This window comes from Alterileibacterium massiliense (assembly GCF_900104645.1).
GTDB classification, from domain to species: domain Bacteria; phylum Bacillota; class Clostridia; order Peptostreptococcales; family Anaerovoracaceae; genus Alterileibacterium; species Alterileibacterium massiliense.
Map to the genome: position 1 here is coordinate 519,045 of NZ_FNWE01000002.1, position 115,343 is coordinate 634,387.

General features: G+C 36.1%; 115 protein-coding genes, 2 other RNA genes and 1 pseudogene (2 of these 118 cut by a window edge). 103 read left to right on the forward strand and 15 right to left on the reverse strand.

Annotated elements, in window-relative coordinates; translation table 11 throughout:
- The 12 genes from BQ5371_RS04240 to BQ5371_RS04295 form a co-directional block, all read left to right on the forward strand.
- Positions 1-699, forward strand: partial view of a DUF5702 domain-containing protein gene (locus BQ5371_RS04240; protein WP_071132678.1) — the 3' portion only. It extends 594 nt beyond the left edge of the window; 699 of the gene's 1,293 nt are visible here — the last part of the coding sequence; its start codon lies beyond the left edge, outside the window; it ends in the stop codon at positions 697-699.
- On the forward strand, positions 668-1,447 hold the full coding sequence (locus BQ5371_RS04245) for a hypothetical protein (RefSeq protein ID WP_071132679.1): 780 nt from the start codon (positions 668-670) through the stop codon (positions 1,445-1,447). Before BQ5371_RS04240 ends, BQ5371_RS04245 begins: the two co-directional genes overlap by 32 nt.
- 123 nt (positions 1,448-1,570) lie before the next feature.
- Positions 1,571-2,119: a DUF6382 domain-containing protein gene (locus BQ5371_RS04250; protein ID WP_071132680.1), complete on the forward strand. Its 549-nt coding sequence runs from the start codon at positions 1,571-1,573 to the stop codon at positions 2,117-2,119.
- A gap of 57 nt (positions 2,120-2,176) precedes the next feature.
- Positions 2,177-3,460, forward strand: coding sequence for a phosphopyruvate hydratase (gene eno / locus BQ5371_RS04255; protein WP_071132681.1), 1,284 nt, complete (start codon positions 2,177-2,179; stop codon positions 3,458-3,460).
- Complete coding sequence (locus BQ5371_RS04260; RefSeq protein WP_071132682.1) at positions 3,460-5,571, forward strand: bifunctional 4-hydroxy-3-methylbut-2-enyl diphosphate reductase/30S ribosomal protein S1; 2,112 nt, start codon at positions 3,460-3,462, stop codon at positions 5,569-5,571. Before eno ends, BQ5371_RS04260 begins: the two co-directional genes overlap by 1 nt.
- A 61-nt stretch (positions 5,572-5,632) precedes the next feature.
- On the forward strand, positions 5,633-6,244 hold the full coding sequence (locus BQ5371_RS04265) for a Maf family protein (protein WP_083377424.1): 612 nt from the start codon (positions 5,633-5,635) through the stop codon (positions 6,242-6,244).
- A 134-nt stretch (positions 6,245-6,378) separates the two neighbouring features.
- A complete protein-coding gene (locus BQ5371_RS04270) occupies positions 6,379-7,212 on the forward strand; it encodes a Cof-type HAD-IIB family hydrolase (RefSeq protein ID WP_071132683.1) in 834 nt (277 codons plus the stop codon).
- Positions 7,213-7,512: 300 nt separating this feature from the next.
- Entirely contained in the window at positions 7,513-7,845 is a 333-nt protein-coding gene (locus BQ5371_RS04275; protein ID WP_071132684.1) for a YraN family protein, read from the forward strand.
- A gap of 11 nt (positions 7,846-7,856) precedes the next feature.
- Positions 7,857-9,383, forward strand: a complete 1,527-nt coding sequence (locus tag BQ5371_RS04280) for a YifB family Mg chelatase-like AAA ATPase (RefSeq protein ID WP_071132685.1) — start codon at positions 7,857-7,859, stop codon at positions 9,381-9,383.
- Between the two features lie 11 nt (positions 9,384-9,394).
- Complete coding sequence (gene dprA, locus BQ5371_RS04285) at positions 9,395-10,258, forward strand: DNA-processing protein DprA (protein ID WP_071132686.1); 864 nt, start codon at positions 9,395-9,397, stop codon at positions 10,256-10,258.
- A gap of 160 nt (positions 10,259-10,418) precedes the next feature.
- Entirely contained in the window at positions 10,419-10,760 is a 342-nt protein-coding gene (locus tag BQ5371_RS04290) for a PadR family transcriptional regulator (RefSeq protein ID WP_205408028.1), read from the forward strand.
- A 5-nt stretch (positions 10,761-10,765) separates the two neighbouring features.
- Positions 10,766-11,377, forward strand: coding sequence for a DUF1700 domain-containing protein (locus BQ5371_RS04295; RefSeq protein WP_071132687.1), 612 nt, complete (start codon positions 10,766-10,768; stop codon positions 11,375-11,377).
- Between the two features lie 7 nt (positions 11,378-11,384).
- On the opposite strand, the gene BQ5371_RS04300 is transcribed toward BQ5371_RS04295, so the two are convergent.
- Entirely contained in the window at positions 11,385-12,896 is a 1,512-nt protein-coding gene (locus tag BQ5371_RS04300; protein WP_071132688.1) for a sodium/proline symporter, read from the reverse strand.
- Between the two features lie 243 nt (positions 12,897-13,139).
- Here BQ5371_RS04300 and BQ5371_RS04305 point away from each other — a divergent pair, with 243 nt between their 5' ends.
- From BQ5371_RS04305 to BQ5371_RS04565, 53 genes and pseudogenes are all read left to right on the forward strand, one after another.
- Positions 13,140-13,730 (forward strand): TetR/AcrR family transcriptional regulator, encoded by a 591-nt coding sequence (locus BQ5371_RS04305; RefSeq protein WP_071132689.1) that lies wholly within the window; start codon positions 13,140-13,142, stop codon positions 13,728-13,730.
- Between the two features lie 231 nt (positions 13,731-13,961).
- Complete coding sequence (locus BQ5371_RS04310) at positions 13,962-14,486, forward strand: hypothetical protein (protein WP_071132690.1); 525 nt, start codon at positions 13,962-13,964, stop codon at positions 14,484-14,486.
- A 246-nt stretch (positions 14,487-14,732) separates the two neighbouring features.
- On the forward strand, positions 14,733-16,265 hold the full coding sequence (locus BQ5371_RS04315; RefSeq protein WP_071132691.1) for a helicase HerA-like domain-containing protein: 1,533 nt from the start codon (positions 14,733-14,735) through the stop codon (positions 16,263-16,265).
- A gap of 161 nt (positions 16,266-16,426) precedes the next feature.
- Positions 16,427-16,906 carry a peptidylprolyl isomerase gene (locus BQ5371_RS04320; RefSeq protein WP_071132692.1) on the forward strand — a complete coding sequence of 160 codons (480 nt, stop codon included), beginning with the start codon at positions 16,427-16,429 and terminating at the stop codon, positions 16,904-16,906.
- Between the two features lie 196 nt (positions 16,907-17,102).
- On the forward strand, positions 17,103-17,648 hold the full coding sequence (locus BQ5371_RS04325; protein WP_071132693.1) for an NADH peroxidase: 546 nt from the start codon (positions 17,103-17,105) through the stop codon (positions 17,646-17,648).
- Between the two features lie 284 nt (positions 17,649-17,932).
- A pseudogene (locus BQ5371_RS04330) lies at positions 17,933-18,322 on the forward strand (SHIRT domain-containing protein); the annotation flags it as partial.
- Between the two features lie 93 nt (positions 18,323-18,415).
- Entirely contained in the window at positions 18,416-18,742 is a 327-nt protein-coding gene (locus tag BQ5371_RS04335) for a hypothetical protein (protein ID WP_071132695.1), read from the forward strand.
- 295 nt (positions 18,743-19,037) lie between these two features.
- Positions 19,038-19,337 (forward strand): YdbC family protein, encoded by a 300-nt coding sequence (locus BQ5371_RS04340; protein WP_071132696.1) that lies wholly within the window; start codon positions 19,038-19,040, stop codon positions 19,335-19,337.
- A 206-nt stretch (positions 19,338-19,543) separates the two neighbouring features.
- The gene (locus BQ5371_RS04345; RefSeq protein ID WP_071132697.1) at positions 19,544-21,505 is read left to right on the forward strand and encodes a Rib/alpha-like domain-containing protein; all 1,962 of its coding nucleotides are present in this window, start codon (positions 19,544-19,546) and stop codon (positions 21,503-21,505) included.
- Positions 21,506-22,076: 571 nt separating this feature from the next.
- A complete protein-coding gene (locus BQ5371_RS04350) occupies positions 22,077-23,015 on the forward strand; it encodes a Fic family protein (RefSeq protein ID WP_071132698.1) in 939 nt (312 codons plus the stop codon).
- Between the two features lie 236 nt (positions 23,016-23,251).
- The gene (locus tag BQ5371_RS04355; RefSeq protein ID WP_071132699.1) at positions 23,252-24,910 is read left to right on the forward strand and encodes a nucleoside kinase; all 1,659 of its coding nucleotides are present in this window, start codon (positions 23,252-23,254) and stop codon (positions 24,908-24,910) included.
- Complete coding sequence (mtaB, locus tag BQ5371_RS04360) at positions 24,910-26,253, forward strand: tRNA (N(6)-L-threonylcarbamoyladenosine(37)-C(2))-methylthiotransferase MtaB (protein ID WP_205408029.1); 1,344 nt, start codon at positions 24,910-24,912, stop codon at positions 26,251-26,253. Before BQ5371_RS04355 ends, mtaB begins: the two co-directional genes overlap by 1 nt.
- A gap of 88 nt (positions 26,254-26,341) precedes the next feature.
- Positions 26,342-26,683, forward strand: coding sequence for a histidine triad nucleotide-binding protein (locus tag BQ5371_RS04365; protein WP_071132700.1), 342 nt, complete (start codon positions 26,342-26,344; stop codon positions 26,681-26,683).
- Between the two features lie 166 nt (positions 26,684-26,849).
- Positions 26,850-28,148, forward strand: a complete 1,299-nt coding sequence (locus tag BQ5371_RS04370; protein ID WP_071132701.1) for an amidohydrolase — start codon at positions 26,850-26,852, stop codon at positions 28,146-28,148.
- 151 nt (positions 28,149-28,299) lie between these two features.
- Positions 28,300-28,866: a hypothetical protein gene (locus BQ5371_RS04375; protein WP_071132702.1), complete on the forward strand. Its 567-nt coding sequence runs from the start codon at positions 28,300-28,302 to the stop codon at positions 28,864-28,866.
- A 345-nt stretch (positions 28,867-29,211) separates the two neighbouring features.
- The gene (gene rpsJ / locus BQ5371_RS04380) at positions 29,212-29,523 is read left to right on the forward strand and encodes a 30S ribosomal protein S10 (RefSeq protein WP_071132703.1); all 312 of its coding nucleotides are present in this window, start codon (positions 29,212-29,214) and stop codon (positions 29,521-29,523) included.
- A 74-nt stretch (positions 29,524-29,597) separates the two neighbouring features.
- The gene (gene rplC, locus BQ5371_RS04385) at positions 29,598-30,233 is read left to right on the forward strand and encodes a 50S ribosomal protein L3 (RefSeq protein ID WP_083377425.1); all 636 of its coding nucleotides are present in this window, start codon (positions 29,598-29,600) and stop codon (positions 30,231-30,233) included.
- Positions 30,234-30,257: 24 nt separating this feature from the next.
- Entirely contained in the window at positions 30,258-30,881 is a 624-nt protein-coding gene (gene rplD, locus BQ5371_RS04390; protein ID WP_071132705.1) for a 50S ribosomal protein L4, read from the forward strand.
- Positions 30,881-31,171, forward strand: a complete 291-nt coding sequence (rplW, locus tag BQ5371_RS04395; RefSeq protein ID WP_071132706.1) for a 50S ribosomal protein L23 — start codon at positions 30,881-30,883, stop codon at positions 31,169-31,171. Before rplD ends, rplW begins: the two co-directional genes overlap by 1 nt.
- 21 nt (positions 31,172-31,192) lie before the next feature.
- On the forward strand, positions 31,193-32,026 hold the full coding sequence (gene rplB, locus BQ5371_RS04400) for a 50S ribosomal protein L2 (protein ID WP_071132707.1): 834 nt from the start codon (positions 31,193-31,195) through the stop codon (positions 32,024-32,026).
- A gap of 14 nt (positions 32,027-32,040) precedes the next feature.
- Entirely contained in the window at positions 32,041-32,316 is a 276-nt protein-coding gene (gene rpsS / locus BQ5371_RS04405) for a 30S ribosomal protein S19 (RefSeq protein ID WP_071132708.1), read from the forward strand.
- A gap of 21 nt (positions 32,317-32,337) precedes the next feature.
- Positions 32,338-32,733: a 50S ribosomal protein L22 gene (gene rplV / locus BQ5371_RS04410; RefSeq protein ID WP_071132709.1), complete on the forward strand. Its 396-nt coding sequence runs from the start codon at positions 32,338-32,340 to the stop codon at positions 32,731-32,733.
- Positions 32,717-33,577 (forward strand): 30S ribosomal protein S3, encoded by an 861-nt coding sequence (gene rpsC, locus BQ5371_RS04415; RefSeq protein WP_071132710.1) that lies wholly within the window; start codon positions 32,717-32,719, stop codon positions 33,575-33,577. Before rplV ends, rpsC begins: the two co-directional genes overlap by 17 nt.
- A gap of 18 nt (positions 33,578-33,595) precedes the next feature.
- Positions 33,596-34,030: a 50S ribosomal protein L16 gene (gene rplP / locus BQ5371_RS04420; protein WP_071132711.1), complete on the forward strand. Its 435-nt coding sequence runs from the start codon at positions 33,596-33,598 to the stop codon at positions 34,028-34,030.
- The gene (gene rpmC, locus BQ5371_RS04425) at positions 34,030-34,236 is read left to right on the forward strand and encodes a 50S ribosomal protein L29 (protein WP_071132712.1); all 207 of its coding nucleotides are present in this window, start codon (positions 34,030-34,032) and stop codon (positions 34,234-34,236) included. Before rplP ends, rpmC begins: the two co-directional genes overlap by 1 nt.
- A 20-nt stretch (positions 34,237-34,256) precedes the next feature.
- Positions 34,257-34,514, forward strand: a complete 258-nt coding sequence (gene rpsQ, locus BQ5371_RS04430) for a 30S ribosomal protein S17 (RefSeq protein WP_071132713.1) — start codon at positions 34,257-34,259, stop codon at positions 34,512-34,514.
- Between the two features lie 13 nt (positions 34,515-34,527).
- Positions 34,528-34,902: a 50S ribosomal protein L14 gene (rplN, locus tag BQ5371_RS04435; protein WP_071132714.1), complete on the forward strand. Its 375-nt coding sequence runs from the start codon at positions 34,528-34,530 to the stop codon at positions 34,900-34,902.
- A gap of 13 nt (positions 34,903-34,915) precedes the next feature.
- Positions 34,916-35,221 (forward strand): 50S ribosomal protein L24, encoded by a 306-nt coding sequence (gene rplX / locus BQ5371_RS04440; protein ID WP_071132715.1) that lies wholly within the window; start codon positions 34,916-34,918, stop codon positions 35,219-35,221.
- Between the two features lie 16 nt (positions 35,222-35,237).
- Complete coding sequence (gene rplE, locus BQ5371_RS04445; protein ID WP_071132716.1) at positions 35,238-35,780, forward strand: 50S ribosomal protein L5; 543 nt, start codon at positions 35,238-35,240, stop codon at positions 35,778-35,780.
- Positions 35,781-35,801: 21 nt separating this feature from the next.
- Positions 35,802-35,987, forward strand: coding sequence for a type Z 30S ribosomal protein S14 (locus tag BQ5371_RS04450; protein WP_071132717.1), 186 nt, complete (start codon positions 35,802-35,804; stop codon positions 35,985-35,987).
- A 71-nt stretch (positions 35,988-36,058) separates the two neighbouring features.
- On the forward strand, positions 36,059-36,457 hold the full coding sequence (gene rpsH, locus BQ5371_RS04455; RefSeq protein ID WP_071132718.1) for a 30S ribosomal protein S8: 399 nt from the start codon (positions 36,059-36,061) through the stop codon (positions 36,455-36,457).
- A gap of 10 nt (positions 36,458-36,467) precedes the next feature.
- Positions 36,468-37,010 (forward strand): 50S ribosomal protein L6, encoded by a 543-nt coding sequence (rplF, locus tag BQ5371_RS04460; RefSeq protein ID WP_071132719.1) that lies wholly within the window; start codon positions 36,468-36,470, stop codon positions 37,008-37,010.
- A 16-nt stretch (positions 37,011-37,026) separates the two neighbouring features.
- Positions 37,027-37,392, forward strand: coding sequence for a 50S ribosomal protein L18 (gene rplR, locus BQ5371_RS04465; RefSeq protein WP_071132720.1), 366 nt, complete (start codon positions 37,027-37,029; stop codon positions 37,390-37,392).
- A 15-nt stretch (positions 37,393-37,407) separates the two neighbouring features.
- Positions 37,408-37,911 carry a 30S ribosomal protein S5 gene (gene rpsE, locus BQ5371_RS04470; RefSeq protein WP_071132721.1) on the forward strand — a complete coding sequence of 168 codons (504 nt, stop codon included), beginning with the start codon at positions 37,408-37,410 and terminating at the stop codon, positions 37,909-37,911.
- A gap of 11 nt (positions 37,912-37,922) precedes the next feature.
- Positions 37,923-38,105: a 50S ribosomal protein L30 gene (rpmD, locus tag BQ5371_RS04475; protein WP_071132722.1), complete on the forward strand. Its 183-nt coding sequence runs from the start codon at positions 37,923-37,925 to the stop codon at positions 38,103-38,105.
- 14 nt (positions 38,106-38,119) lie between these two features.
- Entirely contained in the window at positions 38,120-38,560 is a 441-nt protein-coding gene (gene rplO / locus BQ5371_RS04480; protein ID WP_071132723.1) for a 50S ribosomal protein L15, read from the forward strand.
- Between the two features lie 9 nt (positions 38,561-38,569).
- The gene (secY, locus tag BQ5371_RS04485) at positions 38,570-39,847 is read left to right on the forward strand and encodes a preprotein translocase subunit SecY (protein ID WP_071133121.1); all 1,278 of its coding nucleotides are present in this window, start codon (positions 38,570-38,572) and stop codon (positions 39,845-39,847) included.
- 30 nt (positions 39,848-39,877) lie between these two features.
- On the forward strand, positions 39,878-40,531 hold the full coding sequence (locus tag BQ5371_RS04490) for an adenylate kinase (protein ID WP_071132724.1): 654 nt from the start codon (positions 39,878-39,880) through the stop codon (positions 40,529-40,531).
- Complete coding sequence (gene map / locus BQ5371_RS04495) at positions 40,531-41,283, forward strand: type I methionyl aminopeptidase (RefSeq protein ID WP_071132725.1); 753 nt, start codon at positions 40,531-40,533, stop codon at positions 41,281-41,283. Before BQ5371_RS04490 ends, map begins: the two co-directional genes overlap by 1 nt.
- A 14-nt stretch (positions 41,284-41,297) precedes the next feature.
- Complete coding sequence (infA, locus tag BQ5371_RS04500) at positions 41,298-41,516, forward strand: translation initiation factor IF-1 (protein ID WP_071132726.1); 219 nt, start codon at positions 41,298-41,300, stop codon at positions 41,514-41,516.
- Between the two features lie 10 nt (positions 41,517-41,526).
- A complete protein-coding gene (gene rpmJ, locus BQ5371_RS04505) occupies positions 41,527-41,640 on the forward strand; it encodes a 50S ribosomal protein L36 (protein ID WP_071132727.1) in 114 nt (37 codons plus the stop codon).
- 109 nt (positions 41,641-41,749) lie between these two features.
- The gene (gene rpsM / locus BQ5371_RS04510; RefSeq protein WP_071132728.1) at positions 41,750-42,115 is read left to right on the forward strand and encodes a 30S ribosomal protein S13; all 366 of its coding nucleotides are present in this window, start codon (positions 41,750-41,752) and stop codon (positions 42,113-42,115) included.
- Between the two features lie 22 nt (positions 42,116-42,137).
- Positions 42,138-42,533, forward strand: coding sequence for a 30S ribosomal protein S11 (rpsK, locus tag BQ5371_RS04515; RefSeq protein WP_071132729.1), 396 nt, complete (start codon positions 42,138-42,140; stop codon positions 42,531-42,533).
- Between the two features lie 22 nt (positions 42,534-42,555).
- On the forward strand, positions 42,556-43,143 hold the full coding sequence (gene rpsD, locus BQ5371_RS04520) for a 30S ribosomal protein S4 (protein WP_071132730.1): 588 nt from the start codon (positions 42,556-42,558) through the stop codon (positions 43,141-43,143).
- A 58-nt stretch (positions 43,144-43,201) separates the two neighbouring features.
- On the forward strand, positions 43,202-44,155 hold the full coding sequence (locus BQ5371_RS04525; protein ID WP_071132731.1) for a DNA-directed RNA polymerase subunit alpha: 954 nt from the start codon (positions 43,202-43,204) through the stop codon (positions 44,153-44,155).
- 17 nt (positions 44,156-44,172) lie between these two features.
- A complete protein-coding gene (rplQ, locus tag BQ5371_RS04530) occupies positions 44,173-44,514 on the forward strand; it encodes a 50S ribosomal protein L17 (RefSeq protein ID WP_071132732.1) in 342 nt (113 codons plus the stop codon).
- 136 nt (positions 44,515-44,650) lie between these two features.
- Positions 44,651-44,749, forward strand: an RNA gene (gene ffs / locus BQ5371_RS04535) — signal recognition particle sRNA small type.
- A 58-nt stretch (positions 44,750-44,807) separates the two neighbouring features.
- Positions 44,808-46,661 (forward strand): DNA polymerase III subunit gamma/tau, encoded by a 1,854-nt coding sequence (gene dnaX, locus BQ5371_RS04540; protein WP_071132733.1) that lies wholly within the window; start codon positions 44,808-44,810, stop codon positions 46,659-46,661.
- Positions 46,662-46,759: 98 nt separating this feature from the next.
- Positions 46,760-47,110, forward strand: a complete 351-nt coding sequence (locus BQ5371_RS04545; RefSeq protein WP_083377426.1) for a YbaB/EbfC family nucleoid-associated protein — start codon at positions 46,760-46,762, stop codon at positions 47,108-47,110.
- 42 nt (positions 47,111-47,152) lie between these two features.
- Positions 47,153-47,755 carry a recombination mediator RecR gene (gene recR, locus BQ5371_RS04550; protein ID WP_071132734.1) on the forward strand — a complete coding sequence of 201 codons (603 nt, stop codon included), beginning with the start codon at positions 47,153-47,155 and terminating at the stop codon, positions 47,753-47,755.
- 433 nt (positions 47,756-48,188) lie between these two features.
- Positions 48,189-49,010 carry an amino acid ABC transporter substrate-binding protein gene (locus BQ5371_RS04555; RefSeq protein WP_083377427.1) on the forward strand — a complete coding sequence of 274 codons (822 nt, stop codon included), beginning with the start codon at positions 48,189-48,191 and terminating at the stop codon, positions 49,008-49,010.
- Between the two features lie 3 nt (positions 49,011-49,013).
- Positions 49,014-49,667, forward strand: a complete 654-nt coding sequence (locus BQ5371_RS04560; RefSeq protein ID WP_071132735.1) for an amino acid ABC transporter permease — start codon at positions 49,014-49,016, stop codon at positions 49,665-49,667.
- The gene (locus tag BQ5371_RS04565; protein ID WP_331462936.1) at positions 49,667-50,491 is read left to right on the forward strand and encodes an amino acid ABC transporter ATP-binding protein; all 825 of its coding nucleotides are present in this window, start codon (positions 49,667-49,669) and stop codon (positions 50,489-50,491) included. Before BQ5371_RS04560 ends, BQ5371_RS04565 begins: the two co-directional genes overlap by 1 nt.
- A 5-nt stretch (positions 50,492-50,496) precedes the next feature.
- Here the strand turns inward: BQ5371_RS04565 and BQ5371_RS04570 are convergent, their stop codons facing one another.
- The gene (locus BQ5371_RS04570; protein WP_071132736.1) at positions 50,497-51,390 is read right to left on the reverse strand and encodes a LysR family transcriptional regulator; all 894 of its coding nucleotides are present in this window, start codon (positions 51,388-51,390) and stop codon (positions 50,497-50,499) included.
- Positions 51,391-51,571: 181 nt separating this feature from the next.
- Between BQ5371_RS04570 and BQ5371_RS04575 the strand changes: the two genes are divergently transcribed.
- Positions 51,572-52,759, forward strand: a complete 1,188-nt coding sequence (locus BQ5371_RS04575) for a M20 metallopeptidase family protein (protein WP_071132737.1) — start codon at positions 51,572-51,574, stop codon at positions 52,757-52,759.
- Between the two features lie 45 nt (positions 52,760-52,804).
- Positions 52,805-54,010, forward strand: coding sequence for a hypothetical protein (locus tag BQ5371_RS04580; RefSeq protein ID WP_071133125.1), 1,206 nt, complete (start codon positions 52,805-52,807; stop codon positions 54,008-54,010).
- Positions 54,011-54,104: 94 nt separating this feature from the next.
- Here BQ5371_RS04580 and pdxS read toward each other — a convergent pair whose 3' ends face one another.
- Entirely contained in the window at positions 54,105-54,980 is an 876-nt protein-coding gene (gene pdxS, locus BQ5371_RS04585; protein ID WP_071132738.1) for a pyridoxal 5'-phosphate synthase lyase subunit PdxS, read from the reverse strand.
- Positions 54,981-55,102: 122 nt separating this feature from the next.
- On the opposite strand from pdxS, the gene pdxR reads away from it, so the two are divergent.
- A complete protein-coding gene (gene pdxR / locus BQ5371_RS04590; RefSeq protein WP_071132739.1) occupies positions 55,103-56,566 on the forward strand; it encodes a MocR-like pyridoxine biosynthesis transcription factor PdxR in 1,464 nt (487 codons plus the stop codon).
- On the opposite strand, the gene BQ5371_RS04595 is transcribed toward pdxR, so the two are convergent.
- Positions 56,539-57,843 carry a DUF1015 domain-containing protein gene (locus BQ5371_RS04595; RefSeq protein ID WP_071132740.1) on the reverse strand — a complete coding sequence of 435 codons (1,305 nt, stop codon included), beginning with the start codon at positions 57,841-57,843 and terminating at the stop codon, positions 56,539-56,541. The genes pdxR and BQ5371_RS04595 overlap by 28 nt on opposite strands.
- Before the next feature lie 246 nt (positions 57,844-58,089).
- Between BQ5371_RS04595 and uvrB the strand changes: the two genes are divergently transcribed.
- Positions 58,090-60,063 carry an excinuclease ABC subunit UvrB gene (uvrB, locus tag BQ5371_RS04600; protein ID WP_083377429.1) on the forward strand — a complete coding sequence of 658 codons (1,974 nt, stop codon included), beginning with the start codon at positions 58,090-58,092 and terminating at the stop codon, positions 60,061-60,063.
- A 51-nt stretch (positions 60,064-60,114) separates the two neighbouring features.
- Positions 60,115-63,000 carry an excinuclease ABC subunit UvrA gene (gene uvrA / locus BQ5371_RS04605; RefSeq protein WP_071132741.1) on the forward strand — a complete coding sequence of 962 codons (2,886 nt, stop codon included), beginning with the start codon at positions 60,115-60,117 and terminating at the stop codon, positions 62,998-63,000.
- 66 nt (positions 63,001-63,066) lie between these two features.
- Here the strand turns inward: uvrA and BQ5371_RS04610 are convergent, their stop codons facing one another.
- The gene (locus BQ5371_RS04610; RefSeq protein ID WP_071132742.1) at positions 63,067-64,503 is read right to left on the reverse strand and encodes a nicotinate phosphoribosyltransferase; all 1,437 of its coding nucleotides are present in this window, start codon (positions 64,501-64,503) and stop codon (positions 63,067-63,069) included.
- Positions 64,504-64,577: 74 nt separating this feature from the next.
- A complete protein-coding gene (locus tag BQ5371_RS04615) occupies positions 64,578-65,015 on the reverse strand; it encodes a hypothetical protein (protein WP_071132743.1) in 438 nt (145 codons plus the stop codon).
- Positions 65,016-65,153: 138 nt separating this feature from the next.
- Here BQ5371_RS04615 and BQ5371_RS04620 point away from each other — a divergent pair, with 138 nt between their 5' ends.
- From BQ5371_RS04620 to BQ5371_RS04680, 13 genes are all read left to right on the forward strand, one after another.
- Entirely contained in the window at positions 65,154-66,164 is a 1,011-nt protein-coding gene (locus BQ5371_RS04620) for an RluA family pseudouridine synthase (protein ID WP_071132744.1), read from the forward strand.
- Positions 66,165-66,168: 4 nt separating this feature from the next.
- On the forward strand, positions 66,169-66,690 hold the full coding sequence (lepB, locus tag BQ5371_RS04625; protein ID WP_071132745.1) for a signal peptidase I: 522 nt from the start codon (positions 66,169-66,171) through the stop codon (positions 66,688-66,690).
- A 21-nt stretch (positions 66,691-66,711) separates the two neighbouring features.
- Positions 66,712-67,176, forward strand: coding sequence for an SsrA-binding protein SmpB (gene smpB / locus BQ5371_RS04630; RefSeq protein ID WP_071132746.1), 465 nt, complete (start codon positions 66,712-66,714; stop codon positions 67,174-67,176).
- Between the two features lie 106 nt (positions 67,177-67,282).
- Positions 67,283-67,639: a transfer-messenger RNA gene (gene ssrA, locus BQ5371_RS04635) on the forward strand.
- Positions 67,640-67,743: 104 nt separating this feature from the next.
- Positions 67,744-68,424: a DNA alkylation repair protein gene (locus BQ5371_RS04640; RefSeq protein WP_331462937.1), complete on the forward strand. Its 681-nt coding sequence runs from the start codon at positions 67,744-67,746 to the stop codon at positions 68,422-68,424.
- Positions 68,425-68,769: 345 nt separating this feature from the next.
- Positions 68,770-76,206 (forward strand): InlB B-repeat-containing protein, encoded by a 7,437-nt coding sequence (locus BQ5371_RS04645; RefSeq protein ID WP_071132747.1) that lies wholly within the window; start codon positions 68,770-68,772, stop codon positions 76,204-76,206.
- Positions 76,207-76,450: 244 nt separating this feature from the next.
- Positions 76,451-76,672, forward strand: coding sequence for a type II toxin-antitoxin system RelB family antitoxin (gene relB / locus BQ5371_RS04650; RefSeq protein WP_071132748.1), 222 nt, complete (start codon positions 76,451-76,453; stop codon positions 76,670-76,672).
- Complete coding sequence (locus tag BQ5371_RS04655) at positions 76,672-76,932, forward strand: type II toxin-antitoxin system RelE/ParE family toxin (protein WP_331462938.1); 261 nt, start codon at positions 76,672-76,674, stop codon at positions 76,930-76,932. Before relB ends, BQ5371_RS04655 begins: the two co-directional genes overlap by 1 nt.
- A 208-nt stretch (positions 76,933-77,140) precedes the next feature.
- A complete protein-coding gene (locus tag BQ5371_RS04660; protein ID WP_071132750.1) occupies positions 77,141-77,881 on the forward strand; it encodes an ABC transporter ATP-binding protein in 741 nt (246 codons plus the stop codon).
- A complete protein-coding gene (locus BQ5371_RS04665; protein ID WP_071132751.1) occupies positions 77,874-79,397 on the forward strand; it encodes an ABC transporter permease/substrate-binding protein in 1,524 nt (507 codons plus the stop codon). Before BQ5371_RS04660 ends, BQ5371_RS04665 begins: the two co-directional genes overlap by 8 nt.
- Positions 79,398-79,631: 234 nt before the next feature.
- Positions 79,632-81,686, forward strand: a complete 2,055-nt coding sequence (locus BQ5371_RS04670; RefSeq protein WP_071132752.1) for an oxidoreductase — start codon at positions 79,632-79,634, stop codon at positions 81,684-81,686.
- 8 nt (positions 81,687-81,694) lie between these two features.
- Complete coding sequence (locus BQ5371_RS04675; protein ID WP_071132753.1) at positions 81,695-82,969, forward strand: aconitase X; 1,275 nt, start codon at positions 81,695-81,697, stop codon at positions 82,967-82,969.
- Positions 82,966-83,412, forward strand: a complete 447-nt coding sequence (locus BQ5371_RS04680; protein WP_071132754.1) for an aconitase X swivel domain-containing protein — start codon at positions 82,966-82,968, stop codon at positions 83,410-83,412. Before BQ5371_RS04675 ends, BQ5371_RS04680 begins: the two co-directional genes overlap by 4 nt.
- A gap of 14 nt (positions 83,413-83,426) precedes the next feature.
- On the opposite strand, the gene BQ5371_RS04685 is transcribed toward BQ5371_RS04680, so the two are convergent.
- Positions 83,427-85,706 (reverse strand): ABC transporter permease, encoded by a 2,280-nt coding sequence (locus BQ5371_RS04685; protein WP_159428258.1) that lies wholly within the window; start codon positions 85,704-85,706, stop codon positions 83,427-83,429.
- Between the two features lie 10 nt (positions 85,707-85,716).
- Positions 85,717-86,433: an ABC transporter ATP-binding protein gene (locus tag BQ5371_RS04690; RefSeq protein WP_071132756.1), complete on the reverse strand. Its 717-nt coding sequence runs from the start codon at positions 86,431-86,433 to the stop codon at positions 85,717-85,719.
- Between the two features lie 222 nt (positions 86,434-86,655).
- On the opposite strand from BQ5371_RS04690, the gene BQ5371_RS04695 reads away from it, so the two are divergent.
- The 3 genes from BQ5371_RS04695 to BQ5371_RS04705 all read left to right on the forward strand — a co-directional run bounded on the left by BQ5371_RS04695 (position 86,656) and on the right by BQ5371_RS04705 (position 88,317).
- A complete protein-coding gene (locus BQ5371_RS04695; protein ID WP_071132757.1) occupies positions 86,656-87,408 on the forward strand; it encodes an exodeoxyribonuclease III in 753 nt (250 codons plus the stop codon).
- A gap of 136 nt (positions 87,409-87,544) precedes the next feature.
- On the forward strand, positions 87,545-87,823 hold the full coding sequence (locus BQ5371_RS04700) for a thioredoxin family protein (RefSeq protein WP_071132758.1): 279 nt from the start codon (positions 87,545-87,547) through the stop codon (positions 87,821-87,823).
- 20 nt (positions 87,824-87,843) lie between these two features.
- Positions 87,844-88,317 (forward strand): NUDIX hydrolase, encoded by a 474-nt coding sequence (locus BQ5371_RS04705; RefSeq protein WP_071132759.1) that lies wholly within the window; start codon positions 87,844-87,846, stop codon positions 88,315-88,317.
- A gap of 90 nt (positions 88,318-88,407) precedes the next feature.
- Here BQ5371_RS04705 and BQ5371_RS04710 read toward each other — a convergent pair whose 3' ends face one another.
- Both BQ5371_RS04710 and BQ5371_RS04715 read right to left on the reverse strand, forming a co-directional pair.
- Entirely contained in the window at positions 88,408-89,595 is a 1,188-nt protein-coding gene (locus tag BQ5371_RS04710; protein ID WP_071132760.1) for a hypothetical protein, read from the reverse strand.
- A 63-nt stretch (positions 89,596-89,658) separates the two neighbouring features.
- Entirely contained in the window at positions 89,659-90,516 is an 858-nt protein-coding gene (locus BQ5371_RS04715) for a purine-nucleoside phosphorylase (RefSeq protein ID WP_071133128.1), read from the reverse strand.
- 286 nt (positions 90,517-90,802) lie between these two features.
- Here BQ5371_RS04715 and BQ5371_RS04720 point away from each other — a divergent pair, with 286 nt between their 5' ends.
- Positions 90,803-92,506, forward strand: a complete 1,704-nt coding sequence (locus BQ5371_RS04720; protein ID WP_071132761.1) for an AMP-binding protein — start codon at positions 90,803-90,805, stop codon at positions 92,504-92,506.
- Positions 92,507-92,562: 56 nt separating this feature from the next.
- On the opposite strand, the gene BQ5371_RS04725 is transcribed toward BQ5371_RS04720, so the two are convergent.
- The 3 genes from BQ5371_RS04725 to BQ5371_RS04735 all read right to left on the reverse strand — a co-directional run bounded on the left by BQ5371_RS04725 (position 92,563) and on the right by BQ5371_RS04735 (position 96,112).
- Positions 92,563-93,552, reverse strand: a complete 990-nt coding sequence (locus tag BQ5371_RS04725; protein ID WP_071132762.1) for an aspartate-semialdehyde dehydrogenase — start codon at positions 93,550-93,552, stop codon at positions 92,563-92,565.
- 117 nt (positions 93,553-93,669) lie between these two features.
- Positions 93,670-94,995 carry an aspartate kinase gene (locus tag BQ5371_RS04730; RefSeq protein WP_071132763.1) on the reverse strand — a complete coding sequence of 442 codons (1,326 nt, stop codon included), beginning with the start codon at positions 94,993-94,995 and terminating at the stop codon, positions 93,670-93,672.
- Between the two features lie 16 nt (positions 94,996-95,011).
- Positions 95,012-96,112 (reverse strand): homoserine dehydrogenase, encoded by a 1,101-nt coding sequence (locus BQ5371_RS04735; protein WP_071133129.1) that lies wholly within the window; start codon positions 96,110-96,112, stop codon positions 95,012-95,014.
- Positions 96,113-96,238: 126 nt separating this feature from the next.
- Between BQ5371_RS04735 and thrC the strand changes: the two genes are divergently transcribed.
- From thrC to BQ5371_RS04765, 6 genes are all read left to right on the forward strand, one after another.
- The gene (gene thrC, locus BQ5371_RS04740) at positions 96,239-97,780 is read left to right on the forward strand and encodes a threonine synthase (RefSeq protein ID WP_071132764.1); all 1,542 of its coding nucleotides are present in this window, start codon (positions 96,239-96,241) and stop codon (positions 97,778-97,780) included.
- A complete protein-coding gene (gene thrB / locus BQ5371_RS04745; protein WP_071132765.1) occupies positions 97,773-98,657 on the forward strand; it encodes a homoserine kinase in 885 nt (294 codons plus the stop codon). The genes thrC and thrB overlap by 8 nt, the downstream gene beginning before the upstream one ends.
- 5 nt (positions 98,658-98,662) lie before the next feature.
- Positions 98,663-99,100, forward strand: a complete 438-nt coding sequence (locus tag BQ5371_RS04750; RefSeq protein WP_071132766.1) for an ACT domain-containing protein — start codon at positions 98,663-98,665, stop codon at positions 99,098-99,100.
- 136 nt (positions 99,101-99,236) lie between these two features.
- Positions 99,237-99,776, forward strand: coding sequence for a rubrerythrin (gene rbr / locus BQ5371_RS04755; RefSeq protein ID WP_071132767.1), 540 nt, complete (start codon positions 99,237-99,239; stop codon positions 99,774-99,776).
- Positions 99,777-99,887: 111 nt separating this feature from the next.
- Complete coding sequence (locus BQ5371_RS04760; RefSeq protein ID WP_205408031.1) at positions 99,888-100,256, forward strand: desulfoferrodoxin family protein; 369 nt, start codon at positions 99,888-99,890, stop codon at positions 100,254-100,256.
- Between the two features lie 110 nt (positions 100,257-100,366).
- Complete coding sequence (locus tag BQ5371_RS04765) at positions 100,367-100,951, forward strand: hypothetical protein (RefSeq protein ID WP_071132769.1); 585 nt, start codon at positions 100,367-100,369, stop codon at positions 100,949-100,951.
- 183 nt (positions 100,952-101,134) lie between these two features.
- On the opposite strand, the gene htpG is transcribed toward BQ5371_RS04765, so the two are convergent.
- Positions 101,135-103,138, reverse strand: coding sequence for a molecular chaperone HtpG (gene htpG, locus BQ5371_RS04770; protein ID WP_071132770.1), 2,004 nt, complete (start codon positions 103,136-103,138; stop codon positions 101,135-101,137).
- Positions 103,139-103,498: 360 nt separating this feature from the next.
- On the opposite strand from htpG, the gene BQ5371_RS04775 reads away from it, so the two are divergent.
- The 10 genes from BQ5371_RS04775 (at position 103,499) to dnaJ (ending at position 114,147) form a co-directional block, all read left to right on the forward strand.
- The gene (locus tag BQ5371_RS04775; protein ID WP_071132771.1) at positions 103,499-104,449 is read left to right on the forward strand and encodes an NAD(P)/FAD-dependent oxidoreductase; all 951 of its coding nucleotides are present in this window, start codon (positions 103,499-103,501) and stop codon (positions 104,447-104,449) included.
- Between the two features lie 75 nt (positions 104,450-104,524).
- Complete coding sequence (locus tag BQ5371_RS04780) at positions 104,525-105,346, forward strand: Mrp/NBP35 family ATP-binding protein (protein WP_071132772.1); 822 nt, start codon at positions 104,525-104,527, stop codon at positions 105,344-105,346.
- Complete coding sequence (locus BQ5371_RS04785) at positions 105,339-106,421, forward strand: ABC transporter ATP-binding protein (RefSeq protein ID WP_071132773.1); 1,083 nt, start codon at positions 105,339-105,341, stop codon at positions 106,419-106,421. Before BQ5371_RS04780 ends, BQ5371_RS04785 begins: the two co-directional genes overlap by 8 nt.
- A 57-nt stretch (positions 106,422-106,478) precedes the next feature.
- Positions 106,479-107,294 carry an ABC transporter permease gene (locus BQ5371_RS04790; RefSeq protein WP_331462939.1) on the forward strand — a complete coding sequence of 272 codons (816 nt, stop codon included), beginning with the start codon at positions 106,479-106,481 and terminating at the stop codon, positions 107,292-107,294.
- Positions 107,291-108,079: an ABC transporter permease gene (locus BQ5371_RS04795; protein WP_071132774.1), complete on the forward strand. Its 789-nt coding sequence runs from the start codon at positions 107,291-107,293 to the stop codon at positions 108,077-108,079. The genes BQ5371_RS04790 and BQ5371_RS04795 overlap by 4 nt, the downstream gene beginning before the upstream one ends.
- Positions 108,066-109,148 (forward strand): ABC transporter substrate-binding protein, encoded by a 1,083-nt coding sequence (locus BQ5371_RS04800; protein ID WP_071132775.1) that lies wholly within the window; start codon positions 108,066-108,068, stop codon positions 109,146-109,148. The genes BQ5371_RS04795 and BQ5371_RS04800 overlap by 14 nt, the downstream gene beginning before the upstream one ends.
- A 138-nt stretch (positions 109,149-109,286) precedes the next feature.
- Positions 109,287-110,339, forward strand: a complete 1,053-nt coding sequence (gene hrcA, locus BQ5371_RS04805; protein WP_071132776.1) for a heat-inducible transcriptional repressor HrcA — start codon at positions 109,287-109,289, stop codon at positions 110,337-110,339.
- Positions 110,332-111,021 carry a nucleotide exchange factor GrpE gene (gene grpE / locus BQ5371_RS04810; RefSeq protein WP_083377434.1) on the forward strand — a complete coding sequence of 230 codons (690 nt, stop codon included), beginning with the start codon at positions 110,332-110,334 and terminating at the stop codon, positions 111,019-111,021. Before hrcA ends, grpE begins: the two co-directional genes overlap by 8 nt.
- A gap of 93 nt (positions 111,022-111,114) precedes the next feature.
- The gene (gene dnaK / locus BQ5371_RS04815; protein WP_071132777.1) at positions 111,115-112,962 is read left to right on the forward strand and encodes a molecular chaperone DnaK; all 1,848 of its coding nucleotides are present in this window, start codon (positions 111,115-111,117) and stop codon (positions 112,960-112,962) included.
- A 66-nt stretch (positions 112,963-113,028) separates the two neighbouring features.
- A complete protein-coding gene (gene dnaJ / locus BQ5371_RS04820) occupies positions 113,029-114,147 on the forward strand; it encodes a molecular chaperone DnaJ (RefSeq protein WP_071132778.1) in 1,119 nt (372 codons plus the stop codon).
- 160 nt (positions 114,148-114,307) lie between these two features.
- On the opposite strand, the gene BQ5371_RS04825 is transcribed toward dnaJ, so the two are convergent.
- A protein-coding gene (locus tag BQ5371_RS04825; protein WP_071132779.1) for a glycoside hydrolase family 25 protein crosses the window boundary here: on the reverse strand, positions 114,308-115,343 show its 3' portion. It continues 50 nt past the right edge of the window; only the last 1,036 of its 1,086 coding nucleotides appear in the window; the start codon falls outside the window, past its right edge; it ends in the stop codon at positions 114,308-114,310.

Below are 115,343 nucleotides of genomic sequence, written 5' to 3' on the forward strand. Positions count from 1 at the left end.
GCTTTTATTTACAAATATTTTGACAGTTATCTAAAAATAGCAGATGAAAAGAAATCATTTTTTAGGAATGAATGGGAATACATAGTATCCGGAAAGCCAAATGATGAAGAAAATTACAAAATATGCAGGAGGAAAATATTTTTAATAAGAAATGCTTTAAACCTAATATATCTTAAAAGCGATAGCGAAAAGATGGCACTTATTTCGGCAGCCGCTGAGCTAATCACACCAGGCCCTCTATCGGCAGGAACGAAGATTTTACTTATGGAAGTGTGGGCAGCTGCTGAAGCTGAATATGATGTGGACACTTTGGTAAAGGGAGGAAAGATTCCGATATTAAAGACGACAGATACATGGGAAACTGATTTAGGAGCAATTCTTGATGGAGATAAACTAAGAAAGAGTTTAAGCAAAGATGAGATTGAAAATTTAAATAAAAATAAAAAATCTCTTATAGAAAAAGAAGCAGGGAAAGGAGGTAAAAATGAAGGCAGTGGATATGGATATGAAGATTATCTTTTTGTCCTTATGCTTTCTCTTAATCAAAACACAAGAGTATTAAGGACGATGGATATAATTCAGATAAATATGAAGTATAGGTATTATGAAGATTTTAATTTTGAAGAATATTATACGGGGCTAGGCTTTTCTATCAAGATGAATGGACATGAATATGAAATTAAAGATAGATATAAATAAAATAGGCATAAATAAAAAAGGAAGTTATGTGCTTGAATCCGTAATTACCATGCCAATTTTTATAATCGCAATCGTTGTTATGACATCGATAATTTTGCTCTATATAGCGATAGAAAATGCAAGCTTTATAATGGCTAATGAGCTTAGATTTGGAGCAATAAAAGCACATTTTATAGATGATAAATATGAGCTGGCATACAGCATAAAAAGGGATATAGAAAATCAAAATAAGCAAATAGACAAATTTTCGATAGAAGAATATGGATATAGGGTAAATAAGTTTAAAAATGATAATATTATTTTCTTCAAGGCGGATTTAAGATTTGATATTAAAAATCCGATAAATATAAACTCGAGAGCAAAATATAATCTGGGTCTTGCTACGAGAGCATATGTTGGTAAAGAGGGAGAAATTGAACCCTTAGATGAAGCTGGATTTATGGAAAATGATGAGGCGGTTTACATATTTCCTAAATCAGGGGTTAAATATCATAATAAGAATTGCACATATATGAAAACTGCTGTGACTGCAGTGTCATTAAATAAAAATATCAAGCATAAATATGGAACTTGTCCTTTGTGCATGAGCAAGAATGCAAACCTTGGAAGCCTTGTATATATATTCCCTCAATATGGAGATAATTATCATCTTTCAGGCTGCGGTGTTATGAGCAGGCATTATATTACAATAAGCAAAAAGACAGCTAAGAAAAGGGGCTATCTTCCATGCTCAAAATGCGGAGGATAATTAAGATAATAGGGGTTAAAATAAGAGGACAAGCAACTAAAATAACAAGAATAAAAGTCAAAAAACTGGAGAATTTTGGGAATATTATTGGTGAATATTACTAAAGAATAAAAAGAGAAAAATATGAGAAGCATTTTAGAATATAAAATTAATGGCTTTGATATGCCCAATTATTTAACTGAAATACTTATATGTGGATATACGGATACATTTTTGCCGATGAGCATTTTTAAAGAAGGAAGGACATATATTTTTTCATATGATTTATGTAATCTTGAAAAGATAAATGCAAAGGTGATGAATTATAATCAAAAGCTAAATCTTATTAAATCCATTATAGAAATATCAGAGAAAAATAATAATTATTTAATACCGGATTCAGGATATGAAGTGAATTTAAATACAATATATTTTAATCATAACAATCCTGAAAAACCTAAAATAAGATTATTATACTATCCCGACTTAAAAAATACGCCAATCTGGGAAAAGATAAAGAAGTTAGCTATAGAAATATTTGAGGAAGAAAGCATAGGCAAAGAGAGCATAAACAGAGAAAGCGTGAATAAAGATGAGTTATTAAATGGTCTTTTTTCTGTAATAGAGTCAAGAAATGCAAATAAAGTAAATAGATATATTGATAAGAAGCTTATCTGGCTTGAGAAGAAATAGAGCTTATAGTATAATTATCTAGCATAAATTATTTATAAAAACAAAGGAGATGTGTTGATGTCTACTAAGATTATAAGAGTTCTTGGAAGAGAAATTCTTGACTCGAGAGGTAATCCTACAGTTGAAGCTGAAGTTGAACTTGAAGATGGCACTATTGCATATGGAGATACACCAAGTGGTGCATCTACAGGAATCTATGAAGCTCTAGAACTTCGTGATGGAGATAAAGCAAGATATGGAGGGAAAGGAGTTACTAAAGCGGTTAACTATGTTAATAATGAGATAAGCGAATTAATCGTAGGTAAAGAAGCTTCTGATGTGTTCGAGCTTGAAAGACTGATGCTTGATGCAGATGGTACAGGAGATAAAAGCAAATTCGGAGCAAATGCAATTCTTGCCGTATCTATTGCCTGTGCAAAAGCCGCATCAAAGTCTTTAGGTATTCCGCTATTTAAATTTTTCGGCGGCATAAATGGTTGCTCATTACCTGTTCCAATGATGAATATTTTAAATGGAGGCGAACACGCTTCAAATACAGTTGATGTTCAAGAATTTATGATAATGCCTATTGGAGCACCTAGTTTTAAAGAGGGCCTTAGATGGTGTGCTGAAGTATATCATCAATTAGGTAAGGACCTAAAGAAAGAGGGATATACAATTTCTGTAGGAGATGAAGGCGGATATGCACCTAATCTTAAAGATGAGTTTGAAGTCCTTGATTATATGATGAAATCAATTAAAAATGCCGGATATACGCCAGGAGATGATTTCGTATTTGCTATCGATGCTGCGGCAAGTGGTTGGAAGACGGATAAGGTAGGAGAATATAAAATGCCTAAATCCGGTAGAACTTTTACAAGAGAGCAATTAGTAGATAATTGGCAGCATTTCGTAGATAAATATCCTGTCGCTTCTATAGAGGACGGAATGGATGAAGAGGACTGGGATGGCTGGAAGCTCATGACAGAGAGACTTGGAGATAAAATACAGATAGTCGGAGATGATCTTTTTGTAACAAATCCAAAGAGATTTGCAAAGGGAATAGAGCTTGGCTGTGCAAATGCTATCTTAATAAAACTTAACCAGATAGGAACTATAAGTGAAACAATGGAAACAATAGAATTGGCTAAGAAAAATGGATATAATACCATTGTTTCGCATAGATCCGGAGAGACCGAAGATACAACGATAGCTGATTTGGTTGTTGCTCTTAACGCATATCAGATAAAGACAGGTGCACCTGCAAGAACTGATAGAGTTGCTAAATATAACCAGCTACTTAGAATTGAAGGTATGCTGGGCAAGAGTGCTAAGTATCCTGGCAAGGAGATATTTAAGTAGTGAAGATAAAAAGAGCAAAACATTCGGGATTTTGTTTTGGCGTGCAAAATGCCATTGACAAAACGGAAGAAGCAATTAGAAATAATGACCGCAGGACAATATATACCTGCGGTCAATTAATACATAATAAAGGTGTTACGGATTCTCTTCATGATAGAGGTGTTGACATTATTGATGATATAAGTCAGGCTAAAAATGATGACATTGTAATCGTTAGATCTCATGGAGAACCCAAAGAATTTTATGACAAAGCAAAAAAGCTTGGGGTGCATCTAATAGACGCAACCTGCGTTTTTGTATCTAAAATTCATGATATTGTATATGAGGCATATAAGTCTAATAGAACAATAGTTATAGTTGGTAGCAAAGAGCATCAGGAAGTTAAAGCTACGAATGGCTGGTGTAATTACTCAGCACATATAATTGAGGGCGTCTCAGATGCTAATAATCTACTAAAAAATATTGAGTTTAAAGACGGAGATATTCCACTGATAGTATGTCAGACCACGATTAGGCGTGAGCTTTTAGATGAAATCCTCAATATATTCAAAAAAAATGAAATTGAATTTGAGGTGAAAAACACGATTTGCAATGCAACAAGATTTCGTCAGGAAAGCTGCAAAAATTTAGCAGAGCAAGTTGATGCAATGATAGTAATTGGCGATCAAAATAGCTCAAATTCGAGAAAATTGTTTGAAATCGCAGAAAAAAACTGCAAAAATGCTTATTTCGTTCAAGGTATTTCGGATTTAGCCTTGCAAGACTTTGGAAATTATAATAATATAGGTATAACTGCGGGTGCCTCTACACCCGAAGTAACAATTAAGGAGGTTATTTCTAGGATGAACGAAGAAATCAACAAGATCGAAGAGCAAGAAGAAGAAATGTCAATGGCGGATTTTATGGAGGAGATTGATAAATCTCTCAGACTTCCGAGGACAGGTGATATCATTACAGGAACCATACATGAGGTTAGAGATGATGTTATTATCGTGAACATGGGAGTTAAGAAAGATGGAATCCTACCAAAGAGTGAGGTTGCACTGGAAGAAGGTCAGGAACTAAAGGATCTTTTCCACGAGGGAGATGAAATCGAAGCCAAGGTAATGAAGTCAGATGACGGCGATGGGGGAATCCTACTTTCAAAGAAGAAGCTCGAGATGAACGAGAATTGGAAAGAACTCAACGAAGCACTTGAAAACAAAACAAACATCAATGTTAAGCTTGTTAGGGCGGTAAATAGGGGAGTAATTGCGGAATATAAAGAGGTATCCGGATTTATACCAATGTCACTTCTGTCCGACAGATATGTAGAGAAGGCAGATGAGTTCATCGGCAAGAATGTTGATGTCAAGGTCATCAAGATTGATAATAGACGCAACAGAGCTGTATTCTCTAGAAAACAGGTTCTACTAGATGAAAAGCGTAAGCAGGTAGCAGAAATCTGGGAAAATCTAAATATTGGAGATGTGGTAGAAGGTAAGGTAATGAGATTTACCGATTATGGTGCCTTTGTCGATATTGGAGGAGTTGACGGATTGCTTCACATAAGTGAGATTTCATGGGGCAAGCTAAAACACCCTCAAGAGGTACTAAGCCTTGGAGATATAATCAATGTAAAAATTCTTGACCTAAATGAGCAGAAAGGCAAGATTAGCTTAGGACTCAAGCAGACAACACCTGAACCATGGTCACTTGTAGGAACAAAATACAATGTCGGTGATATTGTAGAGGGTAAGGTAGTTCAGATAAAAGAGTATGGAGCATTTGTTGAGCTAGAAGCAGGTCTTGACGGACTTGTTCATATCAGCGAAATTGCTAATAAGAGAGTTGAGAATGTCGCAGATGAGATGACAATAGGCAAGGTAATTAAAGCTAAAATCATGGACATTGACTCAGAAAGAAAGAGAATCAGTCTTAGCATGAAGGCATTGCTCGGCGAAGAAGATGAGGAATCAGCAGACGAAGATAAGCCTGAAATTCAGCAAACAGAATCAGAGGTAGCAAAAGCATCAGAAGCTAAAGAAGTAGAGGAACCAAAAGCAAATGAGGAGCCTCACGAAGAAGAAGTAGCTGAAGAGCCAAAGGAAGCTGAAAAGACTGAAGAATAAATCTAATTTAAGATTTGAGCGACCATGTTAAATGGTCGCTTTATTTTTTCATATATAAAAATTGGAGGTAAATAAAATAGATATTATTTTAGCTTCATCTTCACCTCGCAGATTAAAAATTCTAAAAGAAAATGGAATTAATCCAGTAGTAATACCGACAGATTCTGATGAGAGCATTCCAGATGACGCATCTTGTGCAAGTGAGATTGCACAAATTTTATCAATGAGAAAGGCTAAGAAATGCAGAAACCTTTTAAAAGCTAAAGAAGCATTAATCATTGCTGCAGATACTATAGTCGTTTGCAAAGATTTAACCCGTTTTGAAAAATTTGGAATTTTAGGAAAACCCAAATCAAAAGAAGAAGCAAGATTTATGATTCGAAATCTTCAGGGAAAATCTCATAAGGTAATTACAGGCTGTGCGGTAATCAGATGTGATTTTTTAGGTGACAAAGAGATAAGCTTTTATGAAGAAACAGAAGTCCATTGTAAGCCTATGACTGGTAAAGAGATAGAAGAATATATTTTAACAGATGAACCATATGACAAGGCGGGCGGATATGGAATTCAGGGAATATTTGGGAATTATATAGATCATATCGATGGTGATTATAATAATGTCGTAGGACTGCCAATAGATAGGCTTATTGAAGAAATAAAAGAAATCTTATAAGCTAAAACATGGAAACCAAAGCATAGAAAAAATATATGAATTAAAGAATAAGAACCAAAGTCCACAAAATTAAAGAATATAAAAAAGTAAAAAAAGAACTGATTGATAGTTAGGTTATTAAATTGGGGGTAAAAATGATCAAGGTCATAGGAATTGATCTCGACGGAACAACAATTAAAAAAGACGGAAGCATAGGAGAGCTTACAAAAGAAGCGATAAAAGAGGCAATTGATAGCGGTATAGAGGTGTGCGTTTGCACAGGACGCTCGTTAAATGCTATTCCAGAAGTAATCAGGGAGTTAAAAGAAGTTAAATATGTAGCTACTTCCAACGGTGCAAGGATTACAAATATTAATACGAACGAAACAGTCTACGAAAATTACCTTAATCCGTCAGCGGTAGATTACATCTTGGACTTGTCAATTAAAGAAAATTTGATGCTTGAAGTGTTCATGGACAATCAAGCTTATATAGATGAAAGATTATATAAAGAAATAGAAAAAAATGGTAGCAAATATAGGAGCAGAAGATATGTCCTAATATCGAGAAAGCCAATAAAGGACATCATTACCTTTGCTAGAAGAAATAAGGAAAAAATAGAAAATATTAATATTTTCTTTACAGATTTAAAAAGACTTGAAGAAATAAAACCATTAGTAAATAAAACAAAAAAAGCTACAATAACACAATCATTTCCAAATAATATAGAGGTAGGCGGAGAAAATACGAGCAAAAAGACAGCTCTCAGCTTCCTCATAGATAAACTTGGAGCAAGGCAAGAGGAATTAATGTGCCTAGGCGACGCACTTAATGACATGGCTATGATTAAATTTGCAGGGATAGGTATAGCTATGGGAAATGCTTGGGACGAACTTAAAGAAGTGGCAGACTATGTTACAGATGATAATAACAATGATGGAGTAGGAAAAGCCATTTATAAATTTGCTTTAAATAATAAAAAAGATTGAAAATCCCATAAATATTTTCCGCAAAATATTTCCCACAGAAAATTCTAAAATAAAAAATTTTTAAACTCTTATAATACTTTAAATATGAATTTAGAAACATTCGATATTTTAATCGAATGTTTTTTATTTAGAAAAATTAATCAATATTCGTATGGGATTCTTATGAGAAATAAAAAGCCTTTTTCCTGCGAAAAAAGTCACATTATAGCTTTAATTATTGATTAAAAATTTTCTAAGAATATTATTTTTATATCCAAGTATAAAGATGAGAAAAAAATCAAAGATTTAAGAGGTAAGAAGATGAATGAAAAAGGCAGGCTCGGAAATAGAGGAGAAAATTTAGCTTTAGAATATTTAAAGAATAGAGGATATGAAATTTTAAGTAATAATTACCGTTGCCATTTTGGAGAGGTTGACATTATAGCTAGAAAAGGTAATGAAATAATATTTGCGGAGGTTAAGACCAGAAGTGGAAATTCATATGGTTATCCTGAGGAAGCGGTAGACAAGAACAAAATTAAACATATAAGGAAGGTAGCCGAGGCATATATCGCTGACAATAAATTGAGTGAGATGAGTATAAGATTTGATGTAATATCTATTGAGCTAAAGCATATCGAGAACTGCTTTTAAGGGTGAGCTAAATGATTTGCAGAATTGAGACAGCAATTTACGAGGGGATTTTGGGTAAAAGAATATGGATTGAATCTGATATAAGCAATGGACTTCCTTCATTTAATATAGTTGGCCTTGCCGGCACTTCAGTAAAAGAAAGTCATGAAAGAGTCAAATCGGCGATAATAAATTCAGGTTTTCCATATCCAAGAGGCAGAATAACTATAAATTTATTTCCAGCAAATATTAATAAAAGAGGAAGCCACATGGATCTTCCTATTGCAATTTCCTTGCTCTCAGCCGAGGGAGCTATTGATATAAAAAATCTAAAAGATTTTGCAATTTTCGGAGAATTGTCACTCGACGGAACAGTGCTCCCTATATGCGGAATACTTCCAATGATATATGGATTATCAAAAAATTCGGTAAAAAAGATTATCATACCGAGCGAAAATATTGAAGAAGCCATGCTAAAAGATGACATAGAGATCATTCCTGTATCTTCGCTAAAAGAATGTATAGATTACCTAAATGGCAAACCAACTGCTAAGAGTTTATATAAAAAAATTATTAAAGATGAGGACAGCATTGAAACTATTGGGACACTTGACTTTAAAGATGTTAATGGTCAAATTGCTGCAAAGCGTTCAGCTTGCATTGCTGCTTCTGGCGGACACGGATTAATCATGATAGGACCACCGGGCTGTGGAAAGACTATGATTGCAAAGCGTATTCCAAGCATTATGCCAAAGATGAATATCGATGAAATTATTGAAACGACTATGATATATTCCGTAGCAGGCAAACTAAATGAGGATAAAAAGGTAATAAAGGAAAGACCTTTTAGAATGCCTTATCAAGGAATAACAACAGCAGGCCTTATCGGTGGAGGCTTATTTCCCGTGCCGGGAGAAATATCGTTAGCTCATAATGGAGTTTTATTTTTAGATGAATTTTGTGAATTTGATAGAAAAGTTATAGAGAAGATTCGTAAACCTATAGAAGACCATGAGGTGATTTTAAATAGGAGAGGGAGGACATATTCTTTTCCTGCGAAATCAACTCTGATTATGGCGACAAATCCATGTCCATGTGGGTACCGAGGAGATAGTAAACACAGGTGTAAATGCAGTACTTCTGAGATAGAAAGGTATAAGAAAAAATTAAGCGGTCCCATTTTGGATAGAATTGATTTACAAATATATATGGAAAGAGTTGAATTTAACGAGCTAACTGGTAGAGAAAAACAGTCCATGGGATCTTTTGAAATGAAAGAGATAGTTCTTCGAGCTAGAGAGTTCGCAAAGAAGAGGAATCAAAATACGAATAATGCTTCGCTAAAAAATGAAGAAATCCTTAAATATTGCGATTTTGGCAAGGAAGAATATGAGTTTATTAAAAAAGCATATGAGTCATTTTCGCTAAGCCCAAGGTCATTGATGAAAATTCTAAAGGTAGCTAGGACGATTGCCGATATTGAGGAAAGTAAAAAAGTAAAAATTGAACATATTTCGGAAGCACTTAATTATAGGATAACAAGCAAGGCATTTGCTTAAAGGTAAAATATATGAATAATTATAAATATGAGGTCATTGATTGCGATAGTGAAGCATATCCAAATAAACTTAAGGAAATAGAAAATCCGCCTAAAAAACTTTACCTCGCGGGTGATATTTCTCTGCTTTATACTGAATCAGTTGCTATTGTAGGCTCAAGAAAGTTTACCGCATATGGTAGAGAAATATCTCAGATAATAGCTAAGGAGCTTGCAACATCTTCGATTACTGTTGTATCAGGAATGGCACTTGGAATTGACACATTTGCTCATGAGGCGAGTTTAAAAGCAAATGGTAAAACAATTGCAGTACTTGGAACGGGAATTAACATGGTCTATCCTGCATCAAACAGAGGTCTTATGGAAGAGATATATAATAAGGGACTAATTATTAGTGAATATGAACCTGACTTTAGCGGAAGCAAGTTCACATTTCCACTGCGAAATAGGATAATAAGCGGAATTTCTTCAAAAGTAGTCATTGTTGAAGCTGGAGCTAAAAGCGGGGCGTTAATAACAGCAAATTATGCAATAGAGCAGGGTAAAGATGTTTATTCTGTACCTGGTAATATTAATAGTTATGCAAGCATTGGAACAAACGAATTAATTAATGACGGAGCTATTCCACTTATAAACATAGGAGATTTAATTAGCAATCTAGGAATAGAATATGTTGAAAATGACATTAGATTAAAAGATTTGAGCGAAGAAGAGACGAGAATAGCAAAAGTGGTAAAAGAAGCGGGAGAAATTACAGCAGATGAGATATATAGAAAAACAGGATATGAGATGAGCAAAATTAATTCAATAACAACAATATTAGAGATAAAAGGTATACTGCGAAGCTATGGGGGTAAAATATATTATGAAATATAAGACAATTCCCTAAACTATCATATATACCTATTGACAAATATATACTATGTGGTACAATGTATATAGATAAACATAGGCAATAATCTAAAATCAATAATATTAAACTAGAATAATGCAATGAATAATAAAAAAGAAAATATAACAACAAAAAGAAATGCAAATGGTAATAAAAATGAATGAAGAATGGATTTCACAAATTAAAAGGGGCACTTTAGAATATGCAATCATATTAATTCTTAGCAAAGGCGATAGATATGGATATGAATTAATTCAAATGCTCGAAGAATTTCCCATGTTAAAAACGAAGGAAAGCACAATTTATCCTCTCCTAAGAAGGCTCATGAAAAAAGGGTATCTTGAGTCTTACTGGAAAAACATGGAAGAGGGAACACCACCTAGAAAGTATTATAAGATAACAGAAAATGGAATTTTATATGCTAAAGAGCTTGATAAAGACTGGTCAAATTTAATAAATAGCATTTCCGAAATTAAGAGGGGTTAGCAATAATGAAAATAAGAAATTATGAAAATTTAAATAAAGAGGAAAATATAAATTTAAATAAGGAATTGGAAAAGTATCTGTCGCAGGTAGATCGCTACTTAAAATATATGCCTATTTCAGAAAAGACAGATATTTTAAGTGAGTTAAAGAGTTCATTTTATGAGCGAGTACAAATGGGGCAGAGTGAAGAAATGGTAATAGCAGAAATGGAATCGCCAAAAGCCCTTGCTATGAGCTATATTGGAGATTCCATTGTTAAGAATAAAGGCTTTTCATTCAAAAGGTTCATGTCGATGTTTGGATTTTATTCTGCTGCATCCATTGCTTGGGTATCAATAATACCTACCCTCGCAATTCTTACAGTTTCCTTTTTCTTTTCATCTGGCGTAAGCATAATTGCCGGAATTATGGGGGCATTAAAGGGAATTATACATATTTCGACAATTGAGAATTTGAAATTCGTATTTTTCGCATATGAGCTAAAAGGATTTCCTGCGTTGATTGCCGGATTAGCAATGGCTATAGTATTTGCTTTGCTTGGCATTCTTTGCTGGAAAGCTACAGTTTACATAATACATATTCTTAATTCCCAAAAGTGGAAACTAAAGCATAATTAAATAAGAATTATTCATCAAAATTTTCAGAAGTTGCGAGGTCAAATATATCGGTAACGGAAGAATCAGGCTCAGGAGTAATGAGTGTTACCACTATTGAAACCAGTGTTCCGAATATAAAGCCCGGTATGAGTTCATATATTCCAGTGCTTTTGAAAAATAATAGCCATAAAATATCGGCAGCAGCTCCGGCAACAACTCCGCTGCAAGCAGCAAGGTAATTAAACCTTCTCCAGAAAAGAGATAAGAGAATTACAGGACCAAAGGCAGAGCCAAATATTCCCCATGCGTTTTCAACCATATCCATTATAGCCTGTGCACCAGAGCCCTTTGATGAAGCGATGATATATGCAACCACTGATATTAGTATGACTGCAAGGCGTCCTACCCATAGGACTTCCTTGGCACCTGCATCTTTTCTTATTAAAGGTTTATATATATCAGAAGCAAAAGAGCTTGAAGCAACAAGAAGCTGTGAATCCGCGGTTGAAACGGAGGCTGCCATTATCGCAGCAAGCAAGAATCCAGCTATGGCAGGAGGAAAAAATTTCCTAGCCATTACTATAAAGACTGTCTTTTGCAATCCATTACTTAGAAGTTCTTCGGCAACAATCATTCTTCCGAAATATGCAATCAGGCAAGCTCCCATAATTGATAAAACGACCCATACGATTGCTACGACAGAAGCTTTTTTGACCATGGAAGGCTTTTCAATCGACATAAATCTAACCAAAATATGAGGCATACCGAAGTATCCAAGACCCCAGCCAAGTCCCGATAAAATATCTTTCCATGAGGCAGAAAAAAGCCCTGAGCCAAAGTCACAAGTTACAATATCTCCTGCAGCATCTTTATATGTATAAACATTTTGAAGCACAGATGTGTCTAACTTTTGAGTGCAAACGACGATGATAGGAATTGCGAGAAGTGCAATCATCATAAGTATTCCTTGGAAAAAATCAGTCCAGCATACAGCCTTAAACCCGCCTAGGAAGGTATATCCTATTATTATAAGTGCAAATATGATCATTGATAATTTTTCGCTCATAGATGGAAAGAGCAGTGTAAATACCGAAGTTCCCGCAACGAAGGCAGATGCGACATATACTGTGAATGCTACAAGGAAGATAATTGCACAAATGATCTGAAGGGTTTTACGCTCTGATGCGAAGCGATTGGTTAAATATTGAGGAAGCGTAATTGAATCGCCGGCAGCCTTGCTAAAGAGCCTCAGCCTTTTTGCACAAAATATCCAGTTGCAAGCTGTACCTAGGGCAAGACCGATACCAATCCATATTTGACCAAAACCAAATGCAAGTATTGAACCAGGGAGTCCCATGAGTAGCCATGCTGACATATCAGAAGCCTGTGCTGACATTGCCGTTACCCAGTATCCCATGCTCCTGCCACCGAGGAAGTAATCTTCCTGATCCTTATTACTTCCATTGAAAAAGAATATAAGGCTCACGAAGAATAGAAGTATAAAATATCCAATAAATACAATTGTTTCAGAATTAAACATATCAAAAGCTCCTTTTATAAACTATGCGTATGATAACATGAAAATATATCATATAAAATACTGACTAAAGTATATATTTTAGCTTTAAAAATTTTAAAAAAATCATTTTAAAAAACCAAAACAATCAATAAAAGCCTTGAAAATTAAACAAAAATTTATTAAAATCAAAAATATAAGTTATCGACCTAAGTTTATACTTTAACTTATAATAAATAGATAAATAATGACTTACAGGAATTATCAATGAAGAAAAATAATAACCAAATTAAGAGCAATATAGTATCTTCCGCTTGGGAACTCTTCTACAGGTTCGGATATGATAACACTACAATTGATGACATTGTTCATCATGCCCATGTGTCCAAGGGTTCATTTTATTACTATTTTTCTACCAAGGCAGATTTGCTGGAATCTCTTTCATATCTTTTTGACAGGAAATATGAGGAACTCATGGAAAATATGCCGAAGGGACTTTCGCCAATAGAAGAACTTCTCCTTTTAAATAAGGAGCTACTTATAATGATTGAAAACACAGTGCCTGTCAGCCTGCTTTCTCAGCTTTTTGTATCACAGCTAGCATCCAGCGGAGAAAAACACCTGCTCAATCCGGATCGTTCGTATTTCAAGGTTATCAGGCAGATAATAATGGATGGAAAAGAGCAGGGAATATTCATAGATGAACTGACGGTAAATGATATAACAAGGTCTTATGCAATGTTTGAAAGGGCAATTTTATACGATTGGTGTCTTTTTAATGGAAATTATTCTCTTTATCAATATTCAAGAGAACAGCTCAAAGTTTTTTTAAATGGAATGACGAAAAAAGGTTTCTAATAATTTCTAAATGATTTAAACATACATTTTTTATTATATGCCAATGGTGAAAATCCTATTTTTTATTCTTTGCCAGAAGAACATAGGTAATCTGATGTGGATTTTATTTTGGAAGAAATGTATAACATCAAAAGTTTACAGGAGTCAATGGAACATGCTGATGAATGAAAAAACAAAATCAGAACCATGAAACAAATTCTGATTGATGTGGTAATAAATGAGTGAAATAAAATGATTTACGAACCCGAAAATCTAAAAAATATAAGAGCAATATATGAAAAAAGAGATAAATGGCTTATCCGATTAGCCTTTATATTTTGGGCGGTACTGCTATTTATTTATGTGAACATAGTAAATCCCTATGTAAAATCAACAATTGGTTTTTTAGGCATTGTCTTTGGTGGTATTTTCGTTACTTCTATTGTTTATTTCTTTACCGTATCCTTTATTTTAATGCGTAGAGGACATCAGTTTAGAAAAATGAATAATGATATTGTAAAAGAATATCAAGAAAACAAAAACGGAGAACTCTTTTTAGAAAAACTTCTTGCAATGGATATGAAGCCTAAAGATATGAAAGATGAAATGACATGGTATCTTAATATTGCAACTGCATTTAATGTATTAGGCAAACGAAATGAATGTATTGCTTTGTTTAAACAACTAGAAGAAGTTGCAACAGAAAAAGAAAAAGAATATATTCAAAATAGCATCAAATTTGTGCAAGAAAAATCAGAAAAAGACGATACTAATTAAGTGTTACAATAAAATTAAGAAAGACGGGAGATGGTCAGATATTTTGTACTATATCCCATCTTATTTTTAGCGTCATATCAAAGCTCGTTCAATCGTGGTAAATTCGTGGTAAAATAAATAGTTTTCTATACTTTAAAATGCTTAAAAATATAGTATTTATGCGAATAATTGAAAATCAGGTATATAATTTCTTTCTAATTTCTAATAATTTTTAAAAATGTTTAAAGAATTTCAAGGAGGATAAAGATGCTTAAAGATGGCAAGGTGTGGATTGGTAACAACGATAAGGGAGAAAATATTTCAATAATTCCTAAGATGGCACAAAGACACGGGCTAATCTGTGGAGCAACAGGAACGGGTAAAACGGTTACTATCAAGGTTATGGCGGAAAGCTTCAGCGAAATGGGAGTGCCTGTATTTATCGCTGATGTGAAAGGTGATGTTTCGGGGCTTGCTTCTATGGGAACGATGAATGAAAATATTAAATCTAGGATTGAGGAGTTTGACCTAGAAAATAATGGTTATGAGATGAATGGAAGTCCGGTTGTCCTATGGGATATATTTGGTAAAAATGGTATCCAGCTTAGGACTACAATATCGGAGATGGGACCTCTGCTTCTTTCAAGAGTCTTAGATTTAAATGAGCTACAGAGCGATATTTTATCAATTGTCTTTAAGATAGCTGACGACAATAAATTGCTTTTAATAGATACAAAGGATTTGAAATCAATGCTCGCCTATGTTGATAAAAATGCAGATAAATTTATTGCTGACTATGGCAAGATAAGCAGTGCTTCAATCGGAGTTATAACTAGAGCAGTTGTTTCGCTTGAAGTTGCTGGCGGAGATATTTTCTTCGGAGAACCGGCACTCAATATAACGGATTTACTTGCTCTTGATGGGGGCAGGGGAATAATAAATATTTTGGATAGCTCAAGCATAATAAATAATAAACAGCTCTACTCGGCATTCATGCTATGGCTATTATCTGAGCTATTTGAAACGCTCCCTGAAGTTGGTGATGTAGATAAACCAAAGATGATATTTTTCTTTGATGAGGCACATCTTCTTTTTTCAGGTGCGTCGCAGGTTCTGATAGAAAAAGTTGAACAGCTCGTTAAGATGATTAGGTCAAAAGGCGTTGGTGTATATTTTTGCACTCAGAATCCTAGTGATATGACGGACGGAGTGCTTGCCCAGCTTTCAAATAGGATTGAGCACGGACTTAGGGCATATACGCCTAAGGAGCAAAAATCAGTAAGGGCGGCAGCAGATTCATTTAGGGAAAATCCTGAATTTGATGTTTATGATACAATTTTAAATCTTGGCACTGGAGAAGCTGTAATATCTTTTCTTCAAGAAGACGGAATTCCTTCAGCTGCAGAAAAGGTTAAAATCCTGCCACCTAGATGCTCATTTGATGCAATTTCTGCTGAAAAAAGGGATTCAATTATAAAAGGCTCCGTTTTATATAGTAAATATGCAAATGCCATTGACCCTGAGTCAGCTTATGAATTTCTTAAAAGGCAGGGAGAAACTGATTTGGCAAGAATTGAAAAGGAAAAATTGGATAAGGAAAAAATTAAAGCAGATAAGGCGAGCGAAAAAGCCAGAAAGAGGACGGCAGGTAAGATTGGCAACTCAGTCGCTGGTACAGTCGGAAGAGAGGTTGGAAGAACCATAGGTGGCACGATGTTCGGTAGATTTGGAAGAACTCTTGGTGGCAATCTTGGTGCAAGTCTTGGCAGAGGAATCTTAGATACCTTTTTAAAAAAATAAAATTTATAAAATAAATGATAATAAAGAAATAAAAAGTTAAAATATAAAAACAATAATTATTTAAAATCGAAAATCAAAAATAAACAATAAAATAAAGGTAAAAATCAAAAGATTATAAGTTCTTTTAATATAAATTAAGAGTAGGAAAGGAAATATTAGAGATGAAAAAATTTGTTATTGAGATGGAAAATGGGAATAAGATGGCTGGAGAACTATATGAAGATATTGCTCCGGTAACAGTAGCTAACTTTGAGGAGCTTGCAAATGACGGCTTTTATGACGGGCTTATATTCCATAGAGTTATACCGGGATTTATGATTCAAGGTGGCGATCCTCTCGGAAATGGCACAGGCGGACCGGGATATGCAATTAAAGGTGAATTTAAGAGCAATGGGTTTGATAATAATCTAAAGCATGAAAGAGGAGTTTTATCAATGGCTAGATCTATGAATCCTAATTCTGCAGGCTCGCAATTTTTTATAATGACCGATGATGCACCTCACCTAGACGGAATGTATGCCTCTTTTGGCAAGGTTACAAGCGGAATGGAAGAAGCGGACAGAATTGTATCAGTTGATAGGGATATGATGGATAAGCCTAGGGAAGATCAGGTGATAAAGCAGGTCAGGGTTACGGAATAGAGAAAGACTTTATTTATAGCGGTGGATAGCGGTGGCAAGGTTTTAAAATAGCAAAGAAAAACCAGACAAGCGAGGATTAAACATCGTTGACAATTGTGCACAATTTAATATAATGAATATCTAGAAGTAAGCATCTAGATTGAATAATGTTGAATTAATATAAGGTTTATCAGCAATTGCTGAAAAGGAGGTAAAAATGGCTAAATGGGTATGTCAAGTATGCGGATATGTTCACGAGGGCGATTCTGCTCCTGAATCTTGTCCACAGTGCAAAGCTCCAGCTTCAAAATTTTCTAAGCAGGAAGAAGGCGAAATGCAGTGGGCAGCAGAGCATGTTCTCGGCGTAGCAGAGGGTTCAAGTGAGGATATAATGGAAGACCTCAGAATGAATTTTAATGGAGAATGTACAGAAGTAGGAATGTATCTTGCAATGTCAAGAGTTGCTTTTAGAGAAGGCTATCCTGAGATAGGAATGTACTATAGACAGGCTGCTTTTGAAGAGGCTGATCACGCATCAAGATTTGCTGAGCTTCTGGGCGAAGTTTTGACAGATAGCACAAAGAAAAATCTTGAGCTAAGAGTTGATGCTGAGAATGGTGCTACAGCAGGAAAGTTCGACCTAGCTAAGAGAGCTAAGGCTGCAGGACTTGACGCAATTCATGACACAGTTCATGAGATGGCAAGAGATGAGGCTAGACATGGCAAGGCATTTGCAGGACTTCTAAAGAGATATTTCGGCTAAAAGATTATCTAAAAATATAGATACAAGAAATTTTTTAATAAATGTGAAATTTAATTTTGACATTTAGAAGTTTAGAAGAGTAGTATTTTTACTGATTGAAATTTCTAAATGAACATGTTATATTTTCGGTACATAATGAAGGTGTCCTTCTACCATTAAAGTAGGAGTATTAAAGTAGGTGTCTCACTACCTATATCCCAAAGGTGAAACATTAAAGCGGACAGAGAGGGTAAAACCTCTCTGTTTTTTTAGGAGAATGGACATTTGTACCAAACAAGCACAATGTAACATATGAGTACAAGAGCGGAACTGCAGGAATGGACATACCTGACGCACTAAAGGATAAAGCACCAAGCAAAGTAACAGGCAAGGTGAAAGGTGACAAGGTAACATCACCAGTGCCAACAGGAAAAGACGCAGAATTTAGAGATGAAGCTGGTAAGGGAACATGGAAGTTCAAGAGCTACGACAAGAGCGAAGTAACGATAGATAACAAGGACGAACATGTAGTTGGAACATGGGTATTTGAAAAAGACCCAGCACCAAAGACCTACAAGGTAACGCATAAGTTTGAGAGTGAAGATCCAAATGTAGAGCTACCGGATGCTGTAAAGAAATTACAACCAAGCGACGAGACAGGAAAGGCAGACGGAAGCAAGGTAACTCCAACATAGCCAAATACAAAGAAAGTAGAAACAAATGAAGGAACTATTTATACCGATGCTAAGGAAGATGCTATAACGGTAGAAAATAAAGATGAGCAGTCAATGCTTAAGATAGGCAATTTAGTAATCTCATCTGACAAAGGCAAGATGGCGGATTCAGTGCTTAATAAAAATGTAATAAAGGTCAGAAAACTTGGTGACGAAATGATTTCATATAAGTTTGAACCTGAGGCTAATGATTTCAAGCTTACTTTTGTAAAAGACGGGTATCAGATAGTAAAGAAGAAGTTTGATAAGGATAAAGACGATGCTAGGCAAAACGAAAAACTTCGCCCATCGACAGGAGATAGTACTGATATAACCATAGGTTTATTGATTATTCTTTTGTCAATACCTTTTATTTCAAAATTAAAAAGAAAAGAGAGATAAAAACATATTAAAATTTAAGATATTCGATAAAAACAGCTGAGACAATATTTCGGCTGTTTTTATTTTTCAGTATTTAATCTTATTTTAAAAACTTAAATTGCTATATAGAGGACTATTTTCGTTTGAAAAGCTTTGCGATTAATACTAAAATTTAGATAGATAAAAACAGATAAAAATAAATAGAATAAAGGTTGAAAATTTAAATACCAATTAAATACCAATTTATAATACTTATTTAAGGAAGGCATATTTGAAAATTACAAACAAATTAATAAAAACGAAAGGAGATTAATCGATGGCTAATCAAAAAATTAAGAGGACGAATAGGTTCGGAGGGGTGACTTATAATATTGTAAAGCATATAGGCGTTGTTGCTAAATACAAGAGTGGCTGGTCTAAAGAGCTTAATATTGTCGAATGGAATGACGGACCGCCTAAATATGATTTGAGGGACTGGGATAGTGAGCATGAGAATATGGGCAAAGGGCTCACCTTTGTAAAGTCAGAAGCAAGAGAGCTCGCGAGGCTCTTAGAGGAAAGCTTTGACCTTGAAGATATTGATAAAATACCTGAAAAAATTGACAAGATGAAATAGGAATAATGACCGCTATATATTAATTTGCCAGAATTTCATTAATCATAATTTTAAATGCTTAAATTTTTGTTTCTGCCTTTACTAAAACTTATATATCAAAAGATTTTCAGTTAATTATATAAAAAAGCTTGATATATATATATATATATAATGGAATAAGGAAAATATTGCTACTGATAAACAAGATATATAAATTATAGGAAGGAATGAGAAAAGTGAATGGTAAATTAATTGGCAAATTAAATGTATTTGCACTTATAATCACAATCTGCCTAGCAATTCTTTTTAGCGGATTTACTGATTTCAATCAAGTTCATGCTGATGAAACTCAGGATGTGGAAGTAACAAATCTTGTAGGTAGAATTGGTGGAGGTGAAAGTGTAGGTTTATCTTTTAATTTAAAGATAAATCGTAGAGTAAAGCAAGGTGAGGAGATAGTTTTAAACCTTGGATATGATAAAGTTGATAAAAATGACGCTTTATATTTTAATCGAAGTTCATATGGTGAAATTAGCATAAAGAAGAATGATGGCTCAAAAGATATAATAGGTACAGTTATGGCATATGGTCATTCTAATGTTATTAAGTTTATTTTTAATAAAAAGGCGGAAAATTATGATGTGATAGATATTGATTTATCTTTTCCTCATGTTATTTACGATATAACTGCGTTTTCAGGAACAACTTCAAATCTAACACTAAAATTACCATTTTATTTAACTATGGATGGCAAAAATATTACAAAAAAAGAGGCATTTGTAACCAGAGTCTATGAACCATATACGAAAATTACTCAGCTTAGCAATGGATTTATTAGCCGAGATTTAGAATCATTTTTTTATAGTGTTTATGTTGGACATAATGCCAAAAGCGGTGATATTATAGTTGAGTATCCAAATGAGCTCGTAGCCAATATTGATGGTATTAATCTTATGAACTGCAATTGTTTTACTATAAAAAAGCCAGATATAAATAATACTCTGATTAAAGCAAGAAAACTTACAAAAGTAGATGATAATTCATTATCAATTAAAAAAATAGATGGCAATAAAGTTGTAATACATTTTGATAAAGACAAATATAAATCAGAAGATATTGAAGGTATTACAAATATAGTGTTTAAATATAAAGATGGATTTTCATATCAAGATGATCCCGCAAGAATTATTAAAATAGATTATACTGGTATTGGCGGAGTTATCAAAGAAGAAATAATAAAAAAAGCAGTAATTAATACCGGAGGAACAGGCACTATACTTGATGTTAGCAAGTATCAGCCTGAGGCAAGCCCTATTACAGTTCACAAGGGAGATGAGCTTAGCAACAAGATGATTACAGACCATGTAATTATCAAAGATAAAGACGGAAAGACTGTTAAAGCTGAGGACATCAATGCTACCAAGACAAGAGTAGATAATAATAAGATTGATACAAATACTGTCGGTAATTACAAGGCGACTGTGAATGTTGAATACAAAGACGGAAGCACAGAAAATGTTACAGTTCCTATTAAGGTAATTGACAATGTAATACCTAATCTTCCTGATGAAAATGGTAAAAATCCAGAAAAGCCTGATGGATATGTGACGGTAACGATGAATGCAGGTCAGCATGGTATGCTTGCAAAAGGCGAAGCAAAGGAATATTTTGTAAATCCTGAGAAGGTTGTCACAATACCTGCAAAGGACGCAATTGGTAAGCTAGGTTATAAGTTCAGCAAATGGGATAGTCCGCTTAAAGCACAATTTAAGAATGACAAAACCATAAATGCGAAATATAAACAGCTTCCAGATGTAATACCTAATGTTCCTGACCATAATGGTAAAAAGCCTGAAAAGCCTGACGGTTATGTAACCGTAGTTGTTGACCCTGGTAATAATGGTAAGCTTGATCCAAGAGATGCAGGTGAATATTTTGTAAATCCAACAAAAGAAGTAACAATTCCTATTCATAATGCAGTTCCAAATGATGGATACAAGTTTAATAAATGGAGTCCAAGCAAGACTGGGCATTTCGACCATGATATGACTATCAAAGCTAAATATCTTGCAAAAGGTAATGCTAATAAGCCACAAACAGGAGATAATGGAATTGAAATTCCACTAGCTGTACTTATTTCAACTATAGGCATGGCATTTGTAGCAGTTAAAACTAAGAAGCATATTTAGCAGGCAAAATTTTCCCTATCTGATTATCAAAATAATTATTAACACTAATATTTATTTGATGATTAGTTAAGATACTAAATCTGAAAGAAATTAACATAATATATCAAAATATCAGATATTAAGACTAAGCGATGATGAGAGGGCTTTAAGTAAATTAGCAAAGCCACCTCGTCATCGTTTTATTATTTAGCATTTAAAAAATAAAAGTGCTCCTATTTTAATAAATGTGAAATTTAATTTTGACATTAAAATAAAAAGTGCTCCTGCATATTATTAAAATTTGGGGAACAAAAAATATATTATGCCACGAAAATTATTCCTTGTGTTTGCGATTAACCCTTGACTATGATTGATTTATATATGAATAAAAAGTGTGGGGAAACATATAAATTATTCGCAGACAAGAAGCATGAGATATGAATATAGAAAAAGATAAGATAATTGATGAAAAAAATCTACTCGTCTTATTAATTTAAATTTTCAAATAAAAAGAGCTTCATGTATATTATTGAAAATTGGGGAACAAAATGGCATAATATTAAATAAAAAGTTCCCCAAGGGAGAGAAAGCAATGACTATAAAATATAACGAAATACAAGAATTACTCAGAAGGCGTGCTGATCTTCATACAAGATTGAATTTGATGCCTTATGATGGCACACCAGAAATTAAAGAGCGTGGCGATCGAAAATATTTATATATAAGAAAACGAGTTGCTGGCAAATTGACATCAACATATGTTGGCGTGTATACCGAAGAACTCTATAATTTACTGCTTCGTAATGCTAGAGAAATACGAGAAATAAGGAAGAAACTAAGACATATAGAAAAGCAACTAGCTGATAGTGGATACTCTGAAGATGAATTATCTATTGAGGTTATAATTAATATTGCATTTGCGAGAGCAAATATGAAGATGAATATTTATGATCAGGCTGTACTAGAGGGAGTAGCAACATCTTTTCCTCAAACAGAAGAAATCATAGATAATGGAAAAGTTACCGGCATGACAGCAACCGATGTACAAAAAATTTTAAATCTTAAACACGCATGGGAGTTTATATTAGATAGAGATGTAATTGCGAGCAAATCAGACTATTATATGCTTAGTCATATTGCGAGTCTTGTTAATGAGGGCTTTTTCGCTGAAGGAGGTCGTATACGCGGAGTTCCTGTTACTATTGGAGGCTCATCTTATGTACCTCCATTGCCAATTGAAATAGATGTTAAAGATAAAATAAAAGAGATTACTGAAGAAGCTGACGAAGTAATTAATATTGCAATCAAATTATGCCTATATTGTATGAAGACACAGATTTTCCTTGATGGGAATAAGAGGGCATCTGTTATTTTTGCTAACCACTATTTAATATCCCATGGAGGTGGTTTTTTGGTTATTCCAAAAAAAGAAGTTCCAGAATTTAAAAAGCTACTTGTAAAGTATTATGAGGGAAATGACATAGCTATTATTTCTAATTTTATGAAAAACAATTGTTGGAAAACTATCTAATTATAAACTTTGGGGAACTTTAATTATAAGAATCTATAATTTTATTCCCCAAATATAAATGCTAATACAAGGCAACTCTCTAACAGCAGGTGTTTTATATATAGCAGAATCAAAGATGAATACGGCGTATCAAGGCAATGATTAAAGACTTGGAATTTCAGCGTGCTTGACCCTTATTTATCACTGTGATAAACTTCATAACTAAGTTTATATAAACGAATTTGGAGGCATCAATAATGATGGTGAAGATAAAAAGAGACCCTAGCGGTACATATGAAAATATTGAGATAGATAAAGGCATAAAGATAGAAGAACTCTATTTAAAATATAGGGATAAATTTAAAAATGATGTGGTTATCGCCATGGCTAACAACCATATCGTGCCACTTGACTATGTGGTTCAAGACGGCGAAACAATAGAATTTTTGGATATTACAAATAATGAAGCATATCTATCATATCAGAGCAGTTTGACCTTATTGCTACTCAAGGCGTCTTCCGATCTGCTTGGCGATAAGCCTGGCATGAGGGTTAGAGCGTCTATTAATGACGGACTTTATATAACCTATGATGAAAAGGTAGATGAAGAGCAAGTTGCCAAGATATACCAGAGGATGAAGAAGCTAGTAGAAGATGATATTCCAATAATTAGTCGCGAGTTTACTAAAGAAGAGGGGAAAAAGCTTCTCGAGGAAGAAGGGCTTGATGATAAATCAAGACTACTTAACAAGCTTGCAAATGATGAAACAATCAAAATATATTCCTTAGATGGATATAGCGAATTTTTCTATAACTACCTTGTTCCATCAACTTCATATCTTAACAATTTTGAACTTATGAGATATAGAGATGGAATATTGCTAAGGTATCCGCACCCATCAGACCCACATTCAATACCAAGATTTGAAGATGACTACATTGTCTACAATGCTTTTGTTGAACAAGCAGAGTGGAAAAGCTTACTTGGCATAAATTACATGGCGGACTTAAACGATGCAACCTTGGATAAAGAGATAAGTCGCACCATTATTCAGCTTAGCGAAGCCTTGCACGACAAGAAGATAGTTCAGATAGCAAATAGAATTACAGAAGAAAAGAAGAGGATGATTCTCATTCTCGGACCATCTTCATCAGGAAAGACCACTTTTGCAAGAAGACTTCTTATTCAGCTTATGGTTAATGGTCTTAGACCTCTATATATAGGCACCGATGATTATTTCGTTGAGAGGGAAGACACGCCAAGAGATGAGAATGGTGAATATGATTTTGAGTCGATAGATGCTGTAGATATAGAGCTTTTCAACAACAATATGAACGATTTGCTTTTGGGCAAAGAAGTTGATATGCCTATATTTGATTTTATTACAGGGCATAAGAAGTTTGGAAAGAGAATGACGAGACTTGAAAGCGGTCAACCGATAATCGTCGAAGGAATACACGCATTTAACCACGCATTGACAGGCGAGATTGATGACTCTGAGAAATTCAAAATATACATAAGTCCTCTTACCCAGCTTAATTTGGATGCACATAATAGAATTCCAGCAACGGACACTAGAATTTTCAGAAGAATTATTAGAGACGCAAGGACAAGAGATCATACAGCAGAGGAGACACTCAAAAGGTGGTCTAAGGTCCATGAGGCAGAAAGTGTAAACATATTCCCATACACTCATGAGGCAGATATTTTCTTTAATTCAGTACACTTATATGAAATGGCAGTTATAAAAAAATATGCAGAGCCTCTTTTGAAGAAAGTCAAGGAGGATTCTCCTGAGTATTCGGCTGCATCAAGGCTTTTGAGAGAGCTTAGATATGTATCGAAGATGACAGAAGATAATTATATAAATAATGATTCTATATTGAGAGAGTTCATAGGAGGCGGAACTATTTGATGAAAAGCATGGGCAAGTTAAAAGTGTCTATTCATACCCTTGGCTGCAAGGTAAATCAGTATGAATCCGAACTTATCTCAGAACAATTTGCATCGCATGGAGATGAAATCGCAGGCGAAAATGAATTTGCAGATGTTTATATTATAAATACCTGCACCGTAACGGGAATAGCTGACAGAAAATCTAGGCAGATTATAAGAAGAAAGAAGAAAATTAATAAAGATGCACTCATCGTCGTGACAGGTTGCTATGCACAGGTTGCGTCAGAAGAAGTGGAAAAAATTGATGATGTCGATATTGTAATCGGAAATAATTTAAAATCTACAATTTATGAAACCGTGCATAGGCTGATAGACATCAAATCTCATGAAAAAATAGTTAGCGTACTGCCTTTAGAAGATTTAAATTGCTACGAGGACATGGGAATTAGCCTAGGCATAGCCTCAGGTAGAACTAGAGCGTATATTAAGATACAGGAGGGGTGCAACAGATTTTGCTCATATTGCATGATTCCATTTGCGAGAGGAAGGATAAGGAGCAGGTCTTTAGATGACATTATTTTAGAGGTACATTCGCTTCTTAAAAATGGTGCTAAAGAAATTGTTTTAACGGGTATAAATACAGCACTTTATGGATTTGATTTTGAAAAAAATGGCAGGTATCCGCTTTCTGAGCTAATAGAGAAGATAGATGAAATTGAGGGCGATTTCAGAATAAGGCTTAGCTCACTTGAGCCTACGGTGGTTAATAAAGATGATGTAATGAGCCTTATAGGATATGACAAGCTCGCAAGGCATCTCCACCTTTCAGCTCAGAGCGGAAGTACAAATATCCTTAAAAAGATGAATAGAACCTATGATAGAAATGGGTATTTGAAAATCGTTAAGGCAATAAGAGATTATGACCCATTATACGGCATAAGTACAGACATAATAGTGGGATTTCCTTATGAAAGCGAAAAAGACTTCGAGGATTCACTTATGCTTCTATCTGAGGCTGAGTTTTGCAGGGTTCACGCTTTTAAATACTCCCCAAGGAAGGGGACGAAGGCAGCCTCATTTAAGAATAGAGTTGATAGCGATATAAAAAATAGAAGAATTGATAAGCTGATAAGCGAGGCATCAAAGGTATCTCTAAATTTTATAAATAAAAATAAGATGACAGTTGAGAGAGTTCTCACCGAGGAAAGGACTGGAGATTATGTCACTGGATATACTGGAAATTATATCAAGGCATATATTCTTGACAGGGATAGAAATATTAAAACAGGCGAGTTTTATAATGTTAGAATTATCGAACCCTATGAGGACGGGTGCTTAGCTCAAGTAGAAATGATAGAATAGCCTTGATGGATACAAGATATTATTAATTGCTTTAGATGATAGATTGGTTTAGATTATAAATTGGTTTAGATATAGAAAGGAGAATTCGATGAGTGACTGCATTTTTTGCAAAATTGCAAATGGTGAAATTCCGTCAGAGATCGTTTATCAAGACGAACTTATCACTGTATTCAAAGATGCTTCGCCTATGGCACCGGTTCATGTTCTTATGGTCCCAAAAGTCCACATTTCTTCAATGGACGAGCTAACAGAAGAAGATAGCTCACTTATCTCTCATATGATGCTTAAGATTAAGCATATTGCAAAAATCCTTGAACTGGACAATGGATATAGAGTGGTAATAAATTGCGGGGAAGATGGACAGCAAACTGTAAAGCACCTACATATTCATATCCTCGGAAAGAGGAAGATGATATGGCCACCGGGCTAGAAGATAGGTATTTTCATCAAAAGCGTATGAGTTAAAATCGTATGAATTAAACGCATATAAATAAACAGCGTATTAGTAAAAACCATATGAATTAACAGCATACAATTTAAACGCACCTATTAAAATTATAATCATAAAAAACTCTATTCAGTAGAGGAGATTTGCGATGTTATTTAAAAATATTTCTATTCTGGATGAAAATTTTCAAATTAGAAATAATATCTATCTTAAAACAGAAGATGAAATTATAACCTATATTGGGGAGAAATGTCCTAATCAAAATCAAGATAAAGATAAAGAAGAGGAAAGCATTGACGGTAAGGGTCTGCTTTTGATGCCCGGATTTTATAATTCCCATGCACATTCTCCGATGTCGCTACTTCGTGGATATGGAGAGGGCTTAGAACTTCATGAGTGGCTAAATAAGAAGATTTTTCCATTTGAAAAAACCTTGAATAGGGAAGATGTATACTGGGGCTCTCTCCTATCAATGGCAGAATCTATGAGCTATGGAATTGTTTCCACAACCGATATGTACTTCCTCACAGATGGTCTAGCGAAGGCAGTGCTTGATAGCGGAATGAAAGCAAATATATCAAGGTCAGTTTCAAATATGTCTCAAGCAAATCCTCATGATGATATTACATTCAAGGAGATGGTATATACAAATGAGAGCTTCCAAGGAATAGGTTCAGGCAGGATAATAGTCGATGCCTCACTTCATGCGGAATATACAAATGATGAACCCACTATCAAAGCTGTCGCAGATTATGCAATTGAAAACAATCTGAGAACACATATACATCTTGCAGAAACAGAGAGAGAAGTAATCGAGTGCAGGAGGAGATATGGCGGAATAAGTCCGGTAGAATTGCTTCTAAGGAATGGCGTTTTCGATGTTAAGGTGACGGCGGCTCACTGCGTATGGTTAGATGACAGGGATAGAGAGATTCTTAGAGATAAAAAGGTAACAGTAGCAAGTTGCCCTGTGAGCAATTTGAAGCTGGCAAGCGGAATATGCGATGTTAATAAACTGTTTGATGAGGGAATCAGAGTCACAATTGGAACGGACGGAGCTTCAAGCAATAATAGCTTAAACTTTTTTGAAGAGATGAAGATTTTTGCCTTGCTTGGTAAGTATAAGAGCAAGAATCCGGCTAGAATGAAAGCTGAAGAAGTGATTAAGAGTGCGACTATCGATGGGGCGATTGCACAGGGCAGGGAAGCCTGCGGAAGCCTTAAAGTGGGAAATAGGGCGGACATCATAGCGATTGACATAGAGTCGCCGAGCATGAATCCTAGGGACAATCTCATCAACAACATAGTATATTCATCATCAGGTCGAGATGTGAGAATGACTATGGTTGATGGAAAAATTTTATATAAAGATGGCGAGTTCATCACTCTTGATATTGAAAAGATTAAATACGAGGTTGGCAAGAGATCGGCATTTCAAAAGATGTAGTTTGAATTCTATTTTATACCTTGAATTAATTTCAAAAGATGTAGCTCGTGGCTTGTTTTATTGTGGACTTATAAAATTAAATTGTTATTAAATCTGTCTTAATAAAGCAAAAATACTATTAGCTAAATTTAAAATTTTTTTGAAGAGTAAAATGCGATTAGTTAAATTTTTAAAATCATCAATAAATACAGGCAAAATAAAGATTAGTAAGACTATTAGGAGTATAAAAAGTATAAATAGTATAAAAATAATAAATAACATAAGGAATATAAGAAAAAAGAATAATAATAATAAAAACAATAAAAATAATACAAATAATAAAAAAACTAATCCGCTATATCTGGTTAAGTTCGGCGGAAATCACAATGTCGAGGAATTTTTGCATGGTTATTGCAATCTTTACCTCGTTTATTTTTTGAAAAAAATGCCGGAATGGCGAGGCGAGGTAATGATTAGGAAGTCAAATAAGATGATAATTCATGCCTACGCTACTAGGATAGATGAAGATGGTATTAAGAATTATGCAGATGCGAGGGGAATCATAAAGGACGAAGATGAGTTTTTTAAACCATATTCATTTAGGGATCGCGAAATTATCGTGCGTGATATTACAGCAAAGGAGATTGCAGAAGCGGTTAAAAGAATAAAAAAAGAGGAGCTTTATGTGGCAATTAGTGAGTTATTCGACTTTGTATATGGAGATAATACTAAGCAATAATAGCGAACTAGAAACGCCAGAAAGAGTGTTAAGGTTCAACCTCTATAGAGCTTGAAAAATAGAGAATAGAATATTAGAAATATCAAATAATTGTTAAATTTTTTTAAAAAACTACTTGCGATTTATAATAAGGCATAGTATAATTACAAGGCTTGTTTAAGGCGAAGAAGTGGGAGATTGCCGTGCTATCGGGGAACTTTCACTGAGAATTGTCCTCACAAGATGAGGGCGAAGGGTTCGCTTTATATTTTGTATTGTGCAAGGAATGAGGAAACGCACGAATAAGTGTAAATAAGGCGAAATCCTGTACAAGCATAGCGAAAACAGTACAAACGGAGGTTAGAAATGAGTGAATTACAAAAGATCAGAATCAGACTGAAGGCTTACGACCACGCACTGCTCGACAAGAGTGCTGCAAAGATTGTAGAAGCTGCAAAAAAAACAGGAGCGGAGGTATCTGGACCAATTCCACTACCGACTGAGAAAGAAGTGGTAACGATAATCAGAGCCGTTCACAAGTATAAGGACAGCAGAGAGCAATTTGAGCAGAGAACACACAAAAGACTAATCGACATTACAAATGCGACAACAAAGACAACAGACGCATTGACTAGGCTCGATATGCCTGCAGGAATTGATATTGAAATCAAGCTCTAACTCATTTAGTAAGATCGCACGAGAGGGTTAGTCCAAACCGGAGCGATCCGCTGTAAACAAAGTAGGAGGAAATTATGAAAACACTAATTGGAAAGAAAATCGGCATGACACAGATTTTCACAGAAGATGGAAATGTCGTACCGGTGACTGTAATTGAGGCTGGCCCTGAGGTAGTTGTTCAGGTTAAGACCGAAGAGACTGACGGATATAACGCAGTTCAGGTTGGATATGAAGACCAGAAGCCTCACAGAGTTAATAAGCCTATGACAGGACATTTTGAAAAGGGAAATGTCGCACCTAAGAAATACTTGACTGAATTTAGAGTCGAAGATGGTGAAACATATGAAGTAGGACAGGAAATCACAGTTGCTGATTTTGAAGAGGGTTCAAAGCTCGATGTAACAGGAACATCAAAGGGTAAGGGAACTCAAGGTAATATTAAGAGGCATGGCCACAGAAGAGGACCTATGACTCACGGCTCTAAGCACAAGAGGCTTGCTGGTGCACTTGCCGCTGGTACATATCCATCAAGGGTATTCAAGGGCAATAAGGCACCTGGAAGAATGGGTAGAGATAAGATTACCGTTCAGAATGTAGTTCTTGTAAAAGTTATAGAAGACCGCAATATCATGCTCGTTAAGGGAGCAATTCCGGGCAAAAAAGGTGGAATTGTCAAGGTAAGATATGCGATCAAAGGTCAGGATAAGTAGTAAAGGCAGAAAGGAGGAACTAAAATGGCAAAGGTAACAATGCTGGACATGTCAGGCAAGGCAGTTGGCGATATTGAGCTTGCAGATGAAATTTTCGCTATAGAGCCAAATGAACACGCCGTACATGACACAATAAAGAATTACTTGGCAAACCAGAGACAGGGAACCCAATCTGCCAAGAACAGAGGAGAAGTTAGAGGCGGAGGTCGTAAGCCATTCAGACAGAAAGGAACAGGCAGACATAGACAGGGAAGCTCAACAGACCCTTCACAGATTGGCGGAGGAGTGGTATTTGCACCAAAGCCTAGGGACTACAGATATTCAATCCCTAAGAAGGTAAAAAGACTCGCTCTAAAGTCTGCACTGTCAAGTAAGCTTAAAGAGGACGAGTTAATCGTAATTGACAGCATAAAGTTTGAAGCACCTAAGACCAAGGACATGATTAAGATGCTAGATGCTGTAAAAGCAGAGAAGAAAGCTCTTATCGTTACAAGCGAAAAAGATGAAAATATCATAAGGTCTGCATCTAATATCAAAGGCGTAAGAACAGCACTTGTAAGCACAATGAATGTATATGAGATAGTTAACCATTACAGCCTCATCCTCACAAAGGATGCTGCAAAGAAGATTGAGGAGGTATATGCATAATGAAGACGGGTTACGATGTAATTGAAAGGCCTATCATTACCGAGTTAAGCATGGACCTTGCTGAAGACAAGAAGTACTTATTTAAGGTCAATGCTAACTGCAATAAGACGGAAGTAAGAAAGGCAGTTGAAGAAATCTTCGGCGTAGATGTTAAAAAAGTAAACATCATGAATGTTAATGGTAAAAAGAAGAGAATGGGCAGAACTCAGGGAATGACATCTTCATATAAGAAGGCAATTGTTACTCTCACGGAGGACAGCAAAGAGATTGAACTCTTCCAGGGGCTCTAATAAAAGGAGGAATGTAGGAAAATGGGAATTAAAAAATACAAACCGACTACCCCGGGCTTAAGAGGCATGACCGTTTCAACTTTTGAAGAAATAACGGCAGATAAGCCCGAAAAGTCCCTTACAGTAACTCTAAAAAAGCATTCAGGTAGAAATGCAAGAGGAAAGATTACAGTAAGACACAGAGGTGGAGGCACAAGACCGAAATATAGAATCATAGATTTCAAGAGAAATAAGGACAATATTCCGGCAACAGTAAAGACAATCGAGTATGATCCTAACAGGTCGGCAAATATTGCACTTTTATATTATGCAGACGGAGAAAAGAGATATATCATCGCTCCTGATGGACTGGGAGTAGGAGATGTAATCGTCTCAGGTGCAGATTCAGACATCAAGGTAGGAAATGCACTTCCAATTGCTAATATACCGTTAGGTACAATTATTCACAACATTGAACTCAAGCCAGGTAAAGGTGCTCAGCTTGTAAGGGCAGCAGGTAACGGTGCTCAGCTCATGGCAAAAGAGGGAGATTACGCACAGGTAAGGCTTCCATCCGGAGAAGTTAGAATGGTAAGGTCTAACTGCAGAGCTACAATCGGAGAAGTAGGAAATGAGGAGCATGGAAATATCCATATAGGTAAGGCGGGAAGAAAAAGACATATGGGTATCAGACCTACAGTTAGAGGTTCTGTTATGAACCCTAATGATCACCCACACGGCGGTGGTGAAGGTAGAACTCCTATCGGTAGAAAGAGTCCTGTTACACCTTGGGGTAAGCCTGCACTTGGATATAAGACAAGAAAGAAGAAGAAATCTTCAGATAAATATATTGTTAGAAGAAGAGATGGAAAGTAGGAAAGGAGTAGACAATGTCAAGATCGCTTAAAAAAGGACCATTTGTCGATGCGAAACTTCTTAAGAGAATCGAAGCGATGAATGAGGCGAATGAAAAACAAGTTATTAAGTCGTGGTCAAGAGCATCTACGATTTTCCCTCAGATGGTTGGACACACGATTGCAGTTCACGATGGACGCAAACATGTACCAGTATATATAACAGAAGATATGGTAGGACATAAGCTCGGCGAATTTGCACCTACCAGAACATTCAAAGGTCATTCCGGTGACAAGGTAGTTAAAAAGTAGGAAAGGAGAAGGTAAAGAGATATGGAAGCAAAAGCAATTGCTAAATATGTCAGGATGTCTCCAAGCAAACTAAAGCCTGTTGCTGATTTGGTAAGAGGAAAAGACCTAAATGAGGCATTGACAATATTGAAATTTACTCCCGGAAAGGGAGCTGAGCTCATTGAAAAGGTTGTTATGTCTGCGGCTGCAAATGCAGAAAACAACTTTGATATGAACCCCGACGATTTATATGTCGCTGAGGTATTTGCTAATCAGGGACCAACGATGAAACGCTATAGAGCAGGAGCTCAGGGCAGAGCATCGATGATATTCAAGAGAAGTAGCCACATCGGTGTAACTCTCAAAGAGAGAACTGAAATGACAGCTAAAGCGGCAAAAGAAGTAGAAGGAGGTTCACCAGATGGGTCAGAAAGTTAATCCACATGGCTTAAGAGTTGGTATCAATAAGGACTGGAATGCAAAATGGTATGCCAACAAAAAGGATTTTGCAAACTTCCTTGCAGAAGATAACCAGATTAGAAATTATATCAAAAAGAAATTATATGCAGCAGGAGTTGCAAATATACTTATCGAAAGACCAGCGGCAACACAGATAAAGGTAACTATGCTTGCAGCAAGGCCCGGTATGGTTGTTGGAAGGTCAGGAGAAGGTATAGACGAGCTAAAGAAAAATCTTGAGAAGATGACTGGCAAAAAAGTTGAAATCTCAATTGAAGAAGTAAGAAGATTTGAACTCGATGCACAGCTAACTGCTGAAAGCGTTGCACAGGCACTTGAGAGAAGAGTTTCATTTAGAAGAGCGATGAAACAGGCAATCCAAAAGACCATGAAGGCAGATGCTAAGGGTATAAAGATTCTTTGCTCAGGTAGACTTGGCGGAGCGGAAATTGCTAGAAGCGAAAAATATAGCGAAGGTAATGTACCTCTACATACGCTGAGAGCTGACATTGACTACGGTTTTGCAGAAGCTGACACAACATACGGAAAAATTGGAGTTAAAGTCTGGATAAATCACGGCGAAATCCTAGATAAGGGATTAAAGAGCCCTGTAGCAACAGAAAAGACAAACGACAGAAAAGACCGTAAGGGCAGAAGAAATGACAGAAGAGATCGCAAGAGGTCATTTAACAAGAGAAATGACAGGCGTGAAGCAAGACCGGAAGCAAAACCGGCAACAACAAGAGTGAGAAAGACACCTAAGGAAGAGCCAAAGCCTGAAGTGGCACCGGCGAAAAAACCTGAGGTTGAAACGGAAGCGTAGAGAAAGGAGAGACTTGCCATGTTAATGCCAAAGCGCGTTAAACGCAGAAGAGTCCACAGAGGCAGAATGAAAGGTGTTGCAACTAAGGGTAACACCGTTACATATGGAGAATATGGGCTCATGGCTGAGGAGTGTGCATGGATCGATTCAAAGCAGATCGAAGCAGCGAGAATTGCCATGACTAGGTCCATAAAAAGAGGCGGAAATGTATATATAAAGATTTTCCCACATAAACCTGTCACTAAGAAGCCGGCAGAAGTTCGTATGGGATCCGGTAAAGGTGCACCTGAATACTGGGTAGCAGTTGTAAAACCGGGCAGAGTTATGTTTGAGATTTCAGGAGTTAGCGAAGAGAAGGCAAAGGAAGCTTTAAAACTTGCTTCATATAAATTGCCTATCAAGTGCAAATTCGTCGTCAAAGGACACGAGCAGAAAAAGGATGGTGACGAATAATGGATTTGAATAAGATAAGAAAAATGACAGATCAGGAGAGAACTGCAGAGCTCGCAAGAATGAAACAGGAACTCTTCAATCTAAGATTTCAACATGTTACAGGACAGCTTGAGAATCCAGTAAAGATGAGAGAAGTTCGCAGAGATATTGCGAGAGTTAAGACTATCATCAGAGAGAATGAACAAGCAAAAGAGAAGAACGCATAATAGAAAGGAGGATGTAAACTATGGAAGAAAGAAATAGACGCAAGACCAGAGTTGGTATCGTTACAAGTGATAAGATGGATAAGACTGCAGTAGTAGCAACTCGTGAGCATGTAAGACATTCTCTTTATGGCAAAGCAATCAAGAGGACTAAGAAGTTCAAAATTCATGATGCAAATAATGAGTGTGGCATAGGTGATAAGGTTAGAATTATGGAAACAAGACCTCTTTCAAAGGATAAGAGATGGAGACTTGTTGAAATCATAGAAAAGGCTAAGTAAGGAGGCGGCAAAAATGATACAGACAGAAAGCAGATTAAGGGTTGCCGACAACTCCGGAGCAAAAGAACTCCTATGTATCAGCGTATTAGGAGGAACCGGACGCAAATATGCCAATATCGGAGATGTGATTGTTTGTGCGGTTAAAGATGCAACACCGGGCGGAGTTGTTAAGAAGGGCGATGTTGTTAAGGCTGTAGTTGTTAGAAGCAAGAGAGGTATGAGAAGAACTGACGGAAGCTATGTAAAGTTCGATCAGAATGCTGCAGTTATTATCAAAGATAAAAATGACAAGACACCAGTCGGTACTCGTATTTTTGGACCGGTTGCCAGAGAGCTAAGAGATACAGGATATATGAAGATAGTTTCTCTTGCACCGGAAGTTCTATAGGAGGTTAGCTATTATGAAGATTAAAAAAGATGATACGGTAGTAGTTATCTCCGGTAAGGATAAGGGTAAGACCGGCAAAGTAAAGAAAGTACTACCGAAGAAGAACAAGGTTGTGGTTGAGGGAGTTAATATGCAGACAAAGCACGCAAAGGCTACCCAGAAATCACCGGCTGAAATCAAACATATCGAAGGACCAATCGATGCGTCAAATGTAATGTACTATGATGCTAAAGAGAAGAAGGGTTCAAGAATTGGATATAAGTTTGAAAACGGTAAGAAAGTAAGAGTGTCAAAGAAGTCTGGCACCGTAATAGACTAGGAAAGGAGGAGAAACATTGGAAATCAGATTAAGAAACAAGTATAAGACCGATGTGGTTAAAGCTCTGACAGAAAAGTTCGGATATAAGAATCCTATGCAGGTTCCAAAGCTAGAAAAGATCACAATCAACATGGGCCTTGGAGAAGCAAAGGAAAATGCAAAGATTTTGGACAGTGCCGTTAAGGAAATCGCAAAGATAACTGGTCAAAGACCTGTTGTTACAAAGGCTAGAAAGTCTATTGCTAATTTCAAGGTTAGACAGGGTATGCCAGTTGGAGCTAAAGTTACGCTCAGAGGCGATAATATGTACAACTTTGCAGACAAGCTTTTCAACCTTTCCCTTCCTAGAGTAAGAGACTTCAAGGGAGTAAGTAGGAACTCATTCGACGGCAGAGGTAATTATTCGATGGGAATTAGAGAACAGCTAATTTTCCCTGAGATAGTATATGATGAAGTAGAGACAGTAAAAGGAATGAATATTGTTTTTACAACTACAGCTAATACTGACGAAGAAGCTATGGCTTTACTTGAGCTTCTAGGTATGCCGTTCGCTAAATAGCAAGAAGGAGAAGGAGGAAAAATGGCTAAGACTTCACTAAAGGTTAAGCAGCAGAGAAAACCAAAGTATAAGACAAGAGCTTACACGAGATGCAAGATTTGTGGAAGACCTCACTCTGTCTTGAAGAAATACGGAATTTGTCGTGTATGCTTCAGAGAGCTTGCTTATAAAGGAGAGATCCCCGGCGTAAAAAAATCAAGCTGGTAGGATTTGTTTGCGAAGGCCTGTCGCCTAGTTAATGGTGCGGGAACCACGCGAGGAAAGGAGAAATTACTGTTATGGCAATGACAGACCCAATAGCAGATATGCTAACAAGAATTAGAAATGCAAATACGGCTGGTCATAGCTCAGTTGAAATTCCGGCATCTAAGATGAAAAAATCTATTGCTGAAATTTTGAAGAATGAGGGTTTTATTACCGATTATAAGGTTGTAAATGATAATGCTCAGGGAACAATTAAAATTGATCTCAAATATGGTTATGACAAAGAACGCACAATTATCGGAATAAAGAAAATATCTAAGCCAGGTCTTAGAGTATATGCTAAGGCAGATCAGGTGCCAAAGGTACTGGGCGGCTTAGGGATAGCTATAATATCAACATCTAAGGGTGTTATCACCGACAAACAAGCTAGAAAAGAAAGAGTCGGTGGAGAAGTTATTTGCTACGTTTGGTAGGGGGTGTATTATGAGTAGAATAGGACTAAAACCTGTTGATATACCTGCCGGCGTAGAGGTATCAACAGATGCTAATATTATTAAAATAAAGGGACCTAAGGGAGAAGCTAATTGCAAGATAGCAGATAATCTCAAGGTAGAGCTTAATGAAAATTCCCTTTCAGTAATTAGACCAAGTGACAACAGAAAAGACAAGGAGCAACACGGTCTTGCAAGAGCTTTGATTCATAATATGGTAGTTGGAGTTACCGAGGGTTATGAAAAGAAAATGACTGTAAATGGTGTTGGATACTCTGCAACAAAGCAGGGCAACAAACTTGTCTTAAAGCTTGGGCTTTCACATCCTGTTGAGATGGTAGATCCTGACGGAATAACCACAGAATGTCCTGACGCAAATACAATTATAGTCAAGGGTATTGATAAGGAGCTCGTAGGAAATTACGCAGCTAATATAAGAAAGTGGAGAAAGCCTGAACCATATAAGGGTAAGGGAATAATCTACGACGGAGAAGTTATTCATAAGAAGGAAGGAAAGAGCGGAGCAACCGCATAAGAAGGGAGGATAAGATATGGCAAAAGCAAGTAGAAATGACAGACGCCTAATGAGGCACAAAAGAGTAAGAAAAGATGTATCTGGTACTCCCGACAAGCCAAGGCTCAGCGTTTATAGGTCCAATAACAATATTTCAGCTCAGATTATTGATGATGTGAACGGGAATACACTTGTCTCAGCTTCTACACTTGATAAGGAAATCAAGGGAGATTTCACAAAGACAGGCAATAAAGAGGCTGCAAAGAAAGTTGGATTAGAACTTGGCAAAAGAGCAATTGCAAAGGGTATCGAAGAAGTAGCATTTGACAGAGGTGGCTATATTTACCACGGCAGAGTCAAAGAGCTTGCAGAAGGTGCTCGTGAAGCAGGATTGAAATTCTAAAAGGGAGGAAAAGGAATGCGTACTAGAATAGATGCATCCAAGCTGGAGCTTACTGAGACAATAGTAAACATTAGGCGTGTTGCAAAGACTGTAAAAGGTGGTCGTAACATGAGGTTCAGTGTAACTGTTGTAGTAGGTGATGGGGCTGGTCATGTTGGTATCGGTCTTGGAAAATCTCAGGAAATTCCTGAAGCAGTAAGAAAAGCAACAGAAGATGCTAAGAAGAAATTAATATATGTCCCAACGGTAGGCACTACGGTTCCTCACCAGATTACGGGAGTATTTGGAGCAGGCAGAGTTCTAATTATGCCAGCAGCACCTGGTACAGGAGTTATTGCAGGTTCATCTGTAAGAACGGTACTTGAGGCAGCAGGAGTAAAAGATGTAAGAGCTAAGTCTTTAGGTTCAAGTAACACAGGTAATATGGCTTTAGCTACACTTGTAGGGCTAAAGAATCTAACCACACTTGAAGAAGTAGCTAAGCGTCGTGGAAAAACGCCTGAAGAGATATTAGGATAAGGAGGAAGAACATGGATAAGAAGCTAAGAATTACACTAGTTCGCAGCACTATTGGTTCTTCACCTAAGCAGAAGAAGACTGTTGAAGCACTCGGTTTGCGTAAGCTACACCATTCAGTAGAGCTTATGGATTCACCAGCAACTCGTGGAGCAATTACGAAGGTTTCGCATCTTCTTAAAGTAGAAGAACTATAAGGAGGTGCATAGAGATGAGACTTCATGAATTGAAGGCGGCTGAGAATTCAACAAAGAATCGTAAAAGAAGAGGTCGTGGAACTGGAACCGGACAGGGTAAGACATCCGGAAGAGGTATGAACGGTCAGAATTCAAGAAGTGGCGGTGGCGTCAGACTTGGATTTGAGGGCGGACAGATGCCATTATATAGGCGTATTCCTAAGAGGGGTTTTACAAATCGCTTTGCAAAGGAATATGCTGAGATAAATGTTAGCGTGCTTAATAAGTTTGAAGATGGATCGGTTGTTGATTTTAACTCCCTAAAAGAAGCAGGAATAATCAAAAAGGCAAAGGACGGAGTTAAGGTTCTAGGCAATGGAGAAATAGAAAAGAAATTAACTGTAAAAGCCGCAAAATTTACTAAGAGTGCCGCTATAAAGATTGAGAAAGCAGGCGGAAAGGTAGAGGTTATTTAAGCTATGTATTTGCTGAAAACGCTCTCTAAGGCATGGAAGATTGAGGAAACAAGAAGCAAGATAATATTCACACTTTTGATGCTCCTCATATATAGGATTGGCTCAAATATTCCTGTTCCAGGGATTGATAGAGCTTATCTTGCACAAATGTTCAGTGGAGAGACAGGACTTTTCGATCTATTTGATCTATTTTCCGGTGGTGCATTCAGCAATTTCACAATATTCGCATTGAGTATTACACCTTATATTACAGCATCGATCATTGTTCAGCTTCTTACGGTTGCCTTTCCATATTTTGAGAGGTTAGCCAAAGAAGGGGCAGAGGGCCGTAAAAAGATGGCTCAAATCACAAGGTATATGTCCGTTGTACTTGCCTTGATTCAAGCAATAGGTTTGACTATCGGGTTGTTCAGAAAGGCGATTATCAATCCGAATGCCTTTACAATGATTACAATTATTGTAATATTGACAGCTGGATCTACCTTCCTAATGTGGCTAGGTGAAGAGATAAATGATAAGGGTGTTGGCAATGGTATTTCACTCTTAATATTTGGAGGAATTGTAGCTAGAATTCCTACTATGATAAGAGGATTATCTGTTAAAATTAAGGGTGGAGAATTAAGCATTATAGCGATAATCGCAATCGTCATTATATCTATATTGATAGTTATGGTGGTTATTGAGATGCAACAGGGTGTCAGAAAAATTCCTGTTCAATATGCTAAGAGAGTAGTTGGACGAAAGATGTATGGTGGACAATCTACTCATATACCGATGAAAGTAAATCAGGCAGGAGTAATTCCAATTATATTTGCTCTTTCCCTTTTACAATTTCCGCTGACAATCACATATTTCTTCCCAGGAACTAAGTTTACAGATTTTGTAACAAAATATCTATCGCCATCAGGTAATCCTGGAGTATGGGTTTACGCAGTATTAAATGTGATGCTCATCATGATGTTTACATACTTCTATACGATTATAACTTTTAATCCAAAAGAGGTTGCGGACCAGATGAGAGCCAATGGTGGATTTATACCGGGAATTAGACCGGGAATGGCAACAATAGAATATTTATCAAGAATTATGTCAAGGCTTTGTCTAGCTGGTGGAATTTTCCTAGCAGCAGTAGCGACATTGCCTACTATAATAAATCAGTTCACTCCGCTTAATAACCTTGCATTTGGAGGAACATCTCTCCTGATCATGGTTGGAGTTGCACTTGATACAGTTCAGCAGCTGGAGAATCAGATGCTAATGAGAAATTATCAAGGATTTCTCAAGTAAAATATTGTACAGGAAAGAGAGGAGAAAAAAATGTTAAGAGCTATTTTGCTCGGACCTCCGGGCGCAGGCAAGGGTACACAGGCAGCTAAGCTTGTAGAGAAGTACAATGTTCCACATATTTCAACAGGTGACATCTTTAGAAAAAATATTAAAGAAGGCACTGAACTCGGGAATAAAGCTAAGGAATATATGAACGCAGGCAAACTCGTTCCGGATGAACTCGTAGTTGAGCTTGTTACATCAAGACTTAGTGAAGATGATTGCAAGAAGCAGGGCTTCCTTCTCGACGGATTTCCAAGAACAGTATTTCAGGCAGAAAAACTTGATGAATTCCTCAAGGAAAACGATGAGCAGATAGATATAGTTATTGACTTTAAGGTTGCTCACGATGTGCTTGTCGAAAGAATGACCGGAAGAAGAGTCTGCAAGAATTGTGGAGCAAGCTTCCACATCAAGAATATTCCACCAAAGAAAGATGGAATTTGCGACAGATGTGGCAATGAACTCGTGCAGAGAGCAGATGATAATCTTGATACTGTTACAAATAGGCTTAATGTATATGATAAGGAAACTGCACCTCTATTTAACTATTATGAGAAGAGCGGAAAGCTTGAATCATTTGATGGAGAGAAACAGCTTGACAGCCTATTTGAAGAAATCTGTAAGGCAATTGGAGATAGGTAATGATTATAATCAAGTCTGATCGTGAAATTGCATTAATGCGTGAGGCTGGAAAAGTTACAGGAGAAATTCTTAGGGAATTAAGTGATTTTATAAAGCCAAATATTACTACCTACGATATTAATGCTTTTGTTGAGGACAAGATTGCCCATTATAAGATGATACCGACCTTTAAAGGATATGGAGGTTTTCCTGCGGGAGCCTGCGTATCTATAAATGAAGAGATAGTTCACGGTATTCCGTCTAAGAAGCGTATACTGCGAGAGGGAGATATAGTCAGCGTAGATACCGGTGCTACATACAGAGGGTATGTTAGCGATGCTGCAAGAACCTATCCTGTAGGTAGTATTGGAGAGAAAGAAAAAAAGCTTATAGATGTTACAAGGCAAAGCTTTTTTGAAGGAGTAAAATATGCCCGCACAGGCTATAGACTTCATGATATAGGAGAGGCAGTTCAAAAATATGCTGAATCCAATGGCATGGGAGTTATAAGAGAGTATTTAGGGCATGGTTTAGGTAAGGATTTACATGAAGATCCACCTGTTCCTAACTATAAGGACCCCGGAATGAAGGCGGGGCCACATCTCAAGCGGAATATGGTTATAGCCATAGAGCCAATGCTTTCTCTAGGTTCATATGGTACTAGGACACTGGATAACGAGTGGACTGTAATTACAGATGACAGAAGTCTATCGGCACATTATGAGAACACGGTTGTCATTAATGATGGAGAACCGGAATTATTAACTCTTTAAGGGGAGTATGATATATGGCTAAAAAAAATGTTATAGAGGTAGAGGGCAGAGTAGTAGATGCAATGCCTAACGCAATGTTCAAAGTTGAGTTAGAAAATGGATTTGAGGTGCTCGCCCATATATCTGGTAAAATTAGAATGAACTACATAAGGATTCTTCCAGGAGATAAGGTTAAGGTGGAATTGTCACCATATGACCTCACCCGTGGAAGAATTACATGGAGAGAAAAGTAGGGAGGCAAGAATGAAAGTAAGATCTTCAGTTAAGCCTATCTGTGAGAAGTGCAAAATTATCAAAAGACATGGCAAGGTCATGGTTATCTGTGAAAATCCAAAGCACAAGCAGAGGCAAGGTTAGTTAAAAAAGCACCACTATGCTGGGATTTTGGTGCTAAATTATAAACAAAATGTTACACCTGTCTATATCACCCCCAGAAAGGTGACGGAAGATAGGAAAGGAGGAAGAGATGGCAAGAATTGCCGGAGTTGATCTACCTAATGATAAGAGAGTTGAAATCGCTCTAACATATATCTACGGGATAGGTCTGACAACATCTAAGAAAATCCTTAATGCAACAGGAGTAAATCCTGATGTAAGAGTTAAGGATCTAACAGAGGAAGACACTCGTAAAATAGCTTCATTTATCAATGATGAGCTAATGGTTGAGGGAGATCTCAGAAGAGAAACATCACTCAATATAAAAAGGCTTATGGAAATAGGAAGCTATAGAGGAATAAGGCATAGAAGAGGTCTTCCTGTAAGAGGACAGAAAACTAAGACTAATGCGAGAACAAGAAAAGGTCCAAAGCGTCTTGCAGGAAAGAAGAAATAAGGGGAAAAGGAGGTAGAGAAATATGGCTACTGTTAAAAAAACAGTTAGAAAGAAAAAAAGAGAACGCAAGAATATTGAAAAAGGCCAGGCTCACATCCAGTCCACCTTTAATAACACCTTGGTTACTCTAACAGATATGGATGGAAACGCACTATCATGGTCTAGTGCGGGCTCAAATGGCTTCAGAGGTTCAAGAAAATCTACACCTTTTGCAGCATCAAGTGCTGCAGAAGTTGCAGCTAAGGCTGCGATGGAGCACGGTCTAAAGAGTGTGGAAGTATATGTTAAGGGACCGGGTTCAGGTAGAGAAGCTGCTATAAGAGCACTTCAGACTGCCGGACTCAATGTAACTATGATTAAGGATATAACACCAATTCCACATAATGGATGTAGACCACCAAAGAAGAGAAGAGTCTAATAGAGGGGAGGAGTAACGATACATGGCAAGAAATAGAGAACCAGTACTGAAGAGAGCAAAGGCACTTGGAATTGAGCCTCAGTACATGGGAATTAACAAGAAAAGCAAAAGACAGCCAAAGCAGATTAGAAGAAAGAAGAGTGAATACGGAATTCAGCTAACAGAAAAGCAAAAGGTTAAATTCATGTATGGGCTTCAGGAAAAGCAGTTCAGAAACCTTTTTGTAAAAGCTTCAAAGAAGCCAGGTGAGGCCGGTACTAACTTCCTTATTGCACTAGAGAGCAGACTCGACAATGTTGTATTCAGAATGGGATTTGCGGCAACAAGAAGAGAAGCCAGGCAGATGGTTAATCATGGACATTTTCTTATTAATGGAAAGAAAGCTAATATCCCTTCAATGGAAGTTAAGGCTGGAGATGTAATCTCTGTAAAGGAAAAATCAAAATCAATCCAGAAGTTCAAAGAACTAAAGGAGATGGTTATTACAACACCGGAGTGGATTAGCATAGACACAGAAAAGTTAGAAGGCAGAATTCTAAAGGCACCTACCCGTGAGGATATAGATTTACCAATTGAGGAGCACAATATCGTAGAGTTCTACTCAAGATAGTAGAGTTACATAATTTGTTTTTTCAATATAATATGGTAAATCGGAATGGGAGGAATATATGATCGAGATAGAAAAACCTACGATCACTAATGAGATTAGCGAAGATGGTACCTATGGGAAATTTATTGTAGAACCTCTCGAGAGAGGATATGGAACGACAATAGGTAATTGCATGAGGAGAATTCTTCTCAGTTCTCTTCCAGGTGCAGCGATAACATCGGTAAAAATTGATGGTATCTTGCATGAATTTTCGACAATTCCTGGAGTGAAAGAAGATGTTACCGAAATCATTCTAAATCTAAAAAGGCTTGCAGTAAAAATTGATGACCCTGCTATGGAAGATAAGAGGGCTATCATAAATGCTGTCGGTCCTAAAGAGGTAACGGCTGCGGACATAGTAATTGATAATGAAACCCAGATATTTAATCCAGATCTTCACATTGCAACTCTTTCAGAGAATGCAACCTTGGTTATGGAAATGAATATAGCAACGGGACGAGGATATGTAACCGCAGAAGAAAATAAAACTGAAAGCACACCTATTTCAGTTATTCCGGTAGATTCAATATTTACTCCAGTAAAAAGAGCTAATTTTAGCGTTGAGAATACGAGAGTAGGTCAGACAACTGACTATGATAAGCTAATACTGGAGCTATGGACAGATGGCTCAATAACTCCTGATGAGGGAGTATCAATCGGTGCTAAGATTATGCAGGAGCATTTGAACCTCTTTATAGGTCTTGGCAAGGACATGGACAATATGGAGTTCATGATCGAGCGTGATGTAGATCGTAAAGAAAAAGCACTCGAGATGACGATTGAGGAACTTGAGCTGAGCGTTCGTTCATTTAACTGTCTAAAGAGAGCAAATATAAATACCGTTGACGAGCTTATTAAGAAAAGCGAAGCAGAGATGATGAAAGTTAGAAATCTAGGTATGAAATCTCTTGTTGAAGTTAAAAATAAGTTGAGCGAGCTTGGACTTGAACTAAGATCCAATGACGATAACTAGAAGAAAGGAGAATGTGGATGAACGGCTACAAAAAGCTTGGTAGAAATTCAGCTCATAGAAAATCAATGCTGAGAAATCTTGTAACTGATCTCCTTAGAGAAGGTAGGATTACTACAACTCAGATGAGAGCAAAGGAGACAGGCCGTAAAGCAGAGAAGCTTATAACTCTTGCAAAAAAGGGCGACCTACATTCGAGAAGACAGGTTCTTGAATATGTTTATGACGAAGATGTTGTAACAAAGCTTTTCGATGAAATTGCTCCAGGTTATGAGGATAGAAACGGCGGATATACAAGAATTCTTAAGCTTGGACCTCGCGATGGAGATAATGCAGAGGTAGTATATTTAGAGCTTGTGTAATATATACTTGTATAATATATAATTTTATATTTCATCAATCTATTCGGGGGTAACAGATATTGCTATCCCCGAATATTGACACTATTATTCAATAATAATATAATGTTCAAGGTGCTCTTTTGGCGGCTTGCAGCCGTTTGGGGTCCTGTGCAACAGTAAGCCGTGAACCTTGTCAGGTCCGAGAGGAAGCAGCAATAAGCGGATCTGCTGTGTGCCACAGATTAGCCTCATCTGTCTGCAAGTCACCAAAGGAGCATATTTAATATATAAACCATAGTCAAAAGGAGGAAGCCATGCACCTTGCTCTATATAGATTAGAAAGACCTGAGAATTTTGACCAAATAATAGGTCAGGAACATATAGTCAAAATTTTGAAAAATCAAATAAAGAAAGGGCAGGTAAGTCAGGCATATTTATTTACCGGAACAAGAGGCACAGGTAAAACTTCTACAGCCAGAATACTTGCAAAGGCTATAAATTGCACGGGAGAAGATATTCCATGTGGTAAGTGTACGAACTGTAAATCTATTAGAGATGGAGCTTTTATGGATGTAATAGAGCTTGACGCTGCCTCAAACAACGGAGTTGACGACCTAAGGGCTATAATTGACTCGGTTCAATATCCACCTGCAATGGGAAGGTATAAGGTATATATAATAGATGAAGTGCATATGTTGACGCCGGCAGCGGAAAATGCCTTTTTAAAGACACTTGAGGAGCCTCCTGAGTATGCTATATTCATTCTTGCAACAACTGACCCAGAAAAGGTTAAATCGACAATCAAGTCGAGATGTATGACCTTGAATTTCAGGAGGGTTTCAGAAAAAGACCTAGTCAAGGGAATGAAAAGGATATGCGAAAAATATGATGTTTCACCGAAAGAAGAAGCACTCAATACGATTGCAAGAAAGGCTGACGGCTCAGTTAGAGATGCCCTCTCCATATTAGAGCAGTGCATAGAAACGGGAGAAAAGAATTTTACGGAGGAAGAGGTATATTATTATACTGAATCACTCGGTAGCGAATTTTATCTTGAATTAACAGAAGCGGTAATAGATGGCGATATTTCATCTGCAATAGTCAAAATAAATGATATGCTTTTGGCAGGAAAAGATGCAAAAGAGATGCTTTCTGACTTTTTGACATATCTAAGGAATCTTTTGGTTGCAAAATGTACGAATAACGCTGAGGTTCTAATTGGAATTTCCTCTGAAAACATCGATAGGCTGAAAAATCAAGCGGATAAAATATCGACTGATGAAATTAAAAATTGGATAAAATATCTTTCAAAAAAGGTAAATCAAGCAAGGTATTCAAATATCCCTAGAATTATTTTAGAAGTTGCCATAATAGATATGGTTGACAAAACAACGGAAGATATTGATGAAGATGAAAAAAAAGAAATCAGTGCAAGCAAGAAAAAATTAAATATAAAAAAAGACCTAGAAAATAAGATTAATACTAAAGAAAGAGTAGATGATAAAAAAACAAAAAATAGTAATAAAGTAAAAGACATAAATAAAACAAAGATAATTAAAGATAAAGAAGCAAAAAAAGAAGTTAAAGAAGAAAATAGCAATAAAATAAAAGGAGAAGCAAATGGCAGCATAGAAAAGGAAAAAATAAAGTCTAACAAAGAAGAAATAGAAGATAAATCCAAGGAAGAATCAGAAACTTGTGAAATGGACTTTGACGAGATGTGGAATAAAGTCCTCGATGAAGTTGCAACGGGAGATATTGGTTTTAATGTGATAGTTGGTAGCAATAGTAAAATCACCGATTATAGGAATGGCGAAATAGTTCTAATGGTAAAACCTAGCAAGCTCTCTTTTGCTAAAACAAGCCAGAAAATGCTAGATGAGGCGGCTAAGAAGCTGTTTGGAAAAGATTCTTATTTTACACTAAAGTCAGGGGAAATTTCAGATAGTTCGTATGCTGGTATTAATTCTAATGATAAGAATACTGGGAGAAATACTAAAAAGCCACAAAATATATCTCCTAATGGAAAGAGTAGAAATAGCAGTGAAACTACTGGTGAAAATATCGAAAAAACTGACAATATGAAGGATGACGATATAGATAAAACCTTAAACAATATAAGCGAGGCATTTGGGATTGAGCCGTCAAAGATTGATATTCTTGGATAGTTTAATCTTATTAAGTATAAAAAAGTTAAAATAATATTAGGCGAGGCAAATAATAAAAATAATATAATTGAAATAAAATTAGAATTTAAGGAGGAAAAATGGGAAAAGGAATGAGGGCTGGCAAGCGAAATAAGCCAAGTGCAGGAAATATGCAAAAACAGTTAAAACAGATGCAGGCTATGCAAAGAGAGATGGAGGAGGCTCAGGATAAGCTCGGTGAAAAAGAAGTCGAGGCAACCGCAGGCGGAGGAGCCGTATCAGCAAAAGTAAATGGAAATAAGGAGCTTGTATCACTTAAACTTGATAAAGATGTAATTGACCCAGAAGATAGCGAGATGCTTGAGGACTTAATCATAGCAGCTGTCAACGAAGCTATGAGGCAGGTTGATGAAATGGTTAACGATGAAATGGGAAAGATAACCGGAGGTTTTGGTATTCCCGGTCTATAAAGCATAAATTATAAATTAATAATAAAGATAATAGAGGAAAAGATGAGAGAATATCCAAAGACACTAAAAATAATGATTAATGAACTGTCAAAACTTCCGGGCATTGGTAAAAAAAGTGCGGAAAGACTTGCTTTTCATATACTCTCACTTACCGATAGAGAGGCTGAAAATCTTGCTGGTTCAATAATCGAGGCAAAGAAAAAATTGAACTATTGCTCTATCTGTGGCAATATAACCGATAAAAATCCCTGCCTTATTTGCTCTGATGAAACTAGGGATAAAAAGGTAATTTGCGTTGTTGAATCTCCTCAAGATGTCGCAGCAATAGAAAAGATAAGAGAATATGACGGTTTATATCATGTTTTACACGGTTCAATTTCTCCGGCTGGTGGGATTGGACCATCGGATATTAATCTAAAATCTTTGGTTGAAAGACTGAGAGATAATCCGGATATTGAAGAGGTCATAGTAGCTACAAATCCTAACATTGAGGGAGAGGCAACGGCAATGTATATAGCCCGCTTGTTAAAACCGGCAGGAATCAAGGTAACTAGAATTGCTCATGGCATACCTGTTGGGGGAGACCTTGAATATGCTGATGAAGTCACTCTCCTTAAAGCTGTGGAAGGCAGACGAGAGATATAAGGACTTAATATTTTTTAAAAAATTTTGGCAAAAGATAAAATGTCTTTTGCTTTTTTATTTCAGCAATTTTAAGCTTTATAACTTTGCAAAGTTTTTTGTTGTATTTCTTTGCTTTAAGCTATCTTTATAATTTAACGAGAAGCTATTGTACATTTGCCAGCTTTAATTTATCTTTAAAATTTGCTAAATTTTTAAGATTTAAGGTTGACAGCATAATAGATAGGTGTTATAATTACAACATCACATTAACACTTTAACGCACTAAATCAAGAAAGCAAAGACTTTTACAAAAGTTTACAACCAATCACGAAGAAAGAGAAAATTAACAAAATGAAAACTTAGAAATAAAAACTAAAACTAAGAAATCGAAAAATAAGAAATAAGTAATTAAAAATTAAAATCAAAAATAAGGAAAATATTCGGAGGAGAAGAAATGAATAGGAAATCAATTAGAAACAAAATTTTCATGGGAATAAGCTTATGTCTATTAATTTCTATAAGCATTATATTAACAGGCTGTGGTCAAGATAAATCTAAGTCAGACTGGGAGTATATTAAGGACAAGGGTACTTTGGTAGTAGGTCTTGATGACACCTTTGCTCCTATGGGATTTAGAGATGAAAATGATGAGATAGTTGGCTTTGATATTGACCTAGCCAAGGCAGTTGGAGAAGAGCTTGGTATAAAGGTTGAATTTAAACCAATTGATTGGGATGCTAAAGATGGAGAATTAAAATCAAAGAAGATTGATTGCGTATGGAATGGTATGTCTTGGACTAAGGATAGAGATAAAAGCATGAGCTTATCATATAAATATATGAATAATAAGATAATAGTAATGTCAGCAGATAATAATATCAATATTAAAGACTCTTCAGAGCTTTCTAATTACAAGATAAGCACGCAAGCGGATTCATCTGCACTTGACGGTCTAAAGGCTGATAAGAATTATGACAAATTCAAAGATAATATCAAGGAATATAAGGATTATGCAGCAGCTTATCTTGATATGAAAGCCGGAAGAGTGGATGTTATGGTTATTGACAAGGTTATGGGCGAGTACACTTATCCAGAGCTTAAGACTTCCGATTACATATTTATGGACGATTTTTATGCAATTGGATTTAGAAAAGGCGATAAAGAGCTGACAGCTAAGGTTAATGAGGCTCTCAAAATGATTATGGACAATGGCAAGGGAAAAGAAATATCACAGAAGTGGTTTAAAAATGATGATTCCTTTATAGTTAAGGAGTAAATTATGAACTATTTTTCAATTATACTGCCGTCTCTCCTTAGAGGGACGGTTATATCAATATCACTTTTTGCACTGACTTTGATTCTATCCTTGCCTCTTGGAATACCTATTGCTCTTGGAGAAAATAGCCGTATCCCATTGATAAGGTGGATTTGCAAGGCGTATGTTTACATCTTTAGAGGCACTCCATTGATGTTACAGCTATTTTTCTTCTATTTCTTTTTTCCTATCTATCTCAACATTAGATGGGAAGCATTTCCAACGGCGGTATTCACCTTTGTACTAAATTATGCTGCATATTTTGCAGAAATTTACCGGGGTGGAATAAAGAGCATAGAAGTAGGGCAGTATGAAGCAGCTAAGTCATTAGGGCTTTCAAAAGTTCAGACATTTAAGGACATTGTATTACCGCAGATGACGAGGATAGTTCTTCCTCCTGTTTCAAATGAGGTCATAACCTTGGTAAAGGATACAGCTCTAGCCTCTGTTATAGCTTTGGCAGATTTGATGAAAGTTGCACAGGGAATAGTAAATAGAGATGGAACACTTTATGCATATTTGATAGCGGCAGGCATATATCTAATATTTACATTTATAGCAACCCTTATTCTAAATAATATGGAGAAAAGATATTCCAGATATGAGGAGGTTATGTAATGGCAAATAAAATCCTCGAGATGAAGAATATATATAAAACATTTGAAAATTGCGAAGCACTTAATGATGTCTCTCTTTATGTAGAAAAAGGTGAAACTGTTGCGATAATTGGAGCTTCAGGCTCAGGGAAAAGCACCTTGCTTAGGTCAGTTAATGGACTGGTGAGAATTACAAAGGGAGAGATAGTTCTTGATGGAGAAGTAATTGCAAGTAGCAATGAGGATACCGAATTTAAAGGAATTAAAGGCGGAGCTATTAAACAAAAAAATGGAAGTACAGAGGCGAAATATCTGCCTGATAATTTATTTAAAGAAGCTATATGCGAAACAGGAATGGTATTTCAGCATTTTAATCTATTCCCGCATATGACCTGCCTAGAAAATATCACATATGCACCGATTAAGGTTAAGAAGATACCAAAAGAAAAAGCAATAGAGAGAGGTTTATCCTTGCTTGAGATGGTAGGACTTAAAAATAAAAGAGAAGAATATCCAGCTAAGCTTTCCGGCGGTCAAAAACAGCGAATAGCAATTGCGAGAGCTCTCGCGATGGAGCCTGATATTATGCTCTTTGATGAGCCAACATCGGCACTTGACCCTGAAATTACAGGAGAAGTTCTTTCTGTAATGAAAAAACTAGCAGACCGAGATACAACCATGATTGTTGTAACGCACGAGATGGGGTTTGCTAAAGAAGTAGCAGACAGGGTAATTTACATGGATAGCGGAAGGATAATAGAAGAAGGTAGTCCAGAGGAGATATTCTATAATCCAAAGACAGATAGACTTAAGGCATTTCTGTCCGCAATGATTAAGACGAATTGATGAACTTATAAATTCTTTACACCAGAGACTACATATTCAATAAATTTTTTATATATACCGTTATACTGTTTATCCTTAGGATATACAATATAGTTGCTGAATTTAATCGGAGACTCAATTACGATAGCTTTAATTTTGCTATTCTGTGTTGATATAGCGGAAGATTCCGTTGCGATGGTTACACCGTAGTTATTTGCTATCATTTCATTTAATAATTCAATATCATTGGTAGTTTCAAATATTACATTGAAATTTGCTCCGAGCTCTTTATAAACCTTTCTTACATCATTATAAATACTTGAACTTGAGTCAGCCATCAAAAGAGGAAGCTCAGAAAGCTCCTCAGCTTTGATGGTTTTTTTATTTGCTAATCGATTGTCCTTATTGACTAATAAACATAGCTTTTCCTCAGAAAGAAATACATATTCATATTTACTAGACTTTTCTTCAGGTCTTATTTTGACTATTGCAAAGTCTAGCTCACCACTTTCAAGACCATAATAAGCGTCATAATTATCAGCCACTTTAATTGACATAAGCAAATTGGCATTTATATTAAAAAAATCTGTAATAACTGAAGTAATTCCAACTTTATTGGCAAATGGGAAAACAGCAATCTTAATTATTTCCTTGTCTATATTGGTATTCTTATTAAAAGAAATCATTAGATTGTCAATTTCATCAACAATTTTTTGTGCATTAATGCAGAACTTTTTACCATCTTCAGTTAGCTTAACTCCGTGCTGATCTCTTACAAATAGTTTTGTATCTAATTCTTGCTCAAGAGAATTTATTTGCTGTGAAATATTTGACTGTGTGATGAAAAGATTGTTTGCAGCCTTTGAAAAATTTTTCTCTTTTGCGATTTCAAGGGCATAATATATTTGCCTAAGTTCCATTAATACTCCTTTCATCAACTAATTCTAATAACTCACCAGATTTTTTGATATTAGTCAAAGTACTGATAATCATAATAACAAATAATTTCCCAAAGAAAAAGCCTTTATTTATAATCATTTTATAAGATAGATAAGGGTTAACTCGAGTTTCCTTTTGCTGTGTTACAGAAAGGAGATAATAATGAATAAAGTTCTAAATGAAGCAATTTCAATATTTGATGATGTTGTTGAAATTAGGCGTGACATACATAGTCACCCTGAGCAGGGAAATAAAGAATTTAGAACTTCAGCAATAATCAAAGAAAAACTTAATGAATATGGTGTTGATGAAATCCTTAGTCCGACTGAAACCGGAGTAATAGGAGTTATAAAAGGTAAAAAAGGAGAGGGTAAAACAGTTGGTTTAAGATGTGACATGGACGCATTACCTGTTGAAGAAGAAACAAATCTACCTTTTAAAAGTCAAGTCAAAGGAGAAATGCACGCCTGCGGTCATGATATGCATGTGGCAATGATGCTTGGTAATGCAAGAATTCTATGTAAAATGAGGGATAATTTCACTGGAACTGTAAAGCTTATTTTTGAACCAAGTGAAGAAATACAGCCAGGAGGAGCTAGAAAGATTATTGATAGTGGCATGGTTGACGATGTAGATGCATTTTTTGGACTTCATGTAAATCCAACAAAAAATGATGTAGGGAAAATATGCTTAAGAAAAGGCTCTACCGCGACATCAGCTGATGAGGTTTATATAAAAGTACATGGTAAATCCGGTCATGGTTCAACTCCACACAAGGCGAATGACGCGATTTTAGCCGCTTGTCAGCTAAATGTACTGCTTGGACAAATACAGTCAAGGAATATAGATCCTCTTGAAACCTGCATATTAACAGTAAATGTTATTGAAGGAGGAATAAAATCCAATGTAATTGCAGATACTTGTAATTTAATTGCAACGATAAGAGCTTATACGCAAGAAACAAGAGAGATTGCAATACAAAAAATTCATGACATATGCAGAGGAGTTGAAAAAATTTCGGGTTGTAAAGTCGAAGAAGATATTAGACTTGGATACGATGCGATGATTAATGACTCAAGGCTTGTTGAAATTATTTCAGATTATTACAAAAAAGAGCTTGGAGGAGATTTTTATAAAAAAATGGAAGAACCATTTGGCGGTAGCGAAGACTTTAGCTTTTTTTCTACCAAGACTGGAAAACCTGCAGTACTTATGTTCTTATCAGCAGGTCATGTCAAAGGTATGCCTGTATCAACACTCCATAGCCCTAATTGCACATTCGATGAAGAAGCAATGAAATATGGTATGGCAGCAATGACTAATGCTGCATTAGCTATTTTAGAAAAGTGAATTAAAATATAGATTTAAAAAAATTAAGGGAGGTTTGTAATGGTAATGTATAATGCTTTTTTGGCACTAATAGTTGTTGCTATTGCATATGTAATAGGTGAATGGATTTCAGAAATTACACACGCATGGGTACCTTCGATACTTGTAACATCAATAATATTTTTAATAGGTTATTGGACAATTTTTCCTAATTCAATAGCTGAGGATTCTGGCTTAATTGACTTCGCTGGAAAAATTGCAGTACTTATGTTCATAACACATATTGGAACGGTAATAAGTTTAAAACAGCTTATTGAACAATGGAAAACGGTAGTAATTTGTTTGGTTGGACTTCTTGGAATGGTTGCTCTATGCTGGTTTATCTGTCCTCTGTTAATAGATAAAACCTTGATGATTGCAGGACTTCCACCTCTTACGGGTGGTGTTGTCGCAGCTCTAACAATGCAAAGTGCAGCTAAAGAAGCAGGACTTGAAACGGCTGCAGTCTTCGCAATAGCTATGTATTCAGTGCAGGGACTTGCTGGTTATCCAATTACAGCAGTTTGTCTTCATAAAGAAGGCAGAAAATTACTTAAAGAATGGCGTTCTGGAGAATTAAATCTTAGCCAAGAAGAAATTGATAAGATGAAAAGCGTTGGATTAACTGCAATAGCAAATGATAATGATATAAAGAAATTGTTACCACCAGTACCAGAAAAATTTAATACACCTGTATTTATTATTGCTAAAGTTGCTTTTAGCGTCTGGCTATCAACGATTGTTGGGCAGATTATTCCTCAGGTTCCTACGATAGTATGGTGCTTAATTATTTCAGTAATTCTTACCAAAATTGGCATATTGGATACGAGTTCATTGTCTAGGGCAAATACATATACAATTTTTATGTTCGCTGCAATGCTAAGTGTATTCGCAGGATTGAAAAATTGTACCCCTAGTATGCTTTTATCAATTATCATTCCTATGATAATAATGATAGTTATAGGTGTTCTTGGTATGGGAATAGCAGCTTTTGTTATATCTAAAATACTCAAGATGAGCTTTCCGCTTGCATTTGCAAATGGTCTTACCGCACTTTATGGATTCCCATGTGATGCGATAATAACTGAAAGCACTTGTAACGCACTGACTGAAGATCCAGATGAAAGAGGATATTTGATGAGCAAGATGTTCCCATCGATGGTCGTTGGAGGATTTGTTACAGTAACAATTACTTCTGTATTATTTGCAGGATATTTTGCAACACTTTTATAGATTAAATAGTATTACTATTCATTAAAAAGATAGTGTCAGACTAATTAGGACTGGCACTATCTTTTCATTTATATTAAATTCTAATCTTATTTAATTAAATTCCACGCTCTTCCATTATAATCTTAATCTCTTCCGGATTGATGCCTACCATTGCTTCACCTAGGTCCTCAGAAAGCTCAGCAATAATCTTAGGTTTATCATAATTTTCTACAGCCTTAACTATAGCATTTGCACGCTTAGCTGGATCACCTGACTTGAAGATACCTGAACCTACGAATACACCTTCAGCTCCAAGCTGTACCATTAGAGCAGCGTCAGCAGGAGTAGCAACTCCGCCTGCAGAGAAATTAACTACTGGAAGTTTGCCATTGTCATGAACATATTTAAGGAGTTCATAAGGAACCTGCAAATTTTTTGATGCTTCAAATAGCTCATCTTCTCTTAAAGTTGTGACCTTTCTCATCTGAGAGTTAATCATTCTCATATGCCTAACCGCTTGAACAACATCACCTGTTCCTGCTTCGCCTTTTGTCCTTATCATTGCCGCACCTTCAGCAATTCTTCTAAGAGCTTCACCTAGATCTCTTGCACCGCATACAAAAGGAGCTTTAAAAGCACTCTTATCAATATGATGCACATCATCTGCAGGAGAGAGCACCTCAGACTCGTCAATGCAGTCGATGTTTATAGCTTCGAGAATCTGAGCTTCTACAAAGTGACCGATACGGCATTTTGCCATAACAGGAATACTTACAGCGTCCTGTATTCCCTTTATCATCTTAGGATCACTCATTCTTGATACACCACCGCACGCCCTTATATCAGCAGGGATTCTCTCTAGTGCCATAACAGCCTTAGCACCAGCTTCCTCAGCGATTTTAGCCTGCTCAGGAGTTGTTACATCCATGATAACACCACCCATAAGTGCCTTGCCGATGTCCTTATTGAATTTATGCTTATCTCTATTCATTGTAATTTATACCTCCTTACAAATTGAGTATTTACATTAATATAAATAAGATGATATATTTAAACTGGATATATTTAAATACCCAGAATAACATATATTTTTATGCCAGTTAGGAGGAGCTCGTGCTTACCTATAATTTTGAAAACATAGACTCGCCCTTATATGAACATATTTATAAATGTATAAAGTCAGATATTGTGAATGGAATTATAAAACGAGGTGAAAAGCTGCCATCTAAGAGAGCCTTTGCAAAAAACAATGGTATAAGCAGTATAACGGTAGAAAACGCATATAACCAGCTCATTAGCGAGGGGTATATCTATTCGCTTCCAAGAAAAGGATATTATGTATCCAACAATTTAATAATAAGAGCATATAATAGACCTTCCGAAAATCAGAACATAAACATAGAATATGGCAATATTGATAATGATGATAGAGAAAATATTTACAATAAAAATTTGCTTTATAAAAATAATCTTTCAAATAATAGTATGCCTGCATCTGGATTTCCATTTTCAGTGTGGGCAAAATTGATGAGAGAAACGCTATCAGGAAATAGAGAAAATCTCATGAAGCCATCACCGACAGGAGGTATATTTGAATTAAGGGAAGCTATATCTGAGCATCTAAGGTCTTTTCGTGGAATGAGCGTTCACCCTAGCCAGATTATAATAGGTGCTGGAACGGAATATCTATATGGACTTCTTATTCAGCTTCTTGGAAGAGATAAAACATATTGCATAGAAAATCCTGTATATAAGAAGATTCCTATGATTTATGAAAAAAATAAGGTGGTTTATAAATATGCAAATATGGACGAAAAGGGGATAATTCCAGAGGAAATTAGAAATACTGAAGCAAATATCGTCCATATAAGCACTGCCCACCATTTTCCAACTGGAATTACAATGCCTGCCTCTAGGCGGTATGAGATAATTTCATGGGCAAATGAAAAAGAAGGAAGATATATAATTGAAGATGATTATGATAGCGAATTTCGCTATAGCGGAAAACCAATCCCTCCGCTTTTTGCAATAGATGATAGCGAGAAATCAATATATATCAATACTTTTTCCAAATCGCTTGCATCTACAATGAGAATAAGTTATATGGTTTTACCTAGGCATCTTATAGACGAGTTCTATAGAGAGCTTTCATTTTATTCATGCACAGTCTCGAATTTTGAACAATATACACTTGCAAAATTCATAGAGCGTGGATATTTTGATAAACACATAAGCAGAAGAAGAATTCATTATTCAAAGAAAAGGCAGGAAGTGCTATCGAGAATTTATGATAACCCAATTGCAAAAAAATGTGAGATTATAGAAAATGACTCAGGATTGCATTTCCTTATAAAGCTTTATACGAAGATGGGAGATAGAGAATTAATAGAAAAATTAAATAAAAAAGGGATAAGCATTTCCGCACTTTCAGAATATTATTCAAAAGAAAAGATAAAAAATAAAGAAAAAGAGGAAGATATGCACATCTTCCTCGTAAACTACTCAAATATTGATATAAAAAATCTTGATGAAGTATTAAATATAATTTATCAGATTATAGACTTCGACTCTATATAATAACGCTTTTCATTCGCCTCACCCATTGAAAATGTTTTTCTTGGGAGAGCACCGCTATCAGCTATTGCAGGGAAAAGCTTTCCCTTATCCATAGGCGGAAGAATAAAACCGATATTTCCTTTGATATTGCCAAGTTTTCGTGTCATGTCCTCACCGTGAATATAATCAATATCAGCAAGTTTTAAATCCTTAACTATAATATCGAGTGCATTTTGCAATGTACCAACTTCAAGATTGTGTGACGGATTCTCAATTATCAAAAGTTTTTCATCATCTTCCATTATAAAAGGTATTGCAAAGGTATTATCTTGAGGAATAAATCCTTTGTCCTTAATATATGCCTTGCCATTCTGCTCATTTAAGATATTAAGTAGCTTGCTAATAATTAAATCAGTAGAATTTCCATCTTTAGAAAAGATGACCCTGTGTATAGCTTCGAAGATAATTCCCTCATCGTGGATATTTTCTATTTCACATAGAGCAAATCTTGCAGGGTGGGATTTTTGTTCTTCTATAGAGAGGTCTTTTTTAACCTCCTCCCAGTATGCCTTAGCTGTTGCAAGAGAATGATTACCATCGCCGACAGCATATAGAATCGCCTTGTCCTTCCCATATTTTTTGAGGGCATTTTCATATAGGTTTGAAATACCATCTCTAAGCTCAGATAAATCTTTCTCCTCTATAAAAGAGCCGTAGATATGACCGCCATTTTTCATAAGTTCAAAATCATATATTTCTGTGCTTTCGAGCGTAACAAGTGGTTCGATAATCGAGTGACTTGGGTCATCTATGAGCACTATGATATGAGGTATTTCAATTCCAGCTCCTTGACGGACTTTTAACCTAGGCGGAATCCTTTCAATTACAGTGCCCTCAGTAGCACGGATAAGAGATGTAGAGCCTTCCGAGTAATCATATTCTTCGAGGTCTACAGATATAACAAAGCCAAGCCTGCTTCTCCCCTCGGCAATTCTCTTTACAAGCATTATTCCTCTAGGAAATTTTTCAAGTGTTCCATTATCTATATATTCTTTCATCTTTGAGTGAATCGTGGAAATTTTATCTTCTTCTCCATCTCTACCAAGGTAAACCTCAGGCAGAATCATATTAAGAGTTGATGGAGCGTCACCTGTAATTTTTTCTACATCATTCCAGTAGTCTTCATCAGAAGTAAATTGATCGCAGGCAATTACAGCCCATTTAGAGTAATCAGTTCCGTATGCGGGTAGCAAAATCTCAGGTATATTTAATCCCAAAGAAGAAAAATCAATTGACATATAAAATCATCTCCTTATTTTTATATTTATTTTTCTATTATGTATTAATTAATAATATAATTGTTAAAATTAATATTAATATATTTATTATTATATTATTTTTGATATGAACATCAATATTTACTTATAATTGTCATCTTTTAATTTATATTGAATGGTATAATTAAATAATATACATTTTTATATTTATAATTCTTTATAATTAGTCAAAAGCATTCAACAGGTATTCCTTAAGGAGGTAGTCCTTTGCCAAAATTTGAAGTACATTCTGATTTTGAAATGATGGGAGATCAGCCAAGGGCGGTTCGTCTTATTTCACAAAATATTAAAGATGGTAAAAAGCATCAGACTCTTATGGGTGTAACGGGTTCAGGTAAGACTTTTACTATGGCAAAGATTATTGAGCAAGTTCAAAAACCGACGCTTGTAATTTCTCATAATAAGACCTTGGCAGCCCAGCTTCATGGAGAATTTAAGGAGTTTTTTCCAAATAATTCTGTTGAATATTTCGTCTCCTATTATGATTACTATCAACCAGAGGCATATGTTCCATCCACAGATACCTATATAGAAAAAGATGCGGATATAAATGACGAGATTGATAAGCTTAGGCATAGTGCGACAGCTGCACTTCTTGAGAGGAGAGATGTTATAGTAGTTGCCAGTGTTTCCTGCATATATGGAATAGGTAGCCCTAGCTCATATAGAAATCAAATTCTTTCCATAAGAGAGGGAGCAATGATGGGTAGAGACGAGATGATTCGTAAGCTCGTCGATATGCAATATGAAAGAAATGACATAGATTTTCACAGGGGAACATTCAGAGTAAGGGGAGATATTCTTGATATTTATCCTGCAGGGGGAGAAGAAGCTGTTAGAGTTGAATCCTTTGGAGATGAAATTGAATCTATCAAGGAGATGAATCCTTTGACTGGAGAGATTACAGGAGTTAGAACGCATATATCTATTTTTCCCGCTTCTCACTATGTTACATCAAAAGAAGATATGGAAAAGGCAGAACTTACAATAAGAAAGGAACTTGAGGAAAGGCTGAGATTTTTTAGAGAAAATGGTAAATTATTAGAAGCTGAAAGACTTGAGCAGAGGACTAATTATGACCTCGAGATGATGAAAGAGGTCGGAACCTGTAAGGGAATTGAGAATTATTCGAGGCATATCAACTTTTTAAAGCCTGGTGAAAGACCATACACCTTGCTAGACTATTTTCCTGATGATTTTCTCCTCATAATAGATGAAAGCCATGCAATGCTCCCGCAGCTTAGAGCGATGTATAATGGAGATAAGGCAAGGAAAACATCACTTGTAGAATATGGATTCAGGCTCCCGTCAGCCTTGGATAATAGACCTCTTAAATTTAGAGAATTTGAATCACTCGTGAATCAGGCCTTATATGTTAGTGCAACCCCTTCGGCATATGAGATAGATAAGTCATTAGGGATAACGGCAGAGCAACTGATAAGACCGACAGGGCTCCTCGATCCGACTATAGAGGTAAGACCGATTGAGGGTCAGATAGATGACTTAATTGGAGAAATATATAAGACCACTGAGAGGCGTGAAAGAGTTCTCATAACCACGCTCACAAAGAGAATGGCGGAAGATCTTTCAAAATTTTTGAAAAACGATGGGATAAAGACACGCTATCTTCATTCAGAAATAGATACCTTTGAAAGACTTGAAATAATAAGAGATTTAAGAATGGGAAAATTTGATGTCCTAGTTGGAATAAATCTCCTAAGAGAGGGGCTTGACCTTCCAGAAGTTTCGCTTGTTGTAATTCTCGATGCAGACAAAGAAGGTTTCCTAAGAAATAACACATCATTAATGCAGACTGTTGGAAGAGCGGCACGAAATTCTAATGGTAGAGTAATAATGTATGCGGATTATATAAGCAAGGCAATGAAATATACAATAGGCGAGAGCAAGAGAAGGCGTTCGATACAAAATGAATATAATAAGGAAAATGAAATAACTCCTAAGACTATTATAAAACCTATAAGGTCTGTGATTGAGGCTACGAGAGCATATGATGAGAGTGAAGAGTTAAAAAATCCTAGTGAAATGACGAGCAAGGAAATAAAAGAAGCAATTAAGAGACTAGATAAAGAGATGAAGATAGCTGCTAAGGATTTACAATTTGAAAGGGCAGCAGAGCTTAGAGATATATTGTTCGAGCTAAAAGCGAGCATGAGAGCATAAATATTAAATTAAAACAGAATTAATAAAGAATGAGGATAGACTAAAGAAAGTATGGAAAAAAATATAATAATTAAGGGAGCAAAAGAGAATAATTTACAGAATTTAGATTTAACAATTCCAAGGGATAAGATGATCGTTTTCACAGGTCTGTCAGGCTCGGGCAAATCATCGCTTGCCTTTGATACGATATATGCAGAGGGACAGAAAAAATATATGGAAAGCCTTTCTTCATATGCTAGGCAATTCCTCGGAATGATGAAAAAGCCGGATGTTGAATCAATTGAGGGTTTATCTCCAGCAATTTCAATAGACCAAAAGACTACAAGTAAAAATCCAAGGTCAACTGTAGGCACGGTTACAGAGATATATGATTACCTGAGACTAATTTACGCCAGAATTGGAATCCCGCATTGTCCAATATGCGGAAGGGAAATTAGCAGTCAGTCTGTAGATACAATAGTGGAAAAAATTAATAGTGAAAAAGACGGAACAAGGGTCATAATAATGGCTCCTGTTGTGCGAGGCAGAAAGGGCGAGCATAAGAATGTAATATCGAGGATAAGGCGTGACGGATATATGCGTGTCAGAATCGACGGGGAAATTATGAGGCTCGATGAAGACGATATAAATCTTGAAAAGCAGAAAAAACACAATATTGAAATAGTAATAGACAGAATTGTTGTCAAGGATTCAAGCAGGAGCCGTATGGCGGAAGCAGTTGAACTCGCCATAAGAGAGGGAGAGGGACTTGTATATGTCGAGATAATAAATAAGGCGTCTATTCAAGTTTCTGAGGAAGACATGAGCACGAACTCTGAACCAAGCTCAAGAGAGGAAGTTTTCAGCACGAAGTTCGCTTGCCCCGAGCATGGAGCAGGAATTCCCGAGCTTGAACCTAGGACTTTTTCGTTCAACAGCCCTTTTGGAGCCTGTGATAAATGCACTGGTCTTGGTTTTACACTTAGAATTCCAGAAGAAAGACTCGTTTTGGACGAGAAGCTCAGCCTAAGAGAGGGAGCACTCGGAAATGTTTTTGGAAATCTCGATTCAATGGGCTGGTACAGACATATGCTTAACAGGCTTGCGATAGATGATGGAACAAATCTCGATGTGCCATATAGCGAGCTTCCGGATATTTTTAAGAAGGACCTTCTCTATGGAACGGGAAAAAGAAAGATAGAATACACATATACCAGCTCATCTGGTCATAAGTCGCATATGAATCATACCTTTGAGGGGATTATTCCTAGCCTTGAGAGGCGATATGGGGAAACAAATTCAGATTTTGTAAAAAATAAAATAGAAGAGATGATGGTTCAGAGGAAATGCCCTAAATGCGGGGGAAGAAAATTAAGACCAGAAGTTCTTGCGGTTACAATAGGCGGAAAGAATATTATTGAGGTTACGGAGATGTCTGTAAAAGAGGAGCTTGAATTTTTTAACAATTTAAAGCTCAGCGATACAGAAGAAAAAATATCCGGAATGGTTTTAAAGGAAATCAGGCAAAGGTTACAATTTTTAAAAAATGTCGGGCTTGGTTATCTCACTTTATCAAGGCAGAGTGCAACGCTTTCCGGAGGAGAATCTCAAAGGATAAGGCTTGCCACGCAGATAGGCTCAGGGCTGGTTGGAGTATTATATATTCTAGATGAGCCAAGCATCGGTTTACATCAAAGAGATAATGACAAATTGCTGATGAGCCTTAGAAAATTGACGGATATGGGTAACACCCTTATAATCGTTGAACACGACGGGGACACCATGAGAATGGCAGATCATATTGTTGACATAGGACCGCTTGCAGGAATTTCAGGTGGTAAGCTAGTTGCTCAAGGAAGTATAGAAGATATTATCGCTTGCGAGGAGTCAATTACAGGGCAGTATCTCTCCGGCAAAAAGTTTATTCCTATCCCGGATAAGAGGAGAGAGGGAAGTGGCAAGATATTAAAAATCTTAGGAGCTAGTGAACACAATTTAAAAAATATAGATGTCGATATTCCGCTTGGTAAATTTGTGTGCATTACAGGAGTATCGGGTTCAGGGAAAAGTAGCCTCGTAAATGAAATTATTTACAAGGGAGTAAAAAAAGAGCTAAATAGGAGCACGCAGGAGGCAGGCAAGTATAAGGAAATTAAGGGCATAGAAAATTTCGATAAGATAATTGACATCGACCAAAGCCCAATTGGTAGAACGCCACGATCTAACCCTGCTACATATACAGGAATGTTTACGCAGATAAGGGAAATCTTTGCTCAGATGCCTGAAGCCAAGGCTAGAGGATATAAGCCTGGCAGGTTCAGCTTTAATGTCAAGGGAGGAAGGTGCGAGAGCTGCCGAGGAGATGGCATTATCAAAGTGGAGATGAATTTTTTGCCGGATGTATATGTGCCTTGTGAAGTCTGCGGAGGGGCAAGATATAATCACGAAACCTTGGAAGTAAAATACAAGGGGAAGAATATTACCGAGGTCTTAGATATGACCGTAAGCGAGGCACTTAATTTTTTCGATAATCACAGGGGAATTAAGAGGTACTTAAAAACGCTAAGCGATGTAGGGCTTGGGTATATAAAGCTCGGGCAGCCGTCAACCCAGCTTTCAGGTGGTGAAGCACAGAGGGTAAAACTTGCAACAGAGCTATCTAAGCGTGGTACGGGAAATACCTTATATATACTCGATGAGCCGACAACGGGGCTTCATTTCGCAGATGTAAAAAAATTATTAGATGTAATCAATATGCTAACCGATCAGGGAAATACAATACTCGTGATTGAGCATAACCTCGATGTCATAAAGCAGGCAGACTATATCATAGACCTTGGCCCTGAAGGCGGAGATGAGGGCGGAGAAATAATAGCGAAAGGAACGCCTGAAGAGGTTGCTAATATTTCAAAATCTTATACAGGAAAGTATCTTAAAAAAATGCTGAATAATCACTAAAGATTATTCAGCATTTTGGTTATTCGTAAATTTAGTTATTCAATACTTTATTTATTCACAAAATCTCTATTCAGCATTATATTTGTGAAGCAATTCATGCTTTAAATTCCAAAGGGAATTAGATAAATCGACATAGTATTTCTGAGGATTGTCAAATCTAAGCATCGTACCCCAGAGCGTATCAAGCTGCATAGTGCAATATTCCTGTATTTCTTTAAGCGAAGGAGTTTTATATACGCATTTTCCCTTGTCGAATATTTTTACGAGAAGCTCCTTTGCTGTATAATTTGAAAGACGCTTTTTCTTCCATACGGCATCAGGGTCAAATATTGTAATAGGATCGCCATTTGGTGCGGGTTCATCTCTTAATGTTATCAAATCTGCAATCGCCTTGCCCGTCTCGTTGTCGAAAAATCTATATACATTTTTAAAGCCGGGGTTAGTAATCTTACCCACATTTTCAGAAATCTTCATCTTAGGAATCAATTTTCCGTCTTTTCCCTCAATTGCAGCAAGCTTGTAGACACCTCCAAATACAGGCTCGGACTTTGCAGTGATTAACCTCTCTCCGACTCCAAATGAGTCAATTACAGCTCCTTCAAGAATTACATCTCTTATCAGATACTCATCAAGTGAATTTGATATTACAATCTTGCAGTCCTCAAGGCCGTTCTCATCAAGTATTTGTCTTGCCTTCTTTGTCAGATATGTGATGTCACCGCTGTCTATTCTGACGCCCATCTTTTTTGGCTTTAACTCTTTAAATACCTTGATTGCGTTAGGTAGACCTGAGCTTAGTACATTATAGGTATCAATTAGTAAGGTTGCGTTATCTGGATAAAGCTCCGTATATTTTCTAAAGGCTTCATATTCAGTATCGAAGGACTGAATCCAGCTGTGTGCCATAGTTCCAAGTGCAGGGACGCCATATTCCTTATCGCAGATAGTGCAGGCAGTACCGACGCAACCAGCAATATAAGAGGCACGAGCACCGTAGATTGCACCTGAAGCACCTTGAGCACGCCTAGTACCAAATTCCATAACCGGCCTTCCCTGAGCAGCTCTTACAATTCTATTTGATTTGGTAGCTATCAAGCTCTGGTGATTAATTGTAAGAAGAAGATAACTTTCAATAAATTGAACCTGCATAATTGGTCCCTTTACGGTAACTATAGGCTCGTGAGGAAATATTGGAGTTCCCTCTGGAACAGCATATACATCGCAGGTAAACTTGAAATTTTCAAGGTATTCAAGAAAATCCTCTGAAAAACAGCCCTTGCTCCTGAGATATTCTATATCCGCCTCTTTGAATTTAAGATTGTTCATATAATTAATGAGCTGCTCTAGACCTGCCATAATTGCAAAACCGCCGTCATCAGGAACCTCTCTAAAGAACATATCAAATACCGCCTCTTTATCACGAACATCTGAATGAAAATATCCATTAGCCATCGTAAGCTCATAGAAGTCGGTAAGCAGGGTAAAATTAATAACATTTTCCATAATATATCTCCTTTTTTATACACAGAACCGCACCCATTCTTTGGTGCGGTAACAGTCAATTTAAAGATTTAAAATTATGTCGTAGTAAGGTCTTTCAAAACGGTTTCAACAGAAGTTCCCTTGCTAAAGCCCATTGTGCCTGTCTGAACACTGTCAAGAGTGAGATTAAGTGCATTTAAGGCATCTAAGAATTGGTCATAATTATCAAATAACTTCTTGTCGAAAATATCCTTAAAAGCGGTCTCATCAGTGCCTTCGAGAATTGTAATATTTACATCATCTCTAAGCTTTCCATTTTTAAAAGCAGTGCCCATTTTTATGGCAGAATTATTAGCTAAATCATCTTGCTCTTTGTTATTTTCCATAGCAATTTCTCTTTTTGCATTGCCCTCTGCAAGCTTATCAGGATATTTCATAAGAATATGAAATCTCCACAGGATAATAAGAGCTACTGCTAATATAATTATCAAAGCTAAGACGAGGTCATTAATGCTATGCCATTTGTTTTTCATCATAAGCCCCTTTCATGCAGGCTAAATATCTCAAATTTGATAATGATTATACACATTTATTTATGATTTTGCAACGGTAGCGAGGTGTGATATAATACCGCAGGTGACGAGAGAAATAGCAATTTAAAATAGATAAAGATGAAAGAATTAGTAATTAGAGAAAATGATGGAGACCAGAGGCTTGATAGATTTTTAAAGAAATTATTTAAAAGGGCTTCGCTTGGTACAATTTATAAGATTATCCGAAAAGATATTAAGGTTAATGGAAAAAGGGTAGGCGAATCATATCTGCTCAAAGATGGCGATTTGATAAGCATTTACCTTAATGACGATTTTTTCTCAGCCTATACTGCAAAAGATAATTCGAGAGATAGGATAAGGAGCAGAGCTAGAAGAAACTTTAAGATTGAATATGAAGATGATAATATTTTGATTGCTAACAAACCTTTTGGATTGCTAACGCATGGTGATTCAAAGGAGAAGAAAAATCATCTTGCAAATCAAGTGGTTGACTATTTAATTGAAAAAGGAGATTACAATCCAAGAGAGAGAACTTTTACACCGGCACCTGCTAATAGGCTTGATAGAAATACAACGGGGCTTGTTATTTTCGGGAAAAATGCGGTGGCAATGCGAGAATTAAATCGCATGATAAAGGGAGATTTTATAAGGAAGTTTTACAAGACAATTGTAATTGGAATTATAGAAGAGGAAAGTGTTCTTCGTGGTTACCTTTATAAAGATGAAAGATCAAATATGGTATTTATAAAGCCGAAAATCGATAAAAACCTTGAAAATTCAGACCTTAGCAGTGGAAAAGAAGTTATAACGGTGGTTAAACCTATCGAAAGATTCAGAGATAAGACCCTTGTCAGAGTTGAACTTGTTACAGGAAGAACGCATCAGATAAGAGCACATTTAGCAAGCATAGGTCATCCGATAATTGGCGATGTAAAATATAGTGGCAAGGAACTTTATTTGCAGAAAAAATTCAATTTAAATACCCAGCTTCTTCACAGCACGAGAATAGAATTTAAAGAGGAAATTAGAAATGAATTTGTTAGGCTTGGCTACTTAGCAGGAAAATCTATTGATGCAAAGCTACCAGATGAGTTTAAAAAAATAGAAGATTATCTTAGGAGAGTTTAGATAGATGAGTGAATTTATGAAGAGTTTGTTAAAGGATATATTGATAGCGATTGTTTTAGCAACGATTATCTTATTTTTTATTAGGCCTACTATAGTTAAGCAGACCTCAATGCAGCCTACATTTAATCCGAACGATTATGTTATCCTTTACAAGAGAGCTTATGCGAAAAAAATGCCTAAGAGGGGTGATGTCATAGTCTTTCAGAGCAAGCTAAAGGACGAAAAGGGCAAGGATAAATTACTGATAAAGCGTGTGATAGGGCTTCCGGAAGATGTGATTAGTGTAAGGGATAATAATCTTTATATAAATGGGAAATTGTATAGTGAAGATTATTTAAATGACGGAATAACGCCCGGATTCGTCGATGATTTAAAGGTTCCTGACGGAGAATATTTCGTGATGGGAGATAATAGGGTAGTCAGCCTTGACAGCAGGTCACCTGAGGTTGGAACTATTAAAAAGAGTCAAATCAAGGGGAAAGCCGTACTTAGATTATTCCCATTTAATAAGATAAAGAGGTTTTAATATTTTAGTATTTTTAAGGATATGAGCAGTAAATATAAAAAGACAGTAGCAAAAAATAAAAAAGCTTGGCATGATTATTTCGTAGATGAAAAACTTGAAGCCGGTATTGTGCTTACAGGTACAGAAATAAAGTCAGTTAGAATGGGAAAAGTCAGCATAAAGGAGAGCTATATAAAAATCGATAAAAAGGGTGAGCTCATAGTATATGGAATGCACATTTCGCCATATGAACAAGGGAATATTCACAATGTCGATCCTCTTCGTGAGAGAAAACTCTTGATGCACAAGAGAGAAATTGCAAGATTTCAAGGTAAAATAAAATTAAAAGGTGTGACAATTATACCTCTTGAAATGTACATAGATGAGAATGGCAGAGCAAAGCTTGAAATTGGAGTTTGCAGAGGAAAGAAGAATTATGATAAGAGGGAATCAATTGCGAAGAAAGATGCAAAGAGGAAGATGGATAGAGCGATAAAGCGTCACTAAATCAACTTGAAAATAGCATAATCGCATATTATAATGCACATAGAGTCAAAATATAATTTCAGCGAAATATAAAAACTGAAGTGAAATGTAATTTACAATTAAATATGGGGATGCACCGGTTTCGACAGGGGTATGGAACAAGGATAAGCGAGTCGTGGAGCCGAGTCCACGCTAAAAGCGGCCGTTAAATATAAACGCTAAAAATAACAACAACAATTTCGCACTAGCTGCTTAATTACAGCACAGCGAGTAAGCCGTTTTTCGCCTGCAGGAAGCGAGTCTTACAGGATATGCAGGAAACTCTTATGTGATTTCTCGGTAGCATAGGAGTATTAACGAGATAGCTAACCGGAAGTCTGCTGAATTGACGCTCGGAAGGCGAATATCAAAGAATCAGATACGCTCGTAGAAAGTCCTTCGGAAATATTTTTGGACATGGGTTCGAGTCCCATCATCTCCACCATAAGAAATAACCGCTGAATTTTCAGCGGTTTGATTTTTATTTAGTAAGCATAGCCAAAATACCATTACATATAAAACATAACAAAAAACCAAAAGAGGTAAATTATGATGTCAATAAGGGATAAACTCATAGAACTCGAGGACAAAGAATATGCTGATTTTCAGAGTAAATTGGTGCCAAATATTTCAAGGGAAAGAATTATCGGAGTTAGAATACCTAAGGCAAGAAAACTCGTCAAAGAAATTAGAGAGGAAGAAGCTAAGGAATTTTTGGCTGACTTACCTCACTATTATTATGACGAAAATATATTGCACGGGCTGTTAATTTCAGAGATTAAGGACTATACATCCACCATAAAGGAGCTTGATAGATTTCTTCCATTCATTGACAACTGGGCGGTTTGCGATATTATTTCACCAAAGGTTTTTAGGAAAAAAGAAAATAGAAAAGAATTGATAAGCGATATAAGAAGGTGGTCAAAATCAAAGCCTACATATACTGCTAGATTTGGACTTGAGATGCTCATGAGTCATTTTCTAGGCGATGATTTTAAAAAAGAATATCTTGAAATTCCATTGTCAATAAAAACAGATGAATACTATTTACAGATGATGATTGCTTGGTTTTTTGCAACGGCTTTGTCTAAACAGTGGGAAGAAACGATCAAAGTTTTGACAGAGAAAAAACTTGATACTTTTATCCAAAATAAGACAATACAAAAAGCCCGTGAAAGCAGGAGAATTACAAGAGAGCAAAAGGAATTTTTAAAAAGATTAAAGAAATAATTACAAACAAAATACTAACAAAACACAGAAAAAATACAGAGGAAATACAAAGGAAATATGGAGGATATGTAGAGAAAATATATAAGTATATATAGAGGGAGCGAAAAAAATAAAATAGATATAATTTAATTCAGAATTTAATCAAAAATTTTTTGCAAAAAAGAGCATTTTTTCATGTTCTTTTTTTAATAATATATTGAATTATCTTTCTAAAAATTATACTATTACAGTAATGATTTAATCTGCTCATACTGGGTAGATTTTACGGCTAGGATTTATATGTCGAGTGATGACAAATGATGTAAAAAGTCAATTTATTTATAAGGTTAATTATAAGGAGAAGGTATGGATTTTGTGAGAATTGCAAATGTAAAACTAAGGAGGGCAGTGGTTTTAATCTTGACGATTATGATGATTATGACCTCCTTGCCACTCAATGTTTTTGCGGGTTCAGATTTTAATTATGACAAGATACCCGATGAGAAGGCAAAGTTCTTAAATAAGGAGCCTGCTGACAATCCCGCTGATTTTGGAAAGGATCCGGCTACTAAGGAAGAAGCAAATGCTCAAATTAAGAATTCTGCTATGCCTATGCTTTACAATATTAAGGCTGAATACAAGGCAAATAAGGATGATGAACTCGTTCATCTTTATAATCCTTATGAGGCAACTGTAGGAGATGATCAATATACTTATAAGGATTACAAGGGTAATGTTCGTAATGTTTTGACTGAGGCTGATAAGAAAAAGATAAAGAAGATAGTAGATCTCCCTGAGATAGACGGATATACCAGCCCTACGAAATCTACGGATATTAATTACGACTATGTAAAGAAATACGCACAAGACATAGGAAAGATGAAGCCAGGGACCTACAAATGGATTGGAGTCAAACCATACATTTATGAACCTATCGAGAGCACTGTTAGGGTAAAACATATCTTCCAAGACTTATATGATAAGAACAAATATGGTCTTAAAGATGGAGAAACTGAAATAAGATATACAACGGAAACAGGGCTTGTAGGTTCTGAGATTACTGTGCATCCACTTAATGAAAGAGATAGAAAGGGATATATCCCTGAAAAAACAGTAATCAAGACCAGAGTACCTGATAATAGAGATGACATAATTATCGAATATAGGTATAACAGGGACTCGTTTGCAATTAAGTATGATATGCAGGGTGGAAGTGATATTCCTTCACAGAAGCTTTACTATGGACAGACAATACCTAATCTGAATGTAAAACCGAAGAAAGTCGGCGGTATATTTGAAGGCTGGATGTCGGATACGGACTTAAATTACAAAGATGCTAGTGGCAATATTAAAACCTTGCCTAAAAATACAAAGTTCGACATGAAGGATTTCAAAGATGGAATCAAGGATGCTATGCCTGCTCGCGACATTAAATTTACGGCTTTATGGAAAGACGAGCCTAAGGCAAATTACACAATTCAATTCTGGACAGAGAAGGCTGACTCGGTAGGATATGATTACATAGGAGCTAAGATTGTTAAAGATGCTGATACTGGGACTAGACCTGATCTATCACTTATGATGCCTTCTGGAATTAAATTTCCAGAAATAGATAAGTCTTTAACCGAAGATGCTAAAGTAAAAGAGTTAAATAAATACTATGTAAGAAATGAAGACAAGATAATTAAAGAAAATACAGAGAAGGTTAAGCAAGATGACGGGACAAATCTTGCTATGTCTAAGAAGGTTCAGCCTGACGGTAGAACCACATATAATATCTACTACGATCGCCAGACATATACAATGCTATTTGAAAAATTCTGTATAGATGAACCTGAGGCAGGTTTCCCAGCTAAAGAAGCAAAGATGGTACTTCCTGATGGAACAAAATATGATTCTACTAAGGACGTGAACAATCCATATAAATTTAAAGCTAAGTTTGGCGAGAGAATGAAAAAATGGCCTAACGATATGTGGCTCATAGGGGAAGGTGGAATTGACTTTGATCCAAATATGAGTTTTATAGGCTGGCAGTTAAATTCAGAAAATAATGGAAATCTCGACCAAAGTCTATATCTTGACACTCCGCCGTACTGGCTAACATCAAAGGATTTTATAGATAGAGATTTTACTGAACTAGACCCAGCTGTAACGCCTGCAACTCACTCAACTTCAACAGGAGAAAAATTACCTGAAAGAACTATTTCTCTTGGCCCTTGTTCAAGTGCAGAGTATCAATTCGCTATATATTATATGGAATATTTGTTTGAGGGCATCGATGGTGCGTTACACTACGATCCTGATATGTCATATACCAAAATTGACACAATCGTTCCATACGAATATCCTTCTCCGGGTATTGTAGGATTTAAGCCTAAGTATGAGGGAATTAATCCTGTAGAAGATGCGTTACTGCGCCCTGAAATGAAAACAGGATATACGGAGGATCTCTCGAAAGAGTCTTTTGATGAGCTTGGCAATAAATTAGATGAATATGAAAAAAATAGAAAAAATAATGAGAAGTCATTCTTTGATCCTATTGCTCAGAATGGAATAAATGGTGTTCCTTTCAAAGATATTCCTAAATACCGCTTTGCATTTACATATGAGCGTGAGAAATACAAGATATATCTTGATACGGATTCGTCAGATATAAATGAACAATCTGAGCTTGCAAAGAAAAAGCTTGCAAGTGGTAAAGATGCAACTGTTTCTGATGTATACTATGATATGCCTCTAAGAAAACTAAATCTTGATGAAAAATATAAGCTCACTGAGGCAGATAGACCTGCCAATGTGCCTGAAGACTTTGTATTCAAGGGATGGGCAATGGACCCTCAGGGCACCAAATTGATTAAAGATACCATTGAGCCAGCTGAAAAACTTGAGGCTGAAATTGCTGATAAGTATGAAGAACTTGCTAAGAATTCTAAGGATAAAGATAAGAAATTCAAAATACAGAATGAAATAAAAGAATTAAAGGCTAAGCTTGGCGATGCTGACGCTAATATGCCTAATTATGATATAGTTCTTTATGCAAAATGGGGTGAGCCTGATAAGAACTATAAGGTGAAATTCGATCCTAATGGCGGAACACTCAAGGACCTAGATCCTCTTGATATTGCTGCATTTAAAGATGGCGAAATGATTAAAACATCTGTAGATAATCTTACTTATTCACTTCCTAAGAAGCTTGGTAACGAGGGAGATGTACAGGTATTTAGTGTTAAGAGCAGAATGAGCATTAAATATCCACCTGAGCCTAAGAGAAAGGGATATGATTTCCTAGGCTGGGAACTTGTAAGGCATAATAAAGACGGCTCAGTAGACACATCATTTGTTGATAAATATGATGTCCCTGAACTATATGCTTTTGGAAATGAAGTGGTTGAAGATAGCTATCTAAAGGCTATATGGGTTAAGAATGACCTAGTTGATATTCCGGCAATTCATATTTTCCTCGATGAGAATTTCAAAGAGAAGAAAGATGAGAGAAAACCTTTAACTGTTCCTAATAGAAGAGTTGGAGAATATGCTGAAGCTATTGCTAAATATCAGGGTCAAACTAAGCTGACAATTCCTAAGGCTGAATGGGAGAAATTAGAGAGGAAGTCAAGCGAGTACAAAGAATATGTAGATAAAACCGGTAGACATAATACATATAGTCAGGAATTAAAGGTTGAACCAAAGACCCTTAAGAAAGCTGGCAAGGAAGTAGCTAATCCTAATGTTGAAAATAATATATTCAAATTCTTCTATAGAGATTTTACGAAGAGACATTATAAGGTTAATTATTTAAGCACAACTGAAAAAGATGCTGAAAAACTGCCTGCAATAGGTAATATGCCAGCTGGTAGCTTCAAGATAATAGATACTGAAGAAGTTACAAGCGGATGCACGGATTATGATTCAGTAAATTATAGAGAGATACCGGGCTGGAAGATAATAAGCACGCCACAAAGACAGCTTTTCTATGATATTAATGCTGATAATGAAATGGAAGGAATTAATGGAATTAAATCAGACGAGGTTAATTTCTATTATCAAGATGTTCGTGTAATTAAGCGTAAAACAAGTGATGCTATAACTCCTGACGGATACCACAGAGTTGTATTCAAAGCTGATAGGGATGGCTCATTTGGAGTAGATGCTGATGGAAAGAAGATTAAAGAAGTAGTATATGATGTAATTGACGGTCTTGAGTTTAAAAATATTGAGGTTCCACCAGAGCAAAATATTGGCGGAACGCTAAAGGCACCAGTAATTACACCAGATCCTAATGCTAAGTTTGTTGAATGGAATGATTCAAGACTGCTTGATAAAAATACAGTTATAAGACAGGATTATACATTTACTGCTAAGTTTAAGCCTATCAGTGATGTAATCGAGATAAAGACTGGTAAAGAAAAGGTTCAAGATTATTTCGTAGATGTTTATGTCGATACTACTGATAGGGCTGACGCGGATGTTAATGATAACCAATACACCGGTGATAAGAAATTGCATTTCAAGGTCAATCCGGAAAAACAGGTTGTAATTCCAGTAAAAGAACCTAAGGGTGCAGTTATAAAGGATAAGAATGGAAATCCTATTACAAATGCCTTTGGAATTAAACAGCGTTGGCAGTTTAAGGAATGGCAGGTTGAAAACAAGGATAAGGTATGGACTAAGGGTGAAAAGATAGAAGATAAGTTCACTGATAAAGTCACAACAATCGTTGCTAAATACAATTTGAAAGGGACACCTATAGATCCTATTCTTACAGCAAATACCATTCCTGCATTTGAATCATCTAAGGACGGTCAAGGCGGGTGGATTAATAACTTCGTGCCTACTAAGGATAAGTACGATGAAGCTCTTAAAGATATAATGAAGAAGGATGGTTATAAGTCATATAAGATAATAACCTCTGATAATGAGATCTATAATAATCTAAAGGAAGATGGAAAGCCTGTAGCTGACGACCAGCCAAGGACATTTAATATCAAGGCTGAGGTAAGCTTTGAAGATGGTAGAAAGACTATAGTAAATATTCCTATAAAGGTATTTAAGAATGTTTATCGCAGTCTAAATGATGGAGAAAAGCCTGATGTTGTCAAGAATAATGAGGAGCTAAAGGATTATGTAAAAGTTACAGTAAATCCTACAGATTTGGCAAAGGATAAGACTAAGAAGGTTTATTATGTAAATCCTAAGGCTAAGGTTATAATACCTGAGAAAGACCCTACGCCAATTGATAAGCATACTTTTAAAGGCTGGTATTATATAGATAAGACAAAGATTACAGAGGATAATCCTACAGGAAGAGTGGAGGTTGACTTATCTAAGTTACAAAATATTCCTAAGGACACAGAGATAATCGCTTCTTATGAAACTCCTGCTACGCCGATTATTCCTCTTAAGCCTGAGGCAAAGCAGATAGTTAAGAATATCGGAGATACTCTGACTGTTGATGATTATGAAAAGGCTATAACTCCGCCTAAGGACAAAAATGGCAAAGAGCTGAGAAAGATTAAGGCTGTAAAGATTGTTAATCCTATTGATAAAAGGGTAACAACAAAGGAATCAGGTAATTTCAAAGAGTTAATTGAAGTTATATATGAAGATGGTGCAACATATAAGATTAATGTTGATGTTAAAGTTCTTCCTGATTATGTAGAGCAGACCGGAAATGACAAGCCTGATGTTCCTGATAATTATGTAAAGGTAGTATTTAAGCCTACGGATAAGGCAGAAGATAGCAAAGAAGTTATCTACTGGGTAAATCCTAAGAAAGAAGTAGAGCTACCTATTACAGAACCTAAAGGAAAGAAAGCGGTTATAGTAGACGGAAGAAAGACCGATTATGTATTTAAGGAGTGGCACTTTGAAGCTGATGATAAAGTATTCGATGTGAAAGATAAGCATCAGTTCAAGGATGAGACAGTATTTATAGCAAAATATAAGAAGGTCATAGATGCGGGAATAATTACTCCAGTACCTAATATCAAATCTACCGGAATAACTGTAACTGAGTCACTCAAGGATGGAGATAAGTGGATAAATAATTTTATTCCTAGTGAAGATGATTTAAGAAAAGGCATCAAGATTGAGAACAAAGATGGCAAACTTGAGGGAATTCCTGACGGAGCTAAAGTCGAATTTGGTGACGGTAATACTGACACATGGAAGAAATATGATGACCTTGAAAAGGTACTCTACGAAAAGCTCAAGGAGAAGGATGATGGAAATAATCCAAGCCGTAAAGAGAGCATAAAAGCAAAGGTAACAATAGATGGAGTCTCTAAGATTGTTGAAATTCCTATAAATGTTAATAAGAACATTTATGAGGCTAAGACCTCTGGTGATAAACCTAATTATGTTCCTGATGGATTTGTTAAGGTAGAGCTTGATCCAACAAAGGACGCGGTAGATTCACAAAAGAAATTCTACTATGTAAATCCTAAGGCTTTAGTAAAAATCCCAGGCAAAGATCCTTCGCCTGCAACTGATAAGGTATTTACAGGCTGGGTACTTAAGGAAGGGAATAATGATGAGAAGCCATACAGCTTGCCTGACAGATATAAATTTACAGAGAATGAAAATGTAATAAAGGCTGTCTTCGTACCTGATGTAGTAGAGCAAACAGGTAAGGACAAGCCAAATGTTCCTGATTACTTCGTTCAGGTAATTGTAGATTATACTAATAAGGCAAAGCTAAAGGACGGAGAAAAGTCAGTTCGCACATTCTGGGTAAATCCAAATAAGGAAGTTACGATACTTGACAAGGACCCTGTGCCTGAAGATAATTGGACCTTTGAAAAGTGGACCAAGGGCGATGAAAAAATTAATATGACAAGCCCTAATAAGTTCACAGAAAAGGTTACAAAGGTTACAGCAAGATACTCACGAGAGATGACACCTATCGAAGATCTTGATCCTAAGATTAGCGAAGTCGAAACATATGTAGGAAAGACGCCTGAAAATAATGACTACATCAAAAAACTTGTTCCGCCTAAGGGTAAGGAGATAGATAAGATAAAAGTTATCACAGTTCCTGATGTAACAAAGCCTGGTAAGACAAAGACTACGGTAGAAATTATATATAAAGATGGCTCTGGAACAACAGTAGACATTCCTGTAATCGTTAAGGATAATATCTATCCTGCAGATGGAAATGGCAATAGAACGCCTGATACACCTGATAATTATGTTAAAGTTGTAGTAGATCCAACTGACCATGCTAAGGATTCAAAGAAGAAGATTTTCTATGTAAATCCTAAGGTTGAAATAGGACTACAGATAGACGATCCTGAGGGACTTGAACACTGGAACTTCCTAAATTGGAAAGTGGATAATGATACATTTGATACCAAAGCAAATCATAAATTTGATAAGGATACTACAATTTATGCGGTTTGGAATAAGGATCCTAACTTAAAAGTTAAGGATATTACAATCACAAAGGGAGACGACTTAGATTTAAAAACTCTGATTGTTAAGGCTGACGACCAAGAGGACGGAAATCTAATTGATAAGGTTGAGATTGTTTCCACAGGTGGATTTGATAAAGACAAACTTGGAAAATATGAGATTGTCTTTAGATTAACCGATAAGAATGGTGCTGTAACAGAAGCAAGGGCATTTGTAACAGTAGCTTCTAAGCCTATCAAGCCGGACGGAAGTACTTCGACAAATGGTGGTAAAAATTCACCAACTACAGGCGATAGCACTTCTAATGGATTCTTATATCTAGGCACCTTGGGAATAGCTCTGCTCCTCGCTATCCTAGGCAAAAGAAGAAAAAATGATAGCAATAATTAGAGCTATAATTTAAACCGTTATTTAAACCATTATTAAGTTTGCTATCAACATGGCTATTAAACTTAGCCATCAAAACCATTATTAAAACTGTGATTTAGGCAGGTACTTAATCATAGCGAAGCCTCTTTATCCGAATGGATTAAAGAGGCTTTTTACATATTTTAGTATTTTCTACAGAAGATGAAAATTTGACAACTATAACAGTGTGTATTACAATGAAATACACAAAGGAGGAAAATATATTATGGCTATTTCAGTAAGATTAAATCCTCAAGATGAAAAATTGTTTAGGTCTTATGCAAAGACAAATAATATTTCGCTATCTGAACTATTTAGAACTGCTGTTTTTGAAAAAATAGAAGATGAATATGACCTAGCTGTATATCGTGAAGCACTAGAGGAGTATGACAAAAATCCAATTTCCTACTCTCACGAAGAAGTGTGCAGAATCTTAGGTATTGAATAATGTACACTTTAAAATATAGTGAAAGGGCAATAAAACAATTAAAGAAGCTCGATAAAGGCACACAGAAGTTGATTTTAACTTGGCTAGGGAAGAACCTAGAAAACTGCGATAATCCTAGAATAAAGGGCAAAGGACTTACGGCAAATCGAAGTGGAGAGTGGCGATATAGAGTGGGCAACTATCGAATTATATGCGATATAAGGGATGAGGAGTTAATTATACTTGCCTTATCCATTGGACACAGGAGAAATATTTATTAAATGCTAGTTTAAAAAGTTAAAAAAATATAAAAAATTATATATGATAATATCAGAGCAGATTGAATTTAAGATATGAAAAATCACGGTTAATTCCGTGTTTTTTTATATAAAAATAAGATAAAAATTTTAAAATACAATCTAAAACAATAAATTCATGTAACAGCCCATAAAATATATTATAATCATAATATAAAAGGAGATGGCTAAAATGATTTCTTATAAAAATGTGTCAATGGAATATCCTGAAAGTGGAAAGGTTCTTGATAATCTCAATTTTAATATTGAAAAGGGAGAATTTTTTGTAATTGTTGGACCTAGTGGAAGTGGAAAGACGACAAGTTTAAAACTCATTAATAGATTGATTGAACAGACAGACGGAGATATTTTTTTTAATAATAAAAAATTGAAAGATTATAATTTGAGGGAACTTAGGCTTAAAATTGGTTATGTTTTACAAGAAATTGCACTTTTTCCTAATCTTACTGTTTTTGAAAACATCTCACTTATACCTGAAATGAAAAAAATGGATAGAGAAATAATAGATGAAAAAATAGATTTTCTTTTAAATAAAGTAGGACTTGAGCCAAATAAATATAAGGATAGATTTCCAGAAGAATTATCAGGAGGAGAAAAGCAAAGGGTTGGAATATTAAGAGCGATAATTTCGGGTCCTGAAATTTTACTTATGGACGAACCATTTTCTGCACTAGATCCAATAAGTAGGATTAATCTTCAGGATTTGATAAAAGAACTTCATGATGAGTATAAGATAACAACCGTATTTGTCACACATGACATGAGTGAAGCTATAAAGCTGGCAGATAGAATCTGCTTTATGAAAGAGGGTAAGGTAATTCAGATTGCTACTCCTGAAGAAATAGTTAAAAATCCTGAGAACAAATTTGTTAGCAAGTTCTTAGGTAATGAAAGTGAGATAGGCTATGAATGATTTGATTAGAACATTTACAGAGAGAAAATCGGAGTGGTTTATAGCTCTATTTGAGCATCTTCAAATTTCAATGCTATCCCTAGTTATCGCAGTTATAATTGCTGTACCTTTGGCAATATTTTTTACAAATAAGAAAAGGGTTAATGAATTTATACTCCAGATAACAGGCATTTTTCAGACCATACCCTCCCTTGCACTCCTAGGTCTTTTTATACCATTAGTTGGAATAGGCAAGCTTCCTGCAGTTATAGCTCTGATAGTTTATGCAATATTTCCAATATATCAGGGAACTTCAACCGGTTTTTCTGAGATTGACCCTTCGCTTGAAGAAGCAGGAACAGCATTTGGCATGACTGAATGGGAGAAATTAAAAAAATATAAGCTCTCCCTTGCCATGCCCGTTATCATGTCTGGAGTGAGAACCTCAGCAATCATGATTATTGGAACTGCAACACTTGCAGCCCTAGTTGGAGCAGGAGGGCTTGGCTCTTTTATTCTACTGGGTATCGATAGAAATAATTCATCATTAATACTTATCGGTGCTATTTCATCAGCCTTGCTTGCAATCATATTTGGAATACTAATAAGGATATTACAAAATAAAAAGCCGAGGATAATTTTTATTTCAATTCTCATAGTAATATCATTAACAATGGCAAGCCTTATTCCCTTTGCCAGAATGGGGCAGAATAAAATAGTTATAGCAGGAAAGCTTGGTGCAGAGCCAGAAATTATTATCAATATGTATAAAGAACTTATAGAAGATGAGATGGATATTGATGTTGAAATTAAGCCCAATTTTGGGAAAACAAGTTTTTTATATGAAGCACTAAAGTCAAGGAGCATCGATATATATCCTGAATATACGGGCACGGTAATAAGTTCACTTTTAAAAGAAAATACAAAACTTAATTCAAATGACGAGAAAGAAGTATATAGGATTGCAAGAGATAAGATATTTGAACAGGACAAACTCGTCTATCTAAAACCCAGTAAATTTCAAAACACATATGCACTAGCAGTGAGAAAAGATTATGCCATAGATAATAATCTTGAAAAAATCACAGATTTAAAAAAAGTAGAAAATAAAGCAATTGCGGGATTTACTTTAGAATTTAATGATAGAGAAGATGGAAATCTAGGATTAAAAAAAGACTATGATTTAAATCTAGATGTTAAGACAATGGAACCAGCTCTTAGATATAGGGCAATATCAAATGGGTCAATTGATTTAACAGATGTTTATTCAACTGATAGTCAAATAATAACAAATGATTTAAAGGTATTAATAGATGACAGAAATCTATTTCCGCCATATCAGGTTGCACCGATAATGCGTGAGGATACGCTCATCAAATATCCGAGATTAAAAGAGGTTTTGTCAAAACTAAGTGGCAGGATAAGCTCAGAAGAGATGGCTAAGATGAATTATGAAGTCGATGTAAATGGTAAATCTGCGAATGAGGTTGCAAGGGAATATCTAATAAAACAGAAGCTAATTAAAAAGTTTAGGTAATCAATACCCCAAATTTGAAAAAAACAAAAGTTTAGGGAGTACATACCCCAAACTTGCAAAAAATAAAAGTTTGGGGAATCGAAACCCCAAAAATGATAAGAGAGCTTGCTCTCTTATTTTTTTAAAAGAGTAAATTGTATTGAAAAAGGTACATAAATTGGATATGATTAGGGCAAAGATTAAGATATAGGAAAATATAGAAAAAGTTAGTGTTTTTTAGAAAAGGAGTGCATTATGGATAAGCAATTAGAGCCTTTATTTACACCATGGAAGATTGGAAATTGTGAAATCAAAAATCGCTTCGTTTTAACATCCATGGGTGGAACCAATATTTTTGGCTGGATGGAAAAAAATCATTTCGACAAAGCTGGAGCTGAATTTCTTATGGAGGTTGCAAAGAACAATGCAGGGCTTCTTTTGCCAGGCTGCCAACCGATATATAATCCGATGTTTGGGCAGTGGCTTTATAAAAATGATCAGATGTATAAGGATCTTGCAAAGTGGATGCCTGAATTTCATAAGACAGGAGCAAAGCTATTTATTCAATTAACTGCCGGCTTTGGTCGCTCTTTTACTATAAGCAAGATGATGGAAACGCTTTATACGAATAAATTCTTGAGATTTATATCAAAACCCGTAATGGATCTCGACAAGATAACTGCAGCACCTAGCCCATCTCCTAACCGCTGGTCTGACAAGGTGCCATCAAGAGAGATGACAAAAGAAGAAATTTATGAGTTTGTTCTTGCTTTTGCGAAGACAGCAAAGAAGTTAAAAGAAGCTGGAGTCGATGGTGTTGAAATTCATGCGGTCCATGAGGGATACCTACTTGACCAATTCACACTGAAATATATAAATAAGAGAGATGACGAGTATGGAGGCTCATTTGAAAATCGATACCGTTTTGCTGTAGACATTGTAAAAGCGATAAAAAAGGTCTGCGGAAAGGATTTCCCTGTGTCGCTTAGGTATAGCGTTATTTCAAAGACAAAAGGATTTAGACAGGGAGCACTACCGGGTGAAGATTATATCGAAGCAGGTCGTGATATGGAGGAATCCGAGAAGGCTGTAAAATATTTAGAGGAAGCCGGATATGATATGCTTAACTGCGACAATGGTACATATGACGCTTGGTACTGGGCACACCCACCAATCTATATGCCTGAGAATTGCAATCTTAATGATGTAGAACATATAAGTAAATTTGTGGATATTCCGGTAGTATGTGCAGGAAGAATGGACCCTTACACGGCAGCTAAGTCAATTGAATCTGGAAAACTTGACGGAGCAGGTTTTGCTAGAAATTTCCTCGCTGATCAGGAATGGATAACAAAACTCAAAGAAGATAGGAAGGAAGATATTAGACCTTGCATTTTATGCCATAATGGTTGCTTTAATATGTGCCATTATAAAGGTGTACCTAACGACCAGCCACTTGAAGATAGCTTGCATCTTGCGAGATGTGCTGTCAATGCAGAAACCATGCAGACTGACAAGCATTATATTAAAAAGACGGATACTCCTAAGAAGGTAATTATAATAGGAGCAGGCATCGGTGGAATGGAAGTGGCGAGAGTTCTTAAATTGAGAGGTCATGAGCCAGTAATTTATGAGAAAACAGGCTTGCTTGGTGGAACCTTTATTGCTGCAAGCAGTGAAAGCTATAAGGGAAAACTTAGGGATTTGCTTAAATGGTATGAGCGTCAGATGAAGGAAATGGATATAGAGATTCATCTAAATGAGGAGATTACAGACCTTTCAAGGTTTGACGGAATGGAAATAGTTATCGCAACAGGAGCAAAACCTCGCGTCCTAAGCAAGATAAAAGGACATGAAAAGATGATTGAAGCGTGTGAATACCTGCTTGGCAAGGAAGTAGGAGAAAAGGTTGCAATTATAGGGGGAGGGCTTACAGGCTGTGAAATTGCTTACGAACTTGCACTTCAGGGCAAAAAACCAATAATCGTTGAGATGAAGGATGACTTAATTTCTCAGACGGGAGTATGCCTTGCAAACAGCTCATATCTTCGTGAATGGTTTGAATTAAACAAAATCCCAGTATACCTTGAGACAGGGCTTAAAGAAGTTCAGGATAATAAAATTATTTGCCAAGATAAAAATGGGAAAGATTTTTCAATCGACTGCGATTCTGTTATAAGCTCAACAGGATATGTTCCAAATCCTTTAGTTAAAGATTCAAAGGAAGCAAAGTTGGTCGGAGATTGTAAAAAAGTTGGAAATTTAAGGACGGTAATTTGGGAAGCCTACGAAGTGGCAATGAAAATTTAGGAGGAGCTATGAATTTAACTGATGAGCAAAGAAAAATATTGAATGGAAGCCAAGGCGAGATTATGGCAAAGGTTATGGAAACGATGATGAGATATGGAGAGCTTTTCGGTGCGGATTCAATGGTTGAAATTACAGGAAAGTACAATCATCTTGTAACTTCCTTTGGACTTAAGGGAATTGCAGCCGTTTATGAGCTTATGGATAAATTGATTGAAGCAGGCATATCTTCATCGCAAAAGTTTTCAATGGATCCAAGACCTCTTGACCCAAATGTTCCATCTAATTTTCTGCAAGATTTCGTCTTTAAGAAGATTATGTATACCAGGCAGGATAGTTACGAAAAGCAGCTGAGAAAACTTGGAGCTTTGAGTGATGATGCCTATACCTGCACCTGTTATATGGACGAGGTCGGAAATGTGCCAAAGGAGGGCGATGTCCTTTCTTGGGCAGAGTCATCTGCGGTCGTATATGCGAACTCGGTCTTAGGTGCTAGATGCAATCGAAATTCTGGAATAATTGACCTTATGGGCTCAATACTTGGATATGTTCCTAAGTTCGGTCTTATCACTGATGAGGGGAGAAAGGCTAAGTGGATTGTAGAAATAAAAACCAAGAAAAAGCCTGAGGCACAGCTCCTCGGCTCTGCAATAGGAATGAAGGTCATGGAAGATGTTCCATATATCATTGGACTTGATAAATGGCTAAAGGTATTAGATGATGATGCAAAGACCTATCTTAAAGACTTCGGTGCGGCAACTGCATCAAATGGCTCTGTAGGACTTTATCATATAGAAAATCTGACACCTGAAGCTAAAAAGCAGGGAAGAGATTTGATAAATAAAGATGCTAAGGTATATGTAATTGATGATGCTGAGCTAAAAAGGGTATATGATAACTATCCTATAATGTGGAAAAAGACGAATGCAAAACCTAAGATGTGCTTTATGGGCTGTCCTCATATGAGCATATCACAGCTCAAAGACTGGGCAAAAAAGATAGATTTATCACTTAAAGAAAACAATTTAAAAAAGGTAACAATTCCAACTGTATTTACAGCAGCACCTCAGGTTCTTGATAAATTTAGAGGCACTGAAGAATTTGAGATTTTGGATAATGCGGGAGTGATTTTATCCTATATTTGCCCGCTTATGTATATGAATAATCCTCTATGTGCTAGAATGCCCGTAATAACTTCAAGCAATAAGCTCAGGACATATACAACAGCAAGGTATTATACAGATGAGGAGATATTGAAACAGATTACAGGAGGTAGTAAGTTATGAAAACTTTTCAGGGAAGAGTAGTCGCAAAAGGTAAGGTAACTGCACCTGCACTTGTTTCGCACCAGGGTCTTAACACGCTAGCATCATTTCAGAAAGCATTGCAATTCGGAGATAAAGACGCAACCTGCGGAGATCAGGATAATAAGGATTTATTTGGGAAAAAGATGGCAGGAAAAGCCCTATGCCTACCGAGGACGATAGGCTCTACAACAGGCGGACTTGTAATTTACTGTGCCTGCTCATTAAAGAGGCAACCGGCGTGCATGCTTTTTTCAGAGCCAATTGATTCGCTTGCAGCAGCAGGGGCAATTTTATCAGATGTTTGGCTTGATGATGTATCGATGCCGGTCATAGATTCACTTGGTGAGGAATTTCTGAGCTATGTCAAAGACGATATGGAAATCATGGTAGAAGATGGAGGAGTTGTTAAAGTTAAGGGATAAGAATAAGCAATATTTTACTCCTGATATTTTAAAGCTTCGACCATATCGATTTTTCTATTTTTGCGAGCTATCATTCCACTTACAAAAAGTGACATAGACAGGGTTAAAATTATAGTAAATAAATAAGATGGAATACCTATAGACATCTTCATCTCATATTCAGATGCGAGAGATTTTAACATGGAAGATAGTGTTAATATCCCCAAAGGTATTCCTATTATTATGCCCATAATGGAAATAAGGAGATTTTGGTTATATAGAATCTTGCCTATTTTATTGTCGCGAAAGCCGACAACCTTAAGCGTTGCCATTTCACGGTACCTCTCAACATAGCTCATTGTTCCTAGGTTATAAAGGACTATAATACCTAAAACTAATGCTCCTGCCACATAGAGATAGAGCATATTATTCATTATTGAAAGGAAAACCTCAAAAGAATCCATTATCATCTTCTTTGAGTGAACGGATTTTATATTATTTGATAATTCTATATCGCCTTTTTTTACATCTGTATAAACAGAATCAATCTTATATGGAATATTTAATTTTTGAGCATATTTATCTGAAATAATAATATTTTTACTCGTGCTTCTAAATATTCCATTAACTACCATATCAAACTTTTCATTACCGCCATATGGACTGATTGAAAATGTATCTCCCTCGTGAAGATTAAATTTTTCTGAAATACGCATACAAATATATGCTCCGTCATTTTTAATCTTGAATTGCTTAGAGTTTTTGTCAATTGTTTGAATTTTGCCATTTTCTAAGTTGTATATATCTAGATTTACATTTTTTTCTTTGAGTTTGACATTTGTTGAAGCTCCATAATCTCCATTATATCGTTTGATAATATCAAATCTCTCATCATCGCTCGCATTTTCAGATAGGTAAATTTTTGAAGAGTAATTCAATCCATTTTCATAATACACATCGAGGAAATCATTCATAGTTTCCTTTATACCGAAAGAGGCTATAGTTATAATTGTACAACCAATTATTCCAACGAGACTCATAGCAGTTCTAGTTTTGTGCCTTACAATATCTCTTAAATTCCAGCGAGTGCCAAAGGGAATTAGTTTAAAAATTTTTGTTTTTTCTATTAACATAGGTTTTACCTTCTTAGGAATATATGGAGAAAGTGCTTCTGAGGCAGTCCCTTTTAACATATTTCTTACTGATAGGTATCCAATAAATGTTAATGTAAATATAATAATAATTATAAGTGGATAACAATACCAAGGGCTTACTAACTTCCATTCAGGCAAATCAAGATATGTGCCCATCATTCCTTTTGGATTCATGATAATCCAAGCTAGAAAATAACCTAGAGCAATTCCTAGAATCGAACCGAGCGAAGATATGATAAATGCTAATGATGTATAGTGAAATACAATTTTACTGTCATGAAAACCAAGAGCCTTTAGTGTGCCAATCTGAGATTTTTCTTTTACAGTCAAACGGTGCATGGTGCTAATCATTGTTAACAGGGCAATTAAAAGAAATAATGCTGGGAGTATACTTCCCATTGCCTTACCCTCGCTAACCTCGCCTTCAGCTTGAGAATAAGAAAGCGTATCCTCTTTAGGAATAATTAAATTTGTATTACCAAGAGCCTTATCAGCTTCCTTAGAAAAAGTTTTTGCATCAATATTTGAGAGGACATTTATATTAGGATAGTAAGGAAATCCCAAGGTTTCCTCATATAAAGCAGGAGATATGTATGCAAAACCGTGAGATTTAAAATCTGGCATTATCTGAGTTTTATCGCTGACGCATATCATCTGTTCTCCAGCCTTTATTAAACCTCTGACCCTACCTTTTAATTTGATATTATTATATGTAAAATACAGGCTGTCACCAATTGAGATTTTATTCTTTTTTGCATATTGATCGGATAACCAAATTCCGTCATCACTATTTTTATTATATTTTTCACCATCGATTAGAACAAATGATGATACATCAAAATTGGTTGTAATCGAGATAGCTACCGTATCTCCTGATTTTTCATTTACATCTGCATTGATTGTTATAAATCTTGAAGCATTTTTAACGCCTTTAATATCGAGGATATTATTTAAATCTTCTTCTGAAAATCCATTGCTATTTATGAGCCTGTAATCAGCATAATTGCTATTTTTAAAAAGAGAAAACATATTATATTCAATACTTTTCCATTCAATATTAAAGCAGGTAAACATACCAATACCCAGCATAACCATTAATATCATTGAAATAAATTGGACTTTATAAAGCCAAAAAGTCCTTAACATTTTTTTTCTCAGCATATTAGCTCCTTTACCATTCAATTTCATCTGGAGAAAGTGGGATTTCCTGCTCATCAATGCTTAGAATCCTACCATTTTTTACATTCATAACTATATCAGCCATTTTTGCAATGTTTTGATTATGAGTTACGATAATAATGGTTTTACCATAATCCTTTGAAAGTTTCTTAAGATGCTTTAAAATAAGAACACCGGTTTCAGAATCAAGGGCTCCGGTAGGCTCGTCGCAAAGCAGAATTTTAGGATTTTTTGCTAGAGCCCTTGCTATAGAAACACGCTGTTGTTCACCACCTGATAGCTCAGATGGGAAATTATTTATATGATCTAATAATCCTACTGCTTCAAGCATTTTGTCAGCTGAAAGTGAATTATCAGATATTTCATCAACGAGTGCGATGTTTTCATATACGGTTAGGGTTGGTATTAAATTATAAAATTGGAAGATAAAGCCGACAGTTTCTGCACGATAATCGGCGAGCTCATTTTTATCTAAGGTTGAAATATCTTTACCAAACACCCGTATCTTACCGTTTGTGGGGCTGTCAAGGCCTCCAAGCAAATTTAGGAGGGTACTTTTACCTGCACCGGAAGGACCCAAGATAACCACAAAGCTACCTTCGTCGAGCTTGAAATTTATGCTATCCAAGGCTTTAAGCTCATGGTCACCGCTTTTATATATTCTGCTAACATTATCAAATTCAATCGCTTTATATTCAGCCTCAGTCATTATATTCCTCCCATATTAATGATTTTATCGGTCGCTTATGTTAGACCAAGCTAACTACATTCGTTATTATACTACAAATATTAATCAATTTGCATATTTTTTCTTGATAAATTGATATAGTATTCTTATTTAATTAAGTGTATGATATTAGTAGAAAAAAGATACAATATAAAATTTAATAGATAATAGTTAGTAGATAGGAAAGGAGTTTTCTTAAAATATATGACGAAATTTATATCGTGGAATGTTAATGGTTTTAGGGCTATTTTGAAAAAAGGTTTTGATGAAATTTTTAAAGATATTGATGCTGATTTCTTTTGCCTTCAGGAAACGAAGATGCAGGAGGGTCAGGCGGACTTTCATCCAGAGGGATATTTTGAATATTATAACTATGCAATTAAAAAAGGGTATTCAGGAACAGCGATTTTTGCAAAAAAAGAACCTCTTGATGTCAAATATGGGATAGATGGAAAGCATGATGACGAGGGCAGGGTGATAACTCTTGAATACGAAGATTTCTACCTAGTATGTGCTTATGTTCCAAACGCACAGCCGGCTTTAAAAAGAATAGATTATCGCATGGAATATGAGGACGATTTGAGAAATTATCTGACTTCATTAGATGCAAAAAAGCCTGTAATATACTGTGGAGATTTAAATGTTGCACATAATGAGATAGATTTAAAAAATCCTAAGTCAAACCGTGGGAATCCGGGATTTTCAGATGAAGAGAGAGGAAAGTTTTCTAATCTTCTGGATTCAGGCTTTACCGATTCGTTCAGGCATCTATATCCAGATAAAGAGGGAGTCTATTCTTGGTGGTCATACCGCTTTAATGCCAGAGCAAACAATGCCGGCTGGCGTATCGACTACTTCGTCATATCTGACAGACTAAAGGATAGAATTGAGGAAGCTTCTATTTTGACAGATATTTATGGTAGCGATCACTGCCCAGTTTGCTTGGTTTTAAAATAGGATTGGTTATACAATTGGCTTTAAAAAAGCTATACAAATAGGCTATAAAATTTTTATAAAATAGTCCCGTTATTCAATAAAAAACAAAATAGCTATAAGTAGATGTTAAATTATTAAATGAAATAAAGGAGAGAAAATGAAAAAGATTACAGCATTTGAATACGAGGGTTGTCCATATTGTGAGCAAGGTAAAAAGGCTATAGATGAGCTTATAAAAGAAAATCCTGAATATGGCAAAATCGAAATAGAATGGATTGAGGAGCACGAGCATCCCGAAATAATAGCAAATTATGATTATCAGGCAACGCCATCTATGTTTATTGGAAAAGAAAAATTATATGAGGCACATCTCTATGAAAAATATGAGGAGTGCAAGGAAAATATAAGGAAGGTCTTTGAAAAGGCTGTCAAATAGATTAAAAGTTAGGAAGAAAAATGTATAAACTCAGCACACTCTGTTATATTAAAAGAGACGACAGCATCTTAATGCTCCACAGGGTAAAAAAGAAAAATGACATAAATAAGGGCAAATGGATAGGAGTCGGAGGGCATTTTGAGGATGGCGAAAGTCCGGAGGAATGCCTTATTAGAGAGGTGTTAGAGGAAACAGGGCTAAAGCTCACATCATATAAATTTAGGGCGATAATTACATTTATATATGATAAAGACATTACCGAATATATGCACTTATATACGGCAGATGAATTTTTCGGAGAGATGATAGAATGTGACGAGGGGAATCTATCTTGGGTTCCAAAGAGTAAACTTTTAGACCTCGAGCTCTGGGACGGCGATAAGATATTTTTAAAACTGCTTGATGAAAGAGATGATTTTTTCTCTTTAAAGCTCATATATGATAAAAATGATAACTTAGTAGAGGCTGTCCTTGATGGCAATAGAATAAAATAGAATATGTGAGAAATTGTATAAGAAAATAAGAATACAAGAAAAGAGCTTAGCGGGTACGCTAAGCTCTTAATTATTAAAATTTTAAAGTAATTATGCTTCGTTATCTAATTTATTATCTCTTGCTTTAATCTTCTTAAATCCTATGAACCATAGTGGAAGAATGATTATGAACCAGTTGACAATACCAAGATACCTATATGCTGTTGCTACGATAACCATGAGTCCGAGCTTAGATACAGCATAGCATACTGCAAGGCATAAAACGCTGATTATTGTTTTCTTTAATAGAGGTTTCTTTGTATCTTTCATTACATATGGGTCAATTCTCTGTACCATTCCAAATATAAATCCTACAGCTGTTGTTATTAGAGCTAGGAATAGAAGTATTGGATATAGAACAGCAAGTGATTTGATATGTAGCTGATTAACAATGTATATAGTTGGAAGAGTTCTAGCTACCTGATCAGTGTAAATATCAGGCATTCCTGAGAAGATAAGTAGGCAGATTCCAACGAGCATCAATATATTCATTATCGCTCCAAGAATCATAGAACCCTTTGCTTCATTTTTATATATACCGCCTTTGAAAGATGAAGTTATTCCGCCTATAGCTGCAACTTGGAAGCCTGCATATGTGAGAGCCCACATAAGTGCATTTCCAAAATTACCTGGAACAGTGCTTGCAGAACCCTTGATGCTCCACTTTGTCGCATTAGGATTTACATATCTTTCGGACATAAGCTTTGAAATCTGAGGTGCAAATTTAATAAGACCTGCGATTAAAACTATCGAAATTATTATGAGAATAATCGCTGTCATAACCATTGCGTTCTTTCTTACAACATTCTCTCCGAATATTACAAGCAAGGTGATAATTACGAACATCATTAGAGAACCGACAAATACCGGAAGTCCAAGATATTGCTTGCCTAAAAGACCGCCCGTTGCGATAGTAGCCGCAGTAGCTGCTATTGTAGTGATGATAATACTTACATCAAGAGCTGGAGTCAAAATCTTAGATGCACCTCCATAAGCTTCTTTTGACCAAGCATCATATCCCCACTTATCAGTCTGTCTTGCTGTCTCAAGTGCTACATAATATGTAACAGCTATGATGATAAATGTTAAAATTGGTAAAAAGACGCCAAACCATCCATGGTTGGCAAAATATTGAAGTTCTTGAGTTCCTGATGCGAAACCCGCCCCGCAGTGAGTTGAAAACCATACGGTTGCAACACCTACACTGATAGAGGTTAAATATTTTCCGTTTTTATTCATGGTTAATACCCCCTATATATAAAAAATATTTAAAGCAACTTACTTGATATATTTATAACACTTTTATGCGTTGATTGCAATAAAAATAATTTCAGAAAATGATAGCATAGCCCTCTTGCCGGCTTCGATTACCTCATCTCCGCTTAGAGGTTTATCGAGGATTCCGGAAGCCATATTTGTAATACATGAAATTCCTACAATTTCCATTCCTGAATGTCTCGCAACTATTGCTTCAGGAACTGATGACATACCCACGCAGTCAGCTCCTAGAGTTCTAATCATTCTAACCTCAGCCGGCGTTTCGTAGCTCGGACCCGTCATAAAGGTATAAACACCTTGACGGAGCAAAATTCCCTTTTTATCAGCCTTTTCTTTGATTTTTTTTATCAGTTGAGGGGAATATGTATAAGTCATATCGGGAAATCTCGGACCAAGCTCATCAAAATTCGGACCAATGAGCGGATTATCACCCGATAAATTAATGTGGTCCTCAATAAGCATTAGGTCGCCCGCTTTATAATTCTCATTTACCGCACCTGAGGCATTTGTAATTATCAACCTCTTAATTCCAAGGATTGCCATAACTCTTATAGGAATTGTTATTTCTTGAAGCGAATATCCCTCATAATGGTGAAATCTACCTGACATTATCAATATATATCTGCCGGCGTCATCATTGCTAGTGTCGTAATTGCCGGCTTCATCTTCGCGTTCACATAAGATTAACTTTCCCTTATGACCGGGAGCTGTAGAAACAGGAAATTCAGGAATATCTGAGTAATTAATCTCCCTTTTGTTTTTAAAATTATTCTCAAAACCGGATAAGCCACTGCCAAGAATAATAGCGGTATCTGGCTTAACGCCCATCCAGTCCCTTATAAATTCTGCCGAGATTTCCGCACGATTTTTTAAATTATCCATATCATTCACTTTTATTCCTTTTTTTTAATTATATTCACAATTTGCTATTATCTCTTTTAAAAAAATATTAATACAACTGACTATTGTTCTTTTTAAAACATTAATTTTAAGAAAATTGATTTTAAAACTATGAAAAAACATAAGTATTTAATTTTATGTATAGACTATCTTAATAAATGTAAAACTTGCATATTTCTTTGAAAAATCTTATCATATAGGCGAGATGTATTCAAGAATTGAAGAGGTATCGAAGTATATTTACACCCATATTATAAGGAGATAATTGATGGAAAATCTTAGGGATTTAATAACTGATTCGGTGGAAAAGCACGGAGCGAAAGATGCTTTCATAGTAAAGAATAAAAAAGGAGAGCATATACATATATCATATATAAGATTTTATGAGGAGATAAGGTGCTTAGTTGAGGTATTTGCTTCAAGAGGCTATCTAGGCAAGAGGGTAGCGATAATAGGCAAAAATAGCTACGAGTGGTTTTTGGCTAATATGGCTATTCAGCTTATGGGTGGAGTAACGATTCCATTAGACAAGGAATTAAAAATCTTAGAGCTTGAAGAATGTCTTGAAAGAAGCAAGGCCGATATTATTTTCTGCGACGAAAAAACTGAGCCAATGATAAGGAAGATTGGGGCAGGTGACAGAGTTAAATTTCAGTCAATTTTCAACCTATATACTGGAGAAAAAGAAGACATCAGAGATCTCGTTAACGAGGGTAAAAATCTCATCGACCACGGAGCAAATGAGTTTGAAAAGGTGGAAATATCTGAAAGAGCAACATCATTTCTGATTTTTACATCGGGAACGACCTCTAATTCAAAGGTAGTAATGCTAAGCCAGAGAAATATTTATAAAGATGTTGAAAACACCTTACTCATCGCTGATATAAGCCATAAAGATGTGAATTTTTCTCTTCTCCCTTACCATCATATGCTAGGTTCAATTGCGACATATTTAACGCTTGCTACGGGTGGCACAACTGTTTTCTGCGATGGACTTAAATATCTTCAGAAAAATATGAAGGAATATAAGGTCACAAATTTCCTCGCAGTTCCACTTATCTTGGAAGCGATGTATAAGAAGGTCATGAAAACCGTTGAGAGCAATGGAATGGCAGGAAAATTAAATGCGATAAGAGGAATTACAAGAGGTCTTAACTTAGCAGGAATTAGACCTAATAGGAAGATATTTAAGGGAATTTTGGAGGCGTTCGGTGGAGAGCTTAGATTTTTATTTGTTGGAGGAGCACCTTGCAATCCTGAAGTAATCAAAGGATTCCAAGATTTTGGTATTCAGGTAATTCAGGGTTATGGCTTAACAGAAACATCGCCAATCATAGCAGGAGAAAGACCTAAGCAAAGGAAAATCGGTTCTGTGGGATTTCCTCTCAGAGATAATGAAATTGTTATTGAAAATCCTAACGAAGATGGAATAGGAGAGATTGTTGTCAGAGGTCCTAATGTCATGCAAGGCTATTATGAAAATGATTCTGCAACGAAGGCTGTATTAAATGACGGCTGGTTACGCACGGGAGATCTAGGATATTTTGACAAGGATGGCTTCCTATTTATCACGGGAAGAACTAAGAGCGTAATCGTTCTAAAGAATGGAAAGAATGTATTTCCTGAAGAAATGGAAGTCAAGATAAATGACCTGCCATATTGTAAAAATAATATTATTGTTGGACTTCCAAACGACGGTGATAAGCTAGACCTAGTTGTAAGCTTAAAAATTGAATATGATGGAGAATTTTTCAAAGGAAAAAGTGAGCCTGAGATTAGAGAGATTATAAAGGCTGATATTGAAAAAATAAATGATACAATGCCTTCTTATAAAAGAATAAAGAGGATTTTTATCACCGATAAGCCTATGGTAATGACAACGACTTCCAAGGTAAAAAGACATATCGAAATAGAGAAGATGCTCGAAGAAGAAGCATCGAGAAATAGCGAAAAAAATTTGCAAGATAAATAATATCAAGCAAATATATAAAAAGAAAATAATATAAACAATTTAATTATTGCTACATATCATATAAGCAGTTCAGCTATCTGGACTGCATTTGTTGCGGCACCTTTTCTAACCTGATCTCCGCAGCACCAGAGGTTTATTCCTCTAGGGTTTACAAGGTCTTTTCGTAATCTGCCTACATAGACGAGGTCTTGACCGCTTGTTTCAATAGGTGTAGGGAAATTATCTTCAGGATATAATTTACAGCCTTTAGCATCAGAAATTGCCTTTTTTGCCGATTCGAGGTCTATCTCATCTGAAAGAATTACTGAGGCTGAAATTGAATGAGATCTTTCGACAGGAACGCGAACGCAGGTACAAGAAACATTCAGCTCCGGCAGGTGGAGAATTTTACGCCCCTCATTTTGAAGTTTCATCTCCTCAGAAGAATATAAATTATCACCAAAATTTCCAATTTGCGGAATTAGATTATAGGCAATCTGCCTTGAAAATATCCTTGGTTCAAAATCTCTATTATTTATTATATCCTCTGTCTGCTTGTACATTTCAACTGGGCCACTTGCACCTGCACCGCTTGTAGCTTGGTAAGTTGAAGCATAAATTCCTTCAATTTTTGACAATTTAGATAGACCATTGATGGCAACCAATGTTATTATTGTAGAACAATTTGGATTTGAAATAATGCCTTTGTTATTTTTAATATCATCAGGATTTATTTCAGGCACTATTAGAGGAACATCGTCATCAAGCCTGAAAGCACTTGAGTTATCTATGAAAATTGCACCTGACGATTTAATATCATCCGCAAATTTCTCAGCTATATTATTTTCTGATGCACCTAGAACAATGTCTGAACCCTTGAAAGACTCTTTAGAGGCTTCTTCGACAGTTAGCTTGCCAAAAGGCGTGTCAAGAACTTTTCCGGCACTTCTTGCACTTGCAAGCAGTTTAAGATTTTGAATAGGAAAATTTCTTTCATATAAGACCTTAATCATCTCCTGACCAACAGCACCTGTTGCACCCAGAATAGCAATATTTATCTTGTTCATTTTTACCTCTTTACCTCCGAATTATCTAACGAACATTTAGAACATTTAGAAAATTTAGAAAATTTAGAAAATCATATAATTTAAAATCTCAAAGAGCTAATCAATAATTATTAATCATTAATTATTTATTGCAAAGCTGTCATATAGGATTCTTATCGCTTCTTCAAAATCTTCAGTCGCAACGCCTATCATAATATTGATTTCATCTGAACCTTGCTCAATTGTTCTAATATTTATTCCGCTTGAACCTAGGGCACCGAAGATTTTACCGGATATTCCTAGGTGATATGCCATCTGTCTACCTATTATAGCAATCAGGCTTATTCCGTCTGTGACATCAATATTATCTGGTTTGCAGGCTTCTTCAATAGAAGATACAAGCTTAAATTTTTTATTTTCAAGTGATTCAGATGGAATTACAAATGAAAAGCTATCTATACTGCAAGGTATCTGTTCGACAGTAACCTCATATCTTCCGCAGACCTCAAGTGCTGTCATCAGCATTTTAACCCTGTCCATTCCATTTTTATATAGATTAATTATTGTATAATTTCTGCGTCCTGTTATGCCAGTGATAAACTTCTCTTTTTTATCATCATTATCATCTTCAAAGACTTCCCTTATAAAGGTTCCGGACGCTTCTGGATTATTTGTATCCTTTATATTTAAGAGAATATTTTTTGCTCTTACAGGGAAAACCGTATCCTCATGGAGAACTGAAGCACCCATGTGAGATAACTCTCTAAGCTCTGAAAAAGTAACCTTTGGGATTGCCCTTGGATTTTCGACTATAGATGGGTCTGCCATAAGTATTCCCGGAACATCTGTCCAGTTCTCATATACATCAGCATCAAGAGCAGCTGCTGCAATAGCCCCTGTAACATCTGAGCCACCTCTAGAAAATACTTCAATGCTTCCATCTTTAGCCATTCCATAAAACCCGGGGATAACTATATGAGAGTCTACACTAAATCTCTCCTGAAGCTTTGAGAAAGACTCTTTGTAATCAACTGTTCCATCATAATTAAAAGTAATCCAGTCCTTTGCATCGACGAAATCATAGCCAAGATAATCTGCCATCAATTTTGCGTTGAGATATTCTCCCCTTGATACGAGATATTGAGAGGAAACGCCCTTGTCCATTTCTTTTCTTATATCAGCTAATTCACTTTCAATATCTATTTTGATATTGCATTCATTTTTTATCTGGATAAAACGCTCTTTTACCTTGTCAAATATTTCATCTGCCGAAACATCATATTTAATATGGGCCATGCAAAGGTAAAGTAGGTCTGTAATTTTGCTATCACCCGCATTTCTTCTACCGGGAGCAGATACGATAACGACACGCCTACCTGCGTCGGACTCGATAATCCTTTTAACTTTTTCAAATTGCGTCCCATCGCTTAGAGATGAGCCTCCAAATTTAACAACTTTTAACATATCTTACAATGCTCCTTTATTCGCTTATAGAAGCCATGAAAACACTGCTTTCTTTTTCTAGGGCTACTTGATATAGCTTGTGTGCAGCTGCAACTGTCATAGGCTCTGTTACGGAAGAACCCTTATCACTTCTGAAATAATAAGATCTCTTAACCATGTCATTATCGATTACAGCTTCTGAAAGCACTCCAGTTCTCAGAACTTCTCCTCCTGCTGCAATATCTAGAGCGTCCTGAATTACAGAAGTTCCCGTCGGCATCTTTCCTGCACCCTCACCATAAAAACTTTGAATACCTAGATTCTTTCCGTGCAAGGTGATGAGATTGTTATTTTTGTGAACATTAGCTTCTATTCTATCTTTAGGAATCAGGGTAGGCTCAACAAAGGCGAAGAATTTATCATCTATTTTACCCGCACGCATCATGAGCTTGCATACGCAGCCACTTTCTTCAAACATTTTAATATCAGAAGATGTAATATTTCTTATGCCGGCAACTGGGATCTTTGACTCTTTAAACAGTTTCCCAAAAGCCAGATTTGCTGATATTGAGCATTTGTGGAGCGTATCGTAGCCGTCAATATCGGAAGATGGATCAGCTTCTGCATATCCTGCCTGCTTAGCGTCAGAGAGTGCTTCGTCAAACTCAGCTCCTTCTTCCGTCATTCTGTCAATTATATAATTAGAAGTACCATTTATAATTCCGGAGATTTCGATTATCTCATCACATCTCTTCGTCCTAAGCAGGTTAAATAACCACGGGATTCCTCCGCCTGCAGCAGCCGTATATCTAAGCAAAACACCATTTGTATCAGCACAGTGCGTGAGCTCACGGTAGTAGGTGCTGATAAGCTCTTTATTAGGAGTTACGATGTGCTTTCCTTTCTGCAGAGCTTCCATTACATATTCATATGCAGGATGAAGACCGCCCATACATTCGCATACGATGTCGATGTCAGGATCGTTTATGATTTCTTTATAATTCGTAGTTGTTATCTTTTCAAATCCAGGTTTTGGATTGCGAATCAGAGCTTTTTTTACATTTAATGATTCGGTATTATTTGCGGCTTCAAAAGCACCCATTCCTACTGTGCCAAGCCCAAGAATTGCAATATTCATTTTGTCTATTCCTCCCAAGGAAATGTCCTTCTAAGCATTTGTCCGCATAGCAAAGACACTTGTTTTTATAATATGAATAATGTATCATAACGAAAACTGGTTTTCAATTATAAAGAGGTAAATAAGGTGAGATATTTAAGCACAAGAGATGAAAAAATTAGTGTATCTCCGTCGGAAGCGATCATTATGGGATTGGCACCTGATGGAGGTCTTTTTGTTCCTGACGACTTAGATGAAATCAGGGTAGATTATAAGAAGATGATAAAAAAGTCATATAAGGGTATGGCTAGGGAAATTTTTGCAAAATTTTTTCCTGACCTCATCATAGAAATTCCTGATATCGTAAATAAGAGTTATGACAATAAATTTATTTCTAAAGAAATTACACCTTTAAAGGGAAATGATGATATTTTCTTTCTTGAAGTCTTTCATGGCCCTACCTGTGCTTTTAAAGATGTAGCTCTATCTGCCTTGCCAAATTTAATGAAATCTGCTGCAAAGAAAATAGGTTTTAAGGACAAGATTCTCATTTTAACAGCAACAAGTGGTGATACGGGAAGTGCCGCGATGAAAGGTTTTTCAGATGTATCAGGAACGGGAGTAATTGTTTTTTACCCGAGAGAGGGAATATCTGACATTCAAAAACTTCAGATGATTACGCAGGAGGCAGGTAATGTCAGAGCTTGTGCTATAAGGGATAATTTTGATGCTGCCCAAAGAGGGGTAAAGAAGATTCTTTCTGAAGAGAAGAATATTGCTTGCGGAATTTCCCTATCGAGTGCAAATTCAATTAACATAGGAAGGCTGGTTCCACAGATTGTCTATTATTTTTCAGCATATAAACAGCTAGTCGAAATGGGGAAGATTAAGATAGGTACTAAGATTTCTTTTACAGTACCGACGGGAAATTTTGGAAATATAATGGCAGGCTGGTTTGCAAGAGAAATGGGACTTCCGATTGGGAGGCTAATATGTGCATCTAACAAAAATAATGTGCTTACCGATTTTCTTTTGAGCGGACTTTATGATAGAAAAAGAGAGTTCTATAAGACATCGTCACCGTCAATGGACATACTCGTATCCAGCAACCTTGAGAGACTTCTCTATTTCACCGCTGGTTCTCAAAAGACATCAGAATATATGAGGGAGCTTGAAACCAAGGGCGAGTATAGAATTAACATGGAAGAACTTGAAAAGATTAAGCAGATTTTTTATGGCTGCTATGCGGAAGATGATGAGGCAAGATATGCGATAAGAGACTCATTTTATTCAAATAATTATCTACTTGATACCCATACGGCGGTTGCTTACGCAGGATATAAGAAGATGCTAGATGAGGCTAAAGAGCCAAGGATACCAAATGTCATTCTTGCGACTGCATCACCATTTAAATTTCCAAAGGCAGTCCTTACAGCCATTTATGACAAAAAAGAAGGTAGCTTTAATGGCGAAGAAGGAGCATTTACTCCTTATAATAAAAAAGAAAATAAACTTACCGATGAGGACTGCGTTAAATATCTTAGCAGATTAACAATGATTGAACCGCCTTCACAGCTATCCGGTGTTTTCACAAAAAAGATTAAAAATGATGATCTTATAGATAAAAATGAAATGAAAGATTATATAAGAAAAAAACTCCAAGATGTTATGGGAGATGAATATGAGTGAAAAGATTATTATAAAGGCACCTGCAACATCAGCGAATGTAGGACCGGGCTTTGATGTATTCGCTTTTGCCTTGGATATGTATAATGAAATTATCTTTGAAAAAATTGATAGTGGACTTGAGATTGAGGGATGCCCTGATGAGTTCAGGAATGAAAAAAACCTAGTATTTAGGGCGTATAAGGCTGTATTTGATGTAATTGGAAAAGAGGTAGGTGGGCTAAGATTCACAGAAAAAAGCAAGATTCCATTTTGCAGGGGACTTGGCTCATCAGCTGCGATGATTGCGGGAGGGGCTATAGGAGCTAATGAAATGTTAAACTCTCCTTTAAGTAAGAAGGAATTGCTTGAAATATGCCTAAAGATAGAGCCACATCCGGACAATTTAGCCGCTTCAATTTATGGCGGTTTTACATCAGCTGTAACGGCAGGGGAAGAACATATAGTTAAAAATACAAAGGTTAATGACAATTTAAATTTTTATGCGGTAATAACGGAGCAAAAAGTTGAAACAGAAAAGTCAAGGCTTGTTCTATCTGATATGATTGCATTAAAAGATGCTGTATTTAACATTTCGAGAGCTTCAATGCTTCAAGATGCTTTTGAATCTGGAGATAAAGAGCTTTTATCCAAGCTATTACATGACAAAATCCATGAGCCATATAGGAAGGATTTGATAGATGATTATGACGAAGTTAGAGCTATAGCTTTGTCCGAGGGTGCATATGCTTTTTATATCAGTGGCTCTGGCTCGACCTGCATTGCGATGAGCGATGAGGAAAAATTTATAGAAAAAATAAATAGAAGATTAGAAAAATCTAAAATTAAAAGAGAAATAGTAAAACTTAAGGCTTCAAATGAGGGAGCAAAGAGGGTTTAAGATTTATGGAAAGCAAATTTGTACTTGTGGATAGGTCGCTACTCCCAGATTATTATGAAAAAGTCATGGAAGCAAAACGCCTAATTGAAAAGGGAGAAGCAAGAAATGTTGGCGAGGCGAGCTCAAGGGTAGGTATTTCACGAAGCACATATTATAAGTATAAGGACAGCATAATGACTGTCGCTGAGGCAAATATAAGCAGGCGTGCAAATATTTCCATGATGCTCGACCATAGGTCGGGTATTCTAGCAGAGATTCTGAATTTTTTTAAAGAATGTAATTGCAGTATTTGGACTATTAACCAAAGTACACCAATCGATAATGTCGCAAATGTAGTCTTGACGATTGAGCTGATTGATTCCATTATGAGCATTGACGATATTATAGAAAAACTCAGTCAAAAAGATGGCGTATTTAAGGTTAGGCTAATGGGCGTTGAATAAGTTGTGATATTTTTATGTCCTAATATGAAGAATTTCTCATAATTTTTCACAATTAAAAACACCTAAGCAAAAATAAATAGTGTACAATTTAAATATAAGTTGATTACAAAGAAAAGATTACAAAGGAGAATGTGATATGGCTAACAAATATAAAGGTACAAAGACAGAGAAAAATCTAATGGAAGCTTTTGCAGGTGAGTCACAGGCAAGAAATAAATATACATATTTTGCTTCAACAGCTAAGAAAGAGGGATACGAGCAGATTTCGGCAATCTTTCTAGAGACAGCAAATAATGAGAAAGAGCACGCAAAGCTATGGTTTAAGGAGCTTGGAATGCTCGGAGATACAGCTGAGAACCTAGGCTCTGCTGCAGATGGCGAAAACTATGAGTGGACTGATATGTACTCACGCATGGCAGATGAGGCTGATGAGGAGGGTTTCCCTGAATTAGCTCGCAAATTTAGAAATGTAGCTGCAATTGAAAAGACACATGAGGAAAGATATAGAAAATTACTTCACAATGTTGAAGCCCAAGAGGTATTCAAGAAGAGCGAAGTTAAGGTATGGGAGTGCAGAAACTGCGGACATATCGTAGTAGGCAAGAAGGCACCTGAAGTTTGCCCAGTATGCGACCATCCACAGTCATTCTTTGAAGTACACAAGGAAAATTACTAATTAAAAATTACAAATTATAAAGCACAAATTATAGAGCAATAATTAAAAAGCGTTAATTATAGAATAAAGTGTTAATTATTTAGATATTTAAAATTTATGGAGGTAGAGTTTATGTTGATTTACAAATGTGAAGAATGTGGAAGCTTATTAAATTTCTTGACCGATGGGGATAAGGAAGTATGCAAGAGCTCTTTTAAGGAGCTAACTGCAAATACCGAAGATGCAGCAAAGGAAAAGCATGTTCCAGATGTCAAAGCAGATGGAAAGCATATTGAAGTAACAGTAGGTTCTACTCTTCACCCAATGGAAGAAGAACATCATATAGAATTCATCATTTTGGAAACAAAGAAGGGCTATCAGTTTAAGAAATTAAATCCTGGAGATAAGCCTTATGCTGAATTTGAAGTAAGTGCTGATGATGAAGCTGTTGCTGCTTATGAATATTGCAATCTTCATGGATTATGGAAAAAGGAAATCTAATAAGACAGAGGGCTTAACAACAGAGCTTATAAGAGCATATTAGAATTTAGATGACAAATCACTCCTTAAATGGTATTATGACAGATGATAACATTTAAGGAGGATTTTTTATGAAAAAAAGCATCAAGAGAATTGCAATTATTTTAATGTCATTTGCTATAATATTCAGTTTTACAGCTTGCAAGAAAACATCTCCAAGCGAGGTGGTTGAAAAAGACTTAAAGGAACTACAGTCAGAATCAGTCAAAGAGGTTGAGGTACCTTATGTTAATAAGGATAATGCAGATAGTAAAGAGTTGGAAGATAAATACCTTAAATGGATTAATATGATTCAAAAATTCGATTATAAGATTCAAGATGAAAAGATTAGCAAGGACGGCAAGACGGCTACTGTTAGAGTGAAGATAAGCACATATGACTTTGGTAATACATATAAAGAAGTTGCACAGGAGATTAAAGAGGGAATTGATGAGGGTAAAATCAATAAGGATACAGATATTGACAGCTATGTCATAGATCAATTCTTAACCAAGGCACTTCAGCTTAAAGATAAGAAATATACAAAGGAAGTTATTATAAATTGCAAAAAGGCGAGCAAGGACTGGGAAGACGATATATATAATAACGAAGATTTCCAAGATGCAATACTAGGTGGTATGCTGACGGAAGCTCCTAATCTGACATCAATTTTGTAATAATTTATAATAAAAATTATTATAAACAACGATAAAAAATATAATCAAAAAATAATATCGCTTATAATAAAACCCCACGCATCTGCGTGGGATTTTATTTTAGTAAATGATATATTAGTCTTCATTATAGCAATATAAATTTACAAACAGTATCAATCTACATAACAACATCAATTTACAAATTTACATGAGGCGACATATCCTCTTGCTAAATTCGACGCTATCCTCAATTGGAAGACCTTCAATCAAGAGAGCTTGGTCATACAATAGCATTGCATAATCTTTAATTCTTTCTTCATCTCCATCTGAAACAGCCTTTTCTAAATTGCCATAAAATGGAAGATTTCCATTGATTTCTAGTACCACATCGGCATTAAAATCTGCCATTCCGCTATTTCCTGTTACCTCGGCTTGAGCCTTCAAAATCTTTGTCATTTCAAGTGAAATACCATTGCTGGTAGATAGGCATACTGGATGCTCTTTTAATCTGTTAGAAAGAATTACAGATGTGACTTTTTCGTCGAGAGCATCTTTTACCGCATCAAGCACCTTTTTTGCATCTTCATTTTTCTTATCTGACTTTTCTTTTTCTTCATCAGAAATATCGAAGCCAAGGTCGTTATCTCCAATATTCTTAAATTCCTTGCCGTCATACTCTCCTAAAATCTTGAGTGCAAACTCATCGACCTCATCAGTGCAGAAGAATACCTCATAACCCTTGTCCTTAAAAATATCCATATGAGGCATAGCTTCAAGCTTGGCTACTGATTCGCCTGTAGCATAGTATATATATTTTTGCTCGCTAGGCATTCTTGAAATATATTCTTTTATTGTGCTTAATTCATTTGTTGAAGAACTTTGGAACATAATAAGGTCTTTCAATTTATCCTTGTTCATTCCAAAATAGTCATATACACCGAATTTTAGCTGTATCCCAAAAGCCTTAAAGAACTTATTATAATTATCTCTATCATTAGTTAACATTTCGTTTAACGATTGAGAAATCTTTTTTTCTATCCTTTGTGCGATGGCTTTTAACTGCCTATCCTGCTGAAGCATCTCTCTGGAAATATTGAGAGAAAGGTCCTGAGAGTCAACAAGTCCTTTAACAAAACCGAAATACTGAGGAAGTAAATCTTCACAGTTATCCATAATCATTACACCGCTTGAATAAAGCTGAAGGCCGTGCTTATAGTCTTTTGTATAATAATTAAAAGGAACCTCTGATGGAATGAATAATAGTGCATCATATGATATAACGCCTTCAACCTTGGTATGTATTACTTTTAGAGGGTCGCTCATATCATAGAATTTGCTCTTGTAAAATTCGTTATAATCATCTTTTGAGATTTCACTTTTTTTCTTTTTCCAAATAGGAATCATGCTATTTAAGATTTCGTCCTCATAAAATGTTTCATATGTAGGCTTATAACCATCAGCATTTTTTTCTTCCTCAGTAGCTGGCTTTTCACGAGATTTCTCAACGCTCATAACGATAGGGTATCTTATATAATCTGAATATTTAGCGATGAGCCTCTTTATCGTCATTTCTTCAAGATATTTAGAATAATTTTCTCCATCAGGTTCATCATTATCATCTCTTAGCGTCAAGATAATTGTTGTTCCAACTTCCTCTCTATCTGATTCTTCAATTCTATATCCGCTGGCTCCGTCGCTCGTCCAGCTATATGCTTTTTCTTCACCCTCAGCAAGTGAAATTACTTCTATTCTCTTGCTTACCATGAAAGCGGAATAAAATCCTACGCCGAACTGACCAATTATGTCAGGTAGATTAGAAGCATCGTCATTAACAAAATCACTAGAAAGGTCAGCACTGCTCTTTTTATCTGTTTTTACTGCCTGCTCAATGCCCTGCTTAAAGTCAAGAGAACCGCTATTAGCTATTATTCCAAGGTTTTCATCGAGCTCCTTTTCACTCATACCAATACCATTATCAGAAATTGTTAGGGTTCTATTATCTTTATCAGCTTCAATTCTAATGCTGTAATCATTGCGAGATAATCCACTCTTTCCTGCTGAAGCCGATTTATAATATCTCTTGTCAATTGCGTCGCTTGCATTGCTTATTATCTCTCTGAGAAAAATTTCTTTATTTGTATATATGGAATTAATCATCAAATCAAGCAAGCGTTTCGATTCTGCCTTAAATTGCTTTTTTCTACTCATTTCTAAGACCTCTTTTCTTTCTAATTTTTATTTGTTCATTTAATATTCTTAAATTTTTACGAGCTTAATGTTTTTACGACCACAAAATTTTTACAAGCTTGATGTCGCTGTTAGCACTCCTATCAGATGACTGCTAAATAATATAATAGTCCATAAAAAAATTTTTTCAATGAAAAGTTTTAAATATCACATAAAATTCATAATACTTTTGTCTAGAAACAAGTTGTTTACAATTATTTATGCTAAAATCTCTATATACATTAAGTTTAAATGAGCATGAATTAAATATAAATTAAATAAGTATAAATTAAAAAAGAAATACTTTGATTTGTTTATATAAATCGGCAGTGGAGGTATGTTATGAGTGCTAAAAAATATGATGTTGCAATAATAGGAGCGGGACCTGCTGGCATGACGGCTGCGATATATTCGGCAAGGGCTGGTAAGAGCGTTTTGGTAATAGAGAAGAAATCCCCCGGCGGTCAAATCGTAAACACGCTTGAAGTTGATAATTATCCTGCAACTCCAGGAATAAGCGGTGTAAAATATGCGATGACGCTTCAAAAGCAGGCACAGGATTTTGATGCAGTTTTTCAATTTGATGAGATTAAGTCTATAGATGAGCCAAAAAAAGAAGGAGATTATTTTGTAATTCATGGTAAAAATGATGAATATGAAGCTTTATCAATAATCTTGTCAACCGGTCTTGAGAATAGAAAAATCGGTCTTGAAAATGAGGATAAACTTGTAGGACATGGTATTTCTTTCTGTGCAGCCTGCGACGGGGCATTTTTCAAAGGTAAAGATGTTGCAGTTTATGGTGGTGGAAATACAGCACTTGAAGACGCTTCCTATCTTGCGACAATCTGCAAATCCGTCACTATAATTCATAGAAGAGATAGATTTAGAGGAGAGCAGGCCCTTGTTGATGCGTTAAAAAAATATGATAATGTAAATTATATTATGGAATCTACAATTGTCGAATTAAAGGGTGATAAGCTTATTGAATCTGTTGTAGTAAAGGATAAAAATACAGGCGAAACTAAGGAAGTTAAGATAAATGGTCTATTTCTAGCGATCGGACAGATACCTAGTGGAGCGGATTTTGCAAACCTAGTAAAAGTTGATGAAAGAGGATATTATGAGGTTGACGAATCCTGTGCTTCTAAGCTTGTAGCAGGTGTCTTTGTCGCAGGCGACGGAAGGAGCAAGAAGATAAGACAGCTCACAACGGCTGTTGCTGATGGCTCGGTTGCAGGAAGCAGTGCGGCTGCATATATTGACCGTCTAAATGGCAGAGAATATGTTTAAAATTTTTATAATAAAGAAAATAGGATAACGGGAAAAAATAGCTAAAATAGAATAGTTAAAATAGGAGAGTGAAAAATGGTTAATCCCATGGAAAATCCAAGAGTTCGTGAAGAGATGAAAAAGGCTATGATAAAACCTTTAAATGATAAAAGCAAGGTAAAGAAAGTTATAGGAATAGTTAGCGGTAAAGGCGGAGTAGGAAAATCTCTCGTGACAGGACTATCTGCTGTATCTGCATCTAGAGCCGGATATAAGACGGCAATAATGGACGCCGATATAACTGGTCCATCTATTCCTAAGATGTTCGGAGTTCATCAAAAAGCTGAGATAAAGACAGGAGAAATATATCCACTTGTAACAAACTCTGGAATAGAGATTATTTCTCTAAATCTGCTTACTGATAATGAAACCGATCCTGTAATATGGAGAGGACCGATTATCGGTGGAGTTGTCAGCCAATTTTGGACAGATGTGGTCTGGGGCGACATAGATGTTATGTTTATAGATATGCCACCTGGCACAGGAGATGTTGCCCTTACAGTTTTCCAATCAATCCCACTAGATGGTATAATCGTTGTTACATCACCTCAGGACCTTGTTTCTATGATAGTAATGAAGGCGATTAACATGGCAGAGATGATGGATATTCCTGTGCTTGGAATTGTAGAAAATATGAGCTATCTTGAATGTCCAAGCTGTCAGGAGAAAATTGAAATATTCGGGCCTAGCAGGGCTTCTGAGGTTGCACATCAGAATAAGACTGTAGTTTTAGATAGAATACCTATTGACCCTGATTACGCTCATCTTACAGATCAGGGTTTGATAGAGTTTTATCTGACAGATGCCATGAAGGGTATACCAGATTTGATTAAGGAGCTAATGGAAAAGAATGAATGAGTTAATAAGACTCGATAATATAAGCAAATCCTTTGGGGATAATCATATCCTCGAAGGATTGTCGCTTTCCATAAATAAGAACGAATTTGTAACAATTCTCGGTCCCTCTGGTTGCGGAAAGACTACTCTCCTAAGAATAATAGGAGGCTTTGAGATGCCAGATAGCGGGCGAGTTTTTTTTGATGGTAAAGATATTACAAATATTCCTGCAAATGAGCGTCATGTAAATACAGTTTTTCAAAACTATGCACTTTTTCCGCATATGAATGTTTTGGATAATGTCGCCTTTGGGCTTAGAGTTTTAGGACTTCCCGAAGATGAGATAGGAGAGAGGGTGAATGAAGCTCTTTCCATGGTGAAATTATCAGGGTATGAAAAGAGGACAATTGACAAATTATCAGGAGGTCAGCAGCAGAGAGTTGCTATGGCTAGAGCTATTGTAAACAGACCAAGGGTATTATTACTTGATGAACCTCTTGCCGCACTTGATTTGAAATTAAGGCAGGAGATGCAATATGAACTTGTCAGGATAAAAAATGAACTTGGAATCACCTTCCTATTTATAACTCATGATCAGGAAGAAGCTCTGACAATGTCAGATACTGTAGTAGTAATGAACGATGGTGTTATCCAGCAGATGGGCAGTCCGGAGTCGATATATAATGAGCCTATCAATGCCTTTGTAGCTGATTTCATAGGCGATAGCAATATTCTTGACGGAATAATGAGAGATGACAGGGTTATAGAGATAGGTGGCACCATATTTGAATGTGTTGATACGGGGTTTGCCAAGGATGAGCCAGTCGATGTGATGATAAGACCTGAAGATATAGAGATAAGACCTTATGGTAAAGGAAATTTAAATGCTGTCATCACAAGTTCTCTTTTTATAGGAATGCATTATGAGATGCTCGCTGAGAGCGAGTTAAATACCGGATTTGAATGGCTAATTCAAAATTACAATTCATATGAGGTAGGATCTAAGGTCGGAATGTATGTAAAACCGGAGAATATACAGATAATGCACAAGCCTAAAACTGAGGATGAGAAAGCTCTCGATATTGAAATATATTAATTTTAAGCATATAAACAAATTGATTTCAAATTTACAAATTTTGCCTTGGAGGTTAGGTTGAAAAAGCAGGGAAGATGGACAATGCCTTTTATAATTTGGATTGTAATAGGCACTATAATTCCAATATTATCCATTGCCTACTATGGCTTTACATCAAGCCATGGCGGTTTTACCATGGAAAATATTTTCGCAATAAGAAGTCCTGAACATAGCAAGGCACTTCTTTTATCACTAATACTCTCTGCGATATGTACTCTTGTCTGCTTATTTTTAGCCTTTCCGATGGCTATGATTTTAAGAAATGCAAAGCATGGAAAGGGCGGATTTATAATATTTGTCTTTATTCTTCCGATGTGGATGAATTTTTTGCTTCGCACTATGGCATGGCAGGTTCTTTTGGAAAAACAAGGTGTTATAAATGGAATTTTTGAAGCAATTGGCTTACCTAGGCAGGGGCTTATGAATACGCCGGCTGCCATAGTGCTCGGCATGGTATATGATTTTTTGCCATTTATGATATTGCCAATTTATAATGCTGTGACTAAGATAGATGAACATTTTATTGAAGCGGCATATGATCTAGGTGCAAAGCCACATACCATATATTCTAAGATAATAATTCCTCTTGCAATACCTGGCATAATAAGCGGAATTACCATGGTCTTTATACCAGCACTTACGACCTTCGCAATATCAAATATGCTTGGAGGAGGAAAGATTAATTTAATAGGAAATATTATAGAGCAGGAATTTATAGCCAGCTCAAATTGGTACCTAGGTTCCGGCTTATCCTTGATAATGATGACTTTTATCATCATAAGCATGGTTATTCTTCAGCATTTTGATAAATCTGAGGGAGGTAACCTGATATGAAAAAGGTAGTAAGCAGAGCCTATGTAATACTTATAGCGATTTTTCTATATTTACCTATAGCAACCCTCATAATCCTTTCTTTTAACAAGAGCAAGTCTATGTCGGTTTGGACAGGATTTACTTTTGACTGGTATAGCGAGATGATTCACGACAGATTGATGATGAATGCGATACTAAATACATTTTCAATTGCATTAATATCAGCTCTGATCGCAACCATAATTGGAACGATGGCTTGCATAGGCATGAAAAATATGACAAAACGCGTTCAAAATTTACTGCTTGGATTTAATAATATACCTTTGCTAAATGCGGATATAGTTACCGGAATTTCACTCATGCTATCCTTTCTTGCATTTGGAATTTCGCTTGGATATACGACCATTCTTATATCTCATATAACTTTTTCAATACCATATGTAATACTTTCGGTTAGACCTAGAATGAATAAAAAAACTGAGGGCTTATATGAGGCGGCACTTGATTTGGGAGCTTCTCACTCATATGCTTTTAGAAAGGTTGTCCTGCCGGAGCTTATTCCCGGAATCACTTCGGGATTTCTCCTTTCATTTACGATGTCTGTAGATGATTTTATTATCACTTATTTTACAAGGGGAGCAGGAATTAACACCATTTCGACTAGGATATATAGCGAGATAAAGGTGGGAATAAGACCTTCGCTTTTCGCACTTTCTACGGTAGTTTTTCTCACCGCACTGATAATTCTTCTTATAATTAATTTCAAAACTCAAAGAGGAGGAGAAAGAGAAATTGAAATTTTTTAAGGATGGAAGCAAAGTTTATAAATACTTTTTTCTGATTTTTTCTATCTCAATTTTTATGTCCCTATTTACTTCATGCAGGCACGCAGGGGAAAATGGCTCGGTGTATGTATATAGCTATGGTGATTATTATGACCCTGAGATTATAAAGGAGTTTGAAGCTAAGACGGGAATAAGCGTTATTCAGGACTCATATGACACGGCTGAAGAAATGTATCATGTAGTTAAGAAAAGCACAGCTAGGTATGATGTTATATGTACATCTGACTATATGATTGATAAGCTGAGGAAGGAAGAATTGCTATCCCCTCTTAATAAGGCAAATATTCCAAATATTGCAAATATGGATCCAATATATATGAAGAAATCAGAAGAATTTGATCCTGATAACAAATTTTCCGTGCCCCATGTTGCAGGTGTTGCAGGAATTGTCTACGACAAAAAAAGGGTGGATGAAAAAGACATCGACTCGTGGAATGTGCTATGGGATAAAAAATATAAAAATGAAATAATCATGCCTGATAGCGTTAGAGATGCTTTTATGATTTCACTAAAAAGACTTGGGTATTCTGAGAATAGTGTAAATGAGAAAGAGATTAAAGAAGCTACGAGAGAGCTTATAAAACAAAAGCCTCTAGTTTATAAATATGCAAATGACAGTGCCAGAGATTTGGTAGCGGACGGTTCTGCAAAGCTTGGCATAATATGGAATGGAGAATACTATTATACTCATGAACTTAATAAAGATGTCTCATTTGTAGTTCCAAAAGAGGGAAGCGAGAGTTTTATAGATTCTTGGATAATACCAAAATCTGCACAGAATAAAGAAAATGCAGAAAAGTGGTTAAACTACCTCTGCGAGGCAAGGGTTGCCAAAAAGAATTTCGATTACCTCTATTATACGATTCCTAATCTTGGAGCGATGAGGTTGATAGATGACGAGTATATTAATAATGAATCAATTTTCCCAACAGAAGAAACACTCGAAAGATGCAATGGATTAAAATCCCTTGGTTCAGAAGCTGATCTCATGTATGGAGAATACTGGAAAAAGGTAAAATCAGCAAGATAGGCTGGAATATCACATAAAAAACATAAAATTACTCCATTATTTCGTTGACATAGGTGAAGTGATGGGGTATATTATTGATAGTGATTAGCACTCTTTAGCAATGAGTGCTAATAAAACAAGAACTTAGGAGGCGATAAGATGGCATTAAGTGAAAGAAAATTAAAAATTCTTCAAGCGGTTATAAATGACTATGTCTTAAATGCTGAACCTGTCGGCTCTAGGACCTTATCAAAGCATCACGATCTCGGAATAAGTCCGGCTACGATAAGAAATGAGATGGCTGACCTTGAGGATATGGGATATTTAACCCATCCGCACACATCTGCCGGTAGAGTTCCGTCTGATAAGGCATATAGATTATATGTAAATAATTTAATGGAGAGGGATGCGATAGACCCCGCTGAGAAGCAGATAATAAATGAAAGACTTAGGCAGGATTTAGGAGAATTTGATGCGACATTAAGGCACGCGGCGGCACTTTTAAGCGAAATAACAAACCTTGCATCTTTTGCAATGACACCTCAGTCTTCGCAAGACAAGCTTAACTTCATTAAACTAATGCCATTCGATGATGATTCTGTTGTACTTATGATAGTATCTGAAAGTGGTAATATTACAAATCAAAGGCTTAAAATCAATATGCCTTATACGAATGAATCACTTGATATTTTGTCTAAGAGTATGACTTATCAGTACAAAGGGACGACGATAGATGAAGCCCTTAAGTCGAGAGTAATTATCGATGCACAAGATGATTTGAATGCTATGAGTATGCTGGCTGACAGCGTTATGCCTAACTTTATCAAGAGCCTTGAGGATATGCTCAATGTAAATCTCTATATGGAAGGGCTTTCTAATATATTCAATATACCTGAATATAGCAATATAGATAGAGCAAAAGCATTTATAGATTTAGTAAGCAAGAGAGAGGAATTTGCAAGAGACCTTCTTCAAAGAGATGATGGAGTAATGGTCACGATAGGAAGCGAAAATGCAGAAGAAGCAATGCAAGACAGCACTTTAATAACAGCGACCTATCATGTAGATGGAAGACTTGTCGGTAAGATTGGTGTAATTGGTCCGACTAGGATGAAATATAGCAAGATAACCTCAATAGTAGAATATTTGACTGATAATCTCAGTGAATCATTTAGTTTAATTAGTGGAAAGGACGATAATAAGGATGGCTGATGAGAAGAAATATGACAAAGGTCTTGGAGAAAAAAAGGAAGCGATGAAAGAAAATTCAGAACTATCAGGAAATGAAGAAAAAGTAGAATCTAAAGAGGCTGTAGATGCTAAGGAAGCTAAGAAAGATAAGGAATTGAAGGAAGATATGAAAGCTGAAGAAAGCATATCCAAAGAAGCTAAATCAAATGAGAATAAAGAGGTAGCTGACGAAGATATTAGCGAAGAAATCAGCGTTGAAGATTTTAAAAAGCAAGCTGACGACAGATATGCAAGGCTTATGGCTGAATTTCAAAATTTTAAAAAGAGATCTGCTAAGGAAAAGCAGGATATTCATTCTTATGCAAATGAGAAGATAATAAAGGATTTGCTAGATGTTCTAGATAATTTTGAAAGAGCAATATCGCTTATGGAAAATGGAAATCCCGATGTAAAATCTGATGAAAATAATGCCATGCAAGAAGGAATAAGCCTGATATTAAGCCAGCTTTTAGAAGTTTTGACAAAGGCGGGATTAGAAGAAATAGAAGCACTTGGGCAAGAATTTGATCCTAAATTTCATCATGCAGTCCTAAATGAGCCGTCAGATGAATTTAAAAGCGGTGAAGTTAGTAAAGTTTTACAAAAAGGATATAAGCTTAATGACAGAGTGATAAGACCGGCAATGGTCGTTGTCTCAGAATAAATTTATAATAAATATTGAATAAATAAAAAATATATAACACGAAAAATTATTAATAAAAAGAGTAAAGGAAAATTAGAAAGGTAGGAAATAAAAATGAGCAAGGTAATAGGAATTGACTTAGGAACAACAAATAGCTGCGTTGCAGTATTAGAGGGCGGAGAGCCTACAGTTATAGCAAATGCTGAGGGATCGAGGACAACTCCTTCAGTGGTTGCATTTACAAAGGACGGAGAAAGACTTGTAGGTGAAACAGCTAAGAGGCAGGCTGTAACGAATACAGAAAGAACGATAGCATCGATCAAAAGACATATGGGAGAAAATTTTACCGTAGATATTGATGGCAAAAAATATACTCCACAGGACATCAGTGCTATGATTTTAGGCAAGCTAAAGAGCGATGCTGAAGCATATCTTGGAGAAAAGGTAACAGAGGCTGTAATAACAGTTCCTGCATATTTCTCAGATGCACAAAAGCAGGCTACAAAAGATGCCGGAAAGATTGCAGGACTAGATGTAAAGAGAATTATCAATGAGCCGACTGCAGCATCTCTTGCATATGGACTAGATAAAGACACTGGTTCACACAAGATCTTGGTTTATGACTTGGGTGGCGGCACCTTTGATGTATCAATTCTCGAGCTTGGAGATGGAGTATTTGAGGTTCTTGCAACAAATGGAGACACACAGCTCGGAGGAGATGACTTCGATAATAAGATAATTGATTTCTTGGTAGATGAATTTAAGAAGCAAAACAATGTGGATCTTAGAACAAATAATATGGCTATGCAGCGTCTAAAGGAAGCAGCAGAAAAGGCGAAGAAAGAGCTTTCAAGTGCATTGAACACGCAAATCACATTGCCATATATCTTTGTTAATGACAATGGACCTTTGAATCTAGACATTTCACTATCAAGAGCAAAATTTGAACAGCTCACATCAGGCCTTGTAGAAAGAACAATGGATCCAGTTAAGAAGGCTATAAAGGATGCAGGTGTAAGCAATTCAGATATTAGCAAGGTAATCTTGGTTGGTGGTTCAACAAGGATTCCGGCTGTTCAGGAAGCAGTAAAGAAGATTACAGGAAAGGATCCATTCAAGGGAATTAACCCAGATGAGTGCGTAGCTGTTGGTGCTGCTATTCAGGCAGGCGTTTTGACAGGAGAGGTTAATGATGTTCTTCTACTAGATGTAACACCTCTTTCACTATCAATAGAAACTCTTGGAGGAGTTGCAACAAAGCTAATTGAGAGAAATACTACTATACCTACAAAGAAGAGCCAGATTTTCTCAACAGCTGCTGATAATCAGACTGCAGTAGACATTCATGTTATGCAGGGTGAGAGAGAGATGGCAAATGACAATATAACACTTGGTAGATTCCAGCTGACCGGTATAGCACCAGCTCCAAGGGGCATTCCTCAGATTGAAGTTACCTTTGATATAGATGCAAATGGAATAGTAAATGTAAGTGCTAAGGACATGGGAACAGGTCAGGAGCAAAGGATTACAATTACATCATCTACAAAGCTGACAGAGGAAGAAATCAACCAAAAGGTAAAGGAAGCAGAGCAATTTGCTGAAGAGGATAAGAAGAAGAAAGAAGCTGTAGAGGCTAAAAATCAAGCTGAAACAATGATATTTGAAACGGAAAAACAGCTTGATGAACTCGGAGATAAGGTAACAGATAGTGAAAAAGAGAGCATTAATAATGCAAAAGAAGAATTAAAGAAAGCTGTAGAGTCTGGAGATACAGAGGAAATAAAGAAAAAGACTGAGGAATTGACAAACGCTTTCTATCCTGTTTCTAGCAGAATTTATCAGGAGGCTCAGCAGGCACAGCAAGCACAGCAGGATTCGGCTTCTGCTCAGAATGCCGGTCCTAATTCGCAGGACTCAAATACTGTAGATGCTGATTACGAGGTTGTAGACGAAGACAACTAGTTTTAACAGGAGGTGGGTTATTCCCACCTCCATGATAAGTGTACGGAAGGATAAGGATATTTAATAATGGCTGACAAAAGAGATTATTATGAGGTGCTTGGCTTAAAAAAAGGTGCTTCAGATGAGGAGATAAAAAAAGCCTTCAGAAAGATGGCTATGAAATATCACCCCGACAGGAATCCAGACAATAAAGAGGCTGAGGAAAAGTTTAAGGAAGTAAATGAGGCTTATGCAATCCTGTCAGATCCTGATAAAAAAAGTAAATATGATAGGTTCGGCCATGCGGGTGTAGATCCTAATGCAGGTTTTGGCGGAGGCGGATTTGGTGGCTTCGGAGGATTTGACTTTGGAGATATTTTTGGAGATATGTTCGGTGGATTTGGAAGAGGAAACTCTGAGAATAGAGGACCTCAAAGAGGAGCAGATCTTCAAAAACAGATAGTTATAGATTTTAAAGAAGCAATATTTGGTTGCAAAAAAGAAATTCAAATTACCAAAAATGTTAGGTGCAAGACTTGTAATGGTGAGGGAAATGCTCCAGGTACATCTAAGAAAACCTGTGATCAGTGCAATGGAACTGGTAGAATAACTACTATCAGACAGACAATTTTGGGACAGATGCAATCACAATCAGTCTGCTCTAAATGTGGTGGAAGCGGAGAAATCATTGAAACACCTTGTAAGGATTGCCATGGAACAGGAATAAAGAGAAAGACTGTAAAAATCAATATTGATATACCTGCTGGTGTTGACAATGATAGTGTTATTCCAATTAGAGGACAGGGTGAGCCAGGCCCACATGGAGGACCATCTGGAGATTTATATGTTGTAATAGGAGTAAGACCTCATAGCACATATAAACGAAAAGGCGATGATTTATATCTTGAAATGCCAATAAGCTTTGAGCAAGCTGCACTTGGCTCTAAGCTAACGGTACCGGGATTTGGAGAAACATATACTTATACTCTACCTGCAGGTTCTCAGAGCGGTCAGAATTTCAGGCTTAAGGGTAAGGGCGTTACAAATCCAAGGACGGGAAGGCGTGGCGACTTATATGTTACTATAAAAGTCGAAGTACCTACCAAGCTAAGCCCTAAGGAGAAGAAAGCCATAAGAGAGATGGCAGATGCGATAAAAGATTCTTCATATGTTAAGAAGAGTAGGTTTGATAATTTAAAATTCTAAAAAATAAACTTGATGATAATGAGCAAAATTCCAAAACTTGGACAGCTTAATCAAACAAATTGATCAAACAACTAAAAAGGACTGGAACCTGCATTACGCAGGAATCAGTCTCTTTTAATTTGCTCTCAAATGAAGCCTAATCTTCATAGAAGCCTAGTCTTCATATCCATTTTTTTATTATGAAATCGTCAAAGATACTATCTTTGTATTTACCTTTACCTGTTATGACAACATATCCTGTTCCCTCATGGGAATTTTTAATATATGAAATACCATAATCTTTTCCCTCACGAAGCCTTTTAATGCCATATTTTACATACACTCTAGGCTTAATAGGCTTGTTTAAATATCTAAAAATACGATCTTCTTTATTAAATACAATCTTTGCATCTTTTAAAGATTTCCTCTTTGAATTTTCTGGGACATGAGACCTTAAATGTTTTGATGGTTTTAAATACATGAAGTTCATGTCCGTATTACCATCTATTCCATTGATTTTCCCCTCGTCAGACGACTGCCATATTAGATATGGATATTCTAAATCGGTTTCACTGCTGTAGTGAGCAATCCATATATTTGTTCTCTTGCTATTAGCATTAATATCTAAGGTTTTTGTAAGAAAATTATAATTTCCATATAACATTGAATCGTAACCGGCATCCTCTACAGCCCTGCAAAATGAATCAACTATCTTTGAAGTTTTTCCATCGAGAGTGCCTTCATTTAATGCCTTTTCAAGACGGCCCCCTGTGACGAGTTCATAATCCATAACCAAGGGTAGCTGAATTTCATGTTCATTTGCAATATCGACTAAAAATTCAGCTTCGTCCTTTGCCTCCTCTTTAGAAGTTGCCTGCGAAAACATATATGCACCAATCATAAGCCCTGCTTTTCTCGCATCTTCTGAATTTTTATCAAACATTATATCTTTGTGAAATTTGCCAGTATCATAGTCGGAATAACCTGCCCTCAGTATTACGAAATCAATTCCTGACGACTTTACCTTATTCCAATCAATATTTTTCCCCTGAATCGCACTGACATCAATGCCATTTAAAACGATATGTTTTTTAAAAGATTCACTATGCTTAAATTGAGAGGTATTTATTTTTGGAAGTTCTTCGCTATGCTTATTAAGGAAGATAAGTACGGATATAATTGCTATTATTAAAATAATCCCACCTATGACTATAGGA

What these genes read in the sequence shown, in the direction of transcription:
- BQ5371_RS04725 (WP_071132762.1), bottom strand. Translation starts at nt 93,552, where the DNA reads ATGAACAAGATAAATATTGCTATTCTGGGTGCAACAGGTGCTGTTGGT.
- rpsQ (WP_071132713.1), top strand. Translation starts at nt 34,257, where the DNA reads ATGGAAGAAAGAAATAGACGCAAGACCAGAGTTGGTATCGTTACAAGT.
- BQ5371_RS04305 (WP_071132689.1), top strand. Translation starts at nt 13,140, where the DNA reads ATGAAGAAAAATAATAACCAAATTAAGAGCAATATAGTATCTTCCGCT.
- BQ5371_RS04450 (WP_071132717.1), top strand. Translation starts at nt 35,802, where the DNA reads ATGGCTAAGACTTCACTAAAGGTTAAGCAGCAGAGAAAACCAAAGTAT.
- BQ5371_RS04670 (WP_071132752.1), top strand. Translation starts at nt 79,632, where the DNA reads ATGGATAAGCAATTAGAGCCTTTATTTACACCATGGAAGATTGGAAAT.
- uvrA (WP_071132741.1), top strand. Translation starts at nt 60,115, where the DNA reads ATGGAAAAAAATATAATAATTAAGGGAGCAAAAGAGAATAATTTACAG.
- BQ5371_RS04290 (WP_205408028.1), top strand. Translation starts at nt 10,419, where the DNA reads ATGGTAATAAAAATGAATGAAGAATGGATTTCACAAATTAAAAGGGGC.
- mtaB (WP_205408029.1), top strand. Translation starts at nt 24,910, where the DNA reads ATGAAAAGCATGGGCAAGTTAAAAGTGTCTATTCATACCCTTGGCTGC.
- BQ5371_RS04620 (WP_071132744.1), top strand. Translation starts at nt 65,154, where the DNA reads ATGAAAGAATTAGTAATTAGAGAAAATGATGGAGACCAGAGGCTTGAT.
- BQ5371_RS04610 (WP_071132742.1), bottom strand. Translation starts at nt 64,503, where the DNA reads ATGGAAAATGTTATTAATTTTACCCTGCTTACCGACTTCTATGAGCTT.
- BQ5371_RS04715 (WP_071133128.1), bottom strand. Translation starts at nt 90,516, where the DNA reads ATGGATAATTTAAAAAATCGTGCGGAAATCTCGGCAGAATTTATAAGG.
- grpE (WP_083377434.1), top strand. Translation starts at nt 110,332, where the DNA reads ATGGCTGATGAGAAGAAATATGACAAAGGTCTTGGAGAAAAAAAGGAA.
- BQ5371_RS04795 (WP_071132774.1), top strand. Translation starts at nt 107,291, where the DNA reads ATGAAAAAGGTAGTAAGCAGAGCCTATGTAATACTTATAGCGATTTTT.
- BQ5371_RS04730 (WP_071132763.1), bottom strand. Translation starts at nt 94,995, where the DNA reads ATGTTAAAAGTTGTTAAATTTGGAGGCTCATCTCTAAGCGATGGGACG.
- BQ5371_RS04315 (WP_071132691.1), top strand. Translation starts at nt 14,733, where the DNA reads ATGCTTAAAGATGGCAAGGTGTGGATTGGTAACAACGATAAGGGAGAA.
- BQ5371_RS04720 (WP_071132761.1), top strand. Translation starts at nt 90,803, where the DNA reads ATGGAAAATCTTAGGGATTTAATAACTGATTCGGTGGAAAAGCACGGA.
- BQ5371_RS04570 (WP_071132736.1), bottom strand. Translation starts at nt 51,390, where the DNA reads ATGGAACTTAGGCAAATATATTATGCCCTTGAAATCGCAAAAGAGAAA.
- dprA (WP_071132686.1), top strand. Translation starts at nt 9,395, where the DNA reads ATGAATAATTATAAATATGAGGTCATTGATTGCGATAGTGAAGCATAT.
- BQ5371_RS04775 (WP_071132771.1), top strand. Translation starts at nt 103,499, where the DNA reads ATGAGTGCTAAAAAATATGATGTTGCAATAATAGGAGCGGGACCTGCT.
- BQ5371_RS04350 (WP_071132698.1), top strand. Translation starts at nt 22,077, where the DNA reads ATGACTATAAAATATAACGAAATACAAGAATTACTCAGAAGGCGTGCT.
- BQ5371_RS04780 (WP_071132772.1), top strand. Translation starts at nt 104,525, where the DNA reads ATGGTTAATCCCATGGAAAATCCAAGAGTTCGTGAAGAGATGAAAAAG.
- smpB (WP_071132746.1), top strand. Translation starts at nt 66,712, where the DNA reads ATGAGCAGTAAATATAAAAAGACAGTAGCAAAAAATAAAAAAGCTTGG.
- hrcA (WP_071132776.1), top strand. Translation starts at nt 109,287, where the DNA reads ATGGCATTAAGTGAAAGAAAATTAAAAATTCTTCAAGCGGTTATAAAT.
- BQ5371_RS04710 (WP_071132760.1), bottom strand. Translation starts at nt 89,595, where the DNA reads ATGAATAAAAACGGAAAATATTTAACCTCTATCAGTGTAGGTGTTGCA.
- BQ5371_RS04580 (WP_071133125.1), top strand. Translation starts at nt 52,805, where the DNA reads ATGTATAATGCTTTTTTGGCACTAATAGTTGTTGCTATTGCATATGTA.
- BQ5371_RS04525 (WP_071132731.1), top strand. Translation starts at nt 43,202, where the DNA reads ATGATCGAGATAGAAAAACCTACGATCACTAATGAGATTAGCGAAGAT.
- dnaJ (WP_071132778.1), top strand. Translation starts at nt 113,029, where the DNA reads ATGGCTGACAAAAGAGATTATTATGAGGTGCTTGGCTTAAAAAAAGGT.
- rpsJ (WP_071132703.1), top strand. Translation starts at nt 29,212, where the DNA reads ATGAGTGAATTACAAAAGATCAGAATCAGACTGAAGGCTTACGACCAC.
- BQ5371_RS04735 (WP_071133129.1), bottom strand. Translation starts at nt 96,112, where the DNA reads ATGAATATTGCAATTCTTGGGCTTGGCACAGTAGGAATGGGTGCTTTT.
- BQ5371_RS04295 (WP_071132687.1), top strand. Translation starts at nt 10,766, where the DNA reads ATGAAAATAAGAAATTATGAAAATTTAAATAAAGAGGAAAATATAAAT.
- rbr (WP_071132767.1), top strand. Translation starts at nt 99,237, where the DNA reads ATGGCTAACAAATATAAAGGTACAAAGACAGAGAAAAATCTAATGGAA.
- BQ5371_RS04705 (WP_071132759.1), top strand. Translation starts at nt 87,844, where the DNA reads ATGTATAAACTCAGCACACTCTGTTATATTAAAAGAGACGACAGCATC.
- BQ5371_RS04325 (WP_071132693.1), top strand. Translation starts at nt 17,103, where the DNA reads ATGGCTAAATGGGTATGTCAAGTATGCGGATATGTTCACGAGGGCGAT.
- relB (WP_071132748.1), top strand. Translation starts at nt 76,451, where the DNA reads ATGGCTATTTCAGTAAGATTAAATCCTCAAGATGAAAAATTGTTTAGG.
- BQ5371_RS04700 (WP_071132758.1), top strand. Translation starts at nt 87,545, where the DNA reads ATGAAAAAGATTACAGCATTTGAATACGAGGGTTGTCCATATTGTGAG.
- BQ5371_RS04320 (WP_071132692.1), top strand. Translation starts at nt 16,427, where the DNA reads ATGAAAAAATTTGTTATTGAGATGGAAAATGGGAATAAGATGGCTGGA.
- rplV (WP_071132709.1), top strand. Translation starts at nt 32,338, where the DNA reads ATGGAAGCAAAAGCAATTGCTAAATATGTCAGGATGTCTCCAAGCAAA.
- BQ5371_RS04340 (WP_071132696.1), top strand. Translation starts at nt 19,038, where the DNA reads ATGGCTAATCAAAAAATTAAGAGGACGAATAGGTTCGGAGGGGTGACT.
- rpsH (WP_071132718.1), top strand. Translation starts at nt 36,059, where the DNA reads ATGGCAATGACAGACCCAATAGCAGATATGCTAACAAGAATTAGAAAT.
- BQ5371_RS04685 (WP_159428258.1), bottom strand. Translation starts at nt 85,706, where the DNA reads ATGCTGAGAAAAAAAATGTTAAGGACTTTTTGGCTTTATAAAGTCCAA.
- rplF (WP_071132719.1), top strand. Translation starts at nt 36,468, where the DNA reads ATGAGTAGAATAGGACTAAAACCTGTTGATATACCTGCCGGCGTAGAG.
- pdxS (WP_071132738.1), bottom strand. Translation starts at nt 54,980, where the DNA reads ATGAATAGAGATAAGCATAAATTCAATAAGGACATCGGCAAGGCACTT.
- BQ5371_RS04335 (WP_071132695.1), top strand. Translation starts at nt 18,416, where the DNA reads ATGCTTAAGATAGGCAATTTAGTAATCTCATCTGACAAAGGCAAGATG.
- BQ5371_RS04645 (WP_071132747.1), top strand. Translation starts at nt 68,770, where the DNA reads ATGGATTTTGTGAGAATTGCAAATGTAAAACTAAGGAGGGCAGTGGTT.
- BQ5371_RS04555 (WP_083377427.1), top strand. Translation starts at nt 48,189, where the DNA reads ATGAATAGGAAATCAATTAGAAACAAAATTTTCATGGGAATAAGCTTA.
- thrB (WP_071132765.1), top strand. Translation starts at nt 97,773, where the DNA reads ATGAGTGAAAAGATTATTATAAAGGCACCTGCAACATCAGCGAATGTA.
- eno (WP_071132681.1), top strand. Translation starts at nt 2,177, where the DNA reads ATGTCTACTAAGATTATAAGAGTTCTTGGAAGAGAAATTCTTGACTCG.
- BQ5371_RS04695 (WP_071132757.1), top strand. Translation starts at nt 86,656, where the DNA reads ATGACGAAATTTATATCGTGGAATGTTAATGGTTTTAGGGCTATTTTG.
- BQ5371_RS04375 (WP_071132702.1), top strand. Translation starts at nt 28,300, where the DNA reads ATGCGATTAGTTAAATTTTTAAAATCATCAATAAATACAGGCAAAATA.
- rpsS (WP_071132708.1), top strand. Translation starts at nt 32,041, where the DNA reads ATGTCAAGATCGCTTAAAAAAGGACCATTTGTCGATGCGAAACTTCTT.
- rplW (WP_071132706.1), top strand. Translation starts at nt 30,881, where the DNA reads ATGAAGACGGGTTACGATGTAATTGAAAGGCCTATCATTACCGAGTTA.
- rplX (WP_071132715.1), top strand. Translation starts at nt 34,916, where the DNA reads ATGAAGATTAAAAAAGATGATACGGTAGTAGTTATCTCCGGTAAGGAT.
- BQ5371_RS04675 (WP_071132753.1), top strand. Translation starts at nt 81,695, where the DNA reads ATGAATTTAACTGATGAGCAAAGAAAAATATTGAATGGAAGCCAAGGC.
- rpsM (WP_071132728.1), top strand. Translation starts at nt 41,750, where the DNA reads ATGGCAAGAATTGCCGGAGTTGATCTACCTAATGATAAGAGAGTTGAA.
- lepB (WP_071132745.1), top strand. Translation starts at nt 66,169, where the DNA reads ATGAGTGAATTTATGAAGAGTTTGTTAAAGGATATATTGATAGCGATT.
- BQ5371_RS04565 (WP_331462936.1), top strand. Translation starts at nt 49,667, where the DNA reads ATGGCAAATAAAATCCTCGAGATGAAGAATATATATAAAACATTTGAA.
- BQ5371_RS04310 (WP_071132690.1), top strand. Translation starts at nt 13,962, where the DNA reads ATGATTTACGAACCCGAAAATCTAAAAAATATAAGAGCAATATATGAA.
- BQ5371_RS04545 (WP_083377426.1), top strand. Translation starts at nt 46,760, where the DNA reads ATGGGAAAAGGAATGAGGGCTGGCAAGCGAAATAAGCCAAGTGCAGGA.
- rplP (WP_071132711.1), top strand. Translation starts at nt 33,596, where the DNA reads ATGTTAATGCCAAAGCGCGTTAAACGCAGAAGAGTCCACAGAGGCAGA.
- BQ5371_RS04355 (WP_071132699.1), top strand. Translation starts at nt 23,252, where the DNA reads ATGATGGTGAAGATAAAAAGAGACCCTAGCGGTACATATGAAAATATT.
- dnaX (WP_071132733.1), top strand. Translation starts at nt 44,808, where the DNA reads ATGCACCTTGCTCTATATAGATTAGAAAGACCTGAGAATTTTGACCAA.
- dnaK (WP_071132777.1), top strand. Translation starts at nt 111,115, where the DNA reads ATGAGCAAGGTAATAGGAATTGACTTAGGAACAACAAATAGCTGCGTT.
- rplN (WP_071132714.1), top strand. Translation starts at nt 34,528, where the DNA reads ATGATACAGACAGAAAGCAGATTAAGGGTTGCCGACAACTCCGGAGCA.
- rpsC (WP_071132710.1), top strand. Translation starts at nt 32,717, where the DNA reads ATGGGTCAGAAAGTTAATCCACATGGCTTAAGAGTTGGTATCAATAAG.
- rplR (WP_071132720.1), top strand. Translation starts at nt 37,027, where the DNA reads ATGGCAAAAGCAAGTAGAAATGACAGACGCCTAATGAGGCACAAAAGA.
- BQ5371_RS04655 (WP_331462938.1), top strand. Translation starts at nt 76,672, where the DNA reads ATGTACACTTTAAAATATAGTGAAAGGGCAATAAAACAATTAAAGAAG.
- rpmC (WP_071132712.1), top strand. Translation starts at nt 34,030, where the DNA reads ATGGATTTGAATAAGATAAGAAAAATGACAGATCAGGAGAGAACTGCA.
- BQ5371_RS04560 (WP_071132735.1), top strand. Translation starts at nt 49,014, where the DNA reads ATGAACTATTTTTCAATTATACTGCCGTCTCTCCTTAGAGGGACGGTT.
- rpmD (WP_071132722.1), top strand. Translation starts at nt 37,923, where the DNA reads ATGGATAAGAAGCTAAGAATTACACTAGTTCGCAGCACTATTGGTTCT.
- BQ5371_RS04245 (WP_071132679.1), top strand. Translation starts at nt 668, where the DNA reads ATGAATATGAAATTAAAGATAGATATAAATAAAATAGGCATAAATAAA.
- BQ5371_RS04300 (WP_071132688.1), bottom strand. Translation starts at nt 12,896, where the DNA reads ATGTTTAATTCTGAAACAATTGTATTTATTGGATATTTTATACTTCTA.
- BQ5371_RS04765 (WP_071132769.1), top strand. Translation starts at nt 100,367, where the DNA reads ATGAAAAAAAGCATCAAGAGAATTGCAATTATTTTAATGTCATTTGCT.
- BQ5371_RS04370 (WP_071132701.1), top strand. Translation starts at nt 26,850, where the DNA reads ATGTTATTTAAAAATATTTCTATTCTGGATGAAAATTTTCAAATTAGA.
- BQ5371_RS04760 (WP_205408031.1), top strand. Translation starts at nt 99,888, where the DNA reads ATGTTGATTTACAAATGTGAAGAATGTGGAAGCTTATTAAATTTCTTG.
- map (WP_071132725.1), top strand. Translation starts at nt 40,531, where the DNA reads ATGATTATAATCAAGTCTGATCGTGAAATTGCATTAATGCGTGAGGCT.
- rpsD (WP_071132730.1), top strand. Translation starts at nt 42,556, where the DNA reads ATGGCAAGAAATAGAGAACCAGTACTGAAGAGAGCAAAGGCACTTGGA.
- BQ5371_RS04250 (WP_071132680.1), top strand. Translation starts at nt 1,571, where the DNA reads ATGAGAAGCATTTTAGAATATAAAATTAATGGCTTTGATATGCCCAAT.
- BQ5371_RS04640 (WP_331462937.1), top strand. Translation starts at nt 67,744, where the DNA reads ATGATGTCAATAAGGGATAAACTCATAGAACTCGAGGACAAAGAATAT.
- BQ5371_RS04690 (WP_071132756.1), bottom strand. Translation starts at nt 86,433, where the DNA reads ATGACTGAGGCTGAATATAAAGCGATTGAATTTGATAATGTTAGCAGA.
- rpsE (WP_071132721.1), top strand. Translation starts at nt 37,408, where the DNA reads ATGCGTACTAGAATAGATGCATCCAAGCTGGAGCTTACTGAGACAATA.
- rplB (WP_071132707.1), top strand. Translation starts at nt 31,193, where the DNA reads ATGGGAATTAAAAAATACAAACCGACTACCCCGGGCTTAAGAGGCATG.
- rplC (WP_083377425.1), top strand. Translation starts at nt 29,598, where the DNA reads ATGAAAACACTAATTGGAAAGAAAATCGGCATGACACAGATTTTCACA.
- BQ5371_RS04785 (WP_071132773.1), top strand. Translation starts at nt 105,339, where the DNA reads ATGAATGAGTTAATAAGACTCGATAATATAAGCAAATCCTTTGGGGAT.
- rplD (WP_071132705.1), top strand. Translation starts at nt 30,258, where the DNA reads ATGGCAAAGGTAACAATGCTGGACATGTCAGGCAAGGCAGTTGGCGAT.
- BQ5371_RS04595 (WP_071132740.1), bottom strand. Translation starts at nt 57,843, where the DNA reads ATGTCAATTGATTTTTCTTCTTTGGGATTAAATATACCTGAGATTTTG.
- rplQ (WP_071132732.1), top strand. Translation starts at nt 44,173, where the DNA reads ATGAACGGCTACAAAAAGCTTGGTAGAAATTCAGCTCATAGAAAATCA.
- BQ5371_RS04345 (WP_071132697.1), top strand. Translation starts at nt 19,544, where the DNA reads ATGAGAAAAGTGAATGGTAAATTAATTGGCAAATTAAATGTATTTGCA.
- infA (WP_071132726.1), top strand. Translation starts at nt 41,298, where the DNA reads ATGGCTAAAAAAAATGTTATAGAGGTAGAGGGCAGAGTAGTAGATGCA.
- BQ5371_RS04665 (WP_071132751.1), top strand. Translation starts at nt 77,874, where the DNA reads ATGAATGATTTGATTAGAACATTTACAGAGAGAAAATCGGAGTGGTTT.
- recR (WP_071132734.1), top strand. Translation starts at nt 47,153, where the DNA reads ATGAGAGAATATCCAAAGACACTAAAAATAATGATTAATGAACTGTCA.
- rplO (WP_071132723.1), top strand. Translation starts at nt 38,120, where the DNA reads ATGAGACTTCATGAATTGAAGGCGGCTGAGAATTCAACAAAGAATCGT.
- BQ5371_RS04575 (WP_071132737.1), top strand. Translation starts at nt 51,572, where the DNA reads ATGAATAAAGTTCTAAATGAAGCAATTTCAATATTTGATGATGTTGTT.
- BQ5371_RS04680 (WP_071132754.1), top strand. Translation starts at nt 82,966, where the DNA reads ATGAAAACTTTTCAGGGAAGAGTAGTCGCAAAAGGTAAGGTAACTGCA.
- rpsK (WP_071132729.1), top strand. Translation starts at nt 42,138, where the DNA reads ATGGCTACTGTTAAAAAAACAGTTAGAAAGAAAAAAAGAGAACGCAAG.
- rpmJ (WP_071132727.1), top strand. Translation starts at nt 41,527, where the DNA reads ATGAAAGTAAGATCTTCAGTTAAGCCTATCTGTGAGAAGTGCAAAATT.
- BQ5371_RS04750 (WP_071132766.1), top strand. Translation starts at nt 98,663, where the DNA reads ATGGAAAGCAAATTTGTACTTGTGGATAGGTCGCTACTCCCAGATTAT.
- BQ5371_RS04615 (WP_071132743.1), bottom strand. Translation starts at nt 65,015, where the DNA reads ATGAAAAACAAATGGCATAGCATTAATGACCTCGTCTTAGCTTTGATA.
- BQ5371_RS04280 (WP_071132685.1), top strand. Translation starts at nt 7,857, where the DNA reads ATGATTTGCAGAATTGAGACAGCAATTTACGAGGGGATTTTGGGTAAA.
- BQ5371_RS04270 (WP_071132683.1), top strand. Translation starts at nt 6,379, where the DNA reads ATGATCAAGGTCATAGGAATTGATCTCGACGGAACAACAATTAAAAAA.
- htpG (WP_071132770.1), bottom strand. Translation starts at nt 103,138, where the DNA reads ATGAGTAGAAAAAAGCAATTTAAGGCAGAATCGAAACGCTTGCTTGAT.
- BQ5371_RS04660 (WP_071132750.1), top strand. Translation starts at nt 77,141, where the DNA reads ATGATTTCTTATAAAAATGTGTCAATGGAATATCCTGAAAGTGGAAAG.
- BQ5371_RS04490 (WP_071132724.1), top strand. Translation starts at nt 39,878, where the DNA reads ATGTTAAGAGCTATTTTGCTCGGACCTCCGGGCGCAGGCAAGGGTACA.
- BQ5371_RS04365 (WP_071132700.1), top strand. Translation starts at nt 26,342, where the DNA reads ATGAGTGACTGCATTTTTTGCAAAATTGCAAATGGTGAAATTCCGTCA.
- BQ5371_RS04275 (WP_071132684.1), top strand. Translation starts at nt 7,513, where the DNA reads ATGAATGAAAAAGGCAGGCTCGGAAATAGAGGAGAAAATTTAGCTTTA.